Origin of the sequence: Chryseobacterium tongliaonense, assembly GCF_041224435.1 — a bacterium.
Classification (GTDB): Bacteria; Bacteroidota; Bacteroidia; order Flavobacteriales; family Weeksellaceae; genus Chryseobacterium; species Chryseobacterium tongliaoense.
Genome location: NZ_JBGFFD010000011.1, coordinates 1 through 103,014 on the forward strand (window position 1 = coordinate 1; position 103,014 = coordinate 103,014).

General features: G+C 37.2%; 97 protein-coding genes, 1 tRNA gene, 1 pseudogene and 1 riboswitch. Of the genes and pseudogenes, 34 read left to right on the forward strand and 65 right to left on the reverse strand.

Annotated elements, in window-relative coordinates; translation table 11 throughout:
• Positions 1-335: 335 nt before the first annotated feature.
• Positions 336-422: transfer RNA gene (locus AB8P06_RS18285), tRNA-Ser, on the reverse strand.
• A gap of 54 nt (positions 423-476) precedes the next feature.
• Positions 477-1,493, reverse strand: a complete 1,017-nt coding sequence (locus AB8P06_RS18290; protein ID WP_369843690.1) for an asparaginase — start codon at positions 1,491-1,493, stop codon at positions 477-479.
• 81 nt (positions 1,494-1,574) lie between these two features.
• Here AB8P06_RS18290 and AB8P06_RS18295 point away from each other — a divergent pair, with 81 nt between their 5' ends.
• Positions 1,575-2,246 (forward strand): TrmH family RNA methyltransferase, encoded by a 672-nt coding sequence (locus AB8P06_RS18295; protein WP_369843692.1) that lies wholly within the window; start codon positions 1,575-1,577, stop codon positions 2,244-2,246.
• Here the strand turns inward: AB8P06_RS18295 and AB8P06_RS18300 are convergent.
• Genes AB8P06_RS18300 through tsaD form a run of 3 tightly spaced genes read right to left on the reverse strand, consistent with a single transcriptional unit; the run spans position 2,243 to position 4,427 of the window.
• Positions 2,243-2,932 (reverse strand): RsmE family RNA methyltransferase, encoded by a 690-nt coding sequence (locus tag AB8P06_RS18300; protein ID WP_369843694.1) that lies wholly within the window; start codon positions 2,930-2,932, stop codon positions 2,243-2,245. The two genes, AB8P06_RS18295 and AB8P06_RS18300, sit on opposite strands and share 4 nt — an antisense overlap.
• A gap of 59 nt (positions 2,933-2,991) precedes the next feature.
• Positions 2,992-3,357, reverse strand: coding sequence for a four helix bundle protein (locus AB8P06_RS18305; protein ID WP_369843695.1), 366 nt, complete (start codon positions 3,355-3,357; stop codon positions 2,992-2,994).
• Between the two features lie 53 nt (positions 3,358-3,410).
• Positions 3,411-4,427 (reverse strand): tRNA (adenosine(37)-N6)-threonylcarbamoyltransferase complex transferase subunit TsaD, encoded by a 1,017-nt coding sequence (gene tsaD / locus AB8P06_RS18310; RefSeq protein ID WP_369843697.1) that lies wholly within the window; start codon positions 4,425-4,427, stop codon positions 3,411-3,413.
• 4 nt (positions 4,428-4,431) lie between these two features.
• Between tsaD and AB8P06_RS18315 the strand changes: the two genes are divergently transcribed.
• From AB8P06_RS18315 to AB8P06_RS18335, 5 genes are all read left to right on the forward strand, one after another.
• Positions 4,432-9,228 (forward strand): translocation/assembly module TamB domain-containing protein, encoded by a 4,797-nt coding sequence (locus tag AB8P06_RS18315; protein WP_369843699.1) that lies wholly within the window; start codon positions 4,432-4,434, stop codon positions 9,226-9,228.
• Between the two features lie 134 nt (positions 9,229-9,362).
• On the forward strand, positions 9,363-9,833 hold the full coding sequence (locus AB8P06_RS18320; RefSeq protein ID WP_007843944.1) for an Lrp/AsnC family transcriptional regulator: 471 nt from the start codon (positions 9,363-9,365) through the stop codon (positions 9,831-9,833).
• Positions 9,834-9,901: 68 nt separating this feature from the next.
• Positions 9,902-10,279 (forward strand): hypothetical protein, encoded by a 378-nt coding sequence (locus AB8P06_RS18325; RefSeq protein ID WP_369843701.1) that lies wholly within the window; start codon positions 9,902-9,904, stop codon positions 10,277-10,279.
• A 157-nt stretch (positions 10,280-10,436) separates the two neighbouring features.
• A complete protein-coding gene (locus tag AB8P06_RS18330; RefSeq protein ID WP_369843703.1) occupies positions 10,437-10,964 on the forward strand; it encodes a TetR/AcrR family transcriptional regulator in 528 nt (175 codons plus the stop codon).
• Positions 10,965-11,378 (forward strand): DUF1348 family protein, encoded by a 414-nt coding sequence (locus AB8P06_RS18335; protein WP_369843705.1) that lies wholly within the window; start codon positions 10,965-10,967, stop codon positions 11,376-11,378. It begins immediately after the preceding gene.
• Positions 11,379-11,451: 73 nt separating this feature from the next.
• Here AB8P06_RS18335 and AB8P06_RS18340 read toward each other — a convergent pair whose 3' ends face one another.
• From AB8P06_RS18340 to AB8P06_RS18420, 17 genes are all read right to left on the reverse strand, one after another.
• Positions 11,452-12,396: a transketolase family protein gene (locus AB8P06_RS18340; RefSeq protein WP_369843707.1), complete on the reverse strand. Its 945-nt coding sequence runs from the start codon at positions 12,394-12,396 to the stop codon at positions 11,452-11,454.
• A 51-nt stretch (positions 12,397-12,447) separates the two neighbouring features.
• Positions 12,448-13,299, reverse strand: coding sequence for a transketolase (locus AB8P06_RS18345; RefSeq protein ID WP_369843709.1), 852 nt, complete (start codon positions 13,297-13,299; stop codon positions 12,448-12,450).
• A gap of 109 nt (positions 13,300-13,408) precedes the next feature.
• Positions 13,409-13,924 carry a hypothetical protein gene (locus tag AB8P06_RS18350; protein ID WP_369843710.1) on the reverse strand — a complete coding sequence of 172 codons (516 nt, stop codon included), beginning with the start codon at positions 13,922-13,924 and terminating at the stop codon, positions 13,409-13,411.
• Positions 13,925-14,036: 112 nt separating this feature from the next.
• Entirely contained in the window at positions 14,037-15,536 is a 1,500-nt protein-coding gene (locus AB8P06_RS18355; RefSeq protein ID WP_369843712.1) for a sodium:solute symporter, read from the reverse strand.
• Between the two features lie 110 nt (positions 15,537-15,646).
• On the reverse strand, positions 15,647-15,931 hold the full coding sequence (locus AB8P06_RS18360) for a GNAT family N-acetyltransferase (RefSeq protein WP_369843713.1): 285 nt from the start codon (positions 15,929-15,931) through the stop codon (positions 15,647-15,649).
• 1 nt (position 15,932) lies between these two features.
• Positions 15,933-16,331, reverse strand: coding sequence for an OsmC family protein (locus AB8P06_RS18365; RefSeq protein ID WP_369843715.1), 399 nt, complete (start codon positions 16,329-16,331; stop codon positions 15,933-15,935).
• Positions 16,331-16,549, reverse strand: coding sequence for a (4Fe-4S)-binding protein (locus AB8P06_RS18370; RefSeq protein WP_369843716.1), 219 nt, complete (start codon positions 16,547-16,549; stop codon positions 16,331-16,333). Before AB8P06_RS18370 ends, AB8P06_RS18365 begins: the two co-directional genes overlap by 1 nt.
• 1 nt (position 16,550) lies before the next feature.
• Positions 16,551-17,129, reverse strand: a complete 579-nt coding sequence (locus tag AB8P06_RS18375) for a TMEM175 family protein (RefSeq protein WP_369843718.1) — start codon at positions 17,127-17,129, stop codon at positions 16,551-16,553.
• The gene (locus AB8P06_RS18380; protein WP_369843720.1) at positions 17,129-17,662 is read right to left on the reverse strand and encodes an NADPH-dependent FMN reductase; all 534 of its coding nucleotides are present in this window, start codon (positions 17,660-17,662) and stop codon (positions 17,129-17,131) included. The genes AB8P06_RS18375 and AB8P06_RS18380 overlap by 1 nt, the downstream gene beginning before the upstream one ends.
• Before the next feature lie 10 nt (positions 17,663-17,672).
• The gene (locus AB8P06_RS18385) at positions 17,673-18,572 is read right to left on the reverse strand and encodes a pirin family protein (protein WP_369843722.1); all 900 of its coding nucleotides are present in this window, start codon (positions 18,570-18,572) and stop codon (positions 17,673-17,675) included.
• A gap of 67 nt (positions 18,573-18,639) precedes the next feature.
• Positions 18,640-18,951, reverse strand: coding sequence for a GNAT family N-acetyltransferase (locus AB8P06_RS18390; protein ID WP_369843723.1), 312 nt, complete (start codon positions 18,949-18,951; stop codon positions 18,640-18,642).
• A 179-nt stretch (positions 18,952-19,130) separates the two neighbouring features.
• Positions 19,131-20,006, reverse strand: a complete 876-nt coding sequence (locus tag AB8P06_RS18395) for a pirin family protein (RefSeq protein ID WP_369843725.1) — start codon at positions 20,004-20,006, stop codon at positions 19,131-19,133.
• Between the two features lie 332 nt (positions 20,007-20,338).
• A complete protein-coding gene (locus AB8P06_RS18400; RefSeq protein ID WP_369843727.1) occupies positions 20,339-21,739 on the reverse strand; it encodes an MFS transporter in 1,401 nt (466 codons plus the stop codon).
• Positions 21,740-21,832: 93 nt separating this feature from the next.
• Positions 21,833-22,645: a hypothetical protein gene (locus tag AB8P06_RS18405; protein WP_369843729.1), complete on the reverse strand. Its 813-nt coding sequence runs from the start codon at positions 22,643-22,645 to the stop codon at positions 21,833-21,835.
• Positions 22,646-22,861: 216 nt separating this feature from the next.
• On the reverse strand, positions 22,862-24,556 hold the full coding sequence (asnB, locus tag AB8P06_RS18410; protein WP_369843730.1) for an asparagine synthase B: 1,695 nt from the start codon (positions 24,554-24,556) through the stop codon (positions 22,862-22,864).
• A 322-nt stretch (positions 24,557-24,878) separates the two neighbouring features.
• The gene (locus AB8P06_RS18415) at positions 24,879-26,543 is read right to left on the reverse strand and encodes a GLPGLI family protein (protein ID WP_369843732.1); all 1,665 of its coding nucleotides are present in this window, start codon (positions 26,541-26,543) and stop codon (positions 24,879-24,881) included.
• Positions 26,544-26,772: 229 nt separating this feature from the next.
• Positions 26,773-27,978: an RsmB/NOP family class I SAM-dependent RNA methyltransferase gene (locus AB8P06_RS18420; protein ID WP_369843734.1), complete on the reverse strand. Its 1,206-nt coding sequence runs from the start codon at positions 27,976-27,978 to the stop codon at positions 26,773-26,775.
• A 156-nt stretch (positions 27,979-28,134) separates the two neighbouring features.
• Between AB8P06_RS18420 and AB8P06_RS18425 the strand changes: the two genes are divergently transcribed.
• Entirely contained in the window at positions 28,135-28,479 is a 345-nt protein-coding gene (locus tag AB8P06_RS18425; RefSeq protein WP_369843736.1) for a zinc ribbon domain-containing protein YjdM, read from the forward strand.
• Between the two features lie 376 nt (positions 28,480-28,855).
• Here AB8P06_RS18425 and AB8P06_RS18430 read toward each other — a convergent pair whose 3' ends face one another.
• Positions 28,856-29,791 (reverse strand): sulfate/molybdate ABC transporter ATP-binding protein, encoded by a 936-nt coding sequence (locus tag AB8P06_RS18430; protein ID WP_369843738.1) that lies wholly within the window; start codon positions 29,789-29,791, stop codon positions 28,856-28,858.
• A 75-nt stretch (positions 29,792-29,866) separates the two neighbouring features.
• Between AB8P06_RS18430 and AB8P06_RS18435 the strand changes: the two genes are divergently transcribed.
• The gene (locus AB8P06_RS18435) at positions 29,867-30,526 is read left to right on the forward strand and encodes a YceI family protein (RefSeq protein ID WP_369843739.1); all 660 of its coding nucleotides are present in this window, start codon (positions 29,867-29,869) and stop codon (positions 30,524-30,526) included.
• A gap of 130 nt (positions 30,527-30,656) precedes the next feature.
• Positions 30,657-31,667: a phenylalanine--tRNA ligase subunit alpha gene (gene pheS, locus AB8P06_RS18440; RefSeq protein WP_369843741.1), complete on the forward strand. Its 1,011-nt coding sequence runs from the start codon at positions 30,657-30,659 to the stop codon at positions 31,665-31,667.
• A 203-nt stretch (positions 31,668-31,870) separates the two neighbouring features.
• Here the strand turns inward: pheS and AB8P06_RS18445 are convergent, their stop codons facing one another.
• Together AB8P06_RS18445 and AB8P06_RS18450 are read right to left on the reverse strand one after the other, a co-directional pair.
• Complete coding sequence (locus AB8P06_RS18445) at positions 31,871-34,300, reverse strand: DUF5916 domain-containing protein (protein ID WP_369843743.1); 2,430 nt, start codon at positions 34,298-34,300, stop codon at positions 31,871-31,873.
• 220 nt (positions 34,301-34,520) lie between these two features.
• Positions 34,521-35,291, reverse strand: a complete 771-nt coding sequence (locus AB8P06_RS18450) for a DUF3108 domain-containing protein (protein ID WP_369843745.1) — start codon at positions 35,289-35,291, stop codon at positions 34,521-34,523.
• Positions 35,292-35,440: 149 nt separating this feature from the next.
• Here AB8P06_RS18450 and AB8P06_RS18455 point away from each other — a divergent pair, with 149 nt between their 5' ends.
• Together AB8P06_RS18455 and AB8P06_RS18460 are read left to right on the forward strand one after the other, a co-directional pair.
• On the forward strand, positions 35,441-36,496 hold the full coding sequence (locus AB8P06_RS18455; RefSeq protein WP_369843747.1) for an NAD(P)/FAD-dependent oxidoreductase: 1,056 nt from the start codon (positions 35,441-35,443) through the stop codon (positions 36,494-36,496).
• Positions 36,497-36,508: 12 nt separating this feature from the next.
• Complete coding sequence (locus AB8P06_RS18460; protein ID WP_369843749.1) at positions 36,509-36,838, forward strand: 2Fe-2S iron-sulfur cluster-binding family protein; 330 nt, start codon at positions 36,509-36,511, stop codon at positions 36,836-36,838.
• 69 nt (positions 36,839-36,907) lie between these two features.
• On the opposite strand, the gene AB8P06_RS18465 is transcribed toward AB8P06_RS18460, so the two are convergent.
• The 5 genes from AB8P06_RS18465 to AB8P06_RS18485 form a co-directional block, all read right to left on the reverse strand.
• Positions 36,908-39,061 carry a prolyl oligopeptidase family serine peptidase gene (locus AB8P06_RS18465; RefSeq protein ID WP_369843751.1) on the reverse strand — a complete coding sequence of 718 codons (2,154 nt, stop codon included), beginning with the start codon at positions 39,059-39,061 and terminating at the stop codon, positions 36,908-36,910.
• A gap of 57 nt (positions 39,062-39,118) precedes the next feature.
• On the reverse strand, positions 39,119-39,700 hold the full coding sequence (locus AB8P06_RS18470) for an LOG family protein (protein ID WP_369843753.1): 582 nt from the start codon (positions 39,698-39,700) through the stop codon (positions 39,119-39,121).
• Between the two features lie 146 nt (positions 39,701-39,846).
• Positions 39,847-41,292, reverse strand: a complete 1,446-nt coding sequence (locus tag AB8P06_RS18475) for an aminoacyl-histidine dipeptidase (RefSeq protein WP_369843758.1) — start codon at positions 41,290-41,292, stop codon at positions 39,847-39,849.
• A 218-nt stretch (positions 41,293-41,510) separates the two neighbouring features.
• Positions 41,511-42,002 (reverse strand): hypothetical protein, encoded by a 492-nt coding sequence (locus AB8P06_RS18480; RefSeq protein ID WP_369843762.1) that lies wholly within the window; start codon positions 42,000-42,002, stop codon positions 41,511-41,513.
• 15 nt (positions 42,003-42,017) lie between these two features.
• Entirely contained in the window at positions 42,018-42,623 is a 606-nt protein-coding gene (locus AB8P06_RS18485) for an LURP-one-related family protein (RefSeq protein WP_369843765.1), read from the reverse strand.
• A 112-nt stretch (positions 42,624-42,735) separates the two neighbouring features.
• Between AB8P06_RS18485 and recR the strand changes: the two genes are divergently transcribed.
• Positions 42,736-43,347 (forward strand): recombination mediator RecR, encoded by a 612-nt coding sequence (gene recR / locus AB8P06_RS18490; protein ID WP_369843768.1) that lies wholly within the window; start codon positions 42,736-42,738, stop codon positions 43,345-43,347.
• A 1-nt stretch (position 43,348) separates the two neighbouring features.
• Positions 43,349-44,188: a glycosyltransferase family 2 protein gene (locus tag AB8P06_RS18495; protein ID WP_369843771.1), complete on the forward strand. Its 840-nt coding sequence runs from the start codon at positions 43,349-43,351 to the stop codon at positions 44,186-44,188.
• A gap of 52 nt (positions 44,189-44,240) precedes the next feature.
• Here AB8P06_RS18495 and secG read toward each other — a convergent pair whose 3' ends face one another.
• The 3 genes from secG to AB8P06_RS18510 all read right to left on the reverse strand — a co-directional run bounded on the left by secG (position 44,241) and on the right by AB8P06_RS18510 (position 48,108).
• Positions 44,241-44,585 carry a preprotein translocase subunit SecG gene (gene secG / locus AB8P06_RS18500; protein WP_369843773.1) on the reverse strand — a complete coding sequence of 115 codons (345 nt, stop codon included), beginning with the start codon at positions 44,583-44,585 and terminating at the stop codon, positions 44,241-44,243.
• Between the two features lie 123 nt (positions 44,586-44,708).
• Entirely contained in the window at positions 44,709-46,742 is a 2,034-nt protein-coding gene (locus tag AB8P06_RS18505) for a M16 family metallopeptidase (protein WP_369843775.1), read from the reverse strand.
• A gap of 52 nt (positions 46,743-46,794) precedes the next feature.
• Positions 46,795-48,108, reverse strand: a complete 1,314-nt coding sequence (locus AB8P06_RS18510) for a M16 family metallopeptidase (RefSeq protein WP_369843777.1) — start codon at positions 48,106-48,108, stop codon at positions 46,795-46,797.
• Positions 48,109-48,359: 251 nt separating this feature from the next.
• Here AB8P06_RS18510 and AB8P06_RS18515 point away from each other — a divergent pair, with 251 nt between their 5' ends.
• Both AB8P06_RS18515 and AB8P06_RS18520 read left to right on the forward strand, forming a co-directional pair.
• On the forward strand, positions 48,360-50,690 hold the full coding sequence (locus AB8P06_RS18515) for an ATP-dependent helicase (protein WP_369843779.1): 2,331 nt from the start codon (positions 48,360-48,362) through the stop codon (positions 50,688-50,690).
• A gap of 121 nt (positions 50,691-50,811) precedes the next feature.
• The gene (locus tag AB8P06_RS18520) at positions 50,812-53,532 is read left to right on the forward strand and encodes a TonB-dependent receptor plug domain-containing protein (RefSeq protein ID WP_369843781.1); all 2,721 of its coding nucleotides are present in this window, start codon (positions 50,812-50,814) and stop codon (positions 53,530-53,532) included.
• Positions 53,533-53,642: 110 nt separating this feature from the next.
• Here the strand turns inward: AB8P06_RS18520 and tenA are convergent, their stop codons facing one another.
• The 8 genes and pseudogenes from tenA to AB8P06_RS18560 all read right to left on the reverse strand — a co-directional run bounded on the left by tenA (position 53,643) and on the right by AB8P06_RS18560 (position 61,186).
• Entirely contained in the window at positions 53,643-54,293 is a 651-nt protein-coding gene (gene tenA, locus AB8P06_RS18525) for a thiaminase II (protein ID WP_369843783.1), read from the reverse strand.
• Positions 54,280-55,113, reverse strand: coding sequence for a bifunctional hydroxymethylpyrimidine kinase/phosphomethylpyrimidine kinase (thiD, locus tag AB8P06_RS18530; protein ID WP_369843785.1), 834 nt, complete (start codon positions 55,111-55,113; stop codon positions 54,280-54,282). The genes tenA and thiD overlap by 14 nt, the downstream gene beginning before the upstream one ends.
• Positions 55,110-55,736, reverse strand: coding sequence for a thiamine phosphate synthase (gene thiE, locus AB8P06_RS18535; protein WP_369843787.1), 627 nt, complete (start codon positions 55,734-55,736; stop codon positions 55,110-55,112). Before thiE ends, thiD begins: the two co-directional genes overlap by 4 nt.
• A complete protein-coding gene (thiM, locus tag AB8P06_RS18540; protein WP_369843788.1) occupies positions 55,733-56,530 on the reverse strand; it encodes a hydroxyethylthiazole kinase in 798 nt (265 codons plus the stop codon). The genes thiE and thiM overlap by 4 nt, the downstream gene beginning before the upstream one ends.
• 68 nt (positions 56,531-56,598) lie before the next feature.
• Positions 56,599-56,691: riboswitch (TPP riboswitch) on the reverse strand.
• Between the two features lie 204 nt (positions 56,692-56,895).
• Positions 56,896-58,737 carry a carbon starvation CstA family protein gene (locus tag AB8P06_RS18545; protein ID WP_369843790.1) on the reverse strand — a complete coding sequence of 614 codons (1,842 nt, stop codon included), beginning with the start codon at positions 58,735-58,737 and terminating at the stop codon, positions 56,896-56,898.
• A 263-nt stretch (positions 58,738-59,000) separates the two neighbouring features.
• Positions 59,001-60,026: pseudogene (locus AB8P06_RS18550) on the reverse strand (alpha/beta hydrolase fold domain-containing protein); the annotation flags it as partial.
• Positions 60,027-60,042: 16 nt separating this feature from the next.
• Positions 60,043-60,426, reverse strand: coding sequence for a DUF3037 domain-containing protein (locus tag AB8P06_RS18555; RefSeq protein ID WP_369843792.1), 384 nt, complete (start codon positions 60,424-60,426; stop codon positions 60,043-60,045).
• Positions 60,413-61,186: a HipA family kinase gene (locus AB8P06_RS18560; protein ID WP_369843795.1), complete on the reverse strand. Its 774-nt coding sequence runs from the start codon at positions 61,184-61,186 to the stop codon at positions 60,413-60,415. Before AB8P06_RS18560 ends, AB8P06_RS18555 begins: the two co-directional genes overlap by 14 nt.
• 151 nt (positions 61,187-61,337) lie before the next feature.
• Between AB8P06_RS18560 and AB8P06_RS18565 the strand changes: the two genes are divergently transcribed.
• Positions 61,338-62,177, forward strand: a complete 840-nt coding sequence (locus tag AB8P06_RS18565) for an alpha/beta hydrolase family protein (protein ID WP_369843797.1) — start codon at positions 61,338-61,340, stop codon at positions 62,175-62,177.
• Positions 62,178-62,278: 101 nt separating this feature from the next.
• Here the strand turns inward: AB8P06_RS18565 and AB8P06_RS18570 are convergent, their stop codons facing one another.
• From AB8P06_RS18570 to AB8P06_RS18600, 7 genes are all read right to left on the reverse strand, one after another.
• The gene (locus AB8P06_RS18570) at positions 62,279-63,100 is read right to left on the reverse strand and encodes a flavin reductase family protein (RefSeq protein WP_369843799.1); all 822 of its coding nucleotides are present in this window, start codon (positions 63,098-63,100) and stop codon (positions 62,279-62,281) included.
• A gap of 118 nt (positions 63,101-63,218) precedes the next feature.
• Positions 63,219-64,466: a fumarylacetoacetase gene (gene fahA / locus AB8P06_RS18575; protein ID WP_369843801.1), complete on the reverse strand. Its 1,248-nt coding sequence runs from the start codon at positions 64,464-64,466 to the stop codon at positions 63,219-63,221.
• Between the two features lie 108 nt (positions 64,467-64,574).
• On the reverse strand, positions 64,575-65,030 hold the full coding sequence (locus AB8P06_RS18580) for a hypothetical protein (protein ID WP_369843803.1): 456 nt from the start codon (positions 65,028-65,030) through the stop codon (positions 64,575-64,577).
• 83 nt (positions 65,031-65,113) lie between these two features.
• On the reverse strand, positions 65,114-66,244 hold the full coding sequence (gene hppD / locus AB8P06_RS18585) for a 4-hydroxyphenylpyruvate dioxygenase (protein WP_369843805.1): 1,131 nt from the start codon (positions 66,242-66,244) through the stop codon (positions 65,114-65,116).
• A gap of 229 nt (positions 66,245-66,473) precedes the next feature.
• Positions 66,474-67,256 (reverse strand): hypothetical protein, encoded by a 783-nt coding sequence (locus AB8P06_RS18590; RefSeq protein ID WP_369843807.1) that lies wholly within the window; start codon positions 67,254-67,256, stop codon positions 66,474-66,476.
• A 133-nt stretch (positions 67,257-67,389) separates the two neighbouring features.
• On the reverse strand, positions 67,390-68,664 hold the full coding sequence (locus AB8P06_RS18595) for an acetyl-CoA hydrolase/transferase family protein (RefSeq protein WP_369843809.1): 1,275 nt from the start codon (positions 68,662-68,664) through the stop codon (positions 67,390-67,392).
• Between the two features lie 28 nt (positions 68,665-68,692).
• Complete coding sequence (locus tag AB8P06_RS18600; RefSeq protein ID WP_369843880.1) at positions 68,693-69,880, reverse strand: homogentisate 1,2-dioxygenase; 1,188 nt, start codon at positions 69,878-69,880, stop codon at positions 68,693-68,695.
• Between the two features lie 117 nt (positions 69,881-69,997).
• Here AB8P06_RS18600 and AB8P06_RS18605 point away from each other — a divergent pair, with 117 nt between their 5' ends.
• Together AB8P06_RS18605 and AB8P06_RS18610 are read left to right on the forward strand one after the other, a co-directional pair.
• Complete coding sequence (locus AB8P06_RS18605; protein WP_369843811.1) at positions 69,998-72,067, forward strand: TonB-dependent receptor plug domain-containing protein; 2,070 nt, start codon at positions 69,998-70,000, stop codon at positions 72,065-72,067.
• A complete protein-coding gene (locus tag AB8P06_RS18610) occupies positions 72,064-72,534 on the forward strand; it encodes a thioredoxin family protein (RefSeq protein WP_369843813.1) in 471 nt (156 codons plus the stop codon). Before AB8P06_RS18605 ends, AB8P06_RS18610 begins: the two co-directional genes overlap by 4 nt.
• A gap of 138 nt (positions 72,535-72,672) precedes the next feature.
• Here the strand turns inward: AB8P06_RS18610 and AB8P06_RS18615 are convergent, their stop codons facing one another.
• On the reverse strand, positions 72,673-73,665 hold the full coding sequence (locus AB8P06_RS18615) for an NADP-dependent oxidoreductase (protein WP_369843815.1): 993 nt from the start codon (positions 73,663-73,665) through the stop codon (positions 72,673-72,675).
• Between the two features lie 91 nt (positions 73,666-73,756).
• On the opposite strand from AB8P06_RS18615, the gene AB8P06_RS18620 reads away from it, so the two are divergent.
• Positions 73,757-74,131 (forward strand): winged helix-turn-helix transcriptional regulator, encoded by a 375-nt coding sequence (locus AB8P06_RS18620; RefSeq protein WP_369843817.1) that lies wholly within the window; start codon positions 73,757-73,759, stop codon positions 74,129-74,131.
• A gap of 244 nt (positions 74,132-74,375) precedes the next feature.
• Here the strand turns inward: AB8P06_RS18620 and AB8P06_RS18625 are convergent, their stop codons facing one another.
• Positions 74,376-74,741 (reverse strand): DUF1304 domain-containing protein, encoded by a 366-nt coding sequence (locus AB8P06_RS18625; RefSeq protein ID WP_369843819.1) that lies wholly within the window; start codon positions 74,739-74,741, stop codon positions 74,376-74,378.
• 64 nt (positions 74,742-74,805) lie between these two features.
• Between AB8P06_RS18625 and AB8P06_RS18630 the strand changes: the two genes are divergently transcribed.
• The 3 genes from AB8P06_RS18630 (at position 74,806) to AB8P06_RS18640 (ending at position 76,322) form a co-directional block, all read left to right on the forward strand.
• The gene (locus AB8P06_RS18630; protein WP_369843821.1) at positions 74,806-75,378 is read left to right on the forward strand and encodes a Crp/Fnr family transcriptional regulator; all 573 of its coding nucleotides are present in this window, start codon (positions 74,806-74,808) and stop codon (positions 75,376-75,378) included.
• 63 nt (positions 75,379-75,441) lie between these two features.
• The gene (locus tag AB8P06_RS18635) at positions 75,442-75,873 is read left to right on the forward strand and encodes a DoxX family membrane protein (protein WP_369843823.1); all 432 of its coding nucleotides are present in this window, start codon (positions 75,442-75,444) and stop codon (positions 75,871-75,873) included.
• A gap of 5 nt (positions 75,874-75,878) precedes the next feature.
• Positions 75,879-76,322, forward strand: coding sequence for a carboxymuconolactone decarboxylase family protein (locus AB8P06_RS18640; RefSeq protein ID WP_369843825.1), 444 nt, complete (start codon positions 75,879-75,881; stop codon positions 76,320-76,322).
• A 166-nt stretch (positions 76,323-76,488) separates the two neighbouring features.
• Here the strand turns inward: AB8P06_RS18640 and AB8P06_RS18645 are convergent, their stop codons facing one another.
• From AB8P06_RS18645 to AB8P06_RS18665, 5 genes are all read right to left on the reverse strand, one after another.
• Entirely contained in the window at positions 76,489-77,472 is a 984-nt protein-coding gene (locus AB8P06_RS18645) for an aldo/keto reductase (RefSeq protein WP_369843827.1), read from the reverse strand.
• A gap of 125 nt (positions 77,473-77,597) precedes the next feature.
• A complete protein-coding gene (locus AB8P06_RS18650; RefSeq protein ID WP_369843829.1) occupies positions 77,598-78,272 on the reverse strand; it encodes a type 1 glutamine amidotransferase domain-containing protein in 675 nt (224 codons plus the stop codon).
• Positions 78,273-78,352: 80 nt separating this feature from the next.
• A complete protein-coding gene (locus AB8P06_RS18655; RefSeq protein WP_369843831.1) occupies positions 78,353-78,640 on the reverse strand; it encodes a putative quinol monooxygenase in 288 nt (95 codons plus the stop codon).
• A gap of 10 nt (positions 78,641-78,650) precedes the next feature.
• Positions 78,651-79,535, reverse strand: coding sequence for an NAD-dependent epimerase/dehydratase family protein (locus AB8P06_RS18660; protein ID WP_369843833.1), 885 nt, complete (start codon positions 79,533-79,535; stop codon positions 78,651-78,653).
• On the reverse strand, positions 79,535-80,149 hold the full coding sequence (locus tag AB8P06_RS18665; protein WP_369843835.1) for an NAD(P)H-dependent oxidoreductase: 615 nt from the start codon (positions 80,147-80,149) through the stop codon (positions 79,535-79,537). The genes AB8P06_RS18660 and AB8P06_RS18665 overlap by 1 nt, the downstream gene beginning before the upstream one ends.
• A gap of 280 nt (positions 80,150-80,429) precedes the next feature.
• Here AB8P06_RS18665 and AB8P06_RS18670 point away from each other — a divergent pair, with 280 nt between their 5' ends.
• Positions 80,430-81,326 carry a LysR family transcriptional regulator gene (locus AB8P06_RS18670; protein WP_369843837.1) on the forward strand — a complete coding sequence of 299 codons (897 nt, stop codon included), beginning with the start codon at positions 80,430-80,432 and terminating at the stop codon, positions 81,324-81,326.
• On the opposite strand, the gene AB8P06_RS18675 is transcribed toward AB8P06_RS18670, so the two are convergent.
• On the reverse strand, positions 81,303-81,779 hold the full coding sequence (locus AB8P06_RS18675; protein ID WP_369843839.1) for a GNAT family N-acetyltransferase: 477 nt from the start codon (positions 81,777-81,779) through the stop codon (positions 81,303-81,305). The genes AB8P06_RS18670 and AB8P06_RS18675 overlap by 24 nt on opposite strands.
• Positions 81,780-82,214 carry a GNAT family N-acetyltransferase gene (locus tag AB8P06_RS18680; RefSeq protein WP_369843841.1) on the reverse strand — a complete coding sequence of 145 codons (435 nt, stop codon included), beginning with the start codon at positions 82,212-82,214 and terminating at the stop codon, positions 81,780-81,782. It abuts the gene before it with no gap.
• 196 nt (positions 82,215-82,410) lie between these two features.
• On the opposite strand from AB8P06_RS18680, the gene AB8P06_RS18685 reads away from it, so the two are divergent.
• Both AB8P06_RS18685 and AB8P06_RS18690 read left to right on the forward strand, forming a co-directional pair.
• Complete coding sequence (locus AB8P06_RS18685) at positions 82,411-83,286, forward strand: aldo/keto reductase (protein ID WP_369843843.1); 876 nt, start codon at positions 82,411-82,413, stop codon at positions 83,284-83,286.
• A gap of 113 nt (positions 83,287-83,399) precedes the next feature.
• Positions 83,400-84,461, forward strand: a complete 1,062-nt coding sequence (locus tag AB8P06_RS18690) for an NAD(P)H-dependent flavin oxidoreductase (protein WP_369843845.1) — start codon at positions 83,400-83,402, stop codon at positions 84,459-84,461.
• An 84-nt stretch (positions 84,462-84,545) separates the two neighbouring features.
• Here AB8P06_RS18690 and AB8P06_RS18695 read toward each other — a convergent pair whose 3' ends face one another.
• The 8 genes from AB8P06_RS18695 to AB8P06_RS18730 all read right to left on the reverse strand — a co-directional run bounded on the left by AB8P06_RS18695 (position 84,546) and on the right by AB8P06_RS18730 (position 91,568).
• Entirely contained in the window at positions 84,546-85,883 is a 1,338-nt protein-coding gene (locus AB8P06_RS18695) for a UDP-N-acetylmuramate--L-alanine ligase (protein ID WP_369843847.1), read from the reverse strand.
• On the reverse strand, positions 85,880-86,326 hold the full coding sequence (locus AB8P06_RS18700) for a hypothetical protein (protein ID WP_369843849.1): 447 nt from the start codon (positions 86,324-86,326) through the stop codon (positions 85,880-85,882). Before AB8P06_RS18700 ends, AB8P06_RS18695 begins: the two co-directional genes overlap by 4 nt.
• A 16-nt stretch (positions 86,327-86,342) precedes the next feature.
• Positions 86,343-87,149 carry a lysophospholipid acyltransferase family protein gene (locus AB8P06_RS18705; RefSeq protein ID WP_369843851.1) on the reverse strand — a complete coding sequence of 269 codons (807 nt, stop codon included), beginning with the start codon at positions 87,147-87,149 and terminating at the stop codon, positions 86,343-86,345.
• A 27-nt stretch (positions 87,150-87,176) separates the two neighbouring features.
• Complete coding sequence (locus tag AB8P06_RS18710) at positions 87,177-87,806, reverse strand: NUDIX hydrolase (protein ID WP_369843852.1); 630 nt, start codon at positions 87,804-87,806, stop codon at positions 87,177-87,179.
• A gap of 185 nt (positions 87,807-87,991) precedes the next feature.
• Positions 87,992-88,465, reverse strand: coding sequence for an OsmC family protein (locus tag AB8P06_RS18715; RefSeq protein ID WP_369843853.1), 474 nt, complete (start codon positions 88,463-88,465; stop codon positions 87,992-87,994).
• Positions 88,466-88,537: 72 nt separating this feature from the next.
• On the reverse strand, positions 88,538-90,097 hold the full coding sequence (locus AB8P06_RS18720) for an Rne/Rng family ribonuclease (protein WP_369843855.1): 1,560 nt from the start codon (positions 90,095-90,097) through the stop codon (positions 88,538-88,540).
• Positions 90,098-90,466: 369 nt separating this feature from the next.
• Positions 90,467-90,757, reverse strand: a complete 291-nt coding sequence (locus AB8P06_RS18725) for an HU family DNA-binding protein (RefSeq protein ID WP_002984212.1) — start codon at positions 90,755-90,757, stop codon at positions 90,467-90,469.
• A gap of 139 nt (positions 90,758-90,896) precedes the next feature.
• Positions 90,897-91,568: a LuxR C-terminal-related transcriptional regulator gene (locus AB8P06_RS18730; protein WP_369843860.1), complete on the reverse strand. Its 672-nt coding sequence runs from the start codon at positions 91,566-91,568 to the stop codon at positions 90,897-90,899.
• Positions 91,569-91,747: 179 nt separating this feature from the next.
• On the opposite strand from AB8P06_RS18730, the gene tssO (AB8P06_RS18735) reads away from it, so the two are divergent.
• From tssO (AB8P06_RS18735) to tssD, 9 genes are all read left to right on the forward strand, one after another.
• On the forward strand, positions 91,748-92,278 hold the full coding sequence (tssO, locus tag AB8P06_RS18735; RefSeq protein WP_369843862.1) for a type VI secretion system TssO: 531 nt from the start codon (positions 91,748-91,750) through the stop codon (positions 92,276-92,278).
• A 5-nt stretch (positions 92,279-92,283) separates the two neighbouring features.
• Positions 92,284-92,805, forward strand: coding sequence for a type VI secretion system TssO (gene tssO, locus AB8P06_RS18740; RefSeq protein WP_369843864.1), 522 nt, complete (start codon positions 92,284-92,286; stop codon positions 92,803-92,805).
• A gap of 47 nt (positions 92,806-92,852) precedes the next feature.
• Complete coding sequence (locus tag AB8P06_RS18745; RefSeq protein ID WP_369843866.1) at positions 92,853-93,764, forward strand: PKD domain-containing protein; 912 nt, start codon at positions 92,853-92,855, stop codon at positions 93,762-93,764.
• A gap of 47 nt (positions 93,765-93,811) precedes the next feature.
• On the forward strand, positions 93,812-96,211 hold the full coding sequence (gene tssR / locus AB8P06_RS18750; protein WP_369843868.1) for a type VI secretion system protein TssR domain-containing protein: 2,400 nt from the start codon (positions 93,812-93,814) through the stop codon (positions 96,209-96,211).
• A gap of 94 nt (positions 96,212-96,305) precedes the next feature.
• Entirely contained in the window at positions 96,306-96,809 is a 504-nt protein-coding gene (locus AB8P06_RS18755) for a DUF4280 domain-containing protein (protein WP_369843869.1), read from the forward strand.
• A gap of 16 nt (positions 96,810-96,825) precedes the next feature.
• Positions 96,826-99,864 (forward strand): glycoside hydrolase family 19 protein, encoded by a 3,039-nt coding sequence (locus AB8P06_RS18760; protein ID WP_369843871.1) that lies wholly within the window; start codon positions 96,826-96,828, stop codon positions 99,862-99,864.
• Positions 99,865-100,806 carry a hypothetical protein gene (locus AB8P06_RS18765; protein WP_369843874.1) on the forward strand — a complete coding sequence of 314 codons (942 nt, stop codon included), beginning with the start codon at positions 99,865-99,867 and terminating at the stop codon, positions 100,804-100,806.
• 342 nt (positions 100,807-101,148) lie between these two features.
• Entirely contained in the window at positions 101,149-102,114 is a 966-nt protein-coding gene (locus tag AB8P06_RS18770) for a hypothetical protein (protein ID WP_369843877.1), read from the forward strand.
• A gap of 188 nt (positions 102,115-102,302) precedes the next feature.
• Positions 102,303-102,704 (forward strand): type VI secretion system tube protein TssD, encoded by a 402-nt coding sequence (gene tssD / locus AB8P06_RS18775; protein ID WP_369843879.1) that lies wholly within the window; start codon positions 102,303-102,305, stop codon positions 102,702-102,704.
• The last annotated feature ends 310 nt before the right edge of the window (positions 102,705-103,014 follow it).

A 103,014-nucleotide genomic window follows, 5' to 3' on the forward strand; every position in this document is an offset into this window, starting at 1 on the left:
CTCCGAATCATTGTCAATCATCTCTTATCAATGATTATTTATCAATTATCACTTATCTATTATATTTAGTTCTGCTCTTTCTCTCAACTCTCAACTATCATCTCTCAACTTAATTCAAATTGAACTTATCGTAAAAATATTGGCAGTGTTCAATTTTATCGCAGATAAAATCCTTGCGCCTTAAAAACAGCCTGAAAGGAAAAAAAATAGCGTCTTAGCGTTTATCCTCCAATAAAAATTAAAGAGGCTATCGGGTAGCTCAAAAATCATTCATATTTATCGATTATTATAATCAACACAAAAAAACCAGATCAATTTGACCTGGTTTTTATCTGCAGAGAGGAAGGGATTCGAACCCTCGATACAGTTACCCGTATACTACCTTTCCAGGGTAGCTCCTTCAACCACTCGGACACCTCTCTATTTGAGATTGCAAAAATAAGGTATTTTATTGAATTACCAAATAATTAAAGCAATTAGTCTGCAATTTCTCCACAAAGGCTCTTTGAGAAGTTATCGGCAAAGCTTCCGGAGTATTTCGGATTGCCAATTAAATGCATCGCTTTTGTGATAGCACTCTCAGCTGTCATGTCTTTTCCGCTGATAGCTCCGATTCTCGAGAAGATATTACTGTTCTCATATTTTCCGAATGAAATACCACCTGAAATACACTGGCTCACCACTACAATCTCAGTTCCGTTATTCCTGATCTCCTGAAGGGTTTGCTGCGTTTTTTCAGTACTGAAAATAGTCCCTGAGCCAAAAACCTGAAGGATCAGTACTTTCATTTTCGGGATTTCTTTAAAATGGCTTAAATGCATTCCCGGAAAAATTCTCCAGAATAAGATATCTTCGGAAATATAATCATCCACATGAAATTCCACCTCAGGATCGCAGCGGTACAGGTTATCTTTAATAATATTCAGATGAACACCGGATTGACCAAGCATAGGATAATTGGGGCTGGAATAGGCATCAAAGTACTCCGCAGAATATTTAAGCGTTCTGTTTCCTCTTAATAGCTTATATTCGAAGTAAATGGCCACTTCCTGAATTACCGCTTCATCATTTTCATACAGGCTCGCATAATATAAACTGGTCAGAAGATTTTCTTTGGCGTCCGTTCTTAAATCCCCAATCGGAAGTTGTGAACCGGTTAAAATAACCGGCTTTCTCAAACCTTTTAGCATAAAACTTAAAGCAGAAGCCGTATAAGACATTGTATCTGTCCCGTGAAGTACCAGAAAGCCGTCATATTCATCATAGTTCTTATGGATATAGTTAGCAATGATTTTCCACTCTTCAGGGCCCATATCAGAGGAATCCAGAGGTTTTGAGAAAGGGTGTACAAATACTTCACATTCCATCAGTTTCATTTCGGGCATCTTTTCGAAAATATTTCCAAAATCAAATGCGCGGAGGCTTCCGGTTTCATAATCTTTCTCCATCCCGATGGTTCCACCGGTATATATAAGCAGGACTTTTCGTTTCATGTAATACTTTTTAATAAAGAATCTGAGCCTGTTTGGTTCATAGCTTCAAAATTACGTTAATTTGCAAAGATTTGAAAATGAATGAAAGATTTAGCACAAACTTTTGAGTATTTAAAACAGTTTTTAACTGAAGAGCGGTTAAAGAAAATTGAACACTTTTCCCCGGAGAGTTCAGATTTTGTTCTTCCGGTGATGGAAGATGTTTACCAGTTCAGAAATGCAGCAGCGATTGTAAGATCAGTGGAAGCCTGCGGATTTCATAAGGTGGTGGCTTTGGAAGAAGAAAATGTATTCAATCCCAATCTTACCGTTACAAAAGGTGCTGAAACCTGGGTAGAAGTAGAAAAAATGCCCAAAAACATTTCCTCATTACAGGAAATTAAAAACCGGGGATACAAAATTCTGGCAGTTTCTCCCGAAAAAAATGCTGTAATGCTTCCCGATTATCAGATCACAGAACCGATTGCTTTGGTGTTTGGAACCGAGCTGGAAGGAGTTTCTGAAGAAGTGCTGGATTTTGCCGATGAAACCTTGGCAATACCGATGTATGGATTCACAAAAAGCTTTAACGTATCTGTAGCAGCAGGAATCTGTATGTATGAATTAAAACAGAAATTACTCCGATCAGATATTGATTATCAACTGAGTGAGGAAAAGCTGATAAGAATGAAAATTCGTTGGGCAGTCAATTCCATGAGAAGCGGGCAACAGATTTTTGAAAAATATATCCGGGATAACGGAATCGGTTTTTAGGCTAAATAATTCCATGCAGCGACAAATATTCCTGCCGTTTCTGTTCTTAATCTTTGATCTCCGAGAGATACTGCTTTGATTTTAAGATCCGTTAAATGTTGAATTTCTTTATCAGAAAAATCCCCTTCCGGGCCAATAAGAAAAGTATAAGAACCTGTTTTAGAAATATTTTTCAATTCAATTCTTTCCAGGTTTTCATTGCAATGAGCAACAAAAGTATTTTTTACTTCGGTATTCTTTAAAAAATCAGAAAATTTTACAGCGTCATTAATAACCGGAAAGTGAAATCTTAAGCTCTGTTTTGAAGCCGCAATAGCCTGCTTTCTGATTTTATCAATATTTATATTTTTACGTTCTGTTTTTTCAGTCAGCAAAAATGTAATTTCAGAAATACCCATTTCTACAGCTTTTTCTACGAAAAATTCGATTCTGTCAATATTTTTTGTCGGTGCAATTGCAATATGAAGCTTAGACTCAAAATCCGGAAAATCTGTTTTAATAGCCGAAACCTCAATACCTGCTTTTTTACCTTCAATCATCAGGGTCCCGGAAGCAAGGCTCCCTTTCCCGTCTGTAACATGAATTTCTTCACCATCCTTCATCCTGAGAACTTTCAGAATATGCTGTTGCTCTTCATCATTGATGATTACTTTGTTATCTTCTATGTGGCCGTAAAATAATTTCATTCTTGTTAAATCGTTAAATTGATGATTTGTAAAACCGTTAATTGCAGATAATCGTCTATCTAAAGTTCTTTATTAATAGAATTGTATAATGCGTTGATCTGATTAGAAATGAATTCTGATTTTTCTCTTAAGCTATTGTAATTTTCATTACTTAGAAAATCTAGATCGTTTGATAAAATCAAAAAATTAATTACTTCTATGGTTGATCCAAAAGCAATATTTAAAAAGCGGGATTTGTCTTTATCTGATTTCCTTGAAAAACCTTCAGCAATATTGGCTGTAATACTTGTACACGCTCTCCTGATTTGATTTGTAATTCCAAGTTTTTCACTTTCAGGAAAAGTTTGTGTTGCCAAATAAATCTCTTTGACCAACTTTCTGGCATTTTGCCATACCTCTAATTTTTCAAAATAAAATTGATACATTTTCTGCCATTTTGCGATTTTACAGTTTTACAAATTTGCGGTTCAGCAAAAGCTTATATGTCATACTTCGAGACAGCACTCGTCCTTAAATCCGTAAATTCCCCTCTTTCAAATTTCAATTGGGCAACCATGGCAATCATCGCAGCATTGTCGGTTGTATATTCAAATTTTGGAATATAAATGTTCCAGCCTAATTTTGTGTGATTATCTTCCATTGCTTTTCTCAGAGCAGAGTTGGCAGAAACTCCGCCGGCAATGGCAACTTCTTTTATCTCAAGATCTTTTGCAGCTTTTTCAAGTTTGTTCATTAAGATCTCAATAATACATTTCTGAACCGATGCACACAGATCATTCAGGTTTTCCTTAATAAAATCAGGATTTTTTCTGACCTCTTTTTGGATAAAGTATAAAACGGACGTTTTTATTCCGCTGAAAGAGTAATCATAATTTTCAAGCTTAGGTTTATTAAACTTGAATGCATCAGGATTTCCTTCTTTTGCCAGTTTATCGATGATAGGACCGGCGGGATAATCCAGATCGAAGATTTTTCCTATTTTATCAAATGCTTCACCTGCGGCATCATCGGTGGTTTTTCCGATAATTTCCATGTCGAAATAATCTTTCACCAAAACAATCATGGTGTGGCCACCACTTACCGTAAGGCATAAAAAAGGGAATTTCGGCGGCATAGGATTTGCATCCTCAATAAAATGGGCTAAAATGTGGGCCTGAAGGTGGTTTACCTCGATTAAAGGAACGTCTAAACTCATTGCCAATGATTTAGCAAAAGAGGTTCCCACTAAAAGAGAACCTAAAAGTCCGGGTCCGCGTGTAAATCCTATAGCAGAAATTGCATTTTGTTGTATATTTGCTTTAGTCAGAGATTTTTCAACGACAGGGATAATGTTTTGTTGATGGGCCCGTGAAGCCAGTTCAGGAACAACACCTCCGTATTCTTTATGAATTGCTTGATTGGCAGCAATATTAGAAAGAATGGAATTCCCTTTGATGATGGCTGCTGATGTGTCGTCACAAGACGATTCAATACCTAAAATTATAGACTCGCTCATAATAATGGCAAAGTTAGAGAATAATAACGAAAATGAGAATAAAAAATCTGTAGCTGATAACTTGGGAGATCAGGTACGAAAAACTGTTGAGAATGTTGAAGATAATGTAAAAGAAACGGTAAAAGAAGCATCCGAACTGGCCTCAGATGCGATTCACCATCCGGTAGAAACAGCTCAGGAGTTTGGAAAGCAGGCAGCTAAAGATATTACCAGCTATTCATGGTGGGCAAAACTGTTATTAATTCTTTTCTGGCTGGGAGTTTCTCTGATCGTTGCAGTGATCATTATAATCAATCTTCCTGTCACCAAACAATGGGCGGCGGATCAGGCATTACAGATCGTCAACAGAGACTTTAAAGCAGAAATGTCTACCGAAAGCGTAGAAGTGGATTTTTTCGGAGATGTGACCATAAAAGGCTTAAAGATTAAAGATTATAAAGGCTACGATTTTATTAAGTCCAAAGAATTTATTGCTAATTCAGACTGGTTTTCATTAGCCACTAATATTGGGAAGAACAATTCTTTAAGTTTTAATTCCCTGACGTTAAAAAATGCAGAAATAAAAGTAATTACTTATAAAGGAGACAGCATTTCCAACTTTATCCGTTTCACAAAACTATTTGACAGCGGGAAAAAAAGAGATCCCAGTAAACCGCCGTTTCAGTTAAATTCCAGATTGCAGATCATTGATTCAAAAGTTTCTATTGTCAATCTGAATTCACCTGGAGAAGCAGGAAAGTGGCTTACAGCGACCAATTTCAATCTGAAAGCTCCTAATGTGAAAGTCAATGGAGCCAATATCTCCGCACTCATAAATAATTTATCCTTCGTCACGAAAAGATGGGGGAAATCTCATTTTGTAGATACTTTCTCCACAGAACTGTCTATGACGGAAGACTTCCTTTCTCTTAAAGATCTGACATTGAATACAGACCACAGTCTTTTGCAGGGAAACATAAAATTCAATCTTAATAAAGGTTCATGGGCTGATTTTGCCGACAAAGTACGATGGGACATGGATCTTAATCAGGGAAGCCAGCTTAATGGGTATGATATCAGCTATTTTGTAACCAATTGGGATAATTTCGAACCTTTCAACGTTTCCGGAAAAATGACAGGTCCATTGAATAATTTCTATCTGGAAAACTTCCTGATCAGAAATCCGAGTGTGAATATTGCCACTCACACAATGAAGGTGAAAAATATTCTTAAAGGCAATTTCCAGATTGAAACCAATAACCTTGCAGCCGATTTTACCTATAAAGATCTCAAAGCAATGATGCCTTCATTTATTTCAACAAAGATGAAGAATTTTGCAGATGATTTCGGAAGGCTGAAATATAACGGGGCAGCAAGTGTAAATCCTAAGCAGGTATATGTTCCCAGCGGAAATTTAATAACCGGGATCGGGCAGGCAAAAATTACCAAGTTTTCTTTTACCGATTATAGTACGGCTTTACCAAAATATTCAGGATATGCTGAAGTTACGGATCTGAATACCTCTGTGATCACAAAAAATAAATCAGTAGGCTTAATCTCCGGGAAATTTGATATTAACGGACAGAGTTTCGATGTCAACACCATGCGTCTGACCACAAAATCCCAGGTTTCAAAGATTGAGATCATGAATAAAGAAATCAATAATCTTTATCTGGATGGCTTGCTGGATCATAAAAAATACAATGGTATCATTACAGTAAATGATGAGCAGGCGAAAGCTACAATAAAAGGATTGATCGATTTCAGTACTTCAAGAATTGCAATGGACGTCAATGCCGATGTCAATTATCTGAACATGAATTATTTTACTGATAAGCCGGGAAATCAGATTGTGAGCGGTCAGGTAGCCGGTAAAATGTCAATGTCATCCATTAATGACCTTATCCTCGATGTAGAGGCAAATAATGTGAATTTTGCTACGGCAACCCAAAAATATATTATTCCGAATGCTAAGGTGAAAACCTTTATAGAAGGTGGTAACCGTGTCATTGATGTCAATGCTCCGGGAGCTGTTAACGGAAAAATTTCAGGAAGATATAACCTTGCAGATTTAGCCGGAATGGTAGAAAACGGATTAGGAAAAATCCTGGTAGGGCCCCCACCGAGAAAATTATACAGAGGTCAGAGCTTTGCTATGAATTTTGATGTTCAGCAAGGTCTGGTAAGTTATTTTATGCCGGATTTAAAGCTGCCTCAGGGAGCTGTGGTAGAAGGCCAATACGATGGGAATTCAAACAACCTTATTCTGAATGTTGATGCTGCGTCTCTAAAATATGTGATGACCAAAGAAGTCGAAATTACGGAAGCCGATAAAGCCCTTGCAGAAGCTAATCCTGCCTACAAAATCAACCAGAGGGATAATATTACCCGTGATAGTGCTATGGTAGACAGCGTACTGGTAAGAATAAATACGGCTAATCTCAATGAGCAGCTTTATGCAAAAGTAAAGAGGGTGGAATACAATAAAAATGTGATCAAAGACCTCACACTTAGCGGAAGAAATGAAAATAACAGCATTCTCCATCTTGCCACTACTTTCAAACATGGAAGCCCTGAAGACGAACTGGATGATAAGCTGAAAGAGTATGCAATTAATGTCAACCAGTCAACCAACCCGGCAGGAGATTATGTATTCAGGTTTGAGCCGACGGAGGTGAAATTTAATGAAGTAACCTGGGCGATAGATACAAGCCCGGAACTTGACCACTCCATTACTTACAGAAAAAAGACCAGTGATTTTGAAATCAGGAATCTGAGGGTTTTTTCGGACAACAGCGAATTGTTCATCAAAGAATCTACATTTAAATCTGCTAAAGACTTCTATGTAGATGCAGATATTAAAGACTTTGCAATTGAAAAGCTTCTGGAAATGCAGTCAGGAGGAAATACCATGGATCTTAAAGGCCTTGCCAACGGAAGCGTTAAAATCAGAATGGATAAGAGCACATTGCAGCCGTTAATTGATCTGACGATTGATGATATTAAGATGAACGGGAATGATATGGGCGACGTTACCATTTCAGCAACCAACGGATTTTCATTGAATGTTTATGATGTAGATGTAAAAGTAACCTCAGCAGGAATCATAGGCAACAATAATTTGCATTTAACGGGTACCGTTAATAATAATACATCTTCACCTACTATAGATCTTGTAGCGGAAATGCGCGAATTTGATCTTGCGTTTGCCCAGCAGTTTGTACAGTCTATATTCGGAAACCTAAGAGGAAAAGCTACCGGAGACCTTAAAATAAACGGTAAGCTGAGCGATCTGGATTACAGCGGAGATATTGCCTTGAAAGAATTCGGATTAAAACTTCTGTTTACGGGAGTTGATTATTCATTTGACGATACAGTGATCCCTCTAACCAAAGGACTGGCGATTCTTAATAACATCGGAGTTCATGACGGAAGGTCCAATTCAAAAGGGACAATTTCAGGGGCGATACAGTTTGAAACGCTTTCTTCGATGGGAGTCAACCTCGTAATGAGGGCTGATAATTTGCTGGTACTGAATACTACGCAGAAAGATTTTGATTTATTCTGGGGAAGGGTTTACGGACAGGGAGATCTATACGTTGACGGACCTGTTTCAGGGCTGAGTCTTTCAACTCCTAATATGAAAGCACTGAATGGAAGTACATTCACCTTTAATTCAAGCTCTACATCCAATGTTGAAGAATTTAAGATGCTGAGATTCCTGAAAGAAGGGAAAGACGGTCTGATCACGCTTGAAGAGAAGAAAAAAACCGGGGCCAACATGAATATTGATTTTGACCTGGATGTAGATAAAGGAACCACTGTAAATGTTTTGGTAGGAGATGACGTAGGAAATATTACCGTGAAAGGAATCGCGGATGATTTAAGGTTCCAGATGAACAGACAGGGCAATATTGCAATGAACGGGACCTATAAAGTGGATAACGGAACATTTGTTTCCAAAGCGATCCTAAATAAAACCTTCCAGATTGAGAAAGGAAGCAGCATCCGTTGGGATGGCGATGCGATGAAGCCGGCATTAAGTATTACGGCCAATTATGTTAGAATGGTTTCCAATGCGGGAGAATACCTGAATATGGGGAATATACAGCCGATCAGTATACTTTTACAGGCCAATATCACCCAATCTCTTGTAGATCCTAAGATAGATCTGGATGTATCTGCTTTAGACGTTTCAAGCCAGGTAAAAGAGACCTTAGCCGCAAAAATGAGCCAGGATGGCGAGAAGGTATTACAGTTTGGTTCCATATTATTGTTAAATAGTTTTAACGTTTCAAACTCAGGTGGAGTAGATGTAAACGTTGCCGGTGTTGCAGAATCTTCCGGTTATAATATGCTGTTAAAACAATTAGGTTCCGTTCTGAATACCATGAGTAATGAATTCCAGATTGACCTTAATTATGTGAAAGGAGACCAGAACTCAAATACGGGTGACAGGGCCAATGCAGGGGTTACCTTTGCTCTTTCTCCAAGAATAAAAGTGAAGACCGGATTGGGGATTCCTTTGACGAAAACAGAAAGTACTGAGGCCAATTACCTTTCAGGAGAGGGTTCAATTGAATATGATATTTCTAAAAAGAATGACGGAAGTCTGGTCTTAAGAGGCTATTCAAAACCTACCAATATTGGAATGGGAGTTACTGGAGCGGGAACAAATGGTTCTGCGAATCAGGCCTATGGTGGGGGTATTGTGTGGAGTAAAAGCTTTAATTCTCTATTTAAAAGGAAGAAAAAAGATAAAAAACAGGCCGATGCTAAAACAGAAATAAAAACAGATTCTGTAAAATCAGACGGTAAATAATTTGAATATTTTAATGATTTTTATCATATGTGTTAATTATTGTTAATGTTTGATATAATTTTCATTGTTAAATTATTTTTTATAAATTTGCAAAAAATACATTGATTTTTTAAGAAAATTGTAATTTAACTAATATGAACTATCAACTTGACGAAATAGACAAGAAAATTCTTGACTTCTTAGTAGAAAACACAAGAATGCCTTTTACTGAAATTGCAAAACAAATGGATGTTTCTGCAGGGACAATTCACGTAAGAGTGAAAAAAATGGAGGATGCAGGTATTATTTTGGGATCTTCCCTTAATATCGATTATGGTAAATTAGACTATCATTTTACAGCTTTCATAGGAATCCTTTTAACCAAATCAAACCGTACTCAGGAGGTTTTAAAAGAGTTATCAACTATTCCTAATGTAATCGAAGCGAGTGTAATCTCAGGAAAATATAATATTTTCTGTAAGGTGAGAGCTAAGAATACTGAAGATGCTAAGAGAATTATCTACCAGATAGATGACATCCAGGATGTAATGAGAACAGAAAGTATGATTTCTATGGAAGAGTACTTAAGCGACAAAAACAGACTGATTAACGCTATTTCTGTTTAATCAAATTTTAAACGAATAAATATAGAAGAACTTATGAAATTATTCATAAGTTCTTTATTTTTGTACCTATGGAAGAATACAGTTACTTTGACGAAAGTCCTGAGAAAGGATGGGGGTTTATTCTGGCATTTGCCTCTTTAATGCTGTTTACAATAATGGGTCTGGGAATTGATGTGGATGAATACTTGCAGCATGAATACCTTAATATCCCAAGATGGTATCTCTATATTATTTTTTCGATAGATCTGCTGATGGTGATCAGCCTGGTACTGATGTTCTTTTACAGAAAACCGGGAATCTTTGCCTTCCCGGTATTGCTGGTGCTGCATTTCTTTATGCACAATTATTACCTGTCTACATTTTTGTATACGGATGTGACCAATCTTTTCCTTTTTACAGGATTTGGAATGCTCGCGATCATCCCGAAATGGAAATTTTTTAAATAATATCAACCAGGCCTTCATTTTTGAAGGTCTTTTTTCTGAACCATTAATCTCAAGCTCTGACGATATTTTAAGAGAAAATAATTTTTTAAAAAAATAGACAGACTGGTCTGTATATTGTAAAATTACTTTACCTTTGCTTTATCAATTAAAGAAAGGTATGGCAACTCCAAGAGAAAGAATTGTAGAGACAACATTGAAATTGTTTTCATCGCAGGGATATAATTCTACCGGGATCAATCAGATCATTTCGGAAGCAGGTGTGGCTAAAGCAAGCTTTTACCAGCATTTTAAATCTAAAGAGGATTTGTGCGTTGAATTTCTTAATGCAAGACATGAGTATTGGTTTAATGAACTGAACGGTTTTACGGCTTCAGAAACCGGCAAAAATTCAAAAGTGGCCGCATCCTTCGACTTTCTGATTTATATGAATGAAAAAGAGAATTTCAGAGGCTGTAGTTTTCTTAATATACTATCCGAAATTCCGGTGGATAATACTAAAATTCTAAGTGTTATTCAAAGCCATAAATCTGATCTCAGGAACTATTTTCATGAGTTGCTGAATGATCCGGACCTTTCTGAGCACATTTACCTTCTTTTCGAAAGCAGCATCATAGAAAGCCAGCTGTTTAAATCAAACGAATTAATAGAGAAGTCAAAAAAGATAATCACCAAACTAATCAATTAAATGGAACAGAAACATCCGCTTCCGCCTTTTACCCTTGAAACGGCAAAAGAAAAAATCCAGCTGGCAGAAGACGCCTGGAACAGTCAGGATCCCGAAAGAGTTTCCAAAGCTTATACAACAGACAGCGAATGGAGAAACAGGGATAAATTTGTTAACGGAAGAGTCGAAATCGTCGATTTTCTCCGTCAGAAGTGGGCAAAGGAGCTGAATTATAAACTTAAAAAAGAATATTGGGCTCATGCTGATAACCGCATCGCTGTCCGCTTTGAATATGAATATCAGACCGAAAACGGCGACTGGTTCAGAGCATACGGAAACGAGAACTGGGAATTTGATGAGAACGGCCTGATGCAGAAAAGATATGCAAGCATTAATGACCTGGCAATAAAAGAGGAAGACCGGAAGTTTAGATAACCGACTTATGGATAAAACAAAACAAGAAAAGCATCCGTTTTTGGATGCTTTTCATTTTATATTAAGAAAATATTTATGCTAAAATTCTCTTCACCGCTTCTTTCACGGCAGCAGAATCAATTTTATATTTCTTCATCAGTTCTGCAGGTGTTGCAGATTCTCCGAAAGTATCATTTACCGCTACAAATTCCTGTCTTGTCGGTCTTTTTCTTGCCAGCATTCCTGCTACGGATTCTCCTAAACCTCCGATATAGTTGTGCTCTTCAGCAGTAACAATCTTTCCGGTTTTTTCAACTGATTTTAAGATGATTTCTTCGTCTAAAGGCTTAATCGTATGGATATTAATCACCTCACAAGAGATTCCTTCTTTTTCAAGCTCATCAGCAGCAACAAGAGATTCCCAAACCAGGTGGCCGGTTGCAACGATCGTTACATCAGTACCTTCCTGCAGCATAATCCCTTTTCCGATTTCGAAAGGCATATCTTCAGGAATAAATACAGGTACGGTAGGTCTTCCGAATCTTAAATATACAGGACCTTCATGATCTGCAATCGCAAGAGTGGCAGCCTTAGTCTGGTTATAATCACAAGGATTGATCACAGTCATTCCCGGAAGCATTTTCATCATCCCGATGTCTTCAAGAACCTGGTGCGTAGCCCCGTCTTCTCCTAAAGTAAGACCTGCGTGAGATGCACAGATTTTCACATTTTTTCCGGAATAAGCGATAGACTGACGAATCTGGTCATACACTCTTGATGTAGAGAAGTTGGCGAAGGTTCCTGTAAAAGGAATTTTTCCTGTGATGCTAAGGCCTGCAGCCAATCCCATCATATTAGCTTCTGCAATTCCTACCTGAAAAAATCTTTCCGGTGCTTTCTCAATGAATTTCTCCATTTTCAAAGAACCGATAAGGTCTGCACAAAGTGCTACTACATTAGGATTTTTGTCAGCAAGCTCAGCTAATCCGGCTCCGAATCCTGAACGTGTATCCTTTTTTTCTGTATATGTATATTTCATTTTTTTACTTATTATTTTTATTGCTAATTACCTTTTACTCATTACTTATGATTAGTAATCAGCTGGAGCTTCTAAATATAATTGTTTGAAAGCCGTATCCAATTGCTCATCGTTAGGAGCTTTTCCGTGCCATGCGTGAGTACCGGTCATAAAGTCTACTCCGTAACCCATTTCTGTATGAAGGATAATTGCAACAGGTTTTCCTTTTCCTGTTTCGGTTTTGGCTTTTTCAAGAATGGCAATCACCGCTTCAAGATCGTTACCGTTTTTCTCTTCCAAAACAATCCATCCGAAAGCTTCAAGTTTTGTATGAAGATTTCCCAAGCTCAATACATCATCTGTATCACCGTCAATCTGACGGCCATTGTAGTCGATTGTTGAAATAATATTATCAACTTTCTTTGCTGCAGCATACATCAAAGCTTCCCATACCTGGCCTTCCTGTAATTCCCCATCTCCATGAAGAGAGTAAACAAGAGAATTGTCCCCCTCTAATTTTTTACCTTGAGCAACACCAAGAGCGACAGACAATCCCTGACCAAGAGAACCTGAAGCGATTCTGATTCCCGGAAGCCCTTCGTGAGTCGTAGGGTGGCCCTGCAATCTTGAATCTAATTTTCTGAAAGTTCTCAATTCATCCACTGGGAAAAAATCGAATCTGGCTAAAGTCGAATAATAAACCGGAGAAATATGTCCGTTTGAAAGATAGAAATGATCTTCATTTTTACCTTCCATCGTGAAAGGAAGATTATAGTTCATTACTTTTCCGTAAAGGGCAGTGAAGTATTCAGTACAACCTAAACTTCCTCCTGGGTGACCGGAATTTACAGCATGAACCATTCTTAAAATGTCTCTTCTGATTTGCGTAGTAAGAGATTTTAACTCTTCGATACTTTTACTCATTATATAAGATTTATTTGCACGCGAATTTACAATTTTTTACTGGCTTACGGAAATGCAAAAATCCGGATGTAAAACCCGGATTTTTAATCGTTTAAAATAATCTGTTCTTTTAGCAGCCCTCATCCAGATATACTGTGATTTCGACAACGATATTATTTACAAATTTAAATGACAGAGCAGTTCCCGCATCACTATCATTGAGCGTGAAATATCCTGCATTCTTTAATTTTACTCCTTTATCATCCCAGGCAGGGTTTACACTGAAACTCGGATAGTCTTTATAGGCATTGATGATGTCGTCTTTAGTACTTCCGATTCCAATTCCGCTTTTGGTTTTAAACTTCTTACTTGTTGTTGAGATGTTCATAATGGTAGGCACACTGGGCTTGGCTTCACTCACATAACCTTCATAAAGATCGATGAGTATCAATTCTCCGTTGTATTTAACGGAATTTTTGGTTTGGCCGTCAGTCATTTTGAGCTTTGTTCCCGCCAGTTTTTCAGCGTCGGTTTTTTCCATAAAAATCTTATATGGACCGATTCTCAAGGTTGAAACTTCAAAATCCTGAGCTGAAATTATACCGAATGCAAAGACGAATAATAAAAGTTGAATAATTTTTTTCATGGTTAATATTTTTTTATGGTGTCAATAATCTTATTCTCTATATCAATAGGAGCGGGCTTTAGCCCGTTCACAAATAAAATATAAATCAAATGGCTTTAGCCGAAACTTAAAATTATTTCTTCTTTCTGATGAGCCATAGTCCAAAAAACGTAAGCAGTCCGTTGATAATCAATAGCTCCAGTCCGATTTTGAAATTCCCGAAGATAGCAGCCTGGTATTTATCGATAAAATAAGAAATAATAGGCGCAGCGATACAAATGTAAGGCACCAGCTTATCTTCAACTTTATATTTTGTGAAAATCCCGAAGGCAAAAAGCCCTAAAAGTGGCCCATATGTAAATCCTGCCAGCTTTAAGATCAGTCCGATCATGGAATTATCATTAATGATTTTAAAAATAACCACCATAATCAGGAAAGAAAATGCCACCACCAAATGGATGTTTTTTCTGAATTTTTCCTTCTTTTTAGCTTCCCATGGTTTTTCCTTCATCCCGAAAATATCAATGCATAAAGATGAGGTAAGAGCCGTCATAGCACCGTCTGCACTTGGAAATAAAGCTGAGATCAAAGCGATGATAAATATAATGGAAATAAAAGGAGGCATATGGTTTAAAGCAACTTCAGGGAAGATTTTATCCCCGAAAATATCTTTTCCGTTTAATAAAAACTCTTTTTTGGTCACTCCGTCATTGATAACTTCTGTAAAATGCGCTCCCTGATTTTCTCCGAACAGATAAAGAAGGCCGCCCATATAAAGGAATAATGAGATTACCCCTAATAAGATGAAACCCAACGTGACCATATTTTTCTGGGAATCTTTAAGCTTCGTCACAGAAAGACTTTTCTGCATCATCTCCTGGTCAATTCCCGTCATGGTAATGGTAATAAACGCTCCTGCAAGGATTTGCTTTATGAAAAATCCGGGAGAATTAAAATCCATTTCAAATATTTTGGTGTAGCCTTTATCACCCATTGCCGTTAAGCTTTGTCCCACACTTAAATCTAAATGATTCAGCATATAAACCGTACAGATAATCAGTCCTAAAAGCATACATGAGGTCTGTAAAGTATCTGTCCAGACAATGGTTTTCACTCCGCCTTCATAGGTATAAAGAATAATCATCGCAAGGATAATTAAAGTAGTGACAATAAAGGGAACTCCCAGACTGTCCAATATCGTTACCTGGAGAATATTCACCACCAGATACAGCCTCGCTGTGGCTCCTACCAGCCTTGAAACAATAAAGATCCATGCCCCGGATTTATAAGAAAGCTGACCCATCCTCTGCTGGAGATAGCCATAAATGGAGGTCAGCTTCAAACGGTAATATAAAGGAAGTAAAACATAAGCAACTACAATATAACCGATGAGATACCCTAAAGTGATCTGTAAATAAGCAAAGCTGTCTTTTCCCACGGCACCGGGAACACTCACGAAGGTAACTCCTGAAAGAGAAGTCCCGATCATCCCGAAAGCAACCAGCATCCAATTACTCTTACGGTTTCCGATAAAGAAACTTTCATTATCACTCCCTTTTCCTGTTTTATAAGCTACCCAGAGAAGCAGTGCGAAATAGACGATAATGATAGACAGTAATATAATTGGAGACATATTTTTGCAATTAAAATTTTACAAATATAGTTTTTTTATAGTCTGGTAAAAAAGAAAAAACCTTTCAGAATATTTACTCTGAAAGGTTTATAATTGATTTTTTGTATTACTTATACCAGGACATCCTGAAGGTCTTCATTTTTCTGGAATGTGGCTTTTGCAAAAGGACAAAGGGCAATTACTTTTTTACCTTCCTTTCTTGCAAAATCTACGGCAGCCAAAACCATTTCTTTACCAACACCTTTACCGTTATAATCTTCTCCTACTTCAGTATGGTCAATGATGAATCTCTCATCTCCGGCCCAGGTATAGGTCATGAGTCCTGCGCGGTTTCCGTCTATGAAAGCCTCAAAACTTCCGTGTTTTTCGTCGTTGTTTTGTTTTACTTCTGTCATACTATGAAAATTTGGTTTGAATTTCTATGTCGTGAGTTAATATTTTATGTACCGGGCATGCATCTGCAATCAGATGAAGTCTTTTCATCTGTTCCGGATCAAAGTTGTTGCCTTCAAAGCTGATGTTTCTTTTAAAAACGGCAAGTTGGGTAAGAGGATAATTTTCCAGCTCCACTTCTACATTTATTTTTTCTACATCCCATTCTTTTCTGTCGATATACATTTTCAGGGTAGCAGCCGTACAGCTTGCTAAAGAGGTGGCTAAAATCTCAAAAGGATTGAAGCCCTTATTTTGTCCGCCCTTATCGACCGGCTCGTCTGTAATAAGCAGGTTTTCTCCGGCTGTTACTTCGGTATAATATTTTTCTTTTCCTAAAATCGCTTTTACGGTTACTGCCATTACTTTTCTGTGTTGAATTTATAACTTAATGCTCCGGAAGGGCATAGGTCTATTTGATCTTTAAGTTCCTGGGGAGTTGCGTTTTCCACTTTTATCCACGGTCTTTCTTTCGGGTGATAAACTTTTGGAAGAGTTTTTGCGCAAATAGCCGAATGGATGCATTTTTTGGGTTGCCATATGACGGTGATCTCCCCATTGATATATTCGTGTGTTTCCATATTAATCTTCTTTTAATAATTTTTCAATTCTTTTGTCAGGAATCAGCCATATTAAAGCAACGATATAATAAAAACCTATGGCAATATAAGGATAAAAAAATGAAGTGGCGATTCCGGAAATATAAAATATAATGGAGATATATTCTTTAGATTTGGAATGTATGGCTTCTTTTAACCTTGAATTTTCACCTTCTGATTTTAAAATAAGGTTCTCCAGAATGGTATAGGCAATAGCGCACATAATCAATCCTATACCGTAAGCTGCCACAGGATTTTTTGAAAAACGGGTTGCCCCGATCCATTCTGTTGCTACCGGCATCAGTGAAAGCCAGAATAACAGATGAAGATTGGCCCAGAGAATGCTTCCGTTAACTTTTTTTACAGCCTGAAACAAATGATGATGATTGTTCCAGTAGATTCCTACATAAATGAAGCTGAAAATATAAGCTAAAAATTTGGGGACGAGAGGTTTAAGGCTGGCCCAGCTACCACCTTCCGGCACTTTTAATTCAAGTACCATAATTGTGATGATAATAGCCAGAACCCCATCACTGAAAGCCTCTAATCTCCCTTTTACCATTAGTTTTTAAACTGATTTTTAAAGTTTTCCGTTTTATCTTGTAATTCTTTAAGCATATCGGGATTGATCACACCGCTTTCCAGATCAAAATTTTCGTAAAACTTCGGTAAAGAAAACGTGTCTTTAATTTCGGCCCCGAATTGCGGGAAAAATGTCTTTGCAGTGTTCATCACGTTTCCACCGCCATAACCTCCGGGAGAAGTGCTCATCAGAAGCATAGGCTTGTTCTGAAAAACCTTTACGTTGATCCTTGAAGCCCAGTCGAAAACATTTTTAAAAGCGGCACTGTAAGATCGGTTATGTTCTGCAAGAGAGCAGATAATCACATCACAATCTTCAATCACCTTTAGGAAATGATGCGCTTCATCAGGAAATCCTTTTTTTTCAAGATCTACGGAGAAAACAGGCATGGAAAAATCATTAAGATCAATCAGGTTGATGTTTTCATCCTGAAAGCTTTTCAAAACAAATTTCACCAGTTCCCTGTTGATAGAGGTGGAAGATGTGCTCCCTGCAAATGCTAATATTTTCATTCTTAAATTCTTACTTTCTGTTCAGAATTGCTTTTGGAAGTGGAACGTATTCATTCTCATCGCCGGGCACCAGAGGGAAAGCATCATGATTCTGATCATTCCAGTTGATTTTAGCCTGGTCAAGTAATTCTTTGTCTGAATTTACAAAATTCCAGAATATAAAACGTTCCTCATCGAAAGGTTCGCCCCCGAAAAGATAAACCGTTCCGTTTTCACTCATTTCAAATTCACAAAGTTTGGTGTCTTTGGCGATTAAAAGCTGCTTTGAGCCGTAGGTATTTCCTTCTGTGTGTACAGTTCCGTCCAGAACGTACATTGCTGCTTCACCATACAGATCTTTTCCGATGCTTATTTTTTGAGGCGTTTTGGTTTTAATCTCAATAAAGAATAATTTACTGTGTACAGGAACCGGAGATTTTCTTCCGAATGCTTCTCCTGCAATTAATTTATATTGAATCTCACCTTCTTCCCACACCGGAATTTCATCCGCTTCAATATGATGAAAAGTAGGCTCGCTCTGTTCAAGATGTTTGGGAAGTCCCACCCAGATCTGAAATCCGTGAAGTTTTTTATCTGTATGTCGTAAATATTCAGGGGTTCTCTCAGAATGTACCACACCTTTTCCGGCTGTCATCCAGTTTACGGCTCCCGGTTTTATTTCCAAGGCACTTCCTATGCTGTCGCGGTGGAAAATAGATCCTTCAAGAAGATAAGTCAAGGTAGAAAGCCCGATATGCGGATGTGGCGGAACATCAAGGTTCTGATAATCTTTCAGCTCCGAAGGTCCCATATGGTCTATAAAAACGAATGGTCCCACTGCTCTTTTTTCACGGAAAGGTAAAAGTCTGCCTACCAGGAAATTTCCTATATCTGCTGCTTTCTCTTCAATGATAAGTCCTATGTTTGACATGATTGCTGTTTATTTAGTATAAGCTAATTTAGTTAATATTTTCAATGTTGATCGTACTTTGATGCCATTATAGCTGGGCATAGCCTTCAAATCTCTCATCTACAATACGTTTCCACTCCGGGTGTTTTTTAATGTAGGCGAAAACATAAGGACAAAAAGGAAGTAGTTTTTTGTTATTTTCCTCGATATACTGTAATGTTTTCTCGACAACAGCGGCAGCAGCGCCAGTTCCTGCCAATTCCGGCTCGGCCTCCGTATGTACCAATGCGATCTGGTGACCCATTTCACGATAATCAATAAAAGCGAAATGTCCGTTGATTTCTATTTCAAATCTTTTTCCCGTTTTTACTAGAGGTATATTTTCAAATTCCGGTTTCATAATTTTTATTTTTTTAGTTAAATACAAAGACGCAAAATAGATAGAATACTGTTTTTTTTAAGCAATAAAATGAAAAATTTTGCGTCTTTGTGTTTAATCAGTTTATAATTAGTTAAAGTTAAGGAAAAGTAATAATTAAATACCTTTCCTGAGTTTAAGATTAGTTTAATTTATCAGCCTTAATCTTCCAGATACCCGAATTTTCCGGTGTTGTAATCCTCAAAGGCCTGCATGATCTCTTCTCTAGTATTCATTACAAAAGGGCCGTGCGGGTAAATAGGTTCATTAATAGGTTCACCGCTGATAATTAATACGATGGAATCTTCCGAAGCTTCAATGGTGAAAGCCTCGCCTTCATTTTCAAATAAAGCAAAATGGTTGGCAAGTATGTTTTGTTCTCCGTTTATTATAATGCTTCCTTCAATTACTAAAGCAGCCGTATTGAAATGAGCAGGAAAATTAAATTCTGCTTTTCCACCGGCTTTTAACTTTGCATTCATCATATTTACCGGAGTGAAAGTGAAAGCAGGACCTTTATTTCCCTGATATTCACCGGCAATAATTTCAACGACCCCGTTTTCTCCCAGATCTACCTTTTTCATTTCTGAATTTTTAATAGCCTGGTATTTCGGTTTGCTCATTTTATCTTTAGCAGGAAGATTTACCCAAAGCTGAACCATCTGGAAAATTCCGCCTTTCTTTGACCATTCGGTTTCATGATATTCTTTGTGAAGAACACCTTTGGCAGCCGTCATCCACTGTACATCTCCTTCTCCGATAATGCCGCCTCCGCCTGCACTGTCATGATGCTCTACTTTACCCTGATAAGCTATGGTTACAGTTTCAAAACCCCTGTGCGGATGTACACCGACACCTCTTGGAATTTCAGATCCGTTAAAATGAAATTTAGCATTATAATCAAGCATAATGAAGGGATCCATCCTCTTCATATCCAGTTTATTGGCACTTGGAATAAAATTATGAACTCTAAAGCCGTCACCTACAAAGTGCGCAGGCTTTGGAGATACTACGATTTCTACTTTTTTAGTTGTCATAATGTTGATTTTATAAGAGCAAAATTACCATAGTTAAATATCAATTGCATTGATCTGTGGTAAGTAGTTGAGGTGGGATTGTGGAAGAGCTAAAAAGCTGAATAGCTAAATCGTGAAATCGTAAATTTGCAAAATCGGGAAACTATAGGATTTCAAAGTAATATTTCTAGGAACTTTAGAGGTTATTTATTTTTCTTACTAAGATTCCCAACATTATTAAGTTTAGATTCCTACGGAATGACAGAGGTTAAACCGTTCCCTCTTTAAACGATTTTACAAATTTACGATTTCACGATTTAGCTATTAGCCTTTAGCCTTTTTGCTCAAAAAAATTACTCCTTCGATTTCATATTTTTCCCATCCGAAATATGAAGTCTCCTGAAAACCAAACCGGACAGAATCGTAAGAATTCCTACAGTAAGGAATGTATAGCGGAAAGCATTATGAATCTCACCTTTAATGAGATCTGTGCTTTCAAATATTTTTAAAACAATTAAGCCGAAAGCGATTCCGAAGCCGATTGCAAGCTGCTGATTCACGGATAATAATGAGTTACCGCTGCTCGTCTGAAAATTTCGCAGGTCTGCAATGGAAATCGTATTCATTGAAGTGAACTGAATAGAGTTGAAAAATCCCAGAATAGCAATAATAGGTACAAACCAATATAAAGAAGTATGAATATTGGGAATGGCAAGTAAACAAATCAAAGTGCCGATAATGAAGGTGTTCATCATCAGGGTCTGGCGATAACCGTATCTGTCTAAAATTTTAATGACATATGATTTTCCGAACATGGCTGTTAAGGCCATTGGCGCAATGATCCAGCCGGAAGTGACCGCTGATTGTTTGTAGGCGATCTGGATCATTAATGGCAATAATAAAGGAACGGAACTTATTCCCAATCTTGTGGCAAGATTTCCTACGATTCCCACCCGAAATGTTCTCACCTGGAGAAGGTTCAGAGGGAAAATAGGGTTGGTATCTCTTTTTGCATGCCTGTAATAATAATACATAAAAAGGAATCCTAAAATAAAGACTACCAAAACGGGAGTTGTATTCTGAAGATCTCCAAAAAGTTCCAGGGAAATAGAAAGCAGGAGAGAAGCCGCTGCAAAGATCATAAAGCCTTTTAAATCAAAATCTAAAACATCGGATTTGTAATTGGGCATGTATTTTAACCCTAAAACAATTCCTATGATCCCAAACGGAATATTAATTAAAAATATCCAGTGCCAGGAAAGATAATCTACCATATAGCCTCCAACCAACGGACCTAAAACAGGACCTATGAGTGCCGGGATAATGGCAAAATTCATGGCTTTTAATAATTCATTTTTATCGAAGGTTTTAATTAGAGCCAGCTTTCCGACGGGTGTCATTAAACTTCCGCCAACTCCCTGGATGACCCGTGAAATGACCAAATGAGTAAGGTTTTGCGAAATAGCACAAAAAAAGGAGCCTAAGCTGAAAAGTACCAATGAAAAAATAAAAACTTTCTTCGTTCCAAATCGGTCTGCCAGAAATCCGCTTGCAGGCATAAAAACAGCCAGGGTAAGAACGTAGCTGATAATGGCATTCTGCATATTGAGCGGCGATTCTTTCAAGTCTTTTGCAATGGAAGGCAGTGAGGTGTTCAGGATTGTTGAATCGAGCATCTGCATGAAAATTGCGGTGGCAAGAATCAGAGGCAGGATTTTTTTTATACTGGTTGATGATGAATTTATTTCAGACATTTTTGTATCGGCTGGATCTTTAAAATAAATTTAAAGAGATAATATATCTATAAAATTAAAAAAGTCCTGTGAGATTTCACAAGACTTTTTCATTTATTTTCTAGGTTTTTCTACTCCTTTCCATTCATCGCCGGCTTTTCTGTACTGGCTCAGAACGAAAGTTTTAAAATCTTTTGTTTTATATTCAATATTATCAGTGTTTTGCTCAAAAGGCATAATGTAATAATAATCTACATCGGTTTTATCTGTTTTGTTACCTTTTTTCACTGAAGGAACATATTTTGAAAACTTGTAGCTCGGAAGGTATTGTTTCAGCCTTGCGTAGAACGCTTTATTTTCTTTTTCCTCAGGGATGATGTCAACAATATTGAAGTCATCTTTTTTCTTATCGATCCAAAGATAATAGGTTTTCTCTTCCATGGTCTTCTTATTCAGAGAGTTGAAAGCGAATAATTCTTTCGGAACCAGTTCTTTAATTTTTTCAGGATCTACTTTTGTAAAATATTCACCCTGGGAAGGATCAACATAGGTTTCAAGGTTGTACATCAGTACAGCATTATTCTCGAAATTTTTATTTTTAAAATACTGATTTAAAGATAACTCAGCTGTTTCTCTCAGTTCTTTTCCTCTTTCATCCAGCTTTTTTGTCGGGTTCTGAGGATTTACTTTTTTTACAAACTCATACAAAACAACAGGTTTTACATCCTTAAGGTGCGGATATGTTTTTAATTGTTCAGCTTTTGCCAGCCAGTAATATTGTTGGTAATAATCTTCTTTTTCCTTATCCTTTACGCTTTTATAAGTTAAAGCCAGTTTTTTGGAATTAAGATATCTGCCGAATTTACCTTGACCAAAAGCAAAATTTATAGATAATAAAGCGAAAAAGATAGTAATGTTTCTTCTCATTTTTATAAAATTGATTTTTCGTTTTCCAAATATAATTATTTATTAGATAATATTTTTGATTGTCAGTTAAATTATGTGATATTATTGTATTTAATCTAAAAGAAAATTCTGTATTGCTACAGGATTGATAAAATTTATTTTTTAGACCGTCCGTTTCAGGGCTTAGGAATCAGGTTTAAACGATGCTGATTTTTAATATCTGTTTATAACCAAAACTTAAATCGTGACTTCTGAATCTTCTTTTTCATAAGATGTCTGATGTACTTTTACGGCTCTTCCGCTCGGATCGTTCATCTTTTTAAATGCTTCATCCCATTCCAGGGCAATAGGAGTGGAACAGGCCACAGATGGTACAGAAGGTACGGTTGCTGCTGCAGTTTCGCTTGGGAAATGCTCCTCAAAAATAGTTCTGTATCTGTATTCCTCTTTATTTTGTGGAGTGTTCAGCGGAAATCTGAATTTTGCATTCACCATCATTTCATCGGTTACTTCTTTTTCTGCAACGTCTTTTAAAGTGTCAATCCATGAATATCCGACTCCATCGGAGAACTGTTCTTTTTGTCTCCATACGATAGATTCGGGAAGAAGGTCTTCAAAAGCTTTTCTCAGTACCCATTTCTCGATTCTGCCTTCCGGAACGCTGATCATTTTATCCTGCGGGTTGACAGTCATTGCAATATCCATAAACTCTTTATCCAGAAAAGGAACACGGCCTTCAATTCCCCAGCTCATTAATGCCTTGTTGGCTCTTAAGCAGTCGTAAAGATGAAGTTTTCCAAGTTTTCTTACCGTTTCATCATGGAACTCCTTAGCGTTTGGAGCCTTATGAAAATATAAATAACCACCAAAAAGCTCGTCAGAACCTTCACCGGAAAGCACCATTTTTATTCCCATAGATTTAATGACTCTTGCCAAAAGATACATCGGGGTAGAAGCTCTTATGGTAGTAACATCATAGGTTTCAAGATGATAAATCACATCACGGATGGCATCCAAACCTTCCTGGACAGTAAAATTAACTTCGTGATGAACCGATCCGATATGATCGGCAGCTTTTCTTGCAGCTTCCAGATCCGGAGATCCCACAAGGCCAACAGCAAAACTATGCAGCCTCGGATACCAGGCTTCCTGCGTATCACCACTTTCTATTCTCTGTCTTGCAAACTTTGCGGTCATAGCGGAAATCACTGAAGAATCTAACCCTCCCGAAAGCAATACACCATAGGGAACATCACTCATCAATTGTCTGTGAACAGCATCTTCAAGCCCTTTTCTAAGCTTTGAAATATCGGTTTCGTTATCCTTTACATGATCAAAACTTTCCCAGTCTCTTGTGTACCATTGCTGAAGCTCGCTTCCGTCTTTACTGTAAAGAAGGTGTCCCGGTAAAAATGTTTCTATAGTTTTACAGATTCCTTCCAGTGCTTTTAATTCAGAAGCTACATAATAGTTTCCGTTCCTGTCCCAGCCTTGGTAAAGAGGACAGATTCCCATATGATCACGGGCAATTAAATAAATATCGTTTTCTGTATCATAAAGGGCAAAGGCGAAAATACCATTCAGTTTTTCAATGAAATTCTTTCCGTATTTTCTATATAATGCTAAAATAACTTCACAGTCAGACTCTGTAAGAAATTCATAGTCCGGAAATTCTTCCTTAAGTTCTCTGTGATTGTATATTTCTCCGTTTACGGCAAGAACTACCAGACCGTCTTTGGTAAATAAAGGCTGTTTTCCTGAAGTAGGATCTACAATGGCCAGTCTTTCATGGGAAAAAACCACTTTTTCATTCTGAAAGACACCGCTCCAATCCGGGCCGCGATGACGGATTTTTTTTGACATTTCTAAAACCTGAGGTCTTAATATTTCGGTTTTTTGTTTTGCATCAAACAAACATACGATTCCACACATTTTTTATTATTTATTTAAAACAAAAATATAATTGTGATTTAAAAATAACAATAAAAATTAATTGAAAGTTAAAAATTTTAATCAAATAGTTTGTTTTTAAGAAAAATATTAATTAATTCAATTGAAATGTATGATTCTGGTTAAATTTTTTCACTTCGAAAAAATAAGGTAACAGTACATACGAAATAAATATGACTTATTTCTTAATCTATGGTAATTAATTCCAGAAATTTTAGCGTTTACTTTGTGGCTCGAAATAATTTTTTTTCATCATTTGTGTTTTTACCTTCTTGTAATTCAGTTTGCAAGAAGGTTTTGTTTTTTATTCAGATCCTAACAAAACACCTGATACATTCCATGCGCTGAAGCTTGTGCCTTCCGGAGCACCTTGAGGAATTTTTATCTGAATTGTGTGTTTTCCGGCTTTTAAGTCACCAAGAGAAATGAAATTCGGATTGGTAACTGTTCCGGGACACCAGTTTGATCTGCTTAAATCAGATGAAGACAATCCGTCGGGAAAATTTCCTGAAGCAGGATTGTATAAACGGTAAGAGCCACAGTCAGACCTCCATGGTATAAAAGAAAAAGACAATTTTCCGTCAAGGAAGACAGAATTGGCCTTAGGTACGAATTCATCCCCGTTTTCCCAACCGCCGTGTCCGGTAGCAGTATATCTCAATTGTGCGTTTTTCAAATCCTTTTTCAATGTAAATTCTGCAAAAAGCCCTTTATCATTGTTAAACATTGTTGCATAATCCTGTCCCGCCATTTCCATAATGTTTAATGTATTGAACAAAGGAATCACGGTATTGTTCTTATAAACGGTCTGATCACTTTTATGGATGGTGATTTCCAGGCTTACTTTATGGCCGCCTTTATCATAGTTGCCAATAAATGTACCGATCCAAAGCTCTTTTTCAGATAGGGCAGGTTTTAATTCTGTGATATCCTGACGGTAAGGACTGATCGTCTGCCAGTCTTTTCCCTTGAGTTGGATGTGATTGAATTTTTGAATCCCGAAAGCGGTAAAAAAACGCATCATCTCAATAGCAGGATTATAATTGTCTGTAGAGATAACTCCGTAATATTGTTTCCCCTTTCCGTTTTCATAAACAGGGAGAGTTTTGATTCCCTTTTCCAATCCATCAAAGAAAGATTGTGCTTTATCCTGCGGAATCACAAATACGGTTCCGGTTCTGTCATAGGCATCACCATTGGATTGTTGCTTTAATTCAACAAAAATATTTTCGCCTTCACTGATTTTAGGAAACTTAATTTTTTTAAGTATAATTGTTCCGTTAGCGAATCTTTTTACGTTTTCATCAGATTTTGACTCATCGGAAAAATTGATGGTTTCATTTTCAAAAACCCTGAGGGTTGTAAATCTGCTTTTCCACAACAGATCCCTGTAGCCTAAAAGATCGGTAGTATTGACTGAACCTTTTATGATATTTTCAATGTCGGTCTTCTTTACTTTTTTAATGGAGCTTGCCGTTGTAGCAGAATTTTTATTTCGTTCAATTTCAAGTACCAATCCCAGGTTTTGTCCCAGGCTGGAAGGCCCGCCTTTAATTTTTAAATCATTGGTATACCAAACCTCGATGGTGTTGGAATTGATTTTAGTCACTGCTTTTTTACAGTTGTAGCCTAATATTTTTTTTGTTTCACCGGTCAATTCGAAATTCTGTTTTCCAACAGATTCTGCATCAGAGGTAGAGATGATCTCTCCGGGTTTTAAAAATCCATAGGAAACAATAGTGTTTGATGGCTTTTCTATTTTAGTGATCTCAAACGGGTAATCATTTTTTTGCTCCCTGATTTTATTATTAAGAATAAAATTTTCCTTTTCATTTACCCAGACAAGGGTAGGAGACTGGTCTGTAAGTGTTTTTCCGTTGGAAGAACTGGTATATTGGATTTCATATATCTGAGCGTATCCCAGATAAGACAAGAAGATAAGAAAAATGAATAAAATTCTTTTGTACATAATAATGACGTTTCCGCAAAGATAATTTTTAGCAAATTACCAGAGCAGGCTTTATCAGATTTTAATTCTGTGTGAATAAGTAGAAATCATTCATATATATGTTACATTTAATTGTTTATTTTAATATGTAAAGCATATTTAATTAATTTTATTCTTTACATATTGAATAAGACAATAAAAAAAACTACTCCAAATAGAGTAGTTTATATCTTTTATTTTGTAAAGCTGTTTAAGCAAGTCTTTCGATCAGGGCCATATAGAACCCGTCATAGCCTTGGCTTGGCATTACTTTTTCGTCTTTTATCATTTTGAAATCAGGATTGTTTTTAAGGAATTCTTCAACCTGTTCAATGTTTTCAGAAGGTAGGATGGAACAGGTAGCGTAAACCATTTTCCCTCCTTTCTTAAGCATTTTAGAATAATCCTGAAGAATCTGCTGTTGCTCTTTTTTGATCCTGTCGATAAAATCCTGGTCGATTTTCCATTTGCTGTCCGGATTTCTTTTTAAAACTCCTAATCCTGAGCAAGGAGCGTCAATTAAAAGTCTGTCAGCTTTTTCATGAAGGCGTTTGATCACTTTATTATCAGAAATCATGCGGGTTTCAATATTGTGGGCTCCGGCTCTTTTGGCACGGCGCTTCAATTCTGCTAATTTCCATTCGAAAATATCCAGAGCAATAATTTGTCCTTTATTACCCATCAAAGCGGCTAAGTGAAGTGTTTTTCCACCGGCACCGGCACAGGCATCCACCACTCTCTGACCTTCTTTTACATCAAGGAAATAACCGATTTTTTGTGAAGATGCGTCCTGTACTTCAAATAAGCCTTCTTTGAATGCAGTGGTAAGGAAGACGTTTTTCTTTTCTTCCAGCTGTACGGCATCAGGATAATTTTTTACAGGATAAGAAACTACATTTTCATCAGACAGGTCTGAAATAAGTTCTTTAGTCGTTGTTTTTAAAGAGTTGGCTCTTAAAACGGTCGGAGCCTGCTCATTTAAAGCGTTCATCTCTTTTTCCCAGCCTGCACCTAATTCTTTTTCCAGAGTTTCAGCCAGCCATTCAGGAATAGAAAATTCTATAGCTTTGGTAGGAACTTTATTTTTTTTAAGTTTTGTGATGATATCAGCGATTTTTATTCCTTCGAATTCTTCAAATCTTTTATAATTTGTTTCACTCCAAAGTAAATAAGCGATAATCAGCTTGTAAATATTATTAGGTTTTACGCCTTCACCCATATAATATTCCAAACGTTTTTTCCAGCGGATGATGTTGTAGAAAATTTCAGAAACAACGGCTCTGTCCTGGCTTCCCCATTTTCTGTTAGCTTTTAAAAGTCTTTCGATTACTTTATCGGCGTATTTATTTTTCTCGAAAAATGTCTCTTGTAAAGCATCGTGAATTCCGATCGCTAAGTTTCTGTGAATAAGTTCCATAATTTGCTTCTACTATTTCAATCTGCAAAAATACGAATTATAGTTGAGAGTTGGTAGCTGAGAATTGAGGGCTGAGAGGTTTGGTTTTATACTTTTAAATCTTTCAATCCTTTAATCTTTTAATTTTAAAATTTACCTTTGCAAAAAATTAAAAATATGAGTGATACTGTACTTTGTCCGAAATGTAGCTCTGAATTTACCTATCCGAGCGATAATATGATGGTATGTTCCCAGTGTTTCTATGAATGGAATCCTGAAGAAGTGTCTGCAGAAACCGGAAATACAGGAGCGATCCTTGATTCCAATGGAAATGAATTGCATGATGGGGATTCTGTGGTGGTGGTTAAAGATCTTCCTGTAAAAGGAGCACCAAAACCGGTAAAAGCAGGAACAAAAGTTAAAAATATCCGTTTGAGACCCGACAGCGATCATAATATTGACTGTAAAATAGACGGATTTGGGGCAATGGCTCTGAAATCTGAGTTTGTAAAGAAGGCATAAGTGCTTTCAGGGATAAGTTTTAAGCTAAAGCATTACAGGTTTAATATTTTAGTTTAAAACTTATTACCCATAAAAAAAGGAAAGAATTGGACAGTGTAATCTTTCAAAGACTTGATTGCAGTAGAATGCTAATGTCCGTCTAGAGGCAGAAAGAGAATTAACCAAAAATTTCCTTATGCTGTGGAAAGACAAATGTAAGAAAAAGATTTATAAAAATCAGTTTTCGGGTTTATAATTTTATCCACAAATTGACATTAAGTATGAGTAAATGTGTTAATTAGCTCACGATAATGTATTGTAGAACTGCAAAAAGCAAAAGAGCGGAAAGGCTTATTTTGCATAGAACAAATTGGTGGTTTTACAGTTTTTATTAATCTTACTCAAAAGATATTTTAACAGGATTTTCCAGTTTTTTGTGGGTATAAATAATGAGATCTTTCTCTCCGGCTCTTACTTTATTCCAGTAGTGATTTCCTGCAAACCTGCTTTCTATAAGTTCAGCATCAATACCCGTTTCAGAAATTCTGATTTCTTCCGGATAATAGGAAAACTTGGGTATCTGAAGAGCTGACATCTCAGCTTCACTGAAAATATTTACTTCACCGAAAAGCTTGGCCACATAAGGATTATAGGGCTGTCTATAGGTTTCTTCCGGGCTATTATTCTGAATTAATCTTCCGTCCTGAAGAATAATGATCTGATCCAGCCACGGCATCACATCCTGTAGCTCATGCGTGGAAATAATCAGAGATATATTGTGCTGGCTGACGTATCTGAATAATTTTTCGCGAAGTTCTATTTTTCGAGGAAAATCCAGGTTGCTGAAAGGCTCATCTAAAATAAGCAGCTTCGGTAATACGGAAAGCGCTCTTGCAATGGCTACCCTCTGCTGTTGGCCACCGCTTAGATTTTTAGGAAAAACGTTGGCATATTCTGCCAATCCTACCACTTCCAGGAGTTCCGTTACGGTTTCTTTTTTCTTTGCTAAATTGATGTTTGACAAAAATTTTCCAACATTATCAGCTACAGTAGAATAGGGCATCAGATCAAAATTCTGGGCAACAAATTTCATTTCAGATTCTCCGGGAACCAGATTTCCTTTCGGACCCAGCAACCGTTTTCCATCAAAAATAATGTCTCCGCTTTCCCAGTCTAAAAGCCCGTAAATTAAATTCAGTAATGTAGACTTTCCACAGCCGCTTTCTCCTGCCAATGCAATGATTTTACCTTCTTCAAATCTGAGATTGAGATTCTGAAACAGCGGGTTGTCTTTTGTATGTGAAAAATATAAATTGTTTATTTCTAATAGCATACTACAAATGTAACATTTTTAGGAAAAAATATTTTTTTTTATTATATTAGCAGTTATAATAAAAATATGCCAAAAATGAGAAAAAAACTGTTTTCACTAGTTATTCCTGCACTTTTTGCGACAGTTGTAGTTGTTTCTTGTAAAAAAGATAAACCACTTACCAGCGAAAGCAATGAGGTTTCAACAACTAAGGACGGTAGCCAGTACACCCTGGATACTTTAAACAGTAAAGTGGAATGGAAAGGATATAAGGTATTCAAATCTGAGAGCACAAGCCACTTCGGAACAATTAAGTTTGAAAGTGGTGATGTTACGGTAAAAGACGGAAAGCTTGAAAGCGGGAAATTTGTTGCTGATATGAATTCTTTAACATCAGTTGATTTAAAGGATGATGCTGATCAGCTGGGAAAACTGAACGGTCATTTGAAAAGTGGAGATTTCTTCGAGGTTGAAAAATTTCCGACCGCTTCTTACGAAATCACAAAAGTTACTCCTGCTGCAGAAGGTGATTATAACACATTGCTGGATGGTAATTTAACGATTAAAGGAATTACCAAACCGGTTCAGTTTAAAGCCAATGTTTCTGTGAAAGACGGAGAAGTAAGTGTCGCTACCGAGCCGAAAGATATTATGAGAGAAGAGTTTGGAGTGAAGTTCCAGGCTCCTGCTGAAAACGGGGTCATTAAAGATGAGGTAACTCTTCAGATCAACGTTAAAGCTTTAGAAAAAAAATAATTTTTTTATTTAAGTGAAATAAGTGATTGAAGTCTGCCTCCGGAAAAGGGGCAGATTTTTTATGACAAATAAAGAAAGTTATTCAATTGAAAAACCGTATTTTTGCAAAACATTTTGAAAGGGTAAAACAATGATAGAAAAGATCGAAGAACTACTGGTTGAGGTAAATAGCTTCAATACTACATCTAAAGAGGAAATAGAAAATTTCCGAATCAAGTATAATGGTAAGAAGGGAGTTTTAAATGATTTCTATGAAACATTAAAAGCTGTTCCGAACGACCAGAAGAAAGAATTCGGGTTGAAGATCAACTCTTTAAAACAGGCTGTTACGGTAAAACTGGAAGATTTGAAAAATGCTTCCGAATCTTCTGTTATCTTAGAGAAAGAAGACCTTACGAAACCTGCTTTTCCCTTAGATTTAGGTTCAAGACATCCGATCAACCTGGTTAAAAACAGAATTATAGAAATTTTTAAATCGATAGGATTTGCAGTAGCAGACGGTCCGGAAATTGAAGACGACTGGCACAACTTTACAGCGCTTAACCTTCCTGAATACCATCCGGCAAGAGATATGCAGGATACTTTCTTTATCGAACAAAATCCGGATATCCTTTTAAGAACCCATACTTCTTCCGTACAGATCCGTTATATGGAAGAAAACCAACCGCCGATAAGAATTTTATCCCCAGGACGAGTTTTCAGAAATGAAGCTGTTTCTTCACGTTCACACTGTATTTTCCATCAGATTGAAGGATTGTATATTGATGAAAATGTCAGCTTTGCGGATTTAAAGCAAACGATCCAGTTCTTTACAACAGAGCTTTTCGGGAAGTCTAAAATCAGAATGAGACCTTCTTATTTCCCTTTCACCGAGCCAAGCGCGGAGATTGATGTTTATTGGGGATTAAACTCCGAGACCGACTATAGAATTACGAAAGGAACGGGCTGGCTAGAAATCATGGGTTGTGGAATGGTAGATCCTGCTGTTTTGAAGAATGTAAATATTGATGCGGAGAAATATTCGGGATATGCTTTCGGAATGGGTATTGAAAGAATTGTAATGCTTCTTTATCAGATGAGCGATATCAGAATGTTCTTTGAAAACGATATCAGAACTTTAGAACAGTTTAAAACTTTATAATATTAAACTTTATCATAAGCAGAAACCTCCGGAATTCCGGAGGTTTCCTGTTTTTAATTACTGACCATAGAAACAAAACGTAATTAAAAACTGATTCTGTAATTCAACAATGAGAATCTTAACTCACTTTCATGCTTTGAGAATTAACCATTAAATCTGAATTAGCTGTTAAGTTCATTAAGACGGGACTTTATTCATGTATATTAATTTTTATGTTCTTTTTTCTTTGTCCAGCTTTTTATACGGTTATAGTCTAAGAAATAAGTAAGCTTTAAAGAGAAATTGTTGACCATAGGCTCATTGAAAAGCACGTCATAATTATTTTTAACATTCAATCTTGAAGTTTCGAGATAATTTGATGTGGCATTCCTGTATAATAAAGTCAGCTGGCTTCCGGGAGCGAACCACCAGGAAAACCTTAAATCTACATTCCAGGCGTTGTAAGTACCGTTTAAGTTCTTATTAAAATTATTGGTATCCGTGAGGCTTCCATCCTGGTTAAGCGTATAAAACTGTTTATAGGTAACATCGGAAAAATAATGACGGAAAGTTAATGTTAAAGAAATTTTTTCATTAAAAGTATACTTGGATGTCAATGCATTTTCATAAGTGTTTCTCTGTCTCCTTCCGATGAAAATATTTGTGTCGTCCTTTCCTGCAAAACCGGTTTCATTGTTGCTGAAATCAGGATTAAAATTCCAGCTTACATTGAATTTATCCGAGAAACGGTAACGGATACCGAATTCTGTTAAAACCTGGTTTCTTCCCGTTTCATTAAAAGCATAATAATCTATTGTAAAATTATACTGAAGCTTCTTTCTGCTGTCACTTTCAAACCAGATCCAGGTATCAAAATAAGCAGGTATTTTCAGATGTCTTCCAAAAGTCCGGGGTTCATAAATATCATTCTGTCCAAACGGGGTAGACTCAATTCCGCCACCGTAGGTCCTGAAGCTTTTATCTGTAAAACTGTTGTTGTTATTCAATATAAGATTTGAATATAAGAACGGCTCGAGCCTGTGAAAATAATTTACATTGAAATTCAGATAAATATTATTATACTTCTCAGTAGGCTGTAAGATCCTATAGCCATACCATGCATTATAATTGGCAAAATTTGTTTTGGTGGAAAATCCGAGATCGTTGATATCCCAGTCTTTGGTCGTTACATTTCCGTTCAATGAAAAGCGGTTTTTTCCGGCAATTTTCTCAATACCTGCTTCTCCGCGGGTCCCGAATTTTGTCTCACCATCTCTTACCCAGCTTCCTTTCAGGCTTCCATAGGTTTTATAAATGTTTTTCTTATTGGTCAGGTCCCAGAGTAATCCTGTAGAATTGGCATCCCGGAAATCACCATCTCTCATCACATTGGTATTGACTAATGAGACAGAGGAGTTTCCGTTGAATCGCTGATCAAAAACCAATACATTATAATTGGTCCAGGGTTCTACCACTTCCTTTCTTACTTCACCAGTCTCATGATTCAGAATGGTTGCTTCCATCTTTTGGGTAATTCCATTGAAGAAACCGATTCCAAGTCCTTTTTTTGTTCTTCCCGAAATTTTAAAAGCATTGAACAGCTTTACTTTTGCAGGATATTCCACAACTTCTTCGTTTTCCGAAACTGTTGGGTACCTTGAAGGCTCTCCACCCACTCTCCGGGAGTAAAACATTCCGCCTTTGCTGAAAAGTTCAGTTCCCTCTGTGAAAAAGGTTCTTTGCTCTGAAAACTGTTGCTCAAAAGGAGATAGATTTAAAATGGAATTATCAAAATTGGCCTGCCCGAAATCGGGTATTAGGGTCATATCAAATGTAAATGCGTCGTTAATTCCATATTTTACATCCATTCCGCCGTTGAAGCTTGAAGTGGTTTTCCCGTCAAAGCTGTTGATATAAGTTGAGATATAAGGGGTAAATGACAATCGGGTAGGGGGATTGATGTTTTCCATACCCTGTAAAACACCGTCAAAAAGTGTGTATGAATTCTTTTGATTATCTACAAAATTCCAGTCGTATGAAGCCTTTATCCTTTGAATTCTTCTGAACATATTCATCCCCCATTCCTGAATGCTGCTTTTGGGAAACCTCAGTTCTGAATAAGGAATTTTCATTTCAACAGCCCAGCCTTTATCATTTATTTTTGCTGCGCTGTACCAAATGCTGTTCCAGGTATCGTCTTCGCCGTCAGTTGTTAATTTGGCATCAAACTGCACACCGGCAGCAGTTACCACAAATTCGAGGCTTTGTTGTTTATCATTATAACCGTTCAGGGCCACACCGAAAAAATCATCATTATTAATTCCGTCTCTTTCTGTAAGTTCTTTTGCAATTTTATTCGGAGTGGGGTCATACATCTGGGCTCCGAAATAAACCCCGGTATCATCATATAAAATCCTGACTTCAGTTTTTATAGAGTCTGCCTGAGGTTTTCCATTATTAGGATTTCTTTCAATAAAATTGGTTGCTACCGGAACATTCTGCCATTCTGCATCATCCAGGATACCGTCAATTTTTGGAGATGTCGCGGTTTTTGTAATGAGTATTTTTTTTCTTACAATATGATCGTCTTCCTTTTTCTGGGAATATATCAGGCAGGAAAAGAATGATAATGCAATGAAAAATTTGACCTTCATGTTCTTAGTGTTATACATTCATGACAATCCAAATATAAAGTTTATTACATGCAGCTGTGTGAAAAATGAAAATATTTCCTGTTCTTATATTGAAAAGCGTAGTAATTAGCCTGTTGGTTGATTATTAGCTTGGTTTTTTATGAGAATGTTGCTTTTTTAATAAGTTTCGGCGGCCCCTCTGGGGCCGCCGAAACTTTAATATATTAATTAATTTATCTCTTTATTTAGTGAATTTTAAAGGGTATTTTACATTTTTATAGCCATCAATGCTTGCTTTCAAAGAGCCTACTGCCAGTTCAGCCTTTAACAGCATCGGAACGTGATTGGCGTCATTGCTTACCCACATGGTTACCCCTTCTTTTTCTTTAAAAACCCTGCCGCTTTTTACAGACGGAATGATCTTTAAACAATTCACCTTCCCGAATTTGGTCTTTAAATCTTCTGTGCCTACTACTTTCAGCTGAAACGGAAACATTTCATCATCAATCCAGACGTTCATATTGATTACTGTTCCTACTTTCAGTTCACCGGGAGATTTACTTCTCAAATAATAAAAACAGGAAAGCATATCCTGTACACCTTTTACGGATTTTATTACTTTAGCGCCGTTTGCCGGTGTTTTTTTATCCGTTAGAATTAAGGTATTATTATCGTGATTGAAAACCGTTTCAAAATGTTGCCTGTAGCTTCCTTCCTTTACATTTCTTACATAAAAGCTGGGCAGCCCTGTTTCTATATTGATAAAACTTTCATATAAATCATCTACCTTAAAAAAAGCTTTTACGGCACCGGAGGTCTGGCCTGTACCTTTCACATACAGGTGCGGGGCACCTTTATAAGTTGTTTTTTGTGTGGTGAGGGTTGCGTTTCCTGCAGTCAGTATTCCGTAATGTATTCTGAATGTAATAGATTCGCCATCTGCAATATTATCTACCTGGCCAAAACCTAAAAAGAATATGAATAATGCAATGATATTTAAAAATTTTTTCATGGTATGGGTTTTACAAAAACGTTGCCAAATTTAAAATGTTATAGTTTTTACTGATATTTGATAAATCTCAGGTTTTTATTTAGAATCAATTAAAAAGCTTCAGGCTAAAATTAGTAAATTTGCAGATACATGTATAATTAAATTTTGTTATGATTACTACTGATATATTGATTATAGGAGCAGGACCAACAGGACTTTTTGCAGTTTTTGAAGCCGGTCTGCTAAAAATGAAATGTCATATTATAGACGCACTTCCTCAGCCAGGCGGGCAATTGGCGGAGCTTTATCCTAAAAAACCTATTTTCGATATTCCGGGTTATCCTTCCGTTAATGCCGGAGAACTTGTTGATAACTTAATGGAGCAGATCAAACAATTCCAGCCGGGGTTCACTTTGGGTGAAACGGCGGTTTCTTATACGAAAGTGGATGACGAATGGTTTGAGGTAATTACTAACAAAGGAACTGTACACAGAGCAAAAGCGATTGCCATTGCCGGTGGCTTGGGAACTTTTGAACCCAGAAAGCCTACCATGGATAATATCGCTGACTATGAAGAAAAAGGTCTTGAATATTTCGTGAAAGAGCCAGAACATTTCAGAAATAAAAAAGTGGTAATTGCCGGAGGTGGAGATTCTGCCCTTGACTGGAGCGTTTTCTTATCCAATGTAGCCAGTGAGGTAACTTTAATTCACAGAAGAAATGAATTCCGTGGTGCTCTGGATTCCGTAGAAAAAGTTCAGGATTTAAAAAATCAGGGGAAAATTAAATTAATTACTCCTGCCGAAGTTACAGCGATCAAAGGTGATGGAAAAGTAGAAGCGATCACTGTAGAAGTTGAAGGCCAGGAATCTTATGATATTGAAACGGATTACTTTATCCCGTTATTCGGATTAACTCCGAAATTAGGGGAAATTGGTAACTGGGGCCTGAATATCGAAAAAAATGCGATTGTTGTAAATAATGCATTGGATTATCAGACCAACATCGAAGGTATTTATGCTATCGGTGATATCAATACTTATCCCGGAAAACTTAAATTGATTTTATGTGGTTTCCACGAGGCTACTTTAATGTGCCAAAGTGTTTATAACCGATTAAATCCGGGTAAAAAATTCGTGTTAAAATATACAACCGTAAGTGGAGTTGACGGATTCGATGGAAGCCGTAAAGAAGCAGAGAAAGCAGTTGTGAAAAAAATTGACTAATTTTGCAAAATTATGTCAGATATCAATATAAAAATTACCGATAGAGAAGGGGTAACCCACGATATTGTCGCTCCTACGGATATGTCCATGAATTTAATGGAAATCATCCGTTCTTATGAATTGGCAGAAGAAGGAACGATAGGTGTTTGTGGTGGAATGGCAATGTGCGCTTCATGTCAGGTCTATGTGATCAATGATCCGGGGCTTGTTGAAATGGGCGATGAAGAAGATGCCATGCTGGCCGAAGCTTTCCATGTAAAAGATAACAGCAGACTGGGCTGCCAGTTACATATCATCCCTGAAATGGAAGGACTTGAAGTGGAGATTGCACCCTATCCTTAAAATGTATTTAAGCTTAAATGAATAAAAAACGACCGAAATACCGGTCGTTTTTGCTTTTATATTGTGCTATTATTTCTTTGATGGCTGGAAATTAGGATGGCCTACCTGCCATAAAGCAAAAGAAAACATGTCAGCATATTCCTGGAAGGCTACATCGATATCACCGGTAAAATGACCATTTTCATAATTGACGCTCAATAATACAGGTTTGTCGGAAGCAGTGCTTTTTTGTAGTATTGCCGCAAATTTAGCAGGCATCCAGGGTACGATCCTGGAATCATTAATTCCTGTACGTACTAATACTGCTGGATAATTAACCCCTTTTTTCACTTTACTCTGGGCATCCATTTCTAAAAGGTTTTTGGTATCTTCTTCATTTTTTAAAGTACCGATTTCAGGGATTTGATTGGGTCCGTTTGCCGTGAGTTCTACACGAAGAGTATTGGTCATACCTACTTCAACAATCGCTACTCCATAAAGATCCGGTCTCTCGGTAATTGCCCTGCCAATCAGTACGCCGCCCATACTTGCCCCGTTTCCGATAAGCTTTGACGAGGAGGTATATTTCTGATTGACCAGATATTCCGAACAGGCAATAAAGTCTTTCCATGTATTGGGTTTTGTAGATTTCATTCCGGCCTGATGCCAGCTTTCTCCTTTTTCACCACCACCTCTTACGTGAGCAACTGCAATCACTACCCCTTGCTCAAGCAAAGATGTCAGTACACTGGAAAAAAATGGTTTGTAGGATATTGCGTAGCCTCCGTATCCTGTGATATAGGCAGGGCTGCTGCCATCCATTTTCATATTTTTAGGATAAATGATGGAAAGCGGAACCAAAACGCCATCGTGGCTTTTTACTTCAACCTCTTTTATTTCATATAATTTTTTATAATCGGGATAGCTCCCGCTTACATCAAATTTTTTACTTTTCGTTGCAGTACCGGCAGCAGGATTGTACTCATAAATACTGTACGGAGTAAGCCAACCGAAATTATAACATAAAATATCATCACTTTCCCGTGCATTTAGAGAACCTGAAGAGTTGACTCCGTCGGGTAAAGGAATTTTTTTTATGACAGTCGGATCTGTAAGGCTGATCTGGTATTTATTCTGGGAAATGCCATCGCTTAATCCGTAAAATAAATAATTTTTTGAGCTGTGAATTCCGGTAATTACTTTGTCGCTTTCAGGTACGATTATTTTTGAATTATTAAAATCCGGATTGTTTAGATCTGTGACACCGAGTTTGTAATTAGGAGCATTTTTGTGTGTTAAGAAAAAAAGCTTATTACCTGTGATATAATAATCTGTTATTTCATCTGAAGCTTTCATGATAGGTTTCCAGCTGATTTTTTTATCTTTTATAGACGAAAGTGGGGCATAATAAACCGGGTTTTCCGATTGTGTTGAAGTAGCTCTTAAGATCACATATTGATAGTCATTCGTAAAAGAAATGGAACAGAATTGTTCCGGCAGAATGTTTAATTCCGGGTATTGTTCTCTGGAAGCCAATACAATATCTTTATCAGTGTCGGTACCGACCTGATGAAGCATTGCTTTCATATCTTTCAGCAAATCCGGGCTGTTCGGATCTCCTGTACTCATTTTTGTATAGATCAGGGAACTGCCGTCAGGTGTAAAATCAAATCCAAATTCACTCCAGATCGGGCCAACAACATCATCAAACATTTTTTTTGTGGAAAGGTCTAAAATCCTGAGCTCACAAATTTCAGCACCGGATTTAGAAAAAAGGATCGCCATTTTCTTACCTGTAGGATCAACTGTAAAACTGGTTATCTGTGTGTTTTTTCCTAAAGTTTCAGGGTCAAAAAGCAGGTCTTCCTTACCCGTAGATGCATCTCGTGAATAGAGTTTTGAGAGCTTGGCGCTTTTAATGGTCTTAGTATAAAAATAAGTATTACCGTTCCTTGTAATTCCCCCATATGAATCACCGCCCATCTGCTGCACTTCTTTCATCCTTTTAAAAAGAACGCTACGGCTGGGAATTTTATTAGTAACTTTATTGCTGAAATCTGCCTGAGCCTTAAACCATGACTGTACTTCCGGAGTTTGGTTGTCTTCCAGCCATCGGTAATTATCGGTAATCTTTGTTCCGAAATAGTCATCTACAACCGGGCGTTCAGCTGTTTCCGGATAGATGTACTGAGCCGAAAATAGCTGAGCAGACAAGGCACTTATTAATAAAAAAGGATATTTCATATTGATGGGATTTGTAATATCTGATTGGTAGATGAAAATTAATAATTGTTACATCATTCAGACTTCATCTTTCGAAATCCATTTTCCTACCGTAGGAGCTTCATAATTTCCCATTTTTTCAAGCAGATCATCAACCGTATCACTAATTAACAACATATCTCTGTTGGCTTGTTTTAAAAAACCTTTATCTACCATCGTCTGAACCAGTTTGATCAGATCATCATAAAATCCGTCGATATTCAGAACTCCGATCGGTTTTTTGTGAAGGCCGAGCTGTGCCCAGGTGATCATCTCGAAAAATTCTTCCAAAGTACCATAACCTCCCGGAAGAACGATTACACCGTCACAGAGTTCATTCATTTTGGTTTTTCTCTCGTGCATGGTCTCAACGAGAATTAATTCGGTCAGGTTTTTATGAGCAATTTCTTTGGATTGTAAAAAGTGGGGAAGAACTCCGGTTACTTTTCCACCTGCGTTCAGGGCTCCATCGGCAACTGCTTTCATCAAACCCGTATTGGAACCGCCATAAATCAGTTGAATATCTCGTTTTGCTAAAGTCTGTCCGAGTAAAGTCGCCTGTTCTGTGAAAATATCGTTCGATCCGAAACTGGAACCGCAGAATACTGTAATACTTTTCATGTTTAAATGTCTTTGAATCATTAAATTTTTTAAATTATTAAGACGGAGATCATCCTGAATTGCCTATTTTAAATTTAACGGTTTGATCAATTAAAAATATCCAAAATCATAAGACTCTGGATACTTAATATCGTTATTTTACTATTTTATTTTTGGGGAATATTCGCTAAAATTTCTTTCAGGAAACTCCAGAATTTCTGTGTAGAAGGGATGTTTGCTTTTTCATCCGGAGAGTGTGCTCCTCTGATTGTAGGGCCGAAGCTTACCATTTCCATTTCAGGATAATTGGCACCGATGATTCCACATTCCAAGCCTGCATGACAAGCTACTACATGAGGCTTATCCGTGAATTTTTCCACATAGATTTTTTCCATCAGCTGAACGATTTCAGAACCTGGTTTTGGTTTCCATCCAGGATAAGATCCACTGAATTCCACTTCCATTCCTGCCAATTCACAAACGGATTTCAACTGTTCTGCTACAGCAGCTTTTGTAGATTCTACCGAAGATCTGGAAAGGTTTAAAATTCTAAGATTACCTCCTTTTAATTCAACTCTCGCTACATTATTGGAAGATTCTACGAGATCCTTAACATCCGGGCTCATTCTGTAAACTCCATTGTGAAGAGATTTTAAAACTAAAATAACTTTTCTGGAATCATCCTCTGAAAGCGCTTTTTCAGAACTTGTAGAGTTTTCTATATTAATTTGAAGTCCGGGTTCAACCGTAGCAAACTCTTCTAAAATTTCTTTTTTAAGATGAGTGGTTACGTCTTCAATAAATTCCTGGGCATTTCTGACGGATACAATAGCAACAGCTTCTCTCGGAATTGCATTTCTCAATCCACCGCCATCAATAGAAACCAGTTGGATATTTTCTTTTGCAAGACCGGTATAAAGCAATCTGCCTAAAATAATGTTGGAATTTCCGAACCCTTTATGAATATCCATTCCTGAATGCCCACCCTGTAAACCTTTGATTTCTATCCTTACAATTTGCCCTTTGGCGGGTTCCAGTTCATAATTTTTTGTAACGGTAACGTCAATTCCTCCTGCGCAGCCGATATCAATTTCATCATCTTCTTCCGTGTCAAGATTCAGCAGGATATCTCCGGTAAGCTGACCCGGTTTTAAGCCTAAAGCTCCGGTCATTCCTGTTTCCTCATCAATTGTGAAAAGTGCTTCCAGTGCCGGGTGTGGAATATCTGAGCTTTCAAGAATCGACATGATCGTAGCGACTCCCAAACCGTTGTCTGCTCCTAAAGTAGTTCCTTTCGCTTTTACCCAGTCACCATCGATTTCCATTTTAATTCCTTCCGTATCAAAATCGAAATTGATATCACTGTTTTTCTGGCATACCATGTCCAAATGGGATTGCAGAACAACAGATTTACGGTTTTCCATCCCTGAAGTGGCAGGCTTCTTAATGATAACGTTTCCTACTTCATCCACACTGGTTTCCAAACCCAGGTTTTCACCGAATTCTTTGATGAAAGCAATTACTTTTTCTTCTTTTTTTGAAGGTCTCGGAACTGCATTCAGTTTGGAAAAATTTTTCCAGATAATCTGCGGTTCTATATTGGATAATTCCATAAAATTTTATTTTTATCAAAATTACGAAATAAAAAATGCTCCCGTAAGCTGGAAGCATTGTTTTTTTATTATTGAGAGCTGTTAAAATCGCAAAATTGCTGATTTGCAAAACTGCAAAAAGGCGAAAAAGCAAATTGGCTTTACAATTAGTATTTCAACGATTTTACAAATCAGCGGTTTTGCGATTTAGCCTTTTCGCTTTTCAGCAATTTTGCTTATCAACATCCGCATTCTCCGTAAATAGGTGTGGTTACAACTGTACCATCAGGTTTTTCGATAGTCAGTGTACCTTCAAATAATAAAGCTTCCTCGCTTTTTATTTTTTTACCTTTTACTGAGATTTTGTAATTTTCATTTTCTATTTCCTTGGTCAGCTGCTCATCCACTTCCATATCACTCGATGAGATCAGGTTCATGGCCAGTCTTTTCCCGTCTAATTTCATATAAGCAGTTTTCCCGGCATCGTCGGCGTAGATGTATTTTTCCGCTTCAAAATCTGCTTTGTTTTTGGCAAAATAGCATGAGCATTCCTTGATCTCTTTTGGAAAAGCAATGTTTTCAATTGAGATTTTTCCTGAGGGGGCATCTGCCTTTGCAGAATCATGCACAATGTTTAAAGAGTCTGCGGGTCTGGAATCTGTAACTGCCGGTTTGTCTTTTTTACAGGCAACCAGAAGCAGAGCTGATAAGAAAATAACTGGATATTTCATTGTCTGTGGTTTTATTTATCCTCTTGCTCTTTCCAGAAGCACCATCATCAGTAATGAGAGAATAACCAAACTTTCATCTTCGTCATCAATATCAATTATTCTGTCAAGCTGAAATCTTCTTCCGAAAAAAGAAGGCATTTTTTTCAATTTAAAATATTCTTTTCCGTCCATTCCTTTTACCGTGTAGGCAGGATTAAGGAAGTATCCGGTAAACATTCCGATGATCGGGATTTCACTTACCATCCCGTCAAAGAATTTCGTCCACGCATTATCTTCGGTAATGGTAAACCTCTGCTTGTCATTTTCATCCAGAACATCATAGGATGATTTCCATAAAGAACGCATTCCTTTTCTCGCCAGTCTTCCGTAGTTTTTATTGTCTACCAGATCATTTAAAGAATAGGATGCATTAAAATCGATCCATTGATTGGCTTTGATCCTGAAAAGTTCTTTAGACTTGCTTTCATCATTAAAAACGATAACATCTTCTTTTAGCTTGAACATTTTCTGACGAACGTAAGCCACATAGTTTCCGTTTTTGTCCGTAATGTTGAAGTCACTGGATAATGTTGTAATCTTAAATTTAAAATCCAGGGGATAATTCAGATTTTTAAGTACCATTTAGTTTATTTTTTTCATATTTTTTTCAAAGATATATTTTTTATCGGAAAGGGTGAGGATTTAAACGTGTTAAACCCATAAATACTCATCTTTTTATAGTATTTTTGTAATTATGGATTACCCAAGTAAAGTTTTGGCAAAAGCAGTGGATGAGATTTCGGGGCTTCCCGGAATTGGCAGGAAAACAGCTTTGCGTCTGGCATTACATTTATTGAAGCAACCCAATTCCAGAGCGGTAAGCCTGGGCAATTCTCTCATTAATCTGGTCAACGAGATTAAATATTGCAAAGACTGTCATAATTTCTCAGATTCTGAAGTTTGCGAGATCTGCAGCAATCCTAAAAGAAATGATGAAGTTATCTGTATTGTGGAAGATGTACGGGATGTGATTGCTATTGAAAATACAGGGAAATATACAGGGAAATACCTGATTCTGGGTGGGAAAATTTCTCCGATGGAAGGAGTAGGACCGAATCAGCTGAATATTCCGAGTATTGAAAGAAAGCTGAATGAAGGAAGTGTAAAAGAATTTATTTTTGCGCTGAGTGCAACGATGGAAGGAGATACTACGGCCTATTATATTTATAAAAAGTTTAAAAATTTCAATGTCAATTTCTCAAGTATTGCAAGAGGTATTTCGGTAGGGGATGAGCTTGAGTACGCGGATGAGATTTCCCTCGGGAGATCCATCATCAACAGACTGCCTTACAACGAAAAGGATTAAAATGAACATCAAGCTGTCCATCGTCATTGTCAATTATAATGTTACTCAACTATTGAGAAACTGTCTTCTATCTATCCGGAATTATATTGAAAATATCAATTATGAAGTGATTATTATCGATAATGCTTCTACAGATTCTTCATGGGGCGACCTTATTCCTGAATTTCCTGAGTTTCATTTTATTGCTTCCGAAAATAATGAAGGTTTTGCCAAAGCAAATAACAAAGCGATAAAAACCGCAAGGGGAGAATATATTTTGCTTCTGAATCCGGATACGGAGCTGGAAGGGTTTGATATGCTGCATATCCTGGATTTTGCAGATTCAAAAACTGATTTTGGATGTCTGGGCGTAAGAATGCATGATGCGAAAGGTGATTTTCTGCCTGAAAGCAAACGGTCTGTTCCGGATATGTTTAATTCTTTTGAAAAATTATTTACCAACTTCAAAAAAAATAACTCCAAATCTTATTACAGAAATGATATTGGTGAGTATGAGAACGCTGAAGTAGAAGTAATTACCGGGGCATTTTTCCTCGTAAAAAAAGAGGTATATGAAATGGCCGGAGGTTTGGATGAATCTTATTTTATGTATGGGGAAGATATTGATCTCTGCTATACATTATTGAAAAAAGGGTATAAAAACTATTATTACGGGAAAGCCTCAATCCTTCATCATAAAGGGGAAAGTACGGTAAAAGATGAGGTTTATCTCGACCGGTTTTACGGGGCGATGCATATTTTCATAGACAAATATTACAGAGAGACAAAGCCTTTGCAATATTCCTTTTTAAAAGCCGGCCTGAAACTTCGCCAGAAAATAGAACGGATCAAACTAAAATAAAAAAAGCAACTCAATTTGAGTTGCTTTTTTGTATATATAAATTAATACTTGCTTATTTGGCCGGAGTTTGAGCCGGAGTAGTTGTGGTCTGGGAAGCCGGAGCAGATTGCTGTGCAGGAGCTTCTTTCTTAATCTGCTGCTGAGCCGGAGCTGCCTGTGCAGGTTTTCCAGTGATTACAACACTGATAAGGATAAGGACGATGATTACCGCTCCTAAAGTCCATGTTGCTTTTTCCATGAAGTCATTTGTTCTCTGTACTCCGAACTGTGCAGAAGATGCACCTCCAAAAGTACTTGAAAGGCCTCCACCTTTAGGGTTTTGAGCCATAACAATAATTACCAGTAAAACGCTAGCAATCATAATAAGAACCATCAATAGTATAAATATAGAATCCATTAATTTTGATATCTTTTTGAATGGGCAAATTTAATCTTTTTTTACTGAATGACAAAAAAAGATTTGAGTAAAAATCAAAACGGCAGCAATTTGCTGCCGTTTTGATTATAAATATTTAAGTTCTTATTTGAAATCAGAATCTTTAGCCTGATTTATCTGATAAGATTTTACGGCTAAATTAATATCCATTCCACCCATATTCTGAATGATGGTGAATGGCATTTTTACCCCTGATACGTCTTTGTAATCAGAATAGCTTGCAGGAACAGATTCACCTTCAGCAGTTTTTACTTCTCCGGTTTTCAATCCTGTTTTTACGCTATAGTAATACGTATCTTTTGCTCCTTTTATAACATAAGAATCTTCATTGTTGTATTTTTCGATTCCTGCCAGTTTGTATTCAGGAGATTTTGCAAATGCTAATTCCGGGAAAAGCTCAGTATCTTTAGACATTTCAGCTTTTTGCTTATCACTTAAAGGGGCTTTTTGACCCTGAACTTCCATATAACCGTCTTTCCCGTCAAAAACTATTTTTTGTACCGTATTTCCCATCATACTTACGTTCAGATTCATTTTTCCACCTTTAGCCTGAAGAAGCTTCATGCTCATATCCATTCCCTGTACTTTTGTTGTCGCATCCATAGAAACGGAAGTTACTTTCTGAACAGCTGCCAAACCACCGATAGCATTGATGTATTTATCTGCAACAGATCCGATCGTTACATTAGCATCTACTTTTTGTGCAGCAGGTTTTGCAACAGGATTAGCATCTTTATCAAAATACTTTACAGGATAGCCCAGTTTTTCCAGACCTTCAGAAATATCGGAAGCTTTACCTGCGATGAAAATTCTGCTCTGGTTAGGTAAAATCGTAGTTTTTACTGCATTTGCAACGTCTGCAGCTGTTACTTTATCAATTGATTTTAGATAATTGGTATAGAAGTCAGCTGGTAAATCCTGAACTTTTTGGTTTAATGCAAATCTTGCAATCGTAGCCGGCTGCTCTAAAGACATGATGAAAGAACCTTTTAATTTAGCTTTGGCATTTTCCAGTTCTTCAGGTTTTACAGTAGAGATAGCGTTAAGTTCATTCATAAATTCCTTAACTGCTTTATCTGTAACTTCGTTTCTTACGCTCGCACTTGCAGAAAACTGTGGAGAATATTTACTTGCGCTCATGCTTGAGTAAGCCCCATAAGTAAATCCGTTTTTCTCACGAAGATTCATGAAAAGCCTAGCTTCACCCCCACCTCCAAGGATATAGTTGGCGATTGTTGCAGGGAAATAATTAGCGTCTTTCATTTTCAATGTGTTCAGGTTGTTTAGGGAAACAACAGACTGTACCGCTGAAGGAACGTCAACAATATTGATTTCAGTTTTTGCAACATTAGCAGCTGGCTCCAGTGGTGTAATAGGCGTATTCGCTTTTTTCCAGCCGCTGAATGCTTTTTCAATTAAAGGTTTTACCTGATCGAATTTTACATCTCCAACGACTACTAAATAAGCATTGTCCGGAGCGTAATATTTTTTATAAGTATTTTGTACATCAGCCAATTGAATTTTATTGATCGATTCAATGGTTTCAAATTCACCTCTTGAAGTGTTTTTTCCATACATCAATGCATTGGAAACTCTGCCTGCGATAGAAGATGCATTTTTCTCGTCAGATTTTAACCCTTCAATTGCTCTTTCCTTAGAATTCTGAATTTCTTCTGCAGAAAATTTAGGATTAATGATTGCATCAGCCATCAAACCTAAAACTTCAGGAAAATATTTTGAAAGTGAGTTTGCTGCGGCACCGTTTGAAGAGAAATTAAGATTAGCTCCAAGATAATCGATCTTTTTGTTGAAATCATCTTTGCTGATATTGGTTGTTCCGTTTTCGAACTGTTCAGCCATAATTTCGCTTACTCCGGTTACATTTCCTTCGTTGTATGGCGCTCTGTCCATAGAAAGGCTTGCGCTTACTCTCGGTAATTTATTGTTTTCCACGACCATTACCGTAAGACCGTTGCTTAGCTGGAAAGTTTTTGGCTTTGCAATGTTGATCGCAGGAGTTGGTCCCGGTTTTGGCATTGCATTAAGATCTATTTTTTGTGCTGAAACCGTTCCTGCGAATAAAAACGCTGCAGCTATATATGTTAATTGCTTTTTCATTTGTAAAAATTTAATTTTAATAATCATGTTTTAAACCTAAAAGTTTAATTGATTACTTTTTTTCAGGTACATAATTAATGATTATTCTTTGGTTGGAATTAAGATACTTTTTAGCCGCATTTTGAAGATCCTGTCTTGTGATCCCTCTGTAAATGTCGATTTCTTTGTTGATCAAATTCGTGTTGCCCATCAATACGTGGTTTGTTGCCAATGAAGCAGCAATTCCCTGGATGCTTGAGTTTGCATTAACAAACTGGTTTTCGTACTGGTTCTGAAGTTTCTGATAATCTTCTTCAGAAATTAAAGTTGTCTGCAATTTTTTGATCTCTGCATCAATGTCAGTCTGTAATGCCTGCTTAGTTGTTTGTCCCATTGGGATTGCGAAGAATGCAAAAATACTGTAATCTTCAAGTCCCTGGTTGAAAGCTGCTACCTGAAGTGCTTTTTTATCCTGGTCAACTAATTTTTTATATAAAACTGAAGATTTTCCGTTGCTTAAATAAGAAGAAAGCATATCTAAAACATAAGCATCTTTTTCTTTATTACCCGGCGTTCTGTATGCAAAAATATAAGCCGGAAGCTGGATGTTAGGGTCTGTGGCAGTTACTTCTTTTTCCTGAGTGATAGGAGCATCTTTAGGGAAATCTTTCGGATAAACAGTTCCTTTCGGAATTCCACCGTAGTATTCCTGAATCCATTTTTTAGTCTGCTCAGGTTTTATATCTCCGGCCACCACTAAAGTAGCATTGTTAGGAACATAATATTTTTTATAGAATGCCTGGAACTCTTCTAATTTAGCAGAATTTAAATCTTCCATAGAGCCGATGGTCGGCCAGTTGTATGGGTGATTGGTGAAAAGGTTTTTCTGAATAGTTGAGAAAAGATTTCCATAAGGCTGGTTATCCATTCTCAGTCTTTTTTCTTCTTTTACAACTTCTCTCTGAGTATCTACTCCTATCTGGTTAATTAAAGCATGACGCATTCTTTCAGCTTCCATCCAAAGGCCTAATTGCTCATTGTTGGAAGGAAAAGTTTCATAATAATAAGTTCTGTCATTGGTTGTATTGGCATTGTTTTGTCCTCCGTTTGAAGAAACAATTTTAAACCAGTCACCTCTTTTAATGTTTGGGGTTCCTTCAAATAGAAGGTGCTCGAAGAAGTGAGCAAAACCCGTTCTTCCCTTTACTTCATCCTTTGCACCTACGTGGTACATTACACCCGTTGTTACTACCGGTGCAGAATTGTCCTGGTGAAGAATTACGTGAAGACCGTTTGGTAAGTCATACTCTTCAAATTTAATTTGTTGTGCATTTAAAGCCATCCCGAAGAAAGCTGCAGCAGCAACAGAAAGAAGTCGCTTTTTCATAAAGTAGAAATTGTTTTGCCAATTAGTATTAGGAATAGAGTATTTGTTACAATTTAAAATGGAAAATTGTCGTAAATTTCATAATAAATTAAGGATTATTAGAAATAATGAAAAGGTTTTTAAAAACATGGATTTTAAAATTTGCAGTTTAAAATGATTGATTAAAGTTGGATTGTCAGAATTGGTGTGATTTCAAAATTTGAATTCTCCTTAGAATACATTAATTTTGTGTTCCAAAATTTTTTTGCTGTATGGATTATCTGAAAGGACTCAATGAATCACAATATGAAGCTGTTACTACACTACAAGGCCCCTTAATGGTGCTTGCAGGAGCAGGTTCAGGAAAAACACGTGTGCTTACTATGCGTATTGCTCATCTGATTACCAATGGTGTAAACCCTTTCAATATTCTGGCGCTTACCTTTACCAATAAGGCGGCAAAAGAAATGAAAGAACGTATTGCAAAGGTCGTAGGGCAGAGCAATGCAAGAAGTCTCTGGATGGGAACTTTCCACTCGGTGTTTGCAAGAATCCTGAGAAGTGAGGCCCATTATCTGGGATATCCTTCCAATTTTACAATTTATGATCAGCAGGATGCTTTAAATGTCATCAAAAAAGTATTGAAAGACATGAATATTGATGCAGATCTCTATAAACCCAAAAAAGTACAGGCAAGAATTTCAACCTATAAAAATAACCTGATCACGGTAAAAGCCTATTTCAATAATCCGGAGCTGATAGAAGCGGATGAAAAAGCAAATATGAAATTCATCGGGCAGATTTACCAGAAATATGTGGAAGCCTGCTTCAGAAACGGTGCAATGGATTTTGATGACTTATTATTGAAAACAAATGAATTGCTGACCCGTTTTCCGGAAGTGCTGGCCAAATACCAGGACAGATTCAGATATATTCTTGTAGATGAGTACCAGGATACCAACCATTCCCAGTATCTTATTGTAAAAGCACTGGCTTCAAAATTTGAAAATATTTGTGTGGTGGGAGATGATGCGCAGTCTATTTACTCTTTCCGTGGTGCGAATATTTACAATATCCTGAACTTTAAAAAAGATTATCCTGATGCTGTGACAGTTGCTCTGGAGCAGAATTACCGTTCGACAAAAACCATCGTAAACGCAGCGAATGTTGTTATTGCAAAAAACCTGCAGCAGTTTAAGAAAAATGTTTTCAGTGATAATGAAGAAGGTGATAAAATAAAAATATACCGCTCAATGTCTGATGCGGATGAAGCGAATTTTGTGGCCGGAAATATCTGGGAACTTAGAAACAGGGATCAGAGAAAATACAGCGATTTTGCTATTTTATACAGAACAAACTCTCAGACGAGGGCTTTTGAAGATTCATTAAGACGTAAAAATATCCCGTATAAAGTATATGGCGGTTTATCTTTCTACCAAAGAAAAGAAGTTAAAGACCTTATCGGCTATCTTCGTTTGCTCATCAATGAAAACGATTCTGAAGCTTTGATGAGGATTATTAATTATCCTGCAAGGGGAATCGGTGAAACCACTCAGAATAAGCTGATTGTTTTTGCAGATGCCCAGAATATCTCGGTTTCCAAAGTGTTGAGTAATCTTCCGATGTATGCTCCACAATTAGGCTTTAATAATGGAGTCATTACCAAGCTTAATGATTTCTGGTCGATGATCAAAGCATTTCAGGTATTGCTGAAAACAGAAACAGCTTACAGTGTGGCGATGGAAGTGGCGAAGCGAAGCGGACTGATCAAATTTTTAAAGGATGATCAGACCCCGGAAGGGATTTCCCGTGTAGAAAACGTTCAGGAATTGATGAACTCAATGCAGGGGTTCATTGAAGAGCAAATGCAGCTGGAGGACGGAGATCCAAGCCTGTCCAACTTCCTTGAAAATATTGCCCTTTCAGCAGATACTCAAAATAAAGATAATGAAGAGGATATGGTATCTCTGATGACGATTCACCTTTCCAAAGGTCTGGAATTCCCGGTAGTGCATTTGGTGGGAATGGAAGAAAACCTTTTCCCGAGCTTCATGAGCTCAGCAACAAGAGAAGATCTTGAAGAAGAAAGACGTTTATTTTATGTAGCATTAACGCGGGCAGAGAAGCAGGCATTTTTCTCTTATGCCATTTCACGTTTCCAGTGGGGAAAAATTACCGATGCGGAACCTTCAAGGTTTTTAAGTGAAATTGATGATGAATTTATAGAATTTATCAACCCGGCTATTGAAAAACGTTTCATCAATAATGCAGGCGTTAAATCAAATATTTTTGATGAGCACCCTTCTGAGATGAAAAGCTTCAAAAAGGTTGAAAAGAAATCTATCGAAAGAAATGAAAATTCAAAACCGATTGCCGAGCCAAGAAAATTAAAGCCTGTAAGCACTGCAAAAATTATCAATCCGAGTGGAGCTTCTTCCCAGGATATTGAAGTGGGAGACAAGGTAAGACACGACCGTTTCGGTATCGGAGAAGTTACGCTCTTAGACGGAACCGATCCGCAGAATATCAAGGCAAAAGTGGTTTTCATGCATGAAGGAGAGAAAAATCTTATTCTTAAATACGCCAAACTAACCAAGATTTAAAAGAAATAGACACAGGCTATTAACATTTTTTATAATTTATAAGTCTACTTGTTTTGTAGACTTATAAATATGACATACATTTGCTCCTCAAAAATCATTTAAATAATAAACTGCAAAATGTATGAAAAATAAAAAGACAATCTTTTCGGCTTCTGTTTTATTTTTCCTTGGAACTTATGCTTATGGCCAGGAAAAAGATACCTTGAAAACGGCTAATGTAGAAGAAGTAGTGATCCTGGGTTCAAGAAGCGGAGCGAGATCAAAAGTTGACAGCCCTGTACCGGTAGATGTATTCAATATAAAAGAATCTTCTGTAGTTCTGCCACAGACTAATATTTCCCAGATTTTAAATGCTGTTGCGCCATCATTTACTTCTACGGTTCAGACCAATTCAGATGGAACGGATCATTTGGATCCTGCACAGCTGAGAGGTTTGGGCCCGGATCAGGTGCTGGTTTTGGTGAATGGTAAGAGAAGACACACTTCAGCATTAGTGAATGTGAACGGAACTCCGGGAAGAGGAACCGTGGGAACAGATTTAAATGCAATCCCTTCCTTTGCGATTACCAGAATAGAAGTACTGAGAGACGGTGCCGCAGCGCAATATGGTTCCGATGCCATCGCGGGTGTGATCAATCTCGGATTGAAAAGAGATACCGGAAAACTAACGGGACAGTTCACCTACGGCGGAAATCTTACCCCAACAGCGAATGATCATACCGGGGATTTTGACGGACAAAACTTTCAGGTTGACCTTAATTACGGGAATAAAATCGGAAAAAATGGTGGATTCTATAACATAACCTGGACTTCACAGTTCAGAAATCCAACTTACAGGGCAGGAACAGAAAGCGGAAATATTTATAATGCTTACAACGCTATTGAGAAAAGAGCCTTAAATGACGGAGTGAACCTTTCATCACTATTCAGTAATATCAACAATACTCCCAATTCACAACAGATTGTAAATTATATTCATCAGTATGCTCAGAATGTAAACTATTTTTCACAGGATTTTCAGAATCAGATTCAGGGAGCGAATACAATCGGAGCTTTGCAGGGTTTATTAGGAGCGAATGTAACTGATCAGGAACTGGCCTACAGAGGACTGGACAGAAAAGATTTCAATATGCAGGTGGGACAGTCTAAACTGAATAATCATCAGCTTTTTGCCAATATAGAAGTTCCCATTAATGATAACTGGAAAGTTTATACGTTCGGAGGCTACAGTTTCAGACATGGTACTTCCGGCGGTTTTTACAGAAGACCCAATCAAGGCAGAACTTTTACCGGATTGTTTGCAGACGGATATTTACCGCAAATAGGAACGGATATTCAGGATTTATCACTTTCAGCAGGAATTAAAGGAAACTGGGACGGCTGGAATATTGATTTTAGCAATTCATACGGACAGAATTCTTTTGATTACAATATTCAGAATACGGGAAACACTTCCCTGAGATTTGCTTCTCCGAATGAATTTAATGCCGGCGGATTAAGATTTTCCCAAAACACCATCAACCTCGATTTTTCAAAAAAATATGATGTATGGAAGGGAATTAACATTGCATTCGGAGCAGAGCACCGTTATGAAAATTTTAAAATAACAGCAGGAGAGGAAGCTTCCTATGCAACCTATGATGTGAATGGAAATGTATGGAATGGCAGTACCCAAAGGCCTACCGATTTCTTTGGAAATACACTTCCCGGCGGATCACAGGTTTTCAGCGGTTTCAGGCCTGAAAATGCAGTCAATAAAAACAGGCAGTCTGTTGCAGGATATGCCGACTTTGAATTCAACTTTACCGACTGGTTATTGGTAGATGCGGCAGCGAGATATGAAAATTATTCGGATTTTGGTTCGACTTTCAATTATAAGCTGGCTTCAAGAATTAAAGTGGATCGGAATCTTAATTTCAGATTTGCCGGTTCTACAGGTTTCAGAGCACCTTCCATTCACCAGATTTATTATAATGTAACGTCTACCTTATTTACCAACAATCAGCTTCTGGAGGTGGGAACTTTCAGTAATGATTCAAAGATTGCAGGGCTTCTGGGAATTCCGAACTTAAAACAGGAAACTTCAAAATCGGCAAGTGTAGGGTTCACTTATAGAATTCCTTCTGTGAATCTGACGTTTACGGCTGACGGATATTTCACAAAAATTGATAACAGAATTATTCTTACCGACCAGTTTACCAAAGCTGCGGTTCCGGATGCTGCCAAAGCTGCATTTGATCAGGCCAATGTAAATGCAGGCCAGTTTTTTGCCAATGCTATTGATACGGAAACCAAAGGGGTAGACGTTGTGATCAGCCACAATGCAAGATTTTCAGGAATAAAACTGGATAATAATTTTGCAGTTAATCTTAATCAGACAAACAAGGTAGGCGGAATTCATTCATCAGGTTTACTGCAGTCTGCCAATCTGGAAAGCACTTATTTTTCTGAGAAATCAAGAGTATATCTTGAAGAAGCGGTACCAAGAGTAAAAGCGAGTTTATCTCATAACCTTACCTGGGAAAAAGCAACTTTCTATCTGAGAAATACTTATTTCGGAAAAGTAACCGGAGCAGATATTATAGATGCTAACGGCGATGGTGTTATTGAATTTAATGAGCATCAGCAGATCACAGATAAAATCATTACGGATGTTTCTGTAGCATACCAGTTTACAAAAAATGTAGGATTAACGTTGGGAGTAAACAACCTGTTTGATATTTATCCGACTAAAAACCTTACCGCTTCCACGAATAATGACCAATTTATTTATTCTCGGTCTACCTCGCAATTCGGGCAAAACGGGAGGTATGTTTTTACAAGGCTTAATTTTAATTTTTAAGCTCAAAAGAATACAGATTAATTAATATCCCTTGAGATAACCGGTATTTTCATAGGCTTTCAAACCGTGTTTTTCTCAAGGGTATTTTTTGAATAGAGTTTCCTGAAGCTTTATTTCCAGGTTCTCAGTTCATAGGCTGCTTCCCAGAAATGAAATTCCATTCGGGAAGACATGATAAAAGCCTCTGTCATTTTTAGCCTTATTTCCGGAGTACTTTTTTCAGCGATTCTGTCACATATGTTGATAGCCTGTTCAACAGCGATCGCAAATTCATCACCACCATAAGTATCAATCCATTTCTGATAAGGATTATTGACTGAATTTTGATTTTTGTAAATATGGTCTCCCACTTCCTTGTAAATCCAGAAACAGGGTAATACCGCTGCAATAGCGACTTCTACAGGCTCTAAAGCGGCCGTACTTCTGAGAAAGTGGATATAATGATGACAGGCCGGTTCCAAGACACCTTTATCAGTAACCCCGAAATCTTTGAAATAAAACTCGTGCAATGCATTTTCTACCACTATGGCATTCTCTGCAAACCGCATGTAGGCGAGCACGTCTTCTATATCCTGAATTTTTGCTGCGATGAGTGAAAGCGTCCGTCCGAAATGCTCAAGATACAAAGAATCCTGGGTCATATAAAAACGGAATTTCTCCTGTGGAAGCGTACCTGCTGATAATTCCTTAATAAACGGCATTACGAGAATAGATTCGTAACGTTCTTCTATAGCTTTCCAGGTTTGTTCAGACCATTTCATTTTTGATAAGTTTCTGAGGATTAAAAAAGTGATTAAGAGGGCCGTTCCCTTGTCCTGTCTGTACATCTTTGCCGTTTTTTATGGCTTCATAAACATATTGCTGGCCAAGTGATACGGAGTCATATAAAGTCTTTCCCTGAGCCAGGTAAGCGGCTATTGCAGAAGAAAGGGTACAGCCGGAGCCATGGGTATTATTAGTCTCAAATTTTACCGTTTCAAAAGAATGGAAATTTTCATCCGCATCAAAATACAAAGAAGTAATGGTTGAGGTTTCCTGATGGCCACCTTTAAGGAGTATGCTTTTGCACCCAAGCTGTTTGATCCGTTTTCCGGCGGAATACAAGTCGTCCAGAGTTTGTATTTTCATATCAGCCAGAATGGCGGCTTCATCCATATTCGGTGTAACGACATCGGCAATGGGAAAGAGCTTTTCTGTAATGGCACTTATTGTCTCTTCCTCAATCAGACGGTGTCCGCTTGTAGCCACCATTACAGGATCGAATACAATGGGTATCTTTTTATATTTGTTTAAGGTCTGAGCAATGGTTTCAACCAGTTCAGGAGTGTGAACCATCCCGATTTTGATCGCATCAGGGAAAATATCATCGAGAATGGCCTCAATCTGATCTCCTACAGCCTCTACCGGAATCGGATAAATTTTTCTTACTCCCTGAGTGTTCTGAACGGGAAGAGCAGTCAATACTGACGTTGAAAAGCAGCCCAATGCAGAAGCTGTTTTGATATCGGCCTGAATACCTGCGCCGCCGCTTCCGTCAAATCCTGCAATCGTTAAAACAGATGGATAGGTATATTTTTTCATTTTAAAATTTCATTTTTTAATTCATAAGCTGCCTTTTGCGGATCATTTGCCTTACATATTGCGGAAACAACAGCGATACAATCTGCTCCTGCTTTTATCACGTCCCTGGCATTTTCCGGATGTATATTACCGATGGCCACCAATGGTTTACCAGTAAGCTGCCTGATTTTAGAAACACCTTCAAGTCCCCATTCAGTTACTGTATCGGTTTTTGTACCGGTTTTGAAGACAGGGCTTATTCCCAGATAATCGGAAACAGCGGCCTGCTCATTTTCAAGCTGGGAGAGATATTCTACGGAATAGCCGATGATTTTGTTTTGAAAGACAGGTTGCTGCCTTAAAAGCACAGGTTCTGTATCATTATTTCCTACATGAATCCCTGCTGAACTGATCTGTTTTGCAACCTCAGGATTGTCATTAATAATCAATGGAATGTTGTATTTATCGGTTATTTCTTTCAACCTTCGGGCCTTATCTGAAAATTCTAATAAAGAACTGTTTTTTTCTCTGAGCTGAATAATATCTACACCTCCGAGAATGGCCAATTCGGCTACTTCAAGAAAGTTCCTGCCGGCACAGTCAGCCTCGGATATCACTAAATACAGCTGATAAGGAAAACTCATTGTTTTTCGATTTTCAGGTGATTGGTAAATTCTGCCTCAGAGATGTTATACAGTTTATCAATCAGATTGACCTGTAAACTTCCGGGACCTTTGCTTTCCCCAACAGCAATTTCGCCTGCAATTCCCATTAAGGTCATGGCGGCAGCTACGGCCAGGACTTTATCTTCTGAAACTCCCATGAATGCTCCGATAAGTGCAGTAGCAGAGCAACCGAGACCGGTTACTTTTGTCATTAAAGAGTGTCCGTTTTTGATCAGTATTTTTTGATCATGACTGAGAATGATGTCTGTTTCCCCCGAAATACAGACTATAGTATTATACTGTTGTACAAGACTTAAGGCAGCATCTGTTGCTTCATTGCTTTTTGCAGTGCTGTCTACACCTTTGGTTGCAGTTGTCTGGGTTTGGGCTAATGCAATAATTTCAGAAGCATTCCCTCTGATAACGGTTGGTCGATATTGTAGAAGCTGATGTAAAACTTTATCACGAAATGCAGTTGCTCCGGCACCTACCGGATCTAAAACCCAGGGTTTATGAGCAAAATGGGCGGCTTCGGCAACCATAAGCATTGAATCAGACCAATATTCATCAAGGGTACCGATATTGATGACCACAGAATGCGCAATATTTACCATATCCCGGACTTCTGATTGTGCGTGAGCCATCACAGGTGAAGCACCTACTGCTAAAAGAGCGTTGGCTGTATTGTTCATGACAACATAATTGGTGATGTTATGAACAAGGGGAGAATGTTGTTTGACGAGTTGTATCTGTTCCCAAAGAATTTTTTCCATTGTTATTGATTAAAATAAAAAATAGCTTTAGGAAAAATCTGAAACAAAACAAAAGAGACATTGCTGAAGAATGTTTCTTTGCTTTTCCCTACGTCGGTGTAAGCCGTATCAGGTTCAAAGGGACTCTCTCAATTCTTTTCAGAATACCCCTAAAGCAGAACAAATGTATAAAAATATATCGGGCAGTATAGTAATATTGCTTTAAAAAAATTAAAAAAATAATGTCATTGCCAACCCAATTCAGCAACCGGTAGTAGAATTTACTGCAGATTACCTCACTTCAGTTCGCAATGACACCAATTAAACTTACTCTCTCAACTCATAACTCATAACTCTTAACTTATAACTCATAACTTACAACTCATTTACCTTTCCACCATCTCCTTCACCGGCTCACCATAAAAATCGATTTCGGATTTATTGATTTTTAAAAGCTGGTACCATTTCGTGAAAGCTCCTATGAATACGATAAGCATGAGAACCATGGCGACAACGGCCAGTGTTGCCAGTAAATACTGTTCTTTGGGAATATAGATCGTTGTGACCTGAATGTATCCTGCCCAGAATGTAATCACAGCCATAAAAACTCCGGGAATGGCAGAGCATAATGCATATTTTCCCCTGTTGAGCCGGATCAGCATGGTGGTACAAACAATGAGCCCGCAAGCTGCCAATAACTGATTACTGATCCCGAACAACGGCCAGATACTGCTTACATTGCCGGTAAATACAAGATATCCCCAGGCGAACGTAAAAAGAAGGCTGCTGATAATAATTCCCGGCACCCAGTTTTTATCATTAAACTTCGGGATTACGGCACCCAGCATTTCCTGCAAAAAGAAGCGTCCTACCCGTGTTCCGGCATCGATAGCTGTAAGGATAAACACGGCTTCAAACATAATGGCAAAATTATACCAGTAAGCCATCAGCTGATCCATATATGGGATTTTATTAAAAATATGGGCCATTCCTACGGCTAAGGAAACAGCACCACCGGTTCTTCCATGCAGGTCAATACCGATTTTTTCAGAAAAGTAATTGATATCTACTCCATGTAAAGACGGATGGGCAGCCAGGAAAGCATCATAAGATTCTTTGGGTGTGTTGATGGCGAAATAATCACCGGGCATCAGTGTACAGGCAGCAATCAAAGCCATGAGTGCCACGAAACCTTCCACAAGCATTGCTCCATAGCCTACAAAAAGGATTTCTCTTTCTTTATTAAGCATTTTGGGAGTAGTACCGGTTGCAATAACAGCGTGAAAGCCTGAGATAGCCCCGCATGCAATTACAATAAAAATAAAAGGAAGTACAGGTCCGCCGATGATAGGTCCGCCACCATTTACAAACTGGGTAATAGCAGGCATCTGTATCATTGGATGTATAGCGATCACACCAATAGCCAGCATAACAATAGTTCCGATTTTTAAATAAGTAGAAAGGTAATCTCTCGGTACCAGAAGAAGCCATACCGGAAGTACAGAAGCCAGAAAACCATATAATGGAATGGCAATGGAAATTGTTGTAATATCCCATGAAAACAGATTATTCATCGTTTCATTCTGCATGAGATTGTGACCGCCGATGATTCCTGCGATCAGAAGAATACCACCCAGGATGCTTGCAAAAGTCACACTGTTTTTACGGTATCGCATGATCAGTCCCATGATGATTGCGATGGGCATTGTAATAACCACTGTAAACAGAGACCACGATGCTTCATGCATTGCATTGATACAGGCCAGAGAAAGCCCCGCCAGTGTAAGAATTAATATAAATAAAATAGCAAAACCGGCTACGGTTCCTGTTGTTTTCCCGATTTCTTTGGAAGCAATGGTCGCTAAACTCTGTCCTTTATGCCGTACCGATGCAAATAAAACCACCATATCATGTACACCACCTCCCAACACGCATCCTATCAATATCCATAAAGCGCCGGGAAGATATCCGAACTGGGCAGCCAGTACAGGTCCTACCAATGGTCCTGCGGCAGCAATGGCCGCAAAGTGATGCCCGAAAAGAACATTTTTATTTGTTGCTACATAATCTTTTCCGTCTGCAAATTCCAACGCGGGAGTGGTATTGTTATCATTGAGCCGCAACACCTTATTGGCCATAAAAATTCCGTAAAAACGGTAGGCAATTGCGAAGATCAGTATTGAAGTAAAAACTAAAGTTAACGCATTGATGTTATTTAAGAAATCCATATCTGTACGTGTTTTTATGAATAGATAATTAAAATTTTGGTTTAATTTATTTTGAATAATTTAAACATTGGCCAAGTTAATTATTTTGTGTATAAAAAATACAGATATGTATATTAATCTAGCAAATTTATTGAATTTGGAATTTTGTATTAACAGTATATTATTTAAAATTAATCATTTATGATGATAAATGAAATGAAAATATATATACGCCACATAAACTCTCAACTCATAATTCATAACTCATAACTTCTAACTCAAACTCATTTCCTTTGCAAAACAATAAAATTTACCATCTCATCAACAAGCTGGTCCAGATAGGCTTTATCGGTTGTTCTGAATCCGTGGATACCGTCTTCCACAACCGTCAGAGAATTTTCTATATTTTCCCGCTTAAGTTTTCTGTGTAATTTTTTAGATTGTTTCAAAGGAACGACTGTGTCTTTATTTCCCTGCACAATTAAGGTTGGGACTCCATGATTTACATAGGTTACCGGTGACAGGGTTTCAAAAAGATCAACTACTTTTCTTTTGTCTTTTTTAATATCATATCCTGAAATTCCTAAAACCAGGTTTTGCCTTAAATCAACAATTTTCTTAGATAGCAAACCGATAAAGAAAACAGGGACCTTTCCGGCACGGGTGTGTAAAAGCTGATTCAGGTCAGAAGGCCCGAAGTTATTAACCACATAATTCACCCTGGCGGAATAGGCTGAAAGTTCAGGATCTCCGATAAAGTCGTTATCCTGTGTATAGGCGGAAAGTAAAGAAAGGTGTGCTCCTGCCGAAGTTCCGAAAAGCCCGATATTATTGGTGTCGAAATTATATTTTCCTGAATTCTTCCTTACCCATCTTATGGCATCTTTTGTGTCCTGCAGCGGAGCCGGGAAATGTACATCCTTACTTACTAAAGTATAATCTATGCTGATGACTGCGTATTGCTTTTCGACCAGTTTTAAAACCATATTTTCAATATAGCTGTCGGCACGGATTATTTTATCACCGCCAACCCATCCACCGCCGTGAACATAAATTAAAACCGGGAGTTTTTCTTTGGGAGCAATTTTCGGCTGATAAATATCCAGAAGAACAGGGCTTCCTTTATCATCGGTTTTATAGGAAATGTTTTCTGAAACTATTGTCCTTTCGGGAAGGATCGTACTTTTGGGGACATTCTGCTCAATCTGGTTCTGGGAAAATGCTGAATTGAATATTCCCAAAAAGATAACAAAAAACAGGTTTATTGAAAACCTGTGGATTATTTTATTTTGTAACGATTTCATATAGAATTTTTTTGAGAAGTGGTTATTTTACTAACTCCTCAAAAAGTTTACCAAAAGTCTTTTCCAGATCCTTTGTTTTTCCCGGATGAGGTCTCGAAGTTTGCACAACAGAGCTTCTCACCGCCGTTAACCACCGGAAACGTTCGGGAATTTCAAGCAAAGCAATTGGTCCGCCTTCTTTATCACCGGTTGCAATTTTCTGAAAACTTTCCAGGTTTTGGATAATATCCTCATAATCGAGTTTACTGTGCATCAGCCTGAATTTATCCGGACACAGATAATATTCTACGCGAATGAATTTCTCTTTCTTTGAAAACATAATCAATCCTATGTTGAAAAATTCTTCTCTTTCAACCTTCGGTACCAGGCGTATTACGGCGTATTCGTATATTTTATCCTCTTGCATTTTTCGCTTCGTTTACAAAGATTTGTGAATTTTCCAACCGGGTTTTCAAAAATTGAAAATAGATCTCACGGATTTCTTCCGGCGTTTCATCTGCATCATTCCAATGCAGCCAGTCTTCAGGAATGAGGTTGACAATTTCCCTGAAAATACCATCATTCAAAACCTCATGGGCAAATTTATCGGCCTCATCCAGCATTTTAGCTTTTGGAAGCAAAACGTGGTCCTTAACATATTTAAACGGAGTTTTCGCGGCAGCATCAAAATTCTGCCATGAGTGATGGAAGTAAAAAGAAGCGCCGTTGTCAATTACCCAAAGCTCTTTATGCCACATCAGAAGATTGGTGTTTTTATACGTCCGGTCGATATTGGTGATAAATGCATCCAGCCATACAATTTTTGAAGCCAGAAGCGGATCTATGACAACTCCCGGGTCATAGGTAATGGATCCGGACAGGTAATGCAATCCGAGGTTTAATCCTTCAGAAAATTTAAGTAAATCCTGAATTTCCTCATCAGCTTCCGTTCTTCCGAAATCAACATCCAGATTCACAAAAACCAGCTCAGGAATTTTTAATCCTAAAGCTTCTGTGATCTTTCCGCCCAAAAGCTCTGAAATCAGCATTTTCACTCCATGCCCTGCGCCACGGAATTTCAAAACATATTTAAAGTCATCATCAGCTTCTGCCAGAGCCGGAAGCGAACCTCCCTCTCTCAATGGCAGAATATAACGCATTACAGTTACCGTTCTTAAATCCAACATACGGCAAAATTAAGGTTTTACTTTGTGTTTATTTCTATTTTTAATATTTTTAGTTGAAAATTAAGCTGGTCGTAAAGCTGCAAACTATTTTTAAAATTATTGAATATAGAAGAAGAGCTTAGTGCCTTTTTGACAAACAAAAACAAAATATATGAAGATCACCAAAAAACAAAATATCATTATTTCAAATCCTGAAACCAGGGATTTCCTTGCAGATGCGTTTTATCCTGAAACTGAGAACAAATTACCCTTAGTGATTTTTGTTCATGGCTATAAAGGTTATAAAGATTGGGGCGCCTGGGATCTGATGGGTGAAAAACTGGCTGAAGCCGGATTTTTCTTTGTCAAATTTAATTTTTCACATAACGGAACTACCCTTGATGATCCGAAAAATTTTGGAGACCTTCAGGCTTTCGGGAATAATAATTATTCAAAAGAACTTTCTGACCTTGGTGCTGTCATAGAATATTTTATTAAAGATTCTAAGGTAGACGACCAGAAGATTATTCTGATCGGGCACAGCAGAGGCGGCGGAATCTCTATTATTAAAACTTTTGAGGATGAAAGAATCAACGGGTTGATTACATTGGCCAGTGTAGATACTTTAGATCGTTTCCCTCAGAAAGATAATCTTGAAAACTGGAGAAATGCCGGGGTGTATTATGTTTTAAATGGGAGGACACAGCAGGAGATGCCTCATTACTATCAGTTTTATCAGGATTTTGAACAGAATGAGCATCGTTTTGATGTGGAGAGGACAACCGAAATGGCAAAAGCTCATGTATTAATTATCCATGGAACGAATGATGAAAGTGTAGAGGTGAAAAATGCTGAGCACCTTCATATTTTAAACCCGAATTCCGAATTGTTTTTAATTGAAAATGCCAATCATACCTTCGGGGCAAAAGAGCCCTGGACGGAGAATGAATTACCGGCAGACTTAAATAAGGTAGTAAAAAAATGTATTGATTTCCTGTACAGGAAAATGTAAGCAGAGATGAGCAAACTACTTAACGGGAATTAATATAAAACTATCCAATGAAAAAGCCTTCTCTAAAAAGAAGGCTTTTTATATCTGAAAGGCTTTGAAAATTATCTGATTAATAATTTCCAGGCTTCTTCGATTTTACTTTCCAGTAATAATTTCTGGGCAACCTGATGAATGTTTTCATCTGCATGGAAGGTTTCTCCCGGCAATACTTCAACATTGGCAAGCATTCCCAGATCGTTTCCGGAGAATATTTTGCTGTATTTGATTTCATCCGGAAGAAGGTCAAAACCGATTCCTTTGGTTACCAATGGTTTCGGAACTTCAAAAAGACTGTTCTCATTATTTCTTGAATACCAGTTTCCGCCTAAACGGGCCACCATATCCAGTTTTTTCTGGTCCGGAACTCCCTGTTCATTCAAATATTCTTCTCTGATATGAATTTTCTGAACCTCACAGATGACCAGATTTCCCGCACCGCCCTGATCGCCTAAATGCTTTACCTCTAAAACTTTGCATTCAAAATTTACGGGACATTCTTCAATCAGTTTTGGCTGAATAAGATCTGCGTCTTTCATCGTCAATCCCGATTTTATAAATTCATTCACTCCGCCTTCATATTCTGTAGATGCCAGAGAGATTTGCTGTACGATCGGGAAATTAACGGTCCCGATCACAACTTCCGGAACTTCCAGAACGTTTTCCAGGGTATGTTTAGTTGTATTATCACGAACTCTTCTCGATGGTGAGAAAATCAAAATCGGAGGCACCGTACTGAACATATTGAAAAAACTAAATGGTGATAAGTTAATGGTACCATTCTTATCCACCGTTGAAGCCAGGGCAATAGGACGCGGCGAAACGGCAGTCTGCATAATAGTTTGTAACTGTACCGGAGATATTTCGGATGGGAGTACTGTTTTCATATTTTATTTAACCACAAAAGTCATAGAAGGGATTTTACTGAATTTATCAAACCTTATAGGTTTCAAAAACCTATAAGGTTAATATGGTTTAACAGGATTTAATAGTAAAAATATATTATTAAAGTGTTGGAATAATTTTCCCGGAAACTTCACCGAAACCTACTCTCACACCATCTTTTTCAGCCCAGGCTTTCATGGTAACGGTATCATTGTCTTCAATGAATTTTCTTTCCTGGCCGTTGCTTAATGAAATAGGGTTTTGACCTCTCCAGGTCAGCTCAAGCATAGAACCAAAAGATTTCGGATCACTTCCTGAAATGGTACCGCTTGCATACAGATCACCAACTTCTACATTGCATCCGTTTACGGTATGGTGGGCCAATTGCTGTGCCATATTCCAGTACATGAATTTATAATTGCTTTCGGAGATTAGGTTTTGTTCACCATTTTCAGGTTGTAAATACACCTCTAAATTGATGTCATAATTTTTATCTCCATCAAATTTCAGATAATCTAAAACTTCAGGGTCTTGCACAGGAGAAGCTGTTCTGAAAGGTTCCAATGCTTCTAAAGTAACTACCCACGGAGAGATTGATGAACCGAAGTTTTTCGCTAAAAATGGCCCAAGCGGAACGTATTCCCATGCCTGGATATCTCTTGCCGACCAGTCATTGAAAACAACCATTCCGAAAATGGCGTCTTCGGCTTCTTTTGTAGAAATGCTTTCGCCCATTTCCGTATTTTTATTGATAATGAAAGCCATTTCCAATTCAAAATCCAGTTGTTTGGAAGGTCCGAAGATTGGTTTTTCTACATCAGCCGGTTTGGTCTGACCTTTAGGGCGATTAATATCCGTTCCGGAAACTACGATTGATGAAGCTCTGCCGTGATAACCTACAGGAAGATGTTTCCAGTTCGGAAGCAGTGCATTGGCAGGATCACGGAACATTTTCCCGACATTGGTAGCGTGCTCGATGCTGCTATAAAAATCGGTGTAATTGGGAATGTGAACCGGCATCATCATTTTTACTTTATCAAGGTCGTAGAAAGCAGCTTCAATGGTTTTCTCATCTTTCGACAAAATGGAACCTTCCTGTAATAATTCCTGAATTTTTGCACGGACTGCATTGGTTACAGGCTTTCCTAATTCAATAAATTCGTTTAAGGTATAAGCTTCGAAAATATTATCATCAAGCCCTTCGATATCTTCAAAATATGCAAGGTCATATAACGTGGCAAGATCAACTACCTGATCTCCGATTCTGGTACAGCATCCGATATATTCTTTGTTAAAAACGGCTACCCCGAAAGGAATATTATGTATGGAAAAGTCTGAATTTGAGGAATATTCTACAAATGATTTCATAAGGTTGGAATTTAATTGAGATTTAAAAATAAATCTGTTAAAATTTTAAGATCAAATATCTCGGATTATGATCATTCTGTAATGACCAGTGTTATTTCAGGATATTTATTATTTTTTTGAATAAGATTCTTCATCTATCCATCTGTCCTTGGTATTGACATCAATAAGATACAGAACATCTTTCTGTTTGGTTAACAGTAAAGTTTTGGTAACCGGAAGCGGAACTTTTTTGTTTTCAAGCATATCGGCTCTTAAAGAAACAATATTCTTTTTTCTGACAATGTCACCCGTGAAAACATTTGAGCTGCTTTCCCCGGTGGCTTTATCATCAAAGACTTCTACATAGGTAGCATTTTTCCCTTTGATAATGATAAAGTCTCTTTCCGTATGGTCATCAAAATCTTTGATGAAAACAAACTTTTTGTTATCGATATTTACATTTTCCAGATTCTGGTTGATGCCTTTTCTTTCTTCTAGTCTGGTTAGGATTTCATTCATTGTTCCGTATTGTGCTTTTAAACCCAATGCGCCAAAAAATAAAAGTCCGACGAAAATTTTTCTCATATGAATGTGTTTATAAATGTGTTTATAAAAAAGTTTTGCCAGGATTTTGTATCCTGACAAAACTCAATATTAATATTTTTAAATTAAAGATTACCTCTTTTTTCCTGCTCTCTTTCCAAAGCTTCGAATAAGGCTTTGAAGTTACCGGCACCAAAGCTTTGTGCACCGTGTCTTTCAATGATTTCAAAGAAAAGGGTAGGGCGGTCTTCTACAGGTTTTGTAAAGATCTGTAATAAATACCCTTCTTCATCATGATCGATCAGGATTCCCAGGTCCTGTAACTTTTTAAGATCTTCATCAATATGGCCCACTCTTTCAGGTACCATGTCATAATATGCTTCCGGCGGAGCTGAAAGGAATTCTACTCCACGTTTTTTAAGCTCAGTTACCGTATGGATGATATCTTTTGTGGCTACGGCAATATGCTGTACACCTTCTCCTTCATAGAAATCAAGGTATTCTTCTACCTGAGATTTTTTCTTTCCTTCGGCAGGCTCGTTAATCGGGAATTTTGCATATCCGTTTCCGTTTGACATTACTTTAGACATCAAAGCAGAATATTCTGTGTTGATCTGTTTATCATCAAAAGAAAGGATGTTTACAAATCCCATTACTTTTTCATACCATTCCACAGTAGGAATCATTCTGTCCCAGCCTACGTTTCCTACGCAGTGGTCAACATACAATAAACCTGCATCTTCAGGCTTATAATCGCTTTCCCATTTTTCGTAGCCAGGCATGAAAGGTCCTGAATAATTTGTTCTTTCAATAAACATGTGTACGGTTTCTCCGTAAGTATAGATTCCGGACATTTTTACTTCACCGTATTCGTCAGTTAAAGTTACCGGTTCAAGATACGGTTTTCCACCTCTTTTAGTAGTTTCTTCAAAAGCTTTATAAGCGTCATCTACCCAAAGTGCCAAAACTTTTACTCCATCACCGTGTTTTTTTACGTGTTCGCTGATTGGTGAATCAGACTTAAGACCTGTAGTTAGGATCAGTCTTATTTTTCCCTGTTGAAGAACATAAGAAGCACGGTCTCTTACTCCTGTTTCAGGACCAGCATATGCTACAGACTGAAAACCGAAAGCGGTTTTATAAAAATGAGCAGCCTGTTTAGCATTTCCTACATAAAACTCAATGTAATCAGTACCATTAATTGGTAAAAAATTCTCTGCTTGAGCAATTTTTTCGGCAAATGTAAGTGTTGACATATTTTCTTTTTTACTTTTATTTTATGGTATGCAAATTACGAAAATCTTAGAAATGGAGAAAGAATTAACGGAGAATCCTTAATCAGACTTAACATAATTTTAAAGAAAAGTTTATTTAAGTATGTTTAAGTTTCTTATGTTGAAATTTGGTTATATACATTTGTAAGTACAAAATACAAATGAAAAAAAAATATTTCGAACATTTGAAAGCCATAGATTTCTATGGTTTTCATTTTTTATGATTCAGTCTTCCGGCATCCGGATTATAATTGTCCCAGATTTTCCATACATTATTGATTTTCCGGATAAAATAGATCTGGGTATTGAGTTGGTTGACGAAGTGCTCTTCTCCGGTTTCTCCCACTTTGAACAGAAGGTTCCAGAATTCCTGGGTTTCCAGTATTTTTTTATCCGGTTCGTCTGTTACCATATGAACATCAAATACTTCAAAATTGGAGCGGTTATTTTTGGTCACCAGCTGAAACTCCCTGTCACAAAGCTCTTTACTGAATTGTGTTGCTCTTTCTAAAAAAGGAGAATCATCAAAAACAAGCTCTTTAAAAAGTTCTGTTTTATGATCGGGAAATTTTTTGTAAAATTCAAAGACGGTAGAACAGTAGTTGTATACCATTTGGGTAAGAAATTCTTCAACATCCGGTTCTTCGTTTTCCTGCTTCTTTTCCTTTATAGATAGAATGTAAGCATTTAAGTCTTTAAAACCCAGGAAAATGCATATTTTATCCAGTGTTTTAAGAAAGCGCAGATCGCTGTGGGTCTTGTCCTGATAGTCATTTTCAAAAAAACGTTGCAGGGTAACATGTGAAATAGTGCTTCCTATTTCAAATCTTTTTCCGCCCTTCAATTCTTCAGCTTCAGATAGCTCGTCTTTTATGATTTCGGAAAGAATAATATAATGGCTTCTTTTCCATTCCGTAACATTTCCTAAAACAGAGTTTTTCACTTTAGGATGCTTTACTATTTCCTCCCGTATTGAATTATATATAGTCTTCAATTTCCAAATTTTAAAAGGTTTTATCAAAAATATTGCCAAAACCTCATGCTGTTTTTGTTCCCTTTATGTTTTTAAAGATACGTTTTTTTAGGTTAGAATTCATTCCCAACCTGATATTTTTAACCTGAAATTTTCAATGTTTAAATCTTTCAAAAGCAGCTCTTTCCAACATTTCCCTGTCATCCGGATGGGCAATGCTGATGAGTTCCTGAGCTCTTTGTCGGAGATTTTTCCCATATAGGTAGGCTGTTCCGTATTCAGTTACTACATAATGAATATGACCTCTGGTGGTTACGACACCTGCGCCCTGTTTAAGAAAAGGAACAATCCTTGAAATTCCTTTTTTCGTTCTTGATGTTATGGCGATGATTGGTTTTCCGCCTTCGCTTAAAGCGGCTCCTCTCATGAAATCCATCTGGCCTCCGATTCCGCTGTATTGTAAAGTTCCGATAGAATCTGCACAAACCTGTCCGGTAAGATCAATCTCAATGGCAGAATTAATGGCGACCATTTTTTTGTTCCGCATGATGTTGATCGGGAAGTTTACATCGCTTACATCTTTAAAGGCAAAAACAGTGTTGTCATCTACATAGTCGTAGAGCTTTCTGGTTCCGAAGCAGAAACTTGTAATCGTTTTATTTTCGTTGTAGCCTTTGTATTTATTATTAATTACATCATTCTGGATAAGATCAATCACTCCGTCACTCAGCATTTCCGTGTGAATTCCTAAATCTTTATGATTATTAAGACATTTTAAAACAGCATCCGGAATAGTTCCTATCCCCATTTGCAAAGTTGACCTGTCATCAATAAGTTCAGCTACATTTTTCCCGACAAGCATTTCCTCGGGACCTACTTTTGAGCCGTAATCTACTGTGGGAAGCTCTTCTTCATGCCATACCAGCTTATGAATCCTGCTGATGTGTATCATCCCGTCTCCATGGGTTCTCGGCATTAAAGGATTAACGATGGCAATAATGATTTTAGCAGTGTCTACCGCAGCTCTTGCCACATCTACAGATGTTCCCAGAGTACAAAAACCATGTTTATCCGGTGGAGAAACGGTGATTAAAGCGACATCCAACGGAAGGATATTATTCCTGAACAGAATAGGGATTTCACTTAAAAATACAGGGACAAAGTCTCCTCTTTCGGAATTTACCGCATCCCGTACGGGAGTAGAAACAAATAGGGAGTTGACAAAAAAACTGTCTTTATATTGAGGCTTGGCAATTTCTACATTTCCTTGCTGGGTAATGGAAACCATTTCTACATTTTCCAGCCTGTGGGATTGCCTTGCCAGTTCATCGATCAGATAATTCGGAGTACATGCGCTTCCGTGGAAGAACACGCGGTTTCCGCTTTTTATGGTATAAATAGCTTCTTCTGCACTTATATAATTGTACATATTGAAATTTTTTAATGATACTTTACGCTTACTCTTGTGAACGGTCTTCCATGTTTTTATCCGTCTCTTCCAGCCATGAGGTTTTATAAGAAGGATCTTCCACTTTTAGGGCTTCTTCCGTAATTTTTAAAGGACGGAAAGGATCTACCATTACGGCATATTCTTCAGTGAATTTTTTTCCGATACTTCTTTCCATTGCACCAGGATGTGGCCCGTGAACAATCCCTCCGGGGTGAAGCGTGAAATCCATTAAGTCAATATGATTGCGGCTCATGAAATCACCTTCGGTATAAAATAAAACTTCATCCGAGTCAATATTGGAATGATTATAAGGTGCCGGGATCGCCATTGGGTGATAGTCGTACATTCTTGCACAGAATGAGCAAACCACAAAGTTGTGGCCTTCAAAATTCTGATGAACCGGTGGCGGTTGGTGAATTCTGCCTGTAATCGGCTCAAAGTTTTTAATATTAAATTTATAAGGGTAAAAATAACCGTCCCAGCCTACGACATCAAACGGATGGGTTGCGTAAATGAAATCGGTGATCTGGTTTTCTTTTTTTACTTTGATCAGGAATTCTCCTTTTTCGTCTTTCGGTTCGACAAAAGTAGGTGCGATAATATCTCTTTCGCAGAACGGCGAATGTTCTAAAAGCTGCCCGAATTCATTTCTGTATCTTTTTGGCGTGTATATCGGGGAATGGCTTTCCAATACGAAGAAAACGGTATCTTCAGATTTCAGTTCCACCTGATAAATGGTACCTCTTGGAATGATAAGGTAATCACCGACAAAAAATTCCAGATTTCCAACAAAAGTTTTTAAAACTCCACTTCCTTCGTGCACGAATAGAAGCTCGTCACACTCTGCATTTTTATAGAAATAATCCATAGATTTTCTCGGCTTTGACAATCCCATTTTCAGGTCGTTATTCATCAGAAGGATTTTTCTGCTGTCCATGAAATCATCCTCAGGAGTAACGTTCATACCTTTGAACATTCTTGGTGTTACATTTTTGTCTACGGCAATTTTTGGAGTCACATCTTTAGGAGCTCCTATGGATTTTATCTGAGTTGGGCGGTGAATATGATAGAGCAGGGAAGAAATTCCATGAAAACCTTCCGTACCGAAAAGCTGTTCATAGTAGAATTTATCTTCAGGAGATTTAAAAATCGTATGTCTTTTCTGTGGGATAGTCCCGGATTGATTATATCTCATTTTACCTTTATATTTTCTCAAATTTAATAATTTTTGACGAATAATTTTTAGCGACTTTTATCATAAAGTTTTTTGTTTCGAAAATAAATGTTAGTTTTGTCTAACAATTTTAATTTCATGAAGCGAATATTATTTTCTGTTGTCTTTTTTTCGTCCTATTGTTTCTCGCAGGAATCGGATAGTTTAGATATGGATCATAGTCTGAAAACAGACTCATCGGTTGTATCTAAAAAAGAAATGAAGACAAAACTGATTGATGATGTAGTGATTACAGGAACGATAAAACCCATCAGCAGATCTAAAAGTCCGGTGGCAGTAGAAATTTACAGTCAGAAATTTTTTCAGAAAAACCCTACGCCGAATATTTTTGAGGCCATTTCAATGGTGAATGGAGTAAAACCCCAGCTGAACTGTTCGGTATGTAACACGGGAGATATTCACATCAACGGCCTGGAAGGTCCTTATACAATGATCTTAATCGACGGAATGCCCATTGTAAGCTCATTATCTACGGTTTACGGATTAAGCGGAATTCCGAACAGCTTGGTTGACAGGATAGAAGTGGTAAAAGGACCTGCCTCATCTCTTTACGGATCTGAAGCAATGGGGGGAGTCATTAATATTATTACCAGGAACGCTTTAACAGCCCCGAAACTAAGTGTAGATCTGATGACAAGCACATGGAGTGAAAATAATTTTGATCTGTCGACTAAATTTAATCTTGGAAAAAATGCCGCTTCATTATTGAGCCTGAATTATTTTAATTTCACTAAAAAGATAGATCAGAATAAGGATAATTTTACGGATGCTGCTTTACAGAACAGGATTTCTGTTTTTAATAAATGGAATTTTCAGAGAAAGGATAACCGGTTGGGCAGCTTTGCACTGAGGTATTTGTATGAAGACCGTTTCGGCGGTGAAATGCAGTGGAACAGATCTTACCGTGGAAGCGATAAAGTGTATGGGGAAAGTATTTATACCAACAGGGTAGAGGCTTTCGGGGTTTATCAGTGGCCATTAAAAGAGCAGATTATTTCCCAGTTTTCTTATAACTATCACAATCAGGATTCATTTTACGGAAACAATCCTTTTGATGCTCTGCAAAAAGTAGCTTTCACACAGACGTATTGGGACAAAGCCTTTGGAAATCATGATTTGATTTTAGGGCTTACGTTCAAGAAAACATTTTATGACGATAATACTCCCGGAACTTTATCAGCAGACGGATTCACAAATGAGCCGATGAAATCTCCGATCTGGGGGGCTTTTATCCAAGATCAGTGGGAAATTAACTCTAAAAATACATTATTGCTGGGATACCGGTTTGATTATGATAAAATACACCATTCCATACACTCCCCGAGATTCGCGTGGAAATTTTCTCCCAATCCATACCATACTTTGCGTTTTAATTTTGGAACCGGCTTCCGGGTGGTGAATTTATTTACAGAAGATCATGCAGCTCTTACAGGCTCCCGTGAAGTGGTAATTAAATCAGATTTAAAACCTGAAAAATCAATCAACGGAAATCTGAATTATATCTGGAAAATATCTGTAGGAGACCGTTTGATTAATCTGGATGCTTCTGCATTTTATACTTATTTCAGCAATAAGATTGTAGGGGATTTTGATACGGAACCGGATAAAATTATTTATGATAACCTCCATGGATATGGGATTTCAAGAGGAGCCTCCATGAATGTGGATTTCAGCTTCAGTTTTCCGTTGAGTGTTAATCTGGGGGTAACTTATTTGGATGTGTATCAGAAATTAGATGATGAAAATGAAAAAATTCAGCAGCTTCATGCTCCAAAATGGAGTGGAACGTATGCCTTAACTTATAAATTTCCGAATGCATTGACCCTGGACTTTACAGGACAGTTCTACGGACCGATGAGACTGCCGGTACTGCCGAATGACTACCGCCCGGAATATTCACCGTTTTATTCTCTGGCGAATGTTCAGATTTCAAAAAGTTTCAGATCCGGGTTTGAAGTTTATTGCGGGATTAAAAACCTGTTCAACTTTGTTCCGAAAGACCCGTTGATGAGACCGTTTGACCCGTTTGACCAGCATGTGGATGATCCGATTAACAATCCGAATCATTATACGTTTGATACTACTTACGGCTATGCTCCCATGCAGAGAATCAGAGGTTTTTTAGGCGTAAAATATATCCTGAAATGAAAAATTTAATTTTATTTTTAATGTTGGTGCCTTGTTTCTGTCTCGCCCAGAAGATAGAAACAGGCACTTTTTCCAGGCTTGAGCAATTACAAAAGGAAAAGCCGAAGCCGGTTATCATTCATCTTTATACAGATTGGTGTGCGGTGTGTAAGATTGAATCTTTTCAGCTAAATAAGGATAAAGAGCTGAGACAACTGATGGATAAGGATTTTTATGTTATCAATTTTGAGGCGGAGAAAATCAAAGAAAAAATATATTTTCAGGGAAGAGTGTTTAATTATCTGCCTAATGGGAATTCAGGAATTCACGAATTAGCTCTGGCATTGTCAAAAAATAAAAACCAGCCTGTTTATCCGTTATGGATATTTTTAGATTCAAACCAAAATTTGTTGTATTACCATGAAGGAGCGTTTAAACCTGAAAAAATGAAGCAGAAACTTTTGGAAATTGCTGCCTTATATAAATAGTTTTTCTTGCAGATTTCGCGGATTATTCAGGGAATTTAATCTGTATAAATTTATAAAAATCTGTGGTTAAAATATAAGTCTCCAATTTTTAATCTTATTGTTTAAATCTTTCAATCTATCTTTCTGCATTGATTAAAATTATTCATGGATCATAATTAATTTATTTCCCTGGGTTTGATTGTTTTTAAGGATGGATTGTGCCTTCAATACAGTTTCTAAAGACAACTTTCCCACGACTTTATAATTAGGTGGCATAATAATTCCGTTTTCAATAAGCCTGGCAATTTCAAGTAAGCTGTCCTGATAATATTTATAATTTTTGATCATGCTTTGGGTATAGTTTGAAATATTCATGATCAGACAACCCTTATTAAACAGGGTCTCATGGGCTTTTTTACTGATTAAGGCCGTTACATCCACATACATTCCATTGCTTTTTAAAATATCAGCCGTTACTTCCGACATATAATTCCCTACGAGATCAACCCCAATGTCAAATGGTTGGTTGTTATTGGCATCTAAAAGATTCTGAACCAGGTTTTCTTCTTTATAATTGATGACTTGTTTTTCCGGTAAACCCATTTTAAGAAGTTCTTTTTTATTCTCTTCAGACCCTACAGTAGCTACTATTTTATGAAAACCATTGGCAATTAACAGTTTCAGTAGAAAAGAGCCGACACCTCCCGCAGCTCCGGTAATTAAAACGGTATCTTCATCCTTTAACTGTAAACGGTTAAAAGTCTGTAAAGCTGTCATCCCGACGGATGGAATGGCTGCTGCCTGCTCAAAAGAAATGTTTTCCGGTTTTAGAGAAACAATAGCTTCCGGAACGGTAATGTATTCTGTATAGGAGCCGTTACTTCCCATCGAGCCACTTCCGCAATATACTTCATCTCCAATTTTGAATTGAATGGCATCACTTCCTGTTTCAACAATAATTCCGGATAATTCGCGGCCTAAAACAGGAGAGCTGATCAGTCTGCGTTCCAACTCATTTTCAATCATCTGATAATCAATTGGATTAAAGCCGCTGGCTTTGATCCGGATGAGAACTTCGTTGTTTTTAGGCTGAGGTTTTTCTACAAAACCATCTTCAAGCTGGAAATTTTTATTTAATAGGACTGCTTTCATAAGTGTGATTTAAAATACAAATGTAGAAACAGAATAGTTTATATTTGCTACCAGTTAACTATTGGTAACCAGTTACCTTAATGTAACCATTATGGCAAAAATAACAGAAAACGGACTCGAAAGGGAAGCTACATGCACGGAAGAATTATTCGCCATGCGCGACAGTCTGGATGTTTTAGGTGGAAAATGGAAACTGATGATTTTGCGTTACTTAACCAATCGTTTGGATCAGCAGATTCATTTTAAAAAATTACAGCGAGGAATTGAAGGAATTTCTGCCAAAATGCTGAGCAAAGAACTGAAAGAGCTGGAAATTAATTTGCTGATCACCAGAACGATTCAGGATACAAAGCCGATCACTGTAATTTATGCTGTTACGGAATATGGAAAATCTGTACTTCCGGTGACAGAGACTTTAGTGAAATGGGGATTACTTCACCGGGAGAAGATCAAAGAATCGATGTAAAGTACTGATTAAAGAATTGAAAAAAAGTATATTTTATCATTGGTCTGAAAATCTGCGTCATCTGCTAAAAATAATAAATTTATAGGCAAAGTAATGATCGTTCGTAGATTTAGCAGCTGACATAAATGTTTGTGTTTAAGTGAAGATGACTTTTGGGTGAAATCTCAATAAGTTTAAATCAAATCATTGCGCCTTACAACGTATTGAAAGGAATAAACTCATATCTCTGTGATTAACAGGTAAGTTATTTCAAAAGTACAGCAATGATTGCGAGGATTGCCGGTAATGCCTGAACAAAAAATATTTTCTTAGTTGCAGATATGGCTCCGTAAATTCCGGCTACAGCTACACATCCAAGAAAAAATAAGGCGATGTTGGTTTGCCATTGTTCGTCTTTAATAATCAGCGACCAGATTAATCCCGCTGCCAGAAAACCGTTATAAAGCCCCTGGTTGGCTGCCAGACCTTTGGTGGGCTTAAACATTTCTGCCGGTAACGCTGCTTTAAATACTTCCTTACCTTTGGTTTCCCATGCAAACATTTCCATCCAGAGAATGTAGAGATGCTCCAATGCAACTAAAGCAATTAAAATTTTTGCAACGATTTCCATAATTATTGTTTTTAGAATTGTAAAACTAAAAAAATAAATTTAAGTTTGATTACTAAATTTCAAAATGGATACTTTCAAAATACATTTAGATAAATTCATCGGCATCACTGAAGAAGAATACGTTTCGGTCCTGTCTTTTTTTCAGACGATGGAAGTAAAAAAGAAACAGGAACTGATGCTTGAAGGTGAGGTATGTAAATCGATGTATTTTGTAGTGAAAGGTTGTCTCAGAAAGTTTTTTATCAACGAGAAAGGAGTAGAGCAAACTACAGAGTTCGCTATAGAAAACTGGTGGATCACAGATACTTTTGCTTATGAAAGACAGATGAAATCAGATTTTTGTATTCAGGCGGTAGAACGTTCCACGATTCTGGTCATTGATTTTCCCACCCAGGAATTATTGTTGCAGAAATACCCGGTAATGGAAAGGTATTTCAGAATGATCTATCAGAGAGCTTATGCTGCATCCGAAAGGAGAATCCGTTTTTTATATGAAATGAGCAGGGAAGAGCTGTATGTACATTTCAGCACCCAATATCCGGATTTTAATCAGAGAATTCCACAATACCTTATCGCTTCTTATCTTGGTTTTACTCCGGAATATCTCAGCGAGATCCGTGCAAAATTACGTTCTTAAACCAGTTTAAGATTTTTACGACGGATAAACCGGAACTTTGTCATGTTATTAAAAGCCAATATCATGACAGAGAAAAGAAATCAGATTCAGCAGTTATTTTTAAGAATTGCTATTTCCGTAACCATGCTTTCAGCGGTAGCAGACCGGTTTGGATTTTGGGGTAAGAATTCAGCCTGGGGAAATTGGGCGAATTTTGAAAAATATACCCGACAGCTTACTTTTTTCCTCCCGGATACCCTGAGTAGCTTTTCAGCATATTTTGCCACATTCCTGGAAATTGCTCTTCCATTGATGCTGCTTTTAGGATTTAAAACTAAAATGGCTGCGTATGGAGCAGGATTTCTTTTGCTGGCCTTCGCACTGTCGATGACGGTGGCTTTGGGGATTAAAGCTCCTTTAGACTATTCCGTCTGGGTAGGAAGTGCAGGTGCATTTTTATTGGCAAGCCAACAACAATTTTCATTCAGTATCGATCAATTAATCAAAAAACAATAAATTTTATGAGCGCAAGAATTAATATGGCAGCAACAGATGCAGCTGCTTACAAAGCGATGATGGGATTGGAAGGATATCTACAGACGATTTCTTTAAATCCCATTCAAAAAGAATTAATCAAAATCAGAGCTTCACAGATCAACGGATGTGCTTACTGCCTGGATATGCATGCAAAAGATGCTGTGAAATATGGGGAAACTCCACAGAGAATCTATATTTTGAACGGTTGGAAAGAAGCTACGGAATTTTTCACTGAAGAAGAGCAGGTGCTTTTATTAATGACAGAAGAAATTACTTTAATCAGCCACAAAGGCTTAACTGAAGAGACTTATCAGAGAGCAAAAGCGGTGTTCAGTGATAACCAGATTTCACAGATCATTATGGCGATTATCACTATCAATGCCTGGAACAGAATTGCGATCAGCACCCACATGCAGATCACGAAATAATTTTTTTCAATAGTTATTATTAAAAACAGCTTTTCAATTTTTTGAAAAGCTGTTGTATTGTCATTGCGAACGAAGTGAAGCAATCTCTTAATATTCTCATTACCTTAACTTCACTTAATGGTTTGAAACTACGGTTGTTCTTCTGGTAAATCAGATTAATTTTATATCAGATTTTGCTTAATGCGGAATTGATGGTACTCAATTCTTCCTGAGAAAGGTTTACAGACATTGCCTGCGCATTTTCAATAGCCTGTTGGGCATTACGTGCACCTGCCAGTACGACGCTGATTGCAGGTTGTAAAGTAGTCCAGCGTAAAACCAGCTGAGAAACGGTAGCGTTCTTTTCCTCAGCCATATTTTCCAGTGTTTCAAGGAAGGTTTTTACTTTTTCCAGGTCGAATTGGGCAAAATATCCATTACGGTGGTCATCCGCTTTTAACTGAGCCTGCTTGAAATATTTTCCGGTTAATAAACCTCTTTCCATCGGACTGTAAACGATGATTCCCGTATTGTTTTCCAAAGAATAAGGAACCAGATCCTGTTCAATGGCACGGTTCAGCATACTGTAAGAAACCTGGTTGCTTGCCAACTGAATGGTTTGAGCGGCTTCCTCCATTTGTTCCACACTGTAATTGCTTACTCCGGCTGCACGGATTTTTCCCTGTCGGATCAATAATTCCATTGCTTCCATGGTTTCGCTGATAGGAGTTGAGCTATCCGGCCAGTGCAATTGTAAAAGGTCTATATAATCGGTACCCAGACGTTTTAAACTTTCTTCAACTTCTTTGATGATGTTTTCTTTGGAAGCCAGTTTATATACTGGAAGGGTTTTTCCATTATCTTCTGCGTCAAAAAAGAATTCCTCTTTACCATTATTACTGCCATCCCAAACCAGACCGAATTTGGTCAGTAACTGAATTTTAGAACGGTCTTTTCCCTTGATGGCTTCTCCGATCATTTCTTCACTAAGCCCGAAACCGTAGAACGGTGCTGTATCAATAGAAGTTACTCCGTTATCTAAAGACGCATGGATTGAGTTTATAGAATCTTGTTTTTCATTTCCACCCCACATATTTCCACCGATGGCAAAGGCGCCGTGTGTAATTACGGATACTTCAAGATCAGTATTTCCTAATTTTCTATATTCCATTTTTTATTTTAATTTTTGAAATTGTTTATTTAAAGCTTTCTTTAAATACATCACAAAAGGCACAAATTTCCTTCAACTTTATCTTCTCCGGATGCTTTCGTGACTTTTGTGGTTAAGATTATCTCTTATTTTTTTAATTCTTTTAAAATAGCCTCACCTACAGCTTTTGCAGATTGAGGGTTTTGCCCTGTAATCACTCTCTGGTCTGTCACTACATGAGTCTGCCAAATTCCTGATTTTTCAAATTTTGCACCTCTGGATTTAAGCTGGTCTTCCAGAAGGAAAGGAACAACGTTTGTCAATTTTACTTCAGCTTCCTCTTCATTCGTAAAGGCATTGATCTTTTTACCATCCACAAGATATTGACCGTTATTCAGTTTGATATTGACCAAACCGGCTGGCCCGTGACAAACACCTGCTACAATTCCACCGTTTTCATAAATTTTTGAAGCAATTGTGGCGAGTTCAGCATTGTCTGCGAAATCCCACATCGCTCCATGCCCGCCTGCATAGAAGATCGTTGAATATTCTGCAGGATTTACCTGCGACGGCTGTAAAGAGTGGTCAATTTTATTTTTGTATTCTTTATTTTCCCAGAATTCTTTATTTACCGGGTCTTTAAGGTCAAACCCGTCAACAGGAGGAGTTCCGCCTTTCGGACTTACAAAATCTATTTCATATCCTGCATGGTGTAAAACTTCCCAGGGATGAGAAACTTCTCCTAAATAATATCCGGTATCTTCACCGGTATTGCCTTTTTTGTCATGACTGGTTACGACGAATAAAATTTTCTTTTTCATAGGAATTGATTTTTTATTTTGTGAATATAGAAATCCGATTGTGAATAAAACGATTACTAAAAATGCCAGTTTTTTCATGATTAAATAATGTTGGTTTTATAGATTTGAGGAATTTCCTGTAATTTTTCATCAACTATTGCTCCAAATGCTTTGATGTAAGGCTGTTGATTGTGTTGTTCCAATCCTGCTTCATCCTTCCATATTTCATAAAAAACAAACTCATTTTTGTTTTCAGTTCCCTGATGGAGGCTGTATAATTCACAGGCTTCTTCTTTCCGGGTCTCTTTTACCATATTCCGGAGAACTTCCAGAACTTCATTTTGATGTTCCTCTTTAGCTTTGATAACAGCTGTAAGATATATTTTCATGATCGTTTAATTAAATAAAGTTTTCGATTGAATCATATTTTGGGTTCCAGCCCAGCTCTTTTCTGGCTTTGTCAGCATTACACAAACTATTAGAAGCGAAACCGAAATATCCTCCTGCAGGGCTGAATCTGTTTACGGCTTCCTGAACATCTAAAGACTGTGCAGGCTGCAGTCCATATTTTTCACTGATCTTTTCTGCAAGATTTTTTATGCTTGATGAGCCGTTTTCCGCGTAATAAATTGAGCCTGCTTTTGCTTTTTCAAGAGCAAGTACATAGAGGTCTGCAAGGTCTTCAATATGTAAATTTGACCAGATATTTTCCCCTTTTCCAAAATAGACGCCAAAGCCTTTCTCTTTTGATAACTGAGTTAAAGCAGGAAGCTGGATACTCTCTTTTTTCAGGCTGGTACCGGTACCGTAAACCATCGTCGGGACAATCACAATACTGCGAATGTTTTTTTGAGAAGACCTTAAAACATAATCATTGATCAATACTCTTGAAGCCATTTCCAGTCTTGGTGTCAAAGGGAAATCTTCAGTAAAGACAAAACCATTCTTTTCTCCATTTTCTTTTCCACCAAAAATTGCGGAACCTGAAGTGAAAATCAGGGTTTTACCGCTTCCTTCCAATGCATTGATGATACTGTCTGCAGCATAGGCATCGTCTGCAGAATCTGCATTGTGAATCACTGCGTCTGCATTTGAGATTGCAGATTTTAAAACCGTCTCGTCATGTATATTTCCTACAACGGATTCAATTCCTAAAGCTTTTAATTCTTTAACGTGGGTTTCGTTACGAACCAATCCAATCACGCTGTAGTTTTTTTCCAGTAATTTTGCGGCGATCGTTCCACCGATATATCCTGTAATTCCTGTGATCAGTACTTTTTTCATTACGCTAATTGTGGTTTTAATTCTTTTTCAAAAACAGCAGTAAGATGTTCTTTGTAGATTTTCATGTCACGTTCTATATCTGCATTTTTTTCTACATCATGGAAGTGAAAGCTTTCCATTCTTTGTAAAGAAACAAAAGCGTTCATTCTGTGAAATCCAAATAACGGTCCATTATCTACACTTGTTTCATTGAAAAACTCTCCCGGAAGGGTAAATGCAGTTTCAGGTGCATTCCAGCTTGTGGTAACCATATATTTTCTTCCGCCAAGCATCCCGCCGGTTCCGTAATTGATCTCTGGGTTTTCTGAAGTTCTTCCGTCACTCATATAAATTCCTTTCGCATGTCCTGCCGTAAAAACTTCATCGATATATTTTTTCAGACCGTTCGGAAGCTGGAACCACCAGATCGGAGTATGATAAATAATATAATCTGCCCAGACAAATTTCTGAACTTCCTCATTTTTATCATATCCTTCATCTACATTTGTGATTTTTACGTCTACATTTTCAAATGCTTTTAAAACTTCCAAGGTATTTTCTGCAATTGTTTTATTATATTTTCCTCCGGAATGCCCGAAGTTTTGTCCACCGTTAATGATTAATACTTTTTTCATTGTTTTATGATTGTTTAAATTTTTACAGTGCAAAGTTACCTTCAGTTTTTGTATAATAAAAATAATATAAATTATAACTAATTATCAGAATAATGATATGTTTAATTTTGATAATACGGGTTGAATATCGTGCTGTTCTCTTCTCTATCCTTTAATTAATATATAATGTGGTACTAAATCTTTGCATTGAAATAAATTTTTAAGATAGATTTGAAACGACGTTTTCTATTACTATTCTGATTATTTCGTAACTTTGTATCATAATATAAATAGTTAAGCGATGGTTAATCTGGAATGGTACCGTACTTTCAAAGAAATTTACAAAACCGGAACTTTAACGGGTGCTGCGGAAAGTTTATTTATTTCCCAACCCGGAGTGAGCCTGCATTTAAGCTCTCTGGAAGCTTATGTAGGATATAAATTATTCGATCGTACGGGAAGAAAAATGATTCCTACCGAAAGAGGGAAAGTATTGTATAATGCTGTTTTTGAACCTCTTCAAAAGCTGGAAAATGTAGAGAAGAATTTTCAAAAATCTACAGAGAAACACACACCTACCATAAGCGTGGGAATGTGTTTTGAAACATTCCAGACTACTCTGGAGCAGTATGTTTCTACGTTGCCTTTCAATCTCATCATTAATTTCGGTGAATATCCGGAAATGATCGAGCAGCTGGATAAAGGTATTCTGGATCTGATTATCACTCCGAAAAAAGGCTCTTCAATGAATATAGAGCACGAAGCGTTTTCATCGGAGCAGATCATTTTGGTAGGAGGAAAAGATGTGGATACGGAAAGCTTTAAAAAAGTATTGAAAACAAAAGATCCTGAGCAGATAGAAGAATGGCTGAAAAAAGAAAAATGGTACGGAACCACCGGTGATATGGAGCATTTATTCCAGTTCTGGATTTTAAATTTCGGTCATAAACCCAATTTCCGCCCGAATTATATTGTTCCGAATCTCAATTCTATCATCCGTTGTCTGAAAGGTGGTACAGGATTGGCTGTGGTTCCTGATTTTTTATGTAAAAATGAAATTGAAAGCAATGATGTAAAGCTGATCTGGGAAGGGGATAAAAAGCTTGAAAACACTTTATATTTCGGATGCCGTAAAAAAACAAACTATCAGTCGGAAATCGATCACATTAAAAAATTATTCAGACAGGTGATGAGTTAAAAACTCAAGAATGATCATATCCCGTATCTGCATTCCGTTTTCATAAATAGGGAAGGGGTAATTTTTAACAAAGAAATCCTTCCGCACTTCTTTTTTGACAAATCCGTTTTTCTCATAAAACCTGATTTGCTGAATTCCCGTATCTGAAGTGCCCACTAATAATGAAGAATAATGACCCAGCCTGGCGATTTCCTTAGCTTTATCAATAAGAATGCTTCCAATGCCGATATTGCGGAAAGAGTCAATAACGGCAATATTTTTAAGTTCCAGTTCAGTTTCACTGTTTTTATGGAGAGCCATCACAGCAATGTCCTGAATTCCATCATTCAGGGTATAAATATCAGCGCTGAAAATATATTGGTTAATCGCTTCCACCGTTTCATCAGCCAATAAAAGCAATTCGTAAGGGATGCCTTCTGCCGGATTCAGTTTATTGAATATAAATTCTCCCATCTATAAGCTCATATGGATAATCGGATAATCTTTTCCCGAACTGTCTTTTTCTGATCTTCCCACCTTACTGAATCCCATTTTTTCGTAGAAACCAATAGCCTGGGGATTCTGTTCGTTGACATCTACTTGAGTAAGCCCGGTTTTATTTTTCATAAATTGATACAGTTTTCTGCCATAGCCTTTTCCACGGCTGTCATTATGAATAAAAAGCATTTCCAGAGTACCGTCAGCTACGGATGCAAAGCCTTTTGCTTCACCATTTTCCATGAGAAGATAAACCTCTAAATTCGGAAGATAATCTCTTGGGATCACTTCTTTAAAATGATTAAAGTCTTCTTCAGCGAGAAAATCATGAGTGGCTTTTACGGCAGATTCCCAGATTTCCATAATTTCTGGGTAATTTTCTTTTTGAGCTAATATGATCTGGTGTGACATAATTTTAAAGTTCATGCAAAAATAGAAATTAGAAGTTAGAAATTAGAAGGCAGAGGTTAGTATTATTAACTTGGGGAAGGATTTTGCAGAACAAAAAGACAAGGTAGTTAATAAATAAAGTAAAATTGGTAACCGGGAATTTGAAAATTTTATCGGAAATTTGTTTGACATCATATTAAAAATTAAAAAAAGAATTATGCAGCAAAAAACATATACAGGACAACCTGTTGTCACTTTGAATAACGGAGTGGATATTCCGGCTCTGGGATTCGGAGTTTGGCAGATCGAAGACCTGAAGGTTTGTGAAGATGCAGTAATCAAAGCTATTCAGACAGGATACAGAATGATTGATACTGCGTCTATTTACCTTAATGAAACGGCAGTAGGAAATGCCATAAAAAATAGTGGAGTAAACAGGGACGAATTATTTATCACTTCAAAACTCTGGGTTCAGGATCATGGTTATGAAAAGGCTAAAGCTGCATTTCAGAGAACTCTCGACAGATTACAACTGGATTATCTGGATATGTATCTTCTTCACTGGCCGTTCGGAGATTTCCCGGGAGCATGGAAAGCTTTGGAAGAGCTGTATCATGAGGGAAAAATCAAAGCGATCGGAGTTTGTAATTTCACCGTTGAAAAACTGGAAGAATTAAAAGCAAATTCTGATATCATCCCTGTTGTCAACCAGATTGAGCTTCACCCGATTTTCCAGCAGAAGGAGCTTCAGGTTTACGACAGAGAAAACCATATCGTTACACAACCCTGGAGCCCGCTTGGAAACGGAAATGCAGGGCTTTTAAATAATGAAGCACTGAAAACCATCGCCGAAAAATATCATAAAACAGTTCCGCAGGTCATTTTAAGATGGCATTTGCAGGAAGGGTTTGTCGTGATTCCAAAGTCTGTAACCCCTTCCAGAATTGAAGAAAATTTCAATGTTTTTGATTTTGAATTATCGGAAGGTGAAATGAATGTCGTGCGTTCTTTAGATACCGGAAACCGACTGTTCTTTGATCCGAAAGATCCGGAATGGGAGCAAAAAATGCTAAGATCTGTAGCCGATATTTAAAAAGTTATTGCAGATTTTAATCACTGGAAGTCTGTACAATTTGTGATAATTAAATCAAAGAAACGATCTGATTATTGCTGCTTTTTTTGTAAATTTTGTTTAAAATTAAATCTATGTTCTGGCCCGATACAATCCGTGAAAAATTAAATATACAATATCCTGTTATTCAGGCTCCGATGTTTGGTGTGAGCACGCCGGAAATGGCTTCTGCAGCTGCAAAAGCGAATTGCCTGGGTTCTCTGGCCTTAGCAGATTTGTCAGCCGAACAATCCGTTAAACTGATCCGGGAGACTAAAAAACTTACGGATAAGCCATTTGCTGTCAATATTTTCGTCCATAATATTCCTGAAATTACAGATGCATTAAAGGATCAGTTTATTAAGGCAAAACAGTTTATTGAGCAATTGGCCAATGACAACGGAATTAAAGTAAATCTTCCCGGTTTTGAAGATATTAAAATCAATACCTATCACGAGCAGATCAATGCGATTATAGATGAAGGTTGTAAAATTTTAAGCTTTACTTTCGGAAATCTCGACAGTAAGAGTATTCAGAAATTAAAAGAAAACGGAGTAACACTTATAGGAACCTGTACCTCCTTGGAAGAAGCTCTGATTCTAGAACGATCAGGAATTGATATGATTTGTGTCCAGGGGATTGAAGCCGGCGGTCACAGAGGAACTTTTGAGGCAGAAAAAATTCCGCAAACCGGGGGATTATCATTATTTTCACAGGTATATGACCATGTAAAGGTTCCATTGATTTATGCCGGCGGAATTTATAATGCAAAAACATTAAGGGCAGCAAAAGAATTGGGAGCACAGGGTTTCCAGGTGGGAAGTATTTTACTGGCTTCTCAGGAAAGTGCCTTACAGCCGTTTGAAAAAGAAAGGCTGAAAAATGTGACCGAAAAGGATATTATTCTGACAAGAAGCTTTTCAGGCCGGTATGCAAGAGGAATCAATAATAAATATATTCAGGCTGTTGAAAATTCAGATTATATTTTGCCGTATCCCTATCAGAATAAACTGACAAACGAACTGAGAAAAGTATCAAAGTCATTAAAAAATCCTGAATTTGTAAGCATTTGGGCAGGGCAGTCGATTCATCAGTATAGTGAATTTTCTACTGCTGATATTTTAGGAAAACTCATCCGGGAAACTGAAAGAGAATAAATTTTTCGTTAATGTTTCCTATATCATATGAAAAAAGCTGCATCAAAATCTGATACAGCTTTTTTTAGTTATCTATAAAATGATTTATTTCGTTAAATCCAGGCCGCCGAAATTACCTGAGCTCATCATCAGGAAAACACCCTGGCTTTTATCCAAAGTATTCCAGTAGGCATGAAGTTCTTCAGCGTTGGTAAATACTTTCAGATGATCATTTTTAAATTTTTCTTTGATTAAATCCGGTGAAATAGGTTCCATTCTTTTAATCTTTAAAGCATCTTCAGAATAGAAAACGATCGCTTCATCCAATCCGTCCATTGCGTGGTCATACTGCTCTAAGAATGCAGGATTTAAGCTTGAATAGGTATGAAGTTCAAGGAAACCGTATTTCTTTTCATTCTTGAATTGTTCTTTGAATGCTTTCACAGCAGCTTTTACTTTACTCGGAGCATGTGCAAAATCTTTATAAAGCGTTCCCTGATCTTCTCTTTCTACTTTTTCAAGGCGTTTGGAAGCTCCTTTGAAACTCATAATTGCTTCGTAGAAATCTTCATCCATCACCCCTAATTGTCGGCAGATATGTCTTGCTCCTTCCAGATTTAACAGATTGTGCGCTCCAAAAACAGATAGCGGAATATCTCCCATTTCAGTTTTTAAATGCACTTTTCCGTTACTGATTTCGTATTCGGGAGTTTTATAAGGAATTTTTCTGAAATAGTTTTCAGCATTTTCAACTACTTTAACTACTTCTGTATCTTCTTCATTGTAAACCAGAACGCCACCCGGAGTGATGCTTGCCACAAATTTTCTGAACTGCTCGATATAATCATCAAATGTTTTGAAAACATTGATATGATCCCATGCAATTCCGCTCAATAAAGCAATATTAGGCTGATATAATAAAAATTTTGAACGAAGATCAATAGGAGAGGACAGGTATTCATCTCCTTCCAGTACCATAAAATCATTGTCCTGAGTAAGTTTCACCATGCAATCAAAACCTTCAAGCTGTGCTCCTACCATAAAATCCACCTCTTTCTGATGGAAATTCAGGACATGCAGAATCATGGAAGTAATGGTCGTTTTACCATGTGAACCGGCGATTACAACACGGGTTTTGTTTTTAGACTGCTCATAAAGAAATTCAGGATATGAGTAGATTTTAAGTCCAAGTTCCTTTGCTTTAGCCAGTTCAGGATTATCCTGATGGGCATGCATTCCAAGAATGACGGCATCAATATCAGAGGTGATTTTTTCAGGAAACCAGCCCATTTCTTCGGGAAGAATTCCTTTTTTTTCCAATCTTGATTTTGAAGGTTCAAAAATAGCATCATCTGAACCTGTAACCTGGTATCCTTTATCTTTTAATGCAATCGCAAGATTATGCATGGCACTTCCGCCTATAGCAATGAAATGGGTCTTCAACTTTCTTTATTGTTTTTTACATTATTATTAATGATCTCCTGAAAAGCAGTCATAATATTATCCCAGTTGGTTTTGAAGTTGGGCATGATTAAACTTGCATCAGTTTTACTGCCTTCGTTCGGACCTTTCTTTACGATGATAGAAGTGCTTACATTATCGTATATTTTTTTACGATCTTCCTGTATTCTTCTAAAATTATTTTGAGAAAGAATCTGATCCAGTTTTTTTAAATCCTCATTGGAGATTTTAAAATCCTGCTTAAATTTTTTCCCCTGCCCTTCAAAAGAATAATGTGCATTATTGTCTTTGATCAGCAGGTTTTCATAAACCGGGGCATAGCCACCGCTTCTGGAATAACTTATATCAAAATCCGAATATACTTTCTGACTGTTACATGAAACTAATACTATGATTGCGAATAAGATCCCTATTATTCTTTTCATATTTAATTTACTGTTTTTAATTATCTGAATCTTTTTTCTCTAATTTTTTAGCTTTTAATTCTTCATCATAATTGTGTAATAAATTGAAATCTTCAGTCTGCTCAATGGCAGTCATGATTTTCAATAGAATCTCATGTGCGTTTTCTTTATCGTAATCTATTTCAAGAGGTGCTTTGAATTCCATGGTAGGTTTTACGCCTGTTACCTTTACACGCAATCCCTTTTTATCAAATGCCCTTCTGAAGCCATTGATTTTAATCGGAATTACAATCGGGCGCTGGTTTTTAACCAGTTTCGCCGTACCTCTTCTTCCTTGGGCAAAAGCCGATGTAGTACCCTGAGGGAAAGTAGCTACCCAGCCATTGTCTAAGGCTTTCATAATATTGTCTACCTCGGTAAGATCTACCAGTCTGTTGACATTTTTGCCTTCAGCTCTCCAGGTTCTTTTTACCGTTACCGCGCCTGCCACTTTAAAAATCTTTGGAAGGATACCTTTATTCATGGTTTCTTCTGCAGCCACATAGTAAAAATCAATCTTGGGATTAAGCAGGTAGATCGGGTTCTTAATGGTGTTTAAATAACCATTATTTACCGCACAGAATGCATGATACATTGCTGCTACATCTGCAAAATACGTCTGGTGATTGGAAACAAAGAGCACATTGGAATCGGGGAGATCCACAAGGTGTTCAGTACCGGTTATTTTCAGTTTATTAAAGCCGTTGAATCTTCTGTAAGAAACAATTCCTAAAATAAAAATGATTAACCTTTTTAAAAAATAAGGTGTTCCGAATGCATCGGTGAAAATATTTTTCTTCGCCATCTCTCAATTAAACACGGTAGTGCAAAGTTACATTTTTTTCAACAACTGGCTGAATTCACTTAATATCATCGCTGTAGCGCCCCAGATAATGTATCCGTTAAAATTAATCACAGGCACTTCATGCCCGCCGGCACTGGGCAGAGCCATGATTTCGGGTTTATCGGGAAGATTCAGAAAAGAAGTGACAGGAAATTCTATGGTTTCTACCGCCTCACTTTGCTGTAAAACGAAAAGAGGGTTCTTTTTGGTATAGGAGATATACGGATATACATAAAAATTGCTTGGTGGAATGTAAATGGGAGACATAGGTCTGATGATCCGTACATAATGCTTATCAATTCCTATTTCTTCAGAAGTTTCACGGATTGCCGTTTCAGCAAAATCTCGATCCATTTCTTCTCGTTTTCCTCCGGGTAAAGAGATTTGCCCGCTGTGTCTGTCGTGCTCGTTTTCAGTTCTTTGAATTAACGGAAAATACCATTCATTGTTTCTGATGTAGAGGGTAATATTTACAGCGGCAAATTTTGGATTTTTTGCTAAAATTTCATCATAGGTAAATACAGGACGATAAGGTGGTGAAAAGACTCCGTGGGCATTTTCCCCGGGCAATTCTACGTTTTTAATTTTCCTCAATAAATCTTTTCCAAAATTTTCCATAGCTCAAATTTAGCAATATATCTTGAAGAAATAAATACCCGTTAACATTAATTAACCATTTGGAGAGATAAGGAAGCAAAAAGGATAATTGGTAAAATTGCAGAACTGTAAAATCGTAAAATTGCAAAACGACAGCTGTGAATTATTTTATATCAGAATTTTTCAGGATGTCAATGTAATTTAAGTTAATAATTAACCAATATAACGGGGATATGTTTTACAGGAAAGTTAACTGAGTTGGCAATAAAGCAGTATTCATTTGCTTTGGCATGAAGCTGTTGTGCTTTTTCCACCATAGATTTGTCTGTAATGGTTACAATAGGGTTCAGGATAACTTCGGTAAAATGGCCGCTTCCGGTAGCTGTTTCAGTCATGGTGCCTGTTGCAGTATCGGTATAATCTGTTACAATAATCCCGGCTTCAGAACAAAAGTGGAGATACCAGAGCATATGACAAGAAGAAATGGATGAAAGAAACAAATCTTCAGGGTTATGTTTGGTTTTGTTTCCACGGAATGCCGGGTCGGAAGAACCTTCAATAACAGCTTTATTTTCTACGGAAACGGTATAGCTTCTTTCGTAGCTGCGGTAACTGCTTGTTCCGGTGCCTTTGTTACCTGTCCATTCAATAATGGTTTTGTAGTGGTGCTCTTTGCTCATTATATATAAAATAAGAAGTATCTGTAAAAATATAAAAAAACCTCAAGAAAACTTGAGGTTTAAAATTTTGTATTAATTAGAATATCCGATCAATTCTTCTTTTTTCGAATTGTAAATTTTGTATTCTAAGTATTTAAAAGAATCCCTTGGGACGATGGTTACCCATTTTTTATATTTCATAAACCATTTCATCTGGATGCTTTTGATTCCTTTGGTAAGGTAAGCTTCCACGAAAGGATGTACATGCAGGTAAAGTTTTCCTTTTTCCTTCTGCATAATGGTTCTGATGGTTTCTCCCATTCTTTCCACAATAACGATCGGAGCTACGATTTCTCCGTCTTTATTCGGGTTTTCTTCTTTGGTGTCGATTTGTTTTTCCGGACGGTTTCTTTGTCTGGTAATCTGTATCAGTCCGAATTTACTCGGTGGTAAAATCTTGTGGCGTGCTTTGTCACGCTTCATTTCTTCTTTCAGATGTTCGTACAAATCTCTCCGGTGATCGGGGTTGGTCATGTCGATAAAATCGATCACGATAATTCCGCCCATATCACGAAGACGCAATTGTCTTGCGATTTCTGTGGCTGCCATTTTGTTCACGTTGAGTGCGTGTTCTTTATTGGCTGTATTTCCGGTGGTAATGTTGTTCCCGGAGTTTACATCGACTACGTGTAATGCTTCTGTATGCTCGATAACGAGGTAAGCACCTTTTGAGCTGGGGATATTGACGTGTTTTCCAAAGCTTTGTTTAAGCTGTTTTTCCACATTATAATATTCCAGAAGAGGAATATGGGAATTGTAAAACTGAACGATATTTTTTCTTTCAGGGGCAATGACTTCCAGATAAGCTTTCATTTCGTCAACCATCTGCTCATCGTCACAGATAATACTTACGAAGTCCTGGTTGAAATTGTCTCTGATAATCGCTGAAGCTTTGCCTTCTTCACTTAAAACTTTAGACGGAACCTTATTTCTCTGGATATTTTTAAAAGTGCTTTCCCATTTCTGAATCAGCTGATTCATATCATTGTGAAGGTCTGCTACTTTTTTTCCTTCGGCAACTGTTCTGATGATCACTCCGAATCCTTCAGGTTTTATACTCTCGATAAGAGTTCTTAATCTTTCTTTTTCCTCGAAACTTTTGATTTTCTTGGAAATGGAAATTTTATTATCGAAAGGGATTAAAACCAGAAAACGCCCGGTCAGAGAAACCTGTGTAGAAATTCTCGGGCCTTTGGTAGAAATAGGTTCTTTGGTGATCTGAAGCAGAACGACGTCATCTTTGGCGATGACTTTGTCTACTGTTCCGTTTTTGTCAATTTCGGGCTGTATCTCAAAATTTTTTAAGCTTGAAGAGCTTTGTTTTTTAGAAATGGTATCCCTTAAAAACTTTCTATAGGTAAGGTATTGTGGTCCCAGGTCCTGATAATGCAGAAAAGCATCCTTATCATAACCTATATTTACGAATGCAGCATTCAGATTGGGCGCCAGTTTTTTTACCCTTCCTATAAACACATCTCCAACTATAAAATCGCTTTTGTCCTCTTGCTCATGAAGTTCACATAGTCTTCCGTCTTCCAGCAGTGCAATCTTTGTAAGATCATCATCATGCGAAACTATTAGTTCTTTCTTCATTTTGGTATAAGATAAAAATTATTAAGATTATAGGAAACAGGTAGGGTTTTTATCAAATCAATATATTTTAAATGTAAGAATTAATAATTAAAGTTACCCTATTTATTGGAAAATAAATAAAAACTATCCTGATTTCCTGCGGAATCTTATAGTTGCAAAACAAAAATATAGTCGGTGAATATTAAATAATTAAAAACACCAACTATATTATTATATTGTAGATCTCGAAAAAAAGAGATTATTTTTTCTTATGTCTGTTCGCTCTTCTTCTTTTCTTTCTTTTGTGAGTTGCAACCTTGTGTCTTTTTCTTTTCTTTCCGCTTGGCATAATTTTAATTTTTTAGTAACTAGTTAATATTCAGTTAATTTTTATTTTACTGCAACTTTGGTTTTTACTTTCTCAACAAAAGATTTTGAAGGTTTGAAAGCAGGAATGTTGTGAGCAGGGATCTCAATTGCAGTGTTTTTAGAAATGTTTCTTCCCGTTTTAGCAGCTCTTGTTTTAATAATAAAAGAACCAAAACCTCTTAGATAAACATTATCTCCATTATACATAGAAGTCCTGATCTCCTGCATAAAAGCTTCTACAACTTTCTGTGTTTCATTCTTTTCTGTTCCCAACTTATTTGAGATGGTGTTTACCAATTCTGCCTTTGTCATTTCCTTTTTAAATTTTAAATTTTAGGTGTGCAAATTTAGTTAAAAAAATTGAAAACTAGCAAATTAGTGGCAAAAAAATTTTAGTTAAAAGGTTGAGAATTTTATATTTACTCTGTATTAATATTACGTTAAGATCTGTTTACATGCTGGAATTGTAGTATCCGTTTTCCACGCAGAACCGTATAAGATGAAGTTTAGTCTTCAATCCGAGCTTCTCTGTAAGCCTGTTGATATAGGTATCAATTGTTCTGGTACTTAAGTTGAGTTTTTCCCCGATTTCCTTATTACTAAAGCCTTCATAGCAGAATTTCATCAGCTGTATTTCCGTAGGGGAGAGCTCTTCAAGACTTCTTTTTTGTCTATCCATATATTCCTGTACGGCAAGAGGCTGCTGTTCCCATTCTTTGCTGTAGGCCTCATAATCAAAGCTGTCTGAAGCTATTTTTCCTTTGATAATATCTTTGATGACAACACTTTTTTTCTGACAATAATAAATGTTGGGGATTTTGGAAAGAATTTCCGCCATATCTTCCTGATAGGTGCCGGAATAAGTGATGATGGGAGTTTCGGCATTGCTTTTCCGGATATATTTAATAGCTTCTATGCCACTTAATACAGGCATAAAAAGCTCTATAATAAATACATCTTCCTGTCGCCTGTAGATTCTGTTTACAAGCTCATGGCCGTTGTTACAGTCACTGAGAAGCATATGGAAAGGATTTTCCAGCAGTGTTTTGATCATTATTTTCTTGAAATAAAAATCGCTGTCTGCTATAGAAAATCTTACAGTATTATTTAATATTTTACTCATTTTAATATCGACTTGGTGCGGGATAATTAAAAATCAGAGGCCTAATTTATGAAAAACTTATGAAAGTGGAAATTAAACTTAATTTAAATGGAATATTAACGGGTAATTCACGGAAAAGTTAGATATTGTACAGGAATTTTTTTTTTTATATTTTCACAGACCCAAACAAATCACAAACTATGTCTTCAAATAAGGAGAAAAAATTAAACAGGTCAGACGTCAGGGTAGGCATTTGGAAGTTTGTTCTATCCTTCATCGTTTTAGCCGTTGTTTCTTTTACGGGTGTATTTTTCTTTTTTAAGAGTTATGATACACAGACGGAAGGGATCAGCCGGGATGCTGAGGCCTACAGAGAATTACAGGTCCGCAGCGATTTACTTAAAGTACAGGTCGATACTATTTTCAGCAGAATGAACAGGCTTAATAAAGCCGAAAATGAAGCTTTATACAGCAGCAATATCATTGATAATGTAAATGATGCGTATAATATTATGGGAAAAGACAGTGCTGACAATTTCAAACATTATTCCACCTTAATGAAGCAGATAAGACCGATGCTTACACTAAAGAATAAGATCGTGGAAGTTTCCAACAGGAAAAAGATTGCGATAAGAAATGCCAATGACTGCAGAGGCAAGGTAGATAATATGGAAGATGTACTGAAAATAGATCCTACAAGAAAATTCTCAGGAAGCAGAAGAAAAAGATAAAAGTTATGCAAGGACAAATTACATTATCTAAAAAAGAAAAGCAATATCAATTTCTATACTTGATTTTAATGCTTTTGGCGGCGCTCATATTTCTAGGGATTATCTTTTTGAAAAATTTTAAATCCCCTTTTTCTGATGAAGACATCCTGTCTATTCAGAAGCTTGAGGAGAAAGCTAAATTTGACCAGCAACAAAAAATCCTTCAAAAGAGCCTGGATAGTACATTCGTTCATATTGAAAAACTTACGGACGAAACTACAGAGCCTTTTGTGGAGCATTCGATTCAGAATGAAATCAATGATATCAACAGTGCTTTCGGAAACGATATTACAGACATCAGAAAAGATGCCTATCCGCAGATTGCTCAGTTTTACAAGATGTATTTTGATGATAAGAGAAGTATTTCAAGTGCTACGGAAGATATCAAACGATTTGAAAAGCTCTACAATGACTGCCTGATAGGCCTTAAGGAAACAAAAAACCGAGTATATCAGCGTGAAAATGCATTGAAGGCAAGATCCCAGTAAAAATTACCAGATAAAAATATTAATACAATCACTTCACAATTATAACTATGAATTATTTTGAAAAGAACAAAAAGAACATTATTATCGGTGTTATTGCAACATTGCTAATTGCTGCTCTTGTTGCATTATGGCTGCAGAAAAAAATCATTCATTCGGCCGATGATATTATAGGAGATGTATCCCCGTCTACATTAGCTGTAGGAGATACGCTTTTATTTGAAGATAAAACGCCGTTTGCAAAAACCAGAAAATGGGATTTTGGAGACGGAAAAACTTCTGATAAAACCAACGGATTCCACTTTTATGGCAAACCGGGATACTATTCGATAACATTGATTATCGATAATAAATATTCTAAATCCTTTCCGGTATTGGTTTCTGCAAGAGCAGTTCCGAAAGCTGCGGATACCACAAAAGTTAAAACCACAATAGAAGCTCCGGTCCAGGCAATGCAGCTTGAAAATGTACAGTTCCGTGCAATATCGGATGCTAAGCAGTTTAGCTGGAAGTTTGGAGAAACCGGAAATACGGATAATAAAGATAAGCTGGCCATCTATTCTTATAAAGAGCCGGGTGATTATGTTGTTAAGCTCTACACAGATCAGGATATAGAGCCTATTTTACACCATATAAAAATCCTTCCTTCCTATGACGAGCTGAAAGAGGACGATGTAAGTGTGGAAGATGCCTATGCCAAAATTGACGACGACTTCAAATGGCATTTACAGCAGATAGCGAACGGGAGCAGCTTCAATACACATTACAATTATTTACTACAAAAATACTTATGTAATAACGACAATACGGTAGTAAAAGTAAACGACAGCAAAGTCAATAACTTTTATATGTATTGTGCAGGACTTCAGTTTGATAAAAACAATGTTATTCAGACCGTAAAAGTAAATTTTGATGATAAGCAGAACTGTGTTACAAAAGTCGATATCAACCAAAGCAAATAAATTCTCTTCCGGTTTTGCCGGATACACCAATCATAAAAGAAAATAGGATGAAAAATAAATTTCCTCTAGCAGCATATTACATAGGAGTTTCAGTATTATTAGTAAGTTGTCAGGTAAAATTACCGTCAAAGAAAACTCCCGAGCCTTCACAATACGGGCAAGTCGATAATTCGCCGGTAGTCAACGGTTTTCCGAAAAAATCGGTTCCGTGGGTAGCCATTTCAGACCGGTCCAGAAATACGGCTTATCTTGATAAAAGTGATGAAAAATCATATAAGGAAGTTAAGTTTTTAGAACCTTTGATGGTTTTAAAACACAGAGACGGAATGGTAAAAGTAGCAGAATATATTCCTGATGCTTTAATGAAAAAAGTTTCGTCAAAATCTATTAAAACTTACGGCTGGATTCCTGAATCCGACCTTCTTCTCTGGAACAACTCTCTGAAAAATGAGAAAACAGGTTTCCCTGTGAGGGTAGCCGTAGTCCCGAGTAACAGCGATGTGATCAGAAGCGCGGAAAGATATTATAAGAATGACTCTATTATGGTCTTCAACTCTCCGAGTTTAATTGAAGCGGCCAATGTGAAAATCCCTAACGGACAGGTTGTCTATGTTTACAAGCAGGCTGAAAATAACAAAAGATTTTTAGTAGGTAAAGAACCGACAGTGAATCTGGACAGCATCAGTACAGGTTTATACGGCTGGGTAAGTTCAAATGTGATTTCTGCCTGGGGAGAGCGTTCTGCTGTTAAAATGAAAAATACTACAGGAGTAACCGAAAGTGCATTAGGAGTGCATGAAGGAGCTCCGAGCGGAAACGAAACAGAAAACAAAACCGCAGTACTTCTTACAGATGTTAATAAAAGAACACCGCTTGAAAATATTTATCCGGTCAATTTGGCATTAAACGAAGCTCCGACTCCGGATTCTAAAACTAAATACTTTACCAACATCCTGGATTACAGTAAAAACTATGTTTTCAATGTTCTTGGAGAACAGATCCGTTTTGACCGTTACCGTGAAATTACGGAGAAGGATAAAAATATCAATATCGTTTTTGCACTGGATATCAGTATGGCCAATGCGCCGTATGCTCCGATTGTAAAGTCTTTATTACAGGATTTACAGCTTAGATTTGAAAAGCCTTCTTATTTCAGTACCGTAAAATATGGAGTTGTATTATACAAAAACAATTCATGCGGGGATAATGTGGCCGTATCTAATTTAAGCCAGGATTACAGTAAGATCACCACTTTCATAGACGAGAAAGTCAATGAGATGAATTGCCCTACAAACAGCGGTTATCAGCCGGTAAGCGAAGGCCTTATGGCAGCAGGGAATTTATTGTCAAACGTTCCTGATGAAACGAATATCATTATAACCGTAGGTACATCAGCCAATCAGGGCGGGAATATGTATGGAGTGATCAACTCCCTGACTCAGGCTCAGGCAAGACTGATTATGTTCCAGACAAGCGCAAGATCATCAGATACTTATAATGATTTCGTATTACTTGCTGAAAATGTGGTAACCAATACGGCGAAAAATATTGCTGAACTTAAAAAACAGAAGATCATTAACCAGAATGATGTTCTTACCAAAAATAATTTTAACCTTATTGAAGGAGATGAAGGTTTCTTCTCACTGGATTATCCGAAACAGAGTATGTCACAGGGATTTGTAATCTTTCCTAAAAAAGGTGATATTGCCACTCCGGGATATTTGAAAAAATCAGTTGACAGTTTAATATCTCAGGTGACTCTGGATAATATGACTATTGATAATTCCCTTAACGCTTACTTCCATTCTTCAGTAGGAGCGGGAAGAACAGATGTGGATTTAAAATACAAATATTTATATCCGGGACTTACCAACCCTGTGCCTGCAGGAATTGCTGCCCAGCTGATCAATTACGGAAGTCCGTTTTTAGTAAAAGGATATATTCCTAAAGAGCTGAAAGATTACAAACCCGGTCTTGAAAAAGGGATCCTGATTTCTGAAACGGAGTATGATAACCTGAAAGCTTTCTACACTGAGGTATATGAAAAAACACAGGCAGGAAGATCAGATTTCAAGCAGTCTCGAGCAATCAATGAATATGTAAGACTTCTGAAAAAATATAACCCGACGATGAAATTCCTGGATAAAGGCGATCTGTACGAGCAGCCGATGTCTTATGCAGTAGGAGTAACCACAGGGTTTGATAATTCTGAAGAAGAGCTGATGTCTAAATATAAGCTAAGAGGCTGGAAAAAGTCTAAAATTGTTACCAATGAGACAGTAAGAAACTATTTCCGTAATTATAAAGATCTGGCTGAAAGAATGCTTACCCACAGAAATAATCCGGCGGTAAAAATTCAGCAGAACGGACAAACGTTCTATTGGCTAAACGAATACTTTATGCCAACGATGTTACCTGTTGAGGAACCAGAATATACTAAACATTAACAAGTTATAACAAAAAAAAGCAGAAATCATTTTCTGCTTTTTTATTTTTCTGGCATAAAATTTCTATCTTTGATATTACCCAAATCACATAATTATGTCAAACCAATCATCACCCCATGCTGGTAAACATTTTGTTGTCCAGAAGGGGAAAGCCCAGTGCAATCAGGGTGATCAGTTTCCCCAGTATAAAGTGACGGCCCATAAGAAACATTTCTGGAATGATTCTGAAGGCAGTACAGACTATCTTGCCGTAACCGAAGATGATCTTCAGTTCAATCCTCCGGGGCCAAGTTTTGGTCAGTGCAAACTTAAACCTACTACAGGTGGATATTTGCCCTGTTCCTATGCACCCGCCGGGAAATGGCAGAAAACCTATGAGAATGTAAAAATAATGGGCAAAAAGACGGTAACTGAAATTTCCGAATTACAGTGTACCGTAGGTGGGAAAATTACGGTAAAAGACCACGGTCAGCGCGGAGAAATGAGCAAGAAAAATGTGAAAAATGCTGACAGTAAAACAGTACAGCACATTAATCCGCTTGTGAAAATGGATGACTTCAAAGAGACTGTAGAAGAAAGTGAGATAGACGCTTATTAACCTTAAAATTTCTGCAATGTCAAAAAAAGGAGTTTCAAAAATATCCGGAAATGCAACCCCAAAGGTTGGAGAAAAGACCACCTATTCTATAACAGACTGGTATTCCGGAACACCAAGAGAAAAGCGTAATCCCGCATTGGTTACATGGGAACTGTTTAAAAAACGGTCTAACGGGAGTTTCACGACCACCAGCATCAAGAAAACAGGAGACGGCAGCTTTACTTTCGGGGAAGTTGCACAAAAGCATACCTATCGTCTGGAAGCCTACTTGTATGAATCTGAAGGACAGGGATCAAGTGCCATAGAAATCAATCCACAGCCTGTAGAAGTTCCTAAGATCAATAAAGTGGAGCTTTTCTATGTTGATGATACTAAAGGTACGGTCTTCAGCTATACGGAAAAGCTTGTAGCAAAAGCACAATGTGTGAATCTTACAGGAGAAAAACTGGTATTTACCCTTTGGGAAGATGATGCAAAAGGAGACGGGCATAATGCAGGTAATCTTTTTGTTGATAAAAAAGAAGCGACAGTAGGAAAGAATGGAGTAGCAATAGCAGAATTTGTTTTAACAAAAGCTTTGATGCAAAAAGCAATGAGTGGTGAAACCGATCCGAAAGAACTGGAATTTTACGTTACAGTGGAGTATTTTAAAAATAAAAAGCACGCCACTAATAATGTAGATGTTAAAAATCCTCTTGCCTTCGAACTTCCTAAAGAAAAACCACTGCCGAAACCACAACCACAGTCTAAACCTGCTGCTCCCGCTGCTACGCCAAAAGCGCAGGGGTCTCCTGCAGCACAAAAGCCTGAATCACAAAAGGATGAAAAAGGAATTGTAGACAAGGCCCTTGACTGGTGGAATGAGCTATGGGATTATCAGGAGAGCAAAGGCACGGTAAAACCGGAGCAAAAACCAACCCAGTCTCAGCCGTCAGGGAAAACTACAAGTGTTGTTGAAGAAGTAAAAGCAGAGGCTCTCCTTGATGCTTATTTTGCAAAAGAAGAATTTACAGATGAAACGTCAGAAGTGGCAGGTCAGCATCAGTACACTTTTCAGAATAATAATAAGAATATTGATAAAGATAAAATTGCAGATATCATTAAGAAAAAAGTAAATCCACAGGTGAAGGCTGATAAGAAATACGCTAAACTTGATGATATTAAAAATGCACTCACCCAAACTTCTTATGCAAAAGGAGAATCTATTTCCTTTAATCTGTATAAATTGGGTCCTAAATTCGTAAGAATTAACAGTGCCCCACTCGAGGAAGAAATATATGTAGTGGCCACAACCATGCTTTTAGATGGAAAAGAAGTAAGTATACATATTAAAGAAAAAGAAGCCATTTTTGTTGGACAGGATGCTGATTTACCTGTTCTGGAAGCTAAAGAAAATGGAAATGAAATTACAATCCTCAAAGCTACAGCTCAGAAAGGACTCGCAAAAGTTAAAATAAAGCTCCGTCCGAAATCTGATGAAACTTTAACGGGTTGGAAGGATAAATTAAGTGGAATAAAAGATGGAACCCATACCTATACATTTGGAGGTAATAACGCTACTGGAACAGCTGAACAGAAAAAAAATATAGCTGGAATTATTGCCGGTAAAATAAAAGCTGAGCTTACTCAACAGAAAAAGTTTGCTAAAACAGATGTTATTGAAAAAGCATTAACCAAAGAAGCTTACAATAAAGGAGAGCAGATTACTTTCGATGTATATAAAAGCGTAGCTGAATATCTCTGGTTAAAAGCTGAATGTACAGGTGAGCTTAAAAAACATGAAGGGGAATTCCTGAAAAAAGAAGGTGAATATTTTGTGGTAGGTAAAAAATGTTTCTGTAACAGAGATATTACCCTTACGGAATTTGAAGATATCCTTAAAAAGCTTAGAGAAAGCGAATCGATGGCAAACACTTCATCCCTGTTTTATGCAGATAACTGTAATCTGGATGATAAAACGAATGACAGTTTCATCAAAAAGCTGAACGCTACATTTAAAAAATATGACATCAATACTTGTATCAGAAAAATACATTTCTTAGCACAGATTTATCATGAAACCGACAGATTGCAGACTACAAAAGAATACAATGGGAAAGACAGCTATAAACCATATGTAGGAAGAGGATTAATGCAGTTGACCTGGAAAGCAGGATATGCCAGATATAAAGCCTATTCCGGCACTGATGTAATAACAGATTATGAAAAGGTAGCTGAAGAATTAGAACTTACTGTAGATACTGCAGGATGGTTCTGGAAACAAGGGAAAGAACTCAGCCCGGGATCTACCTGGACTGTTCCGACCACTTCATTCAGTGAATATGATAAATCCACAGGAAAGCAATATCCTAAACAGGAGTTCACTTATGACCTTGATGGTGTATCAAACAAATATGGGACAGTTGATATTAATCTTTTAGCAGATGCAGATTATATCGATACAGTCAGCTGGCTTGTAAATGGTGGAGGAAACGGAAGAACGGAAAGGAGACAGTATCTCAAAGAAATAAAGAAAATCTTTAAATATCCGGAAGAATGTGCCAATGCCGGAGCTGCATCAACAGGAAATAGCTCGGTAACCATTCACTTTGTAGGTGACACTGCACTTGAATCGGGTATTTCACAAAGAACAAGAACCGTATTGGAAGAAGTAGGAACAGCCTCTAAAAATACCGATATTTATATTACCAGTACAGCAAGGACACCGGCAGATCAGGCCCGGATTATGTATGATAATATCGAAAGAACAGGAGCCGCAGAACAAAAAGGGATCTACGCTAATGCCGGTGATCAGGTTATCGATGTTTATACGGCAGGAGTGAATGCTCAAAAAACTCAAGAACAGATTATTCAGGATATGGAAGCTAAAATTAATGAATTAGGCCCGTCAACCGTATCGAAACACTTGGCAGATCCTGCCGTAATGAATACGTTTGATGTATCAATCCGAAGATTAACCAATCCAAATGATTTTAAAACCGAAATGCAGAAAAGAAGTGAGCTTCATCAGTTATTAGATGAAAATGGGGCATATCACATTGAAATAAACCAGTAAATGAAACAATTAAGCCATACTATACTAGGAGTGTTTTTACTCTGTATGTTCAATATTTCGTGTAAAAAAAATACATCAGTTACAGCATCAGCTGCAACCGCTTCTCAGGAAATGAAAAAAACTGATGATACACTCATTACCCAACCAGGGATATATCTGATTTCTCCCGGTGAGAAAGAAATTGATTCCCTTAAAAAAACAATGGGAGAAGATCAGTTTTATACCGCAGCTGATGACAGCAATTTTTATATCTCGAAAATTTCATCAGGACTTAAATCCAAGCTGATAACTATTAAACATAAAAACATCGATTTTAAGAATGATAACTACTCATTCAGCAAAAAAGATAGTAAGAAAAACTGGGCAATTATAGAGTATAAAGAGGGAAACAAACCTCAGATATATTCACTGGTTGATTTTTATAATAAGATAGGGAATGAGAGTGCAAAGACTGAAGCTGTGGCAAGCATTGTAAATATAGATACCTATCTTAATAATAAAGATTTCCTGACAACCACAATTGATATTAACGGTGATGGCAAAGACGATAAAATTTTCAGTAATAAACCGAACAGAGGAGACAGTCTGCTGGTGTATTTTTACGAAAACAACGGTTATATATTAAAACTGAAATCAACAAATTTATCTCAGGATGGAGGAAATCAGGTGTCTGCAATCAAGAAAAACGGACAGGGATTTTCCATTGAAACAGATTTTCCTCAGGGAACCGATAAGTATACCTATTTTGTAAACTATACCAATAACAATTTTACGATCAATAAAGTGATTCATGAAATAAGTTCATGGCAGGATGACCCCAATAAATTACAGGTATGTGTGTTTCTTCCTCAGATTGCTCTTCAGAAGCCGACAAGCGAAATTTTCAGTAAGCTAATTGAAAGTGAAAAAAAAGCAAAATGTAGTACCAGAAAGCGGCCTTAAAGGAGTATAATATTAAAAGAACAGTAAAATACATTTCGACGATTTTATAAAATAAAATTTTTTAGATAACTAAATACTATTTACACTCAATCATTTTTTATTAACGCAGAGTTTTTAAAATCTGGCTGCTATATTTTAAGAAAAGCAGCAAAGCTGCCATGAAGCATTCTTTTTGAAATCTATTTTATAGATTAAAAACTTTGCTCATCTTAGATATGCCCGATCATAATTTTTCTTTGCGATATAAAATCTGTTATTGAGAGAGACCAGAAATAATAAGTGTAAAATAGTATATAATTGCCAATTTTTAAATTAAATTACTTCATCCCAAAAAACAAAACTATGATTGTTCATTTTATACTTCACGGAGAAACGCTGGAGAGTATCGCTGAAGAAATAAAATTGGAAAATCCGCAATATCTTAAAGAATACCATAATCAGAGGTGTGCAAGAGAAGATTATATCTATGATGAGCTGGTTCCCAAAAGAAAATTATTGATTCCCAACATTTCGGAAATCTTTGAGTATAATCAGAAAAATGATGCTCCTTTTAAAAATATTGATCGGAATCCCGACATTATTTTTGCCCCCGAAAATCTTAATGAAAAGTATTCCGTAGGTATTGTAGAAAAAGAATATACTGAAGCTGGAATCATTGATCATCCCATTTTTTATACAGTTTCCTTACAATGGGTTAAAAATGAAGAAAATGAACACCTGTTTCATTTCTCCAAGCTTGATTTTTATAACAGAAAAGAAAGTATTATGGGAGATCTTGCTGAAGAATGCATCCGCTCTCTGAATCCTTTGGAAATCAGGACAAATTTGAAAGGAGAAGTGTTAAGTGTATATATTACTGAAGAGACCCTTAAAAATTTTAAAACGATAAAAGATCGGCTTTCAGATCATTTTCCGGGGCAATATGCCCAGATATACATTCAGGAATTTGAATATGCGGTTCTTAATAAAGACCTGTTCAGCCAAAGAATGAAAGAAGACTGGTTTATAAAAACCTGGTTTGCTCCTGTAAGGGCTCCGTTTAAAAACGGGAAATCATATTATCAGCAAAACCTGGATGAAGAAAATATTCCGGTAAATATCAGTCAGAAAGTAGAACGAAATGAGAATCCTGATGAAATAGTCCTGGTACAAACCCTTGAATCCGGTGAAAAAAAACTTTTTGATTTTACCGGGAAATATATTTTTGAGAAAGAAAACGGATGGGTTAAAAACGTTCAGATGAACTATGGTATTTCACGTTTCGGTGTTAAAAATACGGTCAGGATATTGATTGATAAGTTGTTGTGAAGTATGATGAATAAAGATTTTATTTTTCATAATTATCCCTCGTATCGTAGAATTACGACATCAAATCGTAGAACTACGACAAAAATTTAAAAAGACATTTAAAAACTTTTAAAATAAGGTTTGTGATACTATCTTTGCTATACAATCACTGAATCACAAAATATTACTAACGATTAAAATTTATTATCATGGCAGCAAATTCGAGAGGAATTTTGAAATTCAATGGTGGAGATGGTCAAAAGTTACTAAAACTCCATTATACTGTATCAAGATCCACAGACGTATCTGGTAGAGTAGCATCTGACCCTTCAAATGCACTGATCAAAATTACAGTGGAGGCAACAGAAAAATCTGACATTTTGGAAACCCTGTTAAACGGAAAATACAAGCCGACAACAGGTGAAGTTACATTCAACAAATCTCACGAAGAGGGTACATTAATTACGCTTAAATGGGAAAACGGATATGTAATTCAGCATGAGGTAGATTTCGATGCAATAGACGATAACAGTATGTTGATCAGTTTCGTAGTAAGTGCTGAAACGATCGATTATGGATTGGCTTCTTTCAATGGTCTATGGCCAATCTAATCAAAAATTAACACGCAATCCACATTCATAAAGAGAAGACTGTCCCATTAAAGGCGGTCTTTTTTTGCCTGTAAAATCATATTTGATTTAAATGAATGTGAAGAGAATAAAACATACGATTGTTTATTAAAAACATCTGATTGGATTTTTTTTTTTACCTTTAACCACATCACAATCACAAAATTATGCTAACCTCACCTGAAAAAACAAAAGGTGCTTCTTTCCGTCCGTCACAGAATGCCGACGGAGTATCGGAGAGCCACCATATGGGCATCAACCGTCTGGTCAAACTATCCCTGGTGATAGAAGG

What these genes read in the sequence shown, in the direction of transcription:
- AB8P06_RS18290 (WP_369843690.1), bottom strand. Translation starts at nt 1,493, where the DNA reads ATGAAACGAAAAGTCCTGCTTATATATACCGGTGGAACCATCGGGATG.
- AB8P06_RS18295 (WP_369843692.1), top strand. Translation starts at nt 1,575, where the DNA reads ATGAAAGATTTAGCACAAACTTTTGAGTATTTAAAACAGTTTTTAACT.
- AB8P06_RS18300 (WP_369843694.1), bottom strand. Translation starts at nt 2,932, where the DNA reads ATGAAATTATTTTACGGCCACATAGAAGATAACAAAGTAATCATCAAT.
- AB8P06_RS18305 (WP_369843695.1), bottom strand. Translation starts at nt 3,357, where the DNA reads ATGTATCAATTTTATTTTGAAAAATTAGAGGTATGGCAAAATGCCAGA.
- tsaD (WP_369843697.1), bottom strand. Translation starts at nt 4,427, where the DNA reads ATGAGCGAGTCTATAATTTTAGGTATTGAATCGTCTTGTGACGACACA.
- AB8P06_RS18315 (WP_369843699.1), top strand. Translation starts at nt 4,432, where the DNA reads ATGGCAAAGTTAGAGAATAATAACGAAAATGAGAATAAAAAATCTGTA.
- AB8P06_RS18320 (WP_007843944.1), top strand. Translation starts at nt 9,363, where the DNA reads ATGAACTATCAACTTGACGAAATAGACAAGAAAATTCTTGACTTCTTA.
- AB8P06_RS18325 (WP_369843701.1), top strand. Translation starts at nt 9,902, where the DNA reads ATGGAAGAATACAGTTACTTTGACGAAAGTCCTGAGAAAGGATGGGGG.
- AB8P06_RS18330 (WP_369843703.1), top strand. Translation starts at nt 10,437, where the DNA reads ATGGCAACTCCAAGAGAAAGAATTGTAGAGACAACATTGAAATTGTTT.
- AB8P06_RS18335 (WP_369843705.1), top strand. Translation starts at nt 10,965, where the DNA reads ATGGAACAGAAACATCCGCTTCCGCCTTTTACCCTTGAAACGGCAAAA.
- AB8P06_RS18340 (WP_369843707.1), bottom strand. Translation starts at nt 12,396, where the DNA reads ATGAAATATACATATACAGAAAAAAAGGATACACGTTCAGGATTCGGA.
- AB8P06_RS18345 (WP_369843709.1), bottom strand. Translation starts at nt 13,299, where the DNA reads ATGAGTAAAAGTATCGAAGAGTTAAAATCTCTTACTACGCAAATCAGA.
- AB8P06_RS18350 (WP_369843710.1), bottom strand. Translation starts at nt 13,924, where the DNA reads ATGAAAAAAATTATTCAACTTTTATTATTCGTCTTTGCATTCGGTATA.
- AB8P06_RS18355 (WP_369843712.1), bottom strand. Translation starts at nt 15,536, where the DNA reads ATGTCTCCAATTATATTACTGTCTATCATTATCGTCTATTTCGCACTG.
- AB8P06_RS18360 (WP_369843713.1), bottom strand. Translation starts at nt 15,931, where the DNA reads ATGACAGAAGTAAAACAAAACAACGACGAAAAACACGGAAGTTTTGAG.
- AB8P06_RS18365 (WP_369843715.1), bottom strand. Translation starts at nt 16,331, where the DNA reads ATGGCAGTAACCGTAAAAGCGATTTTAGGAAAAGAAAAATATTATACC.
- AB8P06_RS18370 (WP_369843716.1), bottom strand. Translation starts at nt 16,549, where the DNA reads ATGGAAACACACGAATATATCAATGGGGAGATCACCGTCATATGGCAA.
- AB8P06_RS18375 (WP_369843718.1), bottom strand. Translation starts at nt 17,129, where the DNA reads ATGGTAAAAGGGAGATTAGAGGCTTTCAGTGATGGGGTTCTGGCTATT.
- AB8P06_RS18380 (WP_369843720.1), bottom strand. Translation starts at nt 17,662, where the DNA reads ATGAAAATATTAGCATTTGCAGGGAGCACATCTTCCACCTCTATCAAC.
- AB8P06_RS18385 (WP_369843722.1), bottom strand. Translation starts at nt 18,572, where the DNA reads ATGTCAAACATAGGACTTATCATTGAAGAGAAAGCAGCAGATATAGGA.
- AB8P06_RS18390 (WP_369843723.1), bottom strand. Translation starts at nt 18,951, where the DNA reads ATGAAACCGGAATTTGAAAATATACCTCTAGTAAAAACGGGAAAAAGA.
- AB8P06_RS18395 (WP_369843725.1), bottom strand. Translation starts at nt 20,006, where the DNA reads ATGACAACTAAAAAAGTAGAAATCGTAGTATCTCCAAAGCCTGCGCAC.
- AB8P06_RS18400 (WP_369843727.1), bottom strand. Translation starts at nt 21,739, where the DNA reads ATGTCTGAAATAAATTCATCATCAACCAGTATAAAAAAAATCCTGCCT.
- AB8P06_RS18405 (WP_369843729.1), bottom strand. Translation starts at nt 22,645, where the DNA reads ATGAGAAGAAACATTACTATCTTTTTCGCTTTATTATCTATAAATTTT.
- asnB (WP_369843730.1), bottom strand. Translation starts at nt 24,556, where the DNA reads ATGTGTGGAATCGTATGTTTGTTTGATGCAAAACAAAAAACCGAAATA.
- AB8P06_RS18415 (WP_369843732.1), bottom strand. Translation starts at nt 26,543, where the DNA reads ATGTACAAAAGAATTTTATTCATTTTTCTTATCTTCTTGTCTTATCTG.
- AB8P06_RS18420 (WP_369843734.1), bottom strand. Translation starts at nt 27,978, where the DNA reads ATGGAACTTATTCACAGAAACTTAGCGATCGGAATTCACGATGCTTTA.
- AB8P06_RS18425 (WP_369843736.1), top strand. Translation starts at nt 28,135, where the DNA reads ATGAGTGATACTGTACTTTGTCCGAAATGTAGCTCTGAATTTACCTAT.
- AB8P06_RS18430 (WP_369843738.1), bottom strand. Translation starts at nt 29,791, where the DNA reads ATGCTATTAGAAATAAACAATTTATATTTTTCACATACAAAAGACAAC.
- AB8P06_RS18435 (WP_369843739.1), top strand. Translation starts at nt 29,867, where the DNA reads ATGAGAAAAAAACTGTTTTCACTAGTTATTCCTGCACTTTTTGCGACA.
- pheS (WP_369843741.1), top strand. Translation starts at nt 30,657, where the DNA reads ATGATAGAAAAGATCGAAGAACTACTGGTTGAGGTAAATAGCTTCAAT.
- AB8P06_RS18445 (WP_369843743.1), bottom strand. Translation starts at nt 34,300, where the DNA reads ATGAAGGTCAAATTTTTCATTGCATTATCATTCTTTTCCTGCCTGATA.
- AB8P06_RS18450 (WP_369843745.1), bottom strand. Translation starts at nt 35,291, where the DNA reads ATGAAAAAATTTTTAAATATCATTGCATTATTCATATTCTTTTTAGGT.
- AB8P06_RS18455 (WP_369843747.1), top strand. Translation starts at nt 35,441, where the DNA reads ATGATTACTACTGATATATTGATTATAGGAGCAGGACCAACAGGACTT.
- AB8P06_RS18460 (WP_369843749.1), top strand. Translation starts at nt 36,509, where the DNA reads ATGTCAGATATCAATATAAAAATTACCGATAGAGAAGGGGTAACCCAC.
- AB8P06_RS18465 (WP_369843751.1), bottom strand. Translation starts at nt 39,061, where the DNA reads ATGAAATATCCTTTTTTATTAATAAGTGCCTTGTCTGCTCAGCTATTT.
- AB8P06_RS18470 (WP_369843753.1), bottom strand. Translation starts at nt 39,700, where the DNA reads ATGAAAAGTATTACAGTATTCTGCGGTTCCAGTTTCGGATCGAACGAT.
- AB8P06_RS18475 (WP_369843758.1), bottom strand. Translation starts at nt 41,292, where the DNA reads ATGGAATTATCCAATATAGAACCGCAGATTATCTGGAAAAATTTTTCC.
- AB8P06_RS18480 (WP_369843762.1), bottom strand. Translation starts at nt 42,002, where the DNA reads ATGAAATATCCAGTTATTTTCTTATCAGCTCTGCTTCTGGTTGCCTGT.
- AB8P06_RS18485 (WP_369843765.1), bottom strand. Translation starts at nt 42,623, where the DNA reads ATGGTACTTAAAAATCTGAATTATCCCCTGGATTTTAAATTTAAGATT.
- recR (WP_369843768.1), top strand. Translation starts at nt 42,736, where the DNA reads ATGGATTACCCAAGTAAAGTTTTGGCAAAAGCAGTGGATGAGATTTCG.
- AB8P06_RS18495 (WP_369843771.1), top strand. Translation starts at nt 43,349, where the DNA reads ATGAACATCAAGCTGTCCATCGTCATTGTCAATTATAATGTTACTCAA.
- secG (WP_369843773.1), bottom strand. Translation starts at nt 44,585, where the DNA reads ATGGATTCTATATTTATACTATTGATGGTTCTTATTATGATTGCTAGC.
- AB8P06_RS18505 (WP_369843775.1), bottom strand. Translation starts at nt 46,742, where the DNA reads ATGAAAAAGCAATTAACATATATAGCTGCAGCGTTTTTATTCGCAGGA.
- AB8P06_RS18510 (WP_369843777.1), bottom strand. Translation starts at nt 48,108, where the DNA reads ATGAAAAAGCGACTTCTTTCTGTTGCTGCTGCAGCTTTCTTCGGGATG.
- AB8P06_RS18515 (WP_369843779.1), top strand. Translation starts at nt 48,360, where the DNA reads ATGGATTATCTGAAAGGACTCAATGAATCACAATATGAAGCTGTTACT.
- AB8P06_RS18520 (WP_369843781.1), top strand. Translation starts at nt 50,812, where the DNA reads ATGAAAAATAAAAAGACAATCTTTTCGGCTTCTGTTTTATTTTTCCTT.
- tenA (WP_369843783.1), bottom strand. Translation starts at nt 54,293, where the DNA reads ATGAAATGGTCTGAACAAACCTGGAAAGCTATAGAAGAACGTTACGAA.
- thiD (WP_369843785.1), bottom strand. Translation starts at nt 55,113, where the DNA reads ATGAAAAAATATACCTATCCATCTGTTTTAACGATTGCAGGATTTGAC.
- thiE (WP_369843787.1), bottom strand. Translation starts at nt 55,736, where the DNA reads ATGAGTTTTCCTTATCAGCTGTATTTAGTGATATCCGAGGCTGACTGT.
- thiM (WP_369843788.1), bottom strand. Translation starts at nt 56,530, where the DNA reads ATGGAAAAAATTCTTTGGGAACAGATACAACTCGTCAAACAACATTCT.
- AB8P06_RS18545 (WP_369843790.1), bottom strand. Translation starts at nt 58,737, where the DNA reads ATGGATTTCTTAAATAACATCAATGCGTTAACTTTAGTTTTTACTTCA.
- AB8P06_RS18555 (WP_369843792.1), bottom strand. Translation starts at nt 60,426, where the DNA reads ATGCAAGAGGATAAAATATACGAATACGCCGTAATACGCCTGGTACCG.
- AB8P06_RS18560 (WP_369843795.1), bottom strand. Translation starts at nt 61,186, where the DNA reads ATGTTGGATTTAAGAACGGTAACTGTAATGCGTTATATTCTGCCATTG.
- AB8P06_RS18565 (WP_369843797.1), top strand. Translation starts at nt 61,338, where the DNA reads ATGAAGATCACCAAAAAACAAAATATCATTATTTCAAATCCTGAAACC.
- AB8P06_RS18570 (WP_369843799.1), bottom strand. Translation starts at nt 63,100, where the DNA reads ATGAAAACAGTACTCCCATCCGAAATATCTCCGGTACAGTTACAAACT.
- fahA (WP_369843801.1), bottom strand. Translation starts at nt 64,466, where the DNA reads ATGAAATCATTTGTAGAATATTCCTCAAATTCAGACTTTTCCATACAT.
- AB8P06_RS18580 (WP_369843803.1), bottom strand. Translation starts at nt 65,030, where the DNA reads ATGAGAAAAATTTTCGTCGGACTTTTATTTTTTGGCGCATTGGGTTTA.
- hppD (WP_369843805.1), bottom strand. Translation starts at nt 66,244, where the DNA reads ATGTCAACACTTACATTTGCCGAAAAAATTGCTCAAGCAGAGAATTTT.
- AB8P06_RS18595 (WP_369843809.1), bottom strand. Translation starts at nt 68,664, where the DNA reads ATGTACAATTATATAAGTGCAGAAGAAGCTATTTATACCATAAAAAGC.
- AB8P06_RS18600 (WP_369843880.1), bottom strand. Translation starts at nt 69,880, where the DNA reads ATGAGATATAATCAATCCGGGACTATCCCACAGAAAAGACATACGATT.
- AB8P06_RS18605 (WP_369843811.1), top strand. Translation starts at nt 69,998, where the DNA reads ATGAAGCGAATATTATTTTCTGTTGTCTTTTTTTCGTCCTATTGTTTC.
- AB8P06_RS18610 (WP_369843813.1), top strand. Translation starts at nt 72,064, where the DNA reads ATGAAAAATTTAATTTTATTTTTAATGTTGGTGCCTTGTTTCTGTCTC.
- AB8P06_RS18615 (WP_369843815.1), bottom strand. Translation starts at nt 73,665, where the DNA reads ATGAAAGCAGTCCTATTAAATAAAAATTTCCAGCTTGAAGATGGTTTT.
- AB8P06_RS18620 (WP_369843817.1), top strand. Translation starts at nt 73,757, where the DNA reads ATGGCAAAAATAACAGAAAACGGACTCGAAAGGGAAGCTACATGCACG.
- AB8P06_RS18625 (WP_369843819.1), bottom strand. Translation starts at nt 74,741, where the DNA reads ATGGAAATCGTTGCAAAAATTTTAATTGCTTTAGTTGCATTGGAGCAT.
- AB8P06_RS18630 (WP_369843821.1), top strand. Translation starts at nt 74,806, where the DNA reads ATGGATACTTTCAAAATACATTTAGATAAATTCATCGGCATCACTGAA.
- AB8P06_RS18635 (WP_369843823.1), top strand. Translation starts at nt 75,442, where the DNA reads ATGACAGAGAAAAGAAATCAGATTCAGCAGTTATTTTTAAGAATTGCT.
- AB8P06_RS18640 (WP_369843825.1), top strand. Translation starts at nt 75,879, where the DNA reads ATGAGCGCAAGAATTAATATGGCAGCAACAGATGCAGCTGCTTACAAA.
- AB8P06_RS18645 (WP_369843827.1), bottom strand. Translation starts at nt 77,472, where the DNA reads ATGGAATATAGAAAATTAGGAAATACTGATCTTGAAGTATCCGTAATT.
- AB8P06_RS18650 (WP_369843829.1), bottom strand. Translation starts at nt 78,272, where the DNA reads ATGAAAAAGAAAATTTTATTCGTCGTAACCAGTCATGACAAAAAAGGC.
- AB8P06_RS18655 (WP_369843831.1), bottom strand. Translation starts at nt 78,640, where the DNA reads ATGAAAATATATCTTACAGCTGTTATCAAAGCTAAAGAGGAACATCAA.
- AB8P06_RS18660 (WP_369843833.1), bottom strand. Translation starts at nt 79,535, where the DNA reads ATGAAAAAAGTACTGATCACAGGAATTACAGGATATATCGGTGGAACG.
- AB8P06_RS18665 (WP_369843835.1), bottom strand. Translation starts at nt 80,149, where the DNA reads ATGAAAAAAGTATTAATCATTAACGGTGGACAAAACTTCGGGCATTCC.
- AB8P06_RS18670 (WP_369843837.1), top strand. Translation starts at nt 80,430, where the DNA reads ATGGTTAATCTGGAATGGTACCGTACTTTCAAAGAAATTTACAAAACC.
- AB8P06_RS18675 (WP_369843839.1), bottom strand. Translation starts at nt 81,779, where the DNA reads ATGGGAGAATTTATATTCAATAAACTGAATCCGGCAGAAGGCATCCCT.
- AB8P06_RS18680 (WP_369843841.1), bottom strand. Translation starts at nt 82,214, where the DNA reads ATGTCACACCAGATCATATTAGCTCAAAAAGAAAATTACCCAGAAATT.
- AB8P06_RS18685 (WP_369843843.1), top strand. Translation starts at nt 82,411, where the DNA reads ATGCAGCAAAAAACATATACAGGACAACCTGTTGTCACTTTGAATAAC.
- AB8P06_RS18690 (WP_369843845.1), top strand. Translation starts at nt 83,400, where the DNA reads ATGTTCTGGCCCGATACAATCCGTGAAAAATTAAATATACAATATCCT.
- AB8P06_RS18700 (WP_369843849.1), bottom strand. Translation starts at nt 86,326, where the DNA reads ATGAAAAGAATAATAGGGATCTTATTCGCAATCATAGTATTAGTTTCA.
- AB8P06_RS18705 (WP_369843851.1), bottom strand. Translation starts at nt 87,149, where the DNA reads ATGGCGAAGAAAAATATTTTCACCGATGCATTCGGAACACCTTATTTT.
- AB8P06_RS18710 (WP_369843852.1), bottom strand. Translation starts at nt 87,806, where the DNA reads ATGGAAAATTTTGGAAAAGATTTATTGAGGAAAATTAAAAACGTAGAA.
- AB8P06_RS18715 (WP_369843853.1), bottom strand. Translation starts at nt 88,465, where the DNA reads ATGAGCAAAGAGCACCACTACAAAACCATTATTGAATGGACAGGTAAC.
- AB8P06_RS18720 (WP_369843855.1), bottom strand. Translation starts at nt 90,097, where the DNA reads ATGAAGAAAGAACTAATAGTTTCGCATGATGATGATCTTACAAAGATT.
- AB8P06_RS18725 (WP_002984212.1), bottom strand. Translation starts at nt 90,757, where the DNA reads ATGACAAAGGCAGAATTGGTAAACACCATCTCAAATAAGTTGGGAACA.
- AB8P06_RS18730 (WP_369843860.1), bottom strand. Translation starts at nt 91,568, where the DNA reads ATGAGTAAAATATTAAATAATACTGTAAGATTTTCTATAGCAGACAGC.
- tssO (WP_369843862.1), top strand. Translation starts at nt 91,748, where the DNA reads ATGTCTTCAAATAAGGAGAAAAAATTAAACAGGTCAGACGTCAGGGTA.
- tssO (WP_369843864.1), top strand. Translation starts at nt 92,284, where the DNA reads ATGCAAGGACAAATTACATTATCTAAAAAAGAAAAGCAATATCAATTT.
- AB8P06_RS18745 (WP_369843866.1), top strand. Translation starts at nt 92,853, where the DNA reads ATGAATTATTTTGAAAAGAACAAAAAGAACATTATTATCGGTGTTATT.
- tssR (WP_369843868.1), top strand. Translation starts at nt 93,812, where the DNA reads ATGAAAAATAAATTTCCTCTAGCAGCATATTACATAGGAGTTTCAGTA.
- AB8P06_RS18755 (WP_369843869.1), top strand. Translation starts at nt 96,306, where the DNA reads ATGTCAAACCAATCATCACCCCATGCTGGTAAACATTTTGTTGTCCAG.
- AB8P06_RS18760 (WP_369843871.1), top strand. Translation starts at nt 96,826, where the DNA reads ATGTCAAAAAAAGGAGTTTCAAAAATATCCGGAAATGCAACCCCAAAG.
- AB8P06_RS18765 (WP_369843874.1), top strand. Translation starts at nt 99,865, where the DNA reads ATGAAACAATTAAGCCATACTATACTAGGAGTGTTTTTACTCTGTATG.
- AB8P06_RS18770 (WP_369843877.1), top strand. Translation starts at nt 101,149, where the DNA reads ATGATTGTTCATTTTATACTTCACGGAGAAACGCTGGAGAGTATCGCT.
- tssD (WP_369843879.1), top strand. Translation starts at nt 102,303, where the DNA reads ATGGCAGCAAATTCGAGAGGAATTTTGAAATTCAATGGTGGAGATGGT.